Origin of the sequence: Variovorax brevis, assembly GCF_030317105.1 — a bacterium.
In the GTDB taxonomy this organism is placed as follows: Bacteria; Pseudomonadota; Gammaproteobacteria; order Burkholderiales; family Burkholderiaceae_C; genus Variovorax; species Variovorax brevis.
Genome location: NZ_JASZYG010000008.1, coordinates 112509 through 225418, shown reverse-complemented (window position 1 = coordinate 225418; position 112910 = coordinate 112509). Strand labels below are relative to the sequence as shown.

Genomic DNA, 112910 nt, shown 5'->3' with positions numbered 1-112910 from the left:
GCATCGACCGCCTCCACGCGCGCCAGGCCCAGCGGAAAGGGCATGCCCATGAAGAACGCCATCGGCGCGATGAGGCCCGCCGAGATCAGGATGCGCACCGCATCGGGCAAACCCATCGCGTGCTGGAAAAGCCAGGGCAGCACCCACAGGCACAACGCCGCCGACACGGCGATGGCCCCCATCACCGCCGCCACCGGAAACCCCTTTCCCAGTCGACCCGATACATGGCTGCCCATGCCCGCGAACAGCAGGAACGCGAACAACACGACGGCGACCGCATACAGCGGGTGGCTCAGGAACAAGACGAACTTCTGGATGAACGCAATCTCGATGAACATGAAGCCAAAGCCGATCGCCAGGAAGTAACCCAGCACGCGCCCGCGCGACCCGGTGCCCGGCAGGTTCTCGCCACGCCTGGCGGCCGAGCGCGCCACCCATGCCAGCGGCAGGCCGATCAACACCAGGCTCGCAACCATTGCCTGCACCAGCGTGGCCACGAGCACCGGATAGCCCCATTCGAGCAGCGGCAGTCCACCTTGCCCTTTCAGCGACAACAGTTCCGGCAGCGAACGCCATTTGAAGAAGTGGAAGAAGTGCGGCTTGTCGTCGGTGGCCGGTTCGATGTGGAACTTGTAGCGCTGCATGAATTCCTGGCGCTGCGCGCCGAGCAGCGCTTGCGCACCATCGAACAGGTCCGGGCCTTGCACCACGTTGAAGCGATTCGCCTCAAGGCGTTGCATGCCGGGGTAGAAGTCCACGTCAAAGGAGCGGGCCACGCAGAAGGCCTTGATGGCAGCGATGTCCGCGCTGTCGAACGCGCCGTTCTTGATGAGGAGCGTGCTGGTCTTCCAGCTGCGTATCAAGGCGAGCCGCGAGCCGGCATCGGCGATGCCCGATTGCTCCAGCGCGACGACCGCAGCCGCAAAGAGTTTGAGCGCATCGCGCGGCGGCAGTGTGACCCAGCGCGTGATCGCCAGCAGGCCGCCGGGCTGCAGGTGGCGCAGGTTTTCCTGCAACGCCTCGACCGTGTAGAGGTAGTTCTCGGCGAGCGCGTACAGGCCCGCTGAAGACGCACTGAAGGAATCGAGCAGCGCCACCTGGATGAGGTCGTAGCGTTGCGTGCTGGCCGCCACGAAGCCGCGCGCCTCGGCCACGTGCACTTGCGCCATGGGCCCGTAGACGCCGCCCGCTGCATGCGCGAACCCGACCTGCACCAGGTCGACCACCTGCGGGTTCAACTCCACCGCGTCGATGCGGCTCGCGCCATGAAAGTGCGCCTGCAGCACGTCCGTGCCGGCACCGGCGCCCAGCACCAGCACGCGCGGCTGGCGCAACAGGTGGTAGGGCAGCGCGGAACTGATCTGGTCCAGATGCGCCAGGCTTTCGCGTCGCCCGTCGTAGTGGGTCAGTGCGTTGAGCCCTTCGCCATCGGTGAACACGCCCCATTGCGGCGGTGGCTCGGTCGATGCGGTGAGGCTCAGGCCCGGTGCGTGTCGCAACGGAATGCGCGGGCTCTCGACCACGCTCACCAGCCCCAGCGGGCTCGAACGCTGAGCCACCACCCGCGCACCCGGAATGCGCAGCGTCTGCGACAGTTCCTTGTAGGGCGACATGATCGGCGTCACCCACGATGCCGGCAACAGCAACAGCAGACTGCCCAGCACGATCATCGCCAGTGCCGGCCAGCGTGGCCGCCCGCCGCATTCGAACCACCCGATCGCCGCCGCAACGCACCCCAATGCACCGATCAGCTTCAGGGCATCGTCGGGCGGCAGCACGAACAGCAAGGCCACGACGCCCAGGCTTCCCGCGCCGGCCCCGAGGATGTCGACGCTGTAGATGCGCGACAACTGGCCACGAAAGCGCGACAGCGCCATGCACACGCAGGCGCCGGCACACAGGAAGGGCAGCAAGAGCAGCAGGTAGACGGCCAGCAGGTACGCCGGCTGGCGCGGGTCCCACAGAAGCTCCAGCGGATTGAAGGGCACGCGCTGGGCCAATGCAAAGCAGCCGATCGCCGTGACCCCGAAGGCCGCCGCGCCCGCGCAGAACAGCGGCGCGAAGTGCGCCTGCACCGTGCGGTGCGCCAGCGTCAGCAACGCGCCGCTGGCGCCCCAGCCGAGCAGCGCGAGGCTGATGATCATGTAGGCGAAGTGGTGCCACAGGATGATCGAGAACAGCCGCATCAGCAGGATCTCGTAGGCCAGGGCGGCGGCCGAGACCAGGGCCACGGCGATCAGCGGCGCGGAGGACATCGTCGCTCCGCGCTTCAACGCTTGCCGGTCAGCGGGACGAAGGTCACCGGCAGGATCTGCCGCGTCGACACCGTTCCATCGGTGTTCTTCTCGATGAGCATCAGTTGCTGGACCATGAAGGCCGCGCCCACCGGAATCACCATCCGGCCGCCGGGCTTGAGCTGGCGGATGAGCGGCGGCGGGATGTGGCTCGCCGCCGCGGTGACGAGGATGGCGTCATAGGGCGCATGTTCCTCCCAGCCGTGGTAGCCGTCGCCCAGGCGCACCTGCACGTTGCCGTAGCCCAGGTTGCGAAGGCGTTGCGTGGCCTGCAGCCCCAGCGGCTCGACGATCTCGATGGAGTAGACCGCGCGGGCCAGCCGCGCCATCACCGCCGCCTGGTAACCCGAGCCGGTGCCGACCTCCAGCACCTTGTGCTCCGGCTGCGCCTGGGCCAGGTCCGTCATGAGGGCCACGATGTAGGGCTGCGAGATGGTCTGTCCATGGCCGATCGGCAAGGGCCGGTTCGCGTAGGCCTGGGCGACCTGGTCGGCGGGCACGAACTCGTGCCGCGGCACCTCGTCCATGGTGGCCATGACGCGCGCGTCGAAGGCGGGCTTGCCGACGTCGGCGTGGGTCTGGCGGGCCATCGCGCCGATCTCCTGCGTCATCCGGCGGCGCTCGGATGCGAAGTCCTGGCTGCCCGCGGCAACGACTCCTGTGCATGCCAGGAAAAGCGCCGCCGCCATCGCACGGACCGTGGGCGTGATCATCGTTGGGCGATGATGGCCGAGCGCGATACGGCGGTCCAGTGCCGGCTGCAAGGCCATGGTCCGGGAGAGGATGAACAACGGGCATGGCGATCCATGCGCCGGTGAGCGCGGATCTGGGCCAGGTCTTCGCTTGCGCTATTTCGCGAGCGCCACGATGCGCGCCACAAGCGACATCACTGCGTTGTTCTGCGCCACCAACCCGGAAGGCGGCGGAATGCGCGCCGTGGTCGTCACGGCCAGCCTCAGCGTGGGCGCCACCAGCGCAAACTGCGCGCCGTAGCCCCACGCCCAAGCCACAGGATGGCCGCCCAGCGTGCCCGTGAACCACAGGTAGCCGTAGCCTGTCTTCGTCATCGGCGCGGCGCTCCACGTCGCCGGCACATGCGTGCGCAGGCTGTTGCTGACCCACTCCACCGGCACGACCTGCCTGTCGCCCCATCGGCCGTCGTTGGCCATCGTCCAGGCGATCCTGGCCATGTCGCGGGCACGCAGGCGCAGGCCCCTGTAGCTCATGACATGGCCCGCCTTGTCCCGCTCACCGGCATAGCGTTCGATGCCCAATGGGCCGAACAGGTCGCGCCTGGCTATCGCCTCGATGGACATGCCGTGCGCGTGAACGAGGATCGGGGAAATGAGCGACACCGCAGCGTCGTTGTAGACCCAGGTTTTCCTGGCCGCGTGGCTCGCATCCACGGGAAGGCCGAGCGCGTAGGCGACCGGATCAGGCGCGGCTTCCAGTTCGGCCATTTGCGTGCTGTAGTCATAGCGCAAGCCACTGGTGCCGGTGAGGATCTGTTCGAGCGTGATCGCATGCGCGGGCGAGCCCGGCGCCTTGTCCACCGCGGTCGGCAGGAGCTGGTCGACCGTCTGCGAGATGCTGCCGATCCTGCCTTGCGCCAGCGCCATGCCGACGAGCATCGAAGCCACGCTCTTGGTGGCGGAATGGACCGGTTGCAGATCGCCGGCCGAAGCACCGCCGTAGTACGCCTCGGCAACCAGCGCGCCATGCCGCACGACGAGAGGGCTTCTGATCACACCCAGGGATCTGGCGTCCTCAAGAATGGACTGAAGCGCGACGCCGTCGATGCCTTCGTCCGCCGGCGGGCGCGTGACCCACTCCCTGGCGTCGATTTCGCTGGCGAGGCTTGCAGCGGATGGAAGCAGCAGCCCCGCAGCAGCGGCCACGCTGCCGGCGATGAAGGTGCGACGCGGTGGTGTTCCTGTCAGCATCACTGCACAGAACCGATTACCGCGACATCGCGGGCCGCTGCGCCATGCCAAGCCGCCAGCGCTGCAGATGCGGGTGCTCTTCGCTTAGCTTGACCTTCACCACACGCGCAAAGTCGACGGCCACCACCGCGGTGATGTCGGCAATGCTCATCCTGTCCGCCGCGATGAAGTCACGCCCTGCCAGGCGCTCGTTCAGCGTCACGAAAAACTGCTGCACCCGCGCAAGGCCGCGCTGCGCCAACTCGGGGATCTGCGCATAGTCCACCGGCCCCGGCAGCGCCCGGTTGGCCATTGACGGCGCGCTGTTGCGCATCGCTTCGGCAATGGCGACGAGCCCTTCGAACTCGACGCGCCAGTTCCAGCTGGCGATCTCGGCTTTTTCTTGCGGCGTGCTGCCGAGCAAGGGCGGCTCGGGGTAGCGGGCCTCGAGGTACGCGGTGATCGCTGCGTTGTCGGTCAGCCGCAGGCCTTCTTCGGTGAGCAGCACGGGCACGGTGCATAGCGGGTTCACCTGGCGAAAGGCATCACCCAGTTGCTCGCCGTTGCGCAGGTCGACCTCGACCGTTTCATGAACGATGCCTTTTTCAGCGAGCAGGATGCGGGCGCGGCGCGGGCTGGGCGCGGTGGCGCAGTCGTAGAGGGTGATCATGGTCCGTCTGCCGGCTCGGCCAGCTTGTCTTGCGTCTGTGTGTCGAAGTCGGCGGCGTCATGCCGCTCGTGCAACTGGCTCGCGGGCTGGCCCCAAGTGCGGTTGACCATGCGCCCGCGCTGCACGGCGGGCCGCCTGGCAATCTCATCCGTCCAGCGCAGCACGTTCCTGTATTCCTGCACCTGCAGGAACTCGCCGGCTTCATAGATCTGGCCCTTGACGAGCGTGCCGTACCACGGCCACACGGCCATGTCGGCGACGCTGTATTCATCGCCTGCCAGGTAGGCGTTGTCGGCCAGGTGCCGATCGAGCACGTCGAGCTGGCGCTTGACCTCCATGGCGTAGCGGTCGATGGCGTATTCGATCTTGCCCGGCGCGTAGGCGTAGAAGTGACCGAAGCCGCCACCGAGAAAGGGCGCGCTGCCCATTTGCCAGAACAGCCACGACAGGCACTCGGCGCGCGCGGCACCGCCGGCCGGCATGAAAGCGCCGCCGAACTTTTCCGACAGGTGCAGCAAGATGGCGCCGGATTCGAACACGCGAACAGGCGTCGCACCGCTGCGGTCCAGCAGGGCCGGAATCTTGGAGTTCGGGTTGACCGCGACGAAGCCGCTGCCGAACTGCTCGCCTTCGTTGATGCGGATGAGCCAGGCGTCGTACTCCGCGCCGCGATGGCCCAGCGCCAGCAACTCTTCCAGCATCACCGTGACCTTGACACCGTTGGGCGTGGCCAGCGAATACAGCTGCAAGGGGTGACGGCCCACCGGCAGGTCCTTGTCGTGGGTCGGGCCGGCGATGGGCCGGTTGATGTTCGCGAAGCGGCCACCGTTGGCCTTGTTCCAGGTCCACACCGAAGGTGGCGTGTAGGGCGATTCGTCATTCATGCAATGGGTCTCCGTTCGGGGTGCGGGCGCGCACCGCTGCAGACTTTACGGGGTTGTTCGCCGGCGTGCATCGCAGGGCTGCGCTCGGGCGCCGGGCGCGTTCATGCGCATGCGCTTACAGGCCTGGATCCGCACAAACGATTTGGAACCACTGTCTGTACAAAAAGCCAGTGGCGATACGTCGCGGCACGTGCAACATCGCCCGCTGATGTCGGCGCCTTGGTGGGTGCCGCGTCATTCAGCCCGTCCTTGCGGGGACGAATTCGACAACCTTTGGAGCTTTACGTATGGCGAAGAGCAAGAAACCGAACATTCTGGTGATGTGGGGCGACGACATTGGCCAATCCAACCTGAGTTGTTATACGAAAGGGATGATGGGCTACCGCACGCCCAACATCGACCGGATCGCGAAGGAAGGGATGATCTTCACCGACGCCTATGCGGAGCAAAGCTGCACGGCCGGTCGGGCCTCGTTCATCACCGGCCAATGCGGTTTGCGTACCGGCCTGACCAAGGTCGGCCTGCCCGGCGCGGAGCTGGGCCTCAAGGCCGAGGACATCACCATCGCCGAGGCGCTCAAGCCGCTGGGCTACCGCACCGGCCAGTTCGGCAAGAACCATCTGGGCGACCGCGACGAGCACCTGCCGACCATGCACGGCTTCGACGAATTCTTCGGCAACCTGTACCACCTGAACGCCGAGGAAGAGCCCGAGGAAGTCGACTACCCCAACGCGAAGGACTTCCCCGATTTCAAGAAGAAGTACGGCCCGCGCGGCGTGCTGCACTGCTATGCCGACGGCAAGGGCGGCCAGAAGATCGAGAACACCGGTCCGCTGACGAAGAAGCGCATGGAGACCTGCGACGAGGAGTTCATGGCTGCGGCCAAGAAGTTCATCCAGGCCGCGCACGATGCGGGCGAGCCCTTCTTCGTTTGGTTCAACACCTCGCACATGCACGCGTGGACGCACGCGAAGCCGGAGAGCCTGGGGCAATCCGGCCGCTGGCAGTCCGAGTACCACGACGTGATGATCGACCACGACAAGCACATCGGCGAGATGCTCGACTTCCTGGACGAACTCGGCATTGCCGACAACACCTTCGTGAAGTACAGCACCGACAACGGCCCGCACATGAACACCTGGCCGGACGCGGGCACGACGCCCTTCCGCAACGAGAAAAACTCGAGCTGGGAAGGCGCCTACCGCATTCCCCTGGTGCTGCGCTTTCCCGGCAAGATCGAAGCCGGATCGGAGTCGAATGAAATCGTGAGCCACCTGGACTGGTTCCCGACCATCCTCGCGATCGCCGGCGAACCCGACATCAAGGAAAAGCTCAAGAAGGGCCACAAGATCGGCAAGACGACCTACAAGGTCCACCTCGACGGCTACAACCTCGTGCCCTACCTGACGGGCAAGGAAAAGAAGAGTCCGCGCCCCGGCTTCATCTATTTCACCGACGACGGCGACGTCGCGGCGCTGCGTTACGACAACTGGAAGATGCTGTTCATGGAGCAGCGCGTGACCGGCACGCTGAAGATCTGGCAGGAGCCCTTCGTGGTGCTGCGGACGCCCTACATCTTCAACATGCGGATGGACCCGTACGAGCGCGCGCAGATCACGTCGAACACGTTCTACGACTGGATGTTCAGGCACATCTACCTGCTGGTGCCGGCGCAGGCCGTCGTCGCGGAGTTCCTGGCGACTTTCAAGGAGTTTCCACCGCGGCAGAAGTCAGCGAGCTTCAGCCTGGACCATGTCATGGAGAAGATGTCCGAGGCCTCGAGCGGCGGCGGTCACTGAGGCGATGCACGGCCGACACTGCGACGGCTCACACCGTCGCAGTGGTGGGTTTCACCTGCGCGCGGTTCCGGGGTCGTTGGGTCGCAGCGCGGCGTCCACTACGCCCGGCCTGCGCCAGGCAATCAATGCCAGCAACGGCCCCGTCGCGGCCGTCGTGACCAGTGCCATCACCAGCAGCATGGTGAACAGTTCGGGACCGATCAGGCCGACGTCCAGTCCCACCTTGATGACGATGAGTTCCATCAGCCCGCGCGAGTTCATCAGCGACCCGGTCGCCAGGCTCTCGGGCCATCCGTAGCCGCACAGGCGCGCACCCGTCGCACCGCCCGCGATTTTTCCGACGCTCGCCACCAGCAGGATCAACAGGAGCATGCCCAGGCCCGCATGGCCGAAGGCGGCTGCGCTCGTGCCCAACCCGGCCAGCGCAAAGAAGATGGGCATGAGCACGACCACCGACAGCGGTTCGATGCGATCCGTCAGCGCGTGGAGCAGGCGGTCGTCACGTGGCAGTGCGATGCCGAACAGGAACGCGCCGAACACGGCGTGCAGATGCAGCCGTTCGGTGAGCATGGCGCTCACGAACACGCCGATCAACAGCACGGCCAGCACCATCGGCGAAGGCACCCCATCGGGCGCATGAACGCGCAGAAACTTTGCGAGCAAGGGCCTCACCACCAGCAGGATCGCGCCGACCATCGCGAGCAGGCCCAGCACGATGCGCCCGAAGCCACTCCATCCACCGGCGCCGGTGCTGGCCAGCGCCACGACCAGCGCCAGCAGGAGCCACGCCAGCGCGTCCACCACGCCGGCGGCGGCGAGCGACAGTTGCCCGATGCGCGTGCGCGTGAGCTTGCGGTCCTTGAGGATGCGCGCCAGCACCGGAAAAGCGGTGATCGACAGCGCGACGCCCACGAACAATGCAAAGGGCCAGAAGGCCACGCCAGGCGGCGCCAGTTCAGCATGCAGCACCGGCGCGATGACAACGCCGAGCACCATGGGCAGCACCATGCTCGAGACGGCCACCCAGCCCGCCGCCTTCAGCGGAGAACCCATGCCGCCGGGCGCACGAAGCTCCGCACCGACGATGAACATGAAGAGCACCACGCCGACGTTCGCCAGCGCTGACAGGCCGGCGAGCGAAGCCGGCGGAAACATCTGCTGGTGCCACTGCGGGAAGAGCGCGCCGAACACGATCGGCCCGAGCAGGATCCCGGCCGCCATCTCCCCGATCACCATCGGCTGGCCCAAGGCGCGAAGGGCCAGGCCGCACACGCGGGCGGTGACCAGGATGACGGTGAGCTGCAGGAAAAGGAGGGTGAGGGACATCGATGGGCCGGGCGATCGGATCGGCCGGTAGTATCCCTCCATCGCGTCGCTGGTGGTCGCACGCCGGCGAGCACCTCGCGCTTGAACGCACGTTCACCTTGAAGGCCGCCGGGCCATGCGGCCCGGCGCCCAATCGTCACTGCGCAGGCTTGAAGAACGAGCTCATCGCCGTCTTGCTGGAGCGCCCGCTTTCGATGCGGTTGACTTCGGCCATGTATTCCGGCCCGTTGCGCATGCGGGTGTAGTTCGCCATGCGCTGTGCGTAACCCGGATTGCCCGACATGCCGTCGTAGTCGTTCGTCAGGCCGAGACCGGCGCGCATCCACAGGTTGCGGTCGGCCGCCACCTCGACGCGGCTCACGGCGCCGGGTCCCGCATCGGCCGGGCCGACACGCAACTCCTGCGGCGCCGTGGCCGGGCCCGCCGCCACGTAGGCGGCCGTCACCGCGGCGCGGCTCTGGGTGCTGGTGAACGTGATGGGCGGGCCCACCCATTGTTCAGCCGGAACGGTCTGCGCCGAAGCGACGGCAGCGGACAGCGAGAGAGCGACGATGCCCAGGACTTGCTTGCGATTCATGATGAAATCTCCTATGCCTTGTGTGTGATGTGGATTGGCAGCGTGAATTCGCGCCACCACGGAACGTACTGTCCGCTTCGGCACTCAATCTGGCAGTGCGTTTTCGCACACCTTTGTGATGGTGGCGTGAGTGTGTTGTCGCCACATCGAACGGAGTCGGTGCCATGTCGTCGGTTACACGGTCCAGTCTGGCTTTGCAGTCGGTGCGCCTGTTCGAGGGGCTGGCTGCCGCACGGCTCGATGCCCTGGCGCAGGCCTGCCGATGGCGCAGCCTGCCGCCCGGGCACACGCTGGTGCAGCGGGCCGAGCCCGAGACCGACGTGCACTTCGTGATCTCGGGCGAACTTCGCGTGACCATCTTTTCGCTGGGCGGACGACAGCTCACGTTTCGGGAAGTGGGCGCCGGCGGGCACTTCGGCGAGATCGCGGCTATCGACGGCGCGCCCCGCTCGGCCGACGTGCTCACGCTGCGACCGAGCGTGGTCGCGTCGCTGGATGCCGCCACTTTCATGACGCTGGTGCGCGAGGAGACCATCGTGGCCGACCGCGTGATGCGCGGCCTGTGCCGGCTGGTGCGCGAAGTGTCCGAACGCGTGATCGACCTGAGCACGCTGGGCGTGCAGAACCGGGTGCATGCCGAGCTGCTGCGCCTGGCACGCAAGGCCGGCTGCGAAGGCAACCGCGCGCGCCTGGACCCCGCCCCCACGCATGCCGAGATGGCCAGCCGCGTCAGCACCAACCGCGAGCAGGTGACGCGCGAACTCAACGCGCTGGTCGCGCGGGGCGTGCTGGGCAAGGAAGGGCGTGCGCTGCTCCTGCACGACGTGCAATTGCTGGAGCGCATGGTGGCGGATGTGCGCGGGGAGCAGTGAGGGGCGCCAATGTGCGAGGATGGCCATCGGAGCATTGATGATGAGGTCAGCGTGATGCCCAACCCATGGAAGCGTCGTTTCCTGCTGTTCATCCGGCGCTTCTGGCAGCCGACCAGCGCCTGCATGACTTGCATGCCGGGAAGCCTCGGCAACCTCTTGAGCACCGCCCATTGGACGATCGCGTTGCAGACCGGGCTGTTGACCGGCATTCTCGCGCTGCTGCTGAGCTTCACGCCGGCCATGAAGCTCTACGCGAATCGCTATGGCAACGCCTTGCTCGTGGGCTTGCTGACGATGATCGGCGACTGGTTCTCGCATCCAGGCCACTACTTCATGCCGGGACTGGAGGGTGTGGTGACGGGTGTCGTTTCCGGCCTGTTCGCGCTGGCAGGTTCGTATTTGTTTGAAGACCGCGCCCGCAGGCTGCGCGCGCTGTGGGCGCGGCTGCGCGGCGTCCAAGCGAAGCGGCCGTGACCGACGCGAAGCGGGGTCTGTCTCCCCAAACAGGGCGAGCCGGAAAACGACGTCGCGTTGTAGATTGACTCATACCTTGAAGACTCACGGAGGACGGTATGGTGACTCTCACGATGATGCAGACCATGTGGCCGCAGAACAATGACACCCCCCGCAGGCCTGACGCGCAATTGCTCCAGGGCATCGCCGTCGACGCGCCCACCATCTTCGCCAGGCACGGCTTGAACAACGACAGGCTGGTCGCCCATGCCATGTCCCAGTTCAGCCACGAATGCGGCAACGGCCGCACGATGACGGAAAACATCAACTACAGCCCGGCGCGCGCGGCGGCGGTGTGGCCTACGCGTTTTTCGAGCGCGGCGGATTGCGAGGCCAAGGTCGGATGCAGCGGCGCAGACCCGGCGTTTCCGACGAGATTGATGGACCTGGTGTATGGCAAGCGCAATGGCAACAGGCCCGGAACGAGCGACGGCTCCAAATACATCGGCCGCGGCCTGGCGCAGGTCACCGGACGTGCGAACTACGAGACGCTGGGCAATCAACTGGGCCTCGACCTGGTCGGCCAGCCGGAGCTGGTCACCCACCCCCAGCATGCCCTGGAATGCGGCGTTGCGATGTTCGTCCTGCGCGGCTGCGTGGCGCCCGCCCAGGACGACGACGTGCGAGCGGTGACGAAGTGCATCAACGGCGGCCAGATCGGCCTGCAGGACCGCAAGCTCAAGCTGGAGCAGTGGAAGAACGCGCTGCTGCAACAAGCGTTGAACCGGCTCGGCGCCAACCCCGTTCTCTTGACGGACGGGGCATTCGGCAAGAAGTCGATCGACGCCCTGATGGCTTTTCAGCACAGCCACGGCCTGCCATCCAACGGTCGCCAGAACGATTCCGCCACGCTGGCGGCGATCGAAAGCGACATCGCCGCCCTGCCTTGAAGCCCGCGCTTGCCGCGGCGATTCAGGGGCTGGAGCGCTCGATGATCTCCTGCCCCATCAAGGCACATGTGCCGGGCACCCTGGCATAGATGAGCCGCATGCGGTAGTTGGCGCGGTAAACATAGCCGGCGACCTCGAGCACATCGAAGAGTTGCCGCTGATTGACGGGATTGCGCAAGGGCGCGAGAACCTTGACCGTGTCGTCCACGCCCACATCGGCCTCGTTCGTGCCGGCGCCTGCGTGAAAGAGCAGCAGCAGCTTCGCCTGCTTCAGCGCATCTGCGGCGCAGCGGTGCGTCGACTGGGCCTGGGCGAGCGTGCAGGAAAGCAGGAGCACGAGCAGGAGTGGAAGGTTCTTCATGGGGAGACCCTGTCTCGGGCACGCCAATCGATCGATTGCCGGACTCTACGCGACAGCCTGGTCGGTGCGACGTTCCACAAGGAAAAAGAGCCGTCAGCGCGAAGCTGCAGGCTCTTTTTACAACGTGGAAAAGCCGGTTTCAGAACGGGATGTCGTCGTCCATGTCGTCGAAGCCCGACGACGACTTGGCGGGTGCCTGGCGCGCAGCGGGTGCGGGAGCGCGCGGCGCCGCAGCCGGGGGGCGCGAGTAGCCGCTGCCGCCGCCACCACCGCCGCCATAACCATCGTCATCCCCACCACCCGACGGGGCGCCCTGTCCTTGGCGGCTGCCCAGCATCTGCATTTGGTCGACGCGGATGTCGGTCGCGTACTTTTCGACGCCGTCCTTGTCGGTGTACTTGCGGGTGCGGATCGAGCCTTCGACGTAGATCTGCGAGCCCTTGCGCAAATATTGCGCGGCGATTTCAGCCAGGCGGCCGTTGAAGACGAGGCGGTGCCACTCGGTGGCTTCGCGCATTTCGCCGCTTTGCTTGTCCTTCCACTTGTCGGTGGTGGCAATGGTCACATTGCACAGCTGGTCGCCACTTGGAAAGGTGCGGGTTTCGGGATCGCGGCCGAGATTGCCGACGAGGATGACTTTGTTGACCGATGCCATGATGTGCACTGCCCCTGATAAATGGGTGAAGGAGTAGGAAACCGAGCATTGTGCCCGATGCCGGCCACCCTTTTCGGCCGGACCCGCGCGCCCCTGCCCCGATGTCAGAATGCGCCAGAACGATGAACCGCGAGCCCGACTTCCTCGAAAACCTGCGCGCCGAGTTCTCGGGCTGGCGACTCTGGATCGACCGGGCGATCGTCCTGGGCTACGCGGTGGCGGCGGGGCTCTTTGTGGTCGGCTTCACCATCGCGAGCGACTGGGCCTTCGCGCTGTTCCAGCGCATCTCCGCCGGTCCCTATCCGTGGGCGGTGCTCATCTGGACGCCTGCGCTGACTGCCACCATCGTCTGGGTCACGCGGCGCTGGTTTCCGGGCACGGCGGGGTCGGGCATCCCGCAGATCAAGGCGGCATTGCACCCGGCCTTGCCGCCCGAGCGGCGCCCGGCGTTCGTGTCGCTGCGACTGACGGTCGCCAAGATCGTGCTGGGTGTCGCCGGCTTTGCGGCCGGGCTTTCCGTGGGGCGCGAAGGGCCGTCCGTGCAGGTGGCCGCCGGGGTGATGCAGCACGCGCGGCGCTGGCTGTCGCCCGGCAGCACCATCGATGCGCGGGCCTTGCTGGTGGCTGGCGGCGCAGCGGGCATCGCCGCCGCCTTCAACGCGCCGCTGGCCGGCGTGGTGTTCGCCATCGAGGAGTTGTCGGGCCGGCTCGAAGCGCGTTCCAGCGGCCTGATCATCACCGCCATCCTGCTGGCCGGCCTGGTGGCGGTGTCGGCCTTTGGCAACCAGTCGTATTTCGGGGTCATCAAGGTGCAGCGGCTCGGGTGGGACCTGCTGCTGCCCGGCCTGCTCGTGGCGCTCGGCAGCGGCGTCGCGGGCGGCTTTTTCTCGCGGCTGCTGTCGCTGTCGCTCACCGGCGCGCCGGAGCGGCTGAATCGCTGGCGCGCACGCTGGCCCGTGCGATTCGCGGCGGCGGGGGGCGTGGCCATTGCCATCATCGGGCTGGCGTCGGGCGGCGCGACCTTTGGCGCGGGCTCCGAGGCGGTCAAGCAGATGCTGGCGGGCGAAAGCGACTTCACGCCCTTCTACTCGTTGCTCAAGTTCATGGCCACCTGGCTCACGGCATGGTGTGGCGCGCCGGGCGGCATCTTTGCGCCTTCGCTGTCCATCGGGGCGGGGCTGGGCCACGCCGTGTCGCATGTCGCCCAAGCCGATCTGGCGCCCGCGCTGATTGCCATGGGCATGGCAGCCTTTCTGGCGGCCGTGACACAGGCGCCGCTCACCGCCTTCATCATCGTGATGGAAATGGTCGACGGCCATTCGATGGTGCTGAGCCTGATGGCCTCGGCCATGCTGGCCAGCCTGGTGTCGCGCATGATCAGCCGCCCGCTTTACGAGACGCTGGCGCAGCACATGGTGGCCTCGGCCGTCAGCACGCCGGCGCCGGTCGGGCCCGTCGCCGCACCCGCCCCGCCGGATTCCCCCGAAGTCCCGCCAAAGCAGTGAAAGCGTCGGGCGTCTATCATGTCCGGTTGCCCTCAAGAAGCTCCCGCCCGTGAACGCCCCCATTGACGACGCCTACCTTGGCGCAGTGCTCGCGCAGCAGCGCATCAGCATCCGCGGCGCCCGCACGCACAACCTGAAAAACGTCGACCTCGACATTCCGCGCAACAAGCTGGTGGTGATCACCGGCCTGTCGGGCTCGGGCAAGTCGAGCCTGGCCTTCGACACGCTGTATGCGGAAGGCCAGCGGCGCTATGTGGAAAGCCTCTCGGCCTATGCCCGCCAGTTCCTGCAACTGATGGACAAGCCCGACGTGGACATGATCGAAGGCCTCTCGCCCGCGATCAGCATCGAGCAGAAAGCCACCAGCCACAACCCGCGCTCCACCGTGGGCACGGTGACCGAGATCCACGACTACCTGCGCCTGCTGTTCGCCCGCGCCGGCACGCCGTATTGCCCCGACCATCATTTGCCGCTGCAGGCGCAGACGGTGAGCCAGATGGTGGACCATGTCTTGGCGCTGCCAGACGAGCCGCGCCTGATGATTCTTGCGCCGGTCGCGCGCGAGAAAAAGGGCGAGTTCGTCGAACTGTTCGCCGAGATGCAGGCCGCCGGCTACGTGCGATTCCGGGTCGACGGGCAGACTTATGAAGTCACGGACCTGCCCAAGCTCAAGAAGACCGAGAAGCACGACATCGACGTCGTCATCGACCGCCTGCGTGCGCGGCCTGACATGCAGCAGCGCCTGGCGGAAAGCTTCGAGGCCGCGCTGCGCCTGGCGGAAGGCCGGGCCATTGCCCTCGAACTGGGTGCGGAAGGCGTGGCCGACAAGGAACACCTCTTCAACGCCAAGTTCGCCTGCCCCATCTGCCACTACTCGCTGGCCGAACTGGAGCCGCGCCTGTTCTCCTTCAATTCGCCGGTGGGCGCCTGCCCGGCCTGCGACGGCCTGGGGCACCGCGAGTTCTTCGACCCGTCGCGCGTCGTCGCCTTTCCGTCGCTCAGCATGGGCAGCGGCGCCATCAAGGGCTGGGACCGCCGCAACGGCTACTACTTCAGCATGGTCGAGTGCATCGCGAAGCACTACAAGTTCGACGTGGATACGCCCTTCGAGCAGTTGCCCGCGAGCGTCCAGCAGGTGCTGCTGCATGGCTCGGCCGAGGAAGACATCAAGTTCAGCTACACGATGGAGTCGGGCGCGTCGGCCGGCAAGAAGCTGACGAAGAAGCACCCCTTCGAAGGGATCATCCCGAACATGGTGCGGCGCTACCGCGAAACCGACTCGACGATGGTGCGCGAAGAGTTGGCCCGCTACCGCAACGTGCAGCCTTGCCCCGACTGCGGCGGCGCGCGCTTGCGGCGCGAGGCGCGCAACGTGTTCCTGGTCAACGAGCCGACGCAGGAAGGCCTGGAGCCCACGCGCAAGGCGATCTACGAGATCAGCCACCTCACGCTGCGCGAAAGCCTGGCCTACTTCCAGACGCTGCGCCTGCGCGGTGCCAAGGCCGATATCGCGGACAAGGTCGTGCGCGAAGTCGGCTTGCGGCTCAAGTTTTTGAACGACGTGGGCCTGAACTACCTGAGCCTGGACCGCAGCGCCGAAACGCTGTCGGGCGGCGAGGCGCAGCGCATCCGTCTCGCCTCGCAGATCGGCTCGGGCCTGACGGGCGTGATGTACGTGCTCGACGAACCCAGCATCGGCTTGCACCAGCGCGACAACGACCGGCTGATCGGCACGCTCAAGCACCTGCGCGACATCGGCAACAGCGTGATCGTCGTCGAGCATGACGAAGACATGATCCACGCCGCCGACCACGTGATCGACATGGGGCCCGGCGCCGGCGTGCATGGCGGGCAGGTGATGGCGCAGGGCACCTATCAGGAAGTGGCCGCGACCCCGGAGTCGCTCACCGGCCAGTACCTGTCGGGCACGCGCAAGATCGCCGTGCCGGCGCGCCGCACGCCGTGGCTGCCGGTGGTGCGCAAGGCGGGCGAGGAAGAAAAGAGGAAGCCCTCGCGCTTTCCCCCCAGCCCGGCGGCCGAACGCCGTGCGGCACGCGAAGCAGCACATCTGGCCAGCCAGGGCGACCTGCAGGAAATCCGCGTGGTCGGCGCCACGGGCAACAACCTGAAGGACGTGAACGTTGCGTTCCCTGTGGGCGTGCTCACGTGCGTGACGGGCGTGTCCGGCTCGGGCAAGTCCACGCTGGTGAACGACACGCTGTATGCCGCCGTCGCGCGCACGCTGTACCGCGCGCACGAAGAGCCCGCGGAGCACGAAGCGGTGGAAGGCATCGAGTACTTCGACAAGGTCATCAACGTCGACCAGTCGCCCATCGGCCGCACGCCGCGCAGCAACCCGGCGACGTACACGGGCCTGTTCACGCCCATCCGCGAACTGATGGCCGAGACCAACACCGCACGCGAACGTGGCTACGGCCCCGGGCGCTTCAGCTTCAACGTGGCGGGTGGCCGCTGCGAAGCCTGCCAGGGCGATGGCGTGGTCAAGGTCGAGATGCACTTCCTGCCCGACGTCTACGTGCCCTGCGAGGTATGCCATGGCCAGCGCTACAACCGCGAGACGCTGGAGGTGCAGTACAAGGGCAGGAACATCGCGCAGATCCTGGACATGACGGTCGAGACCGCGCATGAATTCCTCAAAGCGGTGCCGACCATCGAGCGCAAGCTGCACACGCTGCTGGATGTGGGGCTGAGCTACATCAAGCTCGGTCAGGCGGCGACGACCTTGTCAGGCGGCGAGGCGCAGCGCGTCAAGCTCGCGCTGGAGCTGAGCAAGCGCGACACCGGTCGCACGCTCTACATCCTGGACGAACCGACCACCGGCCTGCACTTCGCCGACATCGAGTTGCTGCTGAAGGTCTTGCATCAGTTGCGCGATGCAGGCAACACCATCGTCGTGATCGAGCACAACCTGGACGTGATCAAGACGGCGGACTGGGTCATCGACATGGGTCCGGAAGGCGGCGCGGGCGGCGGCACCGTGGTGGGCGAGGGCACGCCCGAGGCGATTGCCGCCAACGGGGCGAGCCATACAGGGCACTACCTGAAGCGGCTGCTGCCCGGCGCGTAGGCGCGCCGCCCGGGGCAAGCGCATCCGGGCGTCCTCTACGGATGGCTGCCCATGGCCTGCTGCACCAGTTGCGCGAAGTCGTCGATGGCGAAGGGCTTGGCAATCATCCGCATGCCCGGCCCCAGGAACTCCGCCCGTGTGCGCACATGCTCGGCATAGCCGGTCATGAACACGACGGGAAGCGCCGGTCGGCTCCTGCGCGCAATCTCGGCGACCTTGCGTCCGTTGATCCCGGGCAGGCCAACGTCGCTGACCAGCAGGTCGATGCGCGCAGTCGATTCCAGGATCGGTATCGCCGACGTTCCGTCATGAACGTGCATGGTCCGGTAGCGCAGGCTGTCCAGCACGTCGAGCACCAGCAGGCGCACGGAGGGATCGTCTTCGACCACCAAGACGACCTCGCCCTTGCCCAGCGGCAGTGCAGGCGCGCTGGAAGTCCGCGCCATCGCCGGGCTGTCGTCGACCCTGGCACGCGGCACATGGAGCGTGACGGTCGTTCCTGCGCCCAACTCGCTCTGGATGAGCACCTGGCCGTGCGACTGCTGCGCAAAGCCGTACACCATCGACAGGCCCAGGCCCGTGCCGCGGCCCGTCGGCTTGGTCGTGAAGAAGGGCTCGAAGACCTTGGCGAGCACCTCGGGCGACATGCCGCTGCCGGTGTCGGTCACGGAGATGGCGCAGTAGTGGCCGGGCGCCAACTCGTGCTGAGACGCGAGCGCCTCATCGAAATACATCGCCGAGGTGCGGATCCGCAATTCGCCGCCATGGGGCATGGCATCGCGCGCATTGATGGCCAGGTTGAGGATCGCGCTTTCGAGCTGGGCCCCGTCGCCGAATGCCGCGCCGACACCCGCATCCAGCGACAGTGCCAGCCGCACGTGCTCGCCCAGCGTGCGATGCAGCAACTCGCCCATGGAGCCGATCAGCTCGTTCACGTCCGTTGGCCGCGGGTCCAGCGTCTGCTGCCGCGAGAAGGCCAGCAGGCGTTGAATCAGTGACGTGGCGCGCTGCGCCGATTGCCATGCCACGCCCATGTAGCGATCCAGCCCGTCGTACCGGCCCTGCGCGATGCCCCTGCGGATGAGTTCGATGGGCCCGGTAATGCCCAGCAGCAGGTTGTTGAAGTCGTGCGCGATACCGCCGGTGAGTTGGCCGATGGCTTCCATCCGCTGGCTCTGGCGCAGGCGCGCTTCCGACTCGCGCAGCGCCGTCACGTCGCGGCCGACCGCGTGCATCAGCCGTTCGTCGGGCACGGCCGTCCATGACAGCGTGCGGTAGCCGCCGTCCTGGTGGCGCACGCGGTTCTCGATGCCCGACTGCAACTGCCCGCCCCGCAACCGGCGGAACTCGGCCACGGTGGGCCCGACGTCATCGGGATGCAGCAAGCTGACAAATCGGCTGCCCAGCAGCTGCGCTTCGCTCCAGCCGAGCAGCGCCTGCCAAGCCGGGTTGACCGCCACGATCCGCCCGCTCATGTCGACCATGAGCATGACGTCGGACGACAGCTGCCACAGGCGATCGCGGTCGCGTGTTCGTTCGACCACGCTTTGCGCCAGCCGGTCGTGAGCGGTCTTCTGGTCATCGATGTCGGTGTTGATGCCGACCCAGCGCAGTGCCGAACCCGTGTCGTCGCCGCCCTGCAGCGGCTGCGCGCGTGCCAGGTGCCAGCGCCAAGCCCCGTCATGGCGGCGCAAGCGCACTTCGTTGACGTAGGCATTTCCTGTGGCCAACGCGTGCGCCCAGAGTTGGCCGACGCGCGCCATTTCTTCGGGGTGCATGATTCGTGTCCAGCCCTCGCCCATCAGTTCGGCCATGTCGAGGCCGGTGTAAGCGCACAAGCTCTCGCTGGCCCAGTCCATCAGGCCGTCCACATCCGCCGTCCAGACCTGGCCGGGCATCTCCCGTGCCAGCGCGCGGAACCGGGCTTCGCTCTGGCGCAGCGTGGCCTCGGCGTGCTTGTCCGCCGTGATGTCCTGCACCACGCCGCGGATGAGCACGGTCTTGCCCGATTCGTTGCGCACCATCTCGGCGCGGCGCGCGATCCAGCGCACGGCGCCATCGTCGGCACGCCGGATCTGGTATTCCACCTCCAGCGGCGCCGTTCCATTGACGCGACTGTCGCGCGTGGACATGCGATCGTTGCGGGTCGTGCGCAACTGCTCGAGCTCGGCATAGGGATACACCTCGCGTACCGGCACGCCGAAGATGCGGCAGAACTCGCCCGAGACGCTCATGGCGTCGGATTCGACATCGAGCGTGAAAACACCGATGCCTCCGGCCGCCTGGGCCATCTGCAGTTGCTCCCTGCTGTCGCGCTCCTTTCTCTCGCTGGCGGCCAATGCGCGCATCGCGTGAACGCGTTCGGAGGTCTCTGTCACGGTGCAGAACATGCCGCCAATGCTGCCGTCGTCGTCCAGCAGCGGAGACCACGAAAAGTCGAAATACAGTTCCTGCAGCGCACCGTCGCGAAACAGGGTGAACGCGCTGTCGCGTGCGCTGATGGTCTCGCCCTGCACGCGAACCCGTTCGAACATCGGCAGCAGGTCGCTCCACACTTCGGGCGAGAGCCTGGCGGCCTGGCGACCCAGCGTCGCAGGATGCTTTTCGCCCATGGTCTGCGCATAGGCGTCGTTGTACAGGCAGAGGTAGTCCGGGCCCCAGAACACGGACATCTGGGCCGCCGATCGCAGGATGAGATCGACCGCGTTGCGCAGCGCCCGCGGCCATCGATCCGGCGGGCCGAGGGGCGTTGAATCCGGGCCGAAGTTGCGTATCAACCCGGCAATTTCGCCGCCGCACGCCGGCCAGCAGGCGACCGGGTCGTCATTGCTCATGGCGCGACGGCGTTTCGCATGGCCCGCTCCACCAGGTGCGCGAGTGCATCGATGGCGAAGGGTTTGGCAATGATCTGCATGCCTGGCGCGAGAAACTCGGCGCGCGCGCGAACCTGCTCGGCGTAGCCGGTCATGAACACCACAGGAAGGGCGGGACGCCCCTGGCGCGCGATGTCGGCGACCTGCCGTCCGCTGAGGCCGGGCAGGCCGACGTCGCTCACGAGCAGGTCGATGCGCTCGACCGATTGCAGCAAGGCCACCGCAGTGTTGCCGTCGCGCGCATGCAGGGTGCGCAAGCCGAGTTCGGCCAGCACGTCGAGCACCAGCAACAGCACGGCCGGGTCGTCTTCGACCACCAGCGCCACTTCGCCGCTCCCCGGAGGCAGCGGTGCGTCGGGGAAGGCATCCGCCACGAGCACACCCTCGGCCGACAAGCGGGTGCGCGGCAGGTACAGCGTGACGGTGGTCCCCACGCCCACCTGGCTCTGGATGCGCACCAGGCCCCGCGACTGCTGGGCAAAGGCGTAGACCATCGACAGGCCCAAGCCGGTTCCCTCGCCGATGGGCTTGGTGGTGAAGAACGGGTCGAAGGCCTTGGCCATCACCTCGGCGGTCATGCCAGTGCCGGTGTCGGTCACCGTGATGGCGCAGTAGCGGCCGGGCGCGAGGTCGTGGTGGCGCGTGTCCTCCTCGCCGAGCAGGACGGTGGCGGTGCTGATGCACAACTCGCCGCCGTGGGGCATGGCGTCGCGCGCATTGATCGCCAGGTGAAGGATCGCACTCTCGAGTTGCGCCATGTCGCCCATGGCAGCGCCGGCATCCGCGCCCGCCGCCACCGTCAGGCGCACCCTTTCGCCGAGCGTGCGATGCAGCAATTCCCCCATGGCGCCGATGATGGCGTTCACGTTCAATGGCCTGCGGTCGAGCGCCTCGCGCCGCGAGAAGGCCAGCAATCGCCCGACCAGCGTTGCAGCCCGCTGGGCCGACTGGTTGGCGGCGTCCACGTAGCGCTCCAGGCCGTCGAAGCGGCGACGTCCCAGGCGCCGGCGCATGAGCTCGATGGGCCCGGTGATGCCCAGCAGCAGGTTGTTGAACTCGTGCGCGATGCCGGCGGTGAGTTGGCCGATGGCTTCCATCTTCTGGCTCTGGCGCAATTGCGCTTCGGATTCACGCAGCGCCGTGACGTCGCGCCCCACCGCTTGCAGGAAGCGCGTGCCGAGCACGCCGGTCCATGCCACGGTGCGGTAGCCGCCATCTGCATGGCGCATGCGGTTTTCGATGCGCAGCTGCCTTTGCCCGCGCGGGAGGCGGTGCAGCTCGGCGTTGGTGGGCGCGACATCGCCGGGATGCATCAGCGCGGTGAACGAGCTGCCGATCAGTTGGGCCTTGGTCCAGCCCAGCAGCGCCTCCCACGCCGGATTGACCGCCACGATGCATCCGGAAAGGTCGGCCATGAGCATGATGTCGGCCGACAGCTGCCACAGCTGGTCGCGCTCGCGCGTGCGCTCGACCACGCTTTGCGCCAGCCGATCCTGCGCCATCTTCTGGTCGTGGATGTCGGTGTTGATGCCGACCCAGCGAGTGGTCGGATTCAGGTCGTCGCCGCCTTCCAGCGGCTGGGCGTGCGAGAGATGCCAGCGCCAGGCGCCGTCGTGCCGGCGCAGCCGGCCTTCGTTGATGTAGGCCGCGCCGGTGTCCAGGGCCTGGGCCCAGAGCCTGCCGGCGCGCGGCAGGTCGTCGGGGTGCACGACGCGGGCCCAGCCGTCGCCCAGCAGGTCGTCATGGCCGAGCCCCGCATAGGCGCTCATGCTCTCGCTGACCCAGTCGATCAGGCCATCCGCCGTGGCCGTCCACACCTGGTTGGGCATCTGGCGCGCCAGCAAGCGAAAACGCGCCTCGCTGCGTTGCAGCGTGGCTTCGGCCAGCTTCCGGGCGGTGATGTCCTGCACGACGCCGCGCAGCAGCACCGGTTTGCCGGCGTTGTTGAAGACCAGCTCGGCACGGTGCGATATCCAGCGCGTGGCGCCATCGTCGGCGCGGCGGATCGGGTAGTCCGTCTCCAGCGGGGAGATGCCATCGCCGCGGCTCTCGCGGCTGGGCAGGTTGTCGTCCTGGCTGATGCGCAGGCGCTCGATCTCGGAGAACGGAAAGGACTCGCGCACCGGCACGCCGAAGATGTTGCAGAACTCGCTCGACGCGCTCAGCGTGTCGGTCTCGATGTCGTGCGAGAACACCCCGATGCCGCCGACCGTTTGGGCCATTTGCAGCTGCTCGCTGCGCTCACGCACCTTTTTTTCGCTTTCCGCCAGCGCTCTCGCAGCCCGCACGCGCTCGGTGGTTTCCGTGGTGACGCAAAGAATTCCTCCGACGCGGCCATCGTCGTCGAACACCGGCGACCATGAGAAGTCGAAGAACAGTTCCTCGGGCTGGCCTGTGCGATTGAGAACGAAGGGCCAGTCGCGACCGCTCACGGTTTCGCCGCGATGGAAAACACTGTCGAACTTCGGCTTGAGTTCGTCCCAGATCTCCACCGAGAACTCCCTGGACGGACGCCCCAGGTTGGCGGGGTGCTTGTTGCCGATGGTCCGGGCGTGCGCGTCGTTGTAGATGGCGATGTAGTCCGGCCCCCAGTAGACGGACATCTCGGCCGACGAACGCAGCATCAGGTCGACGATGTTGCGCAGCGCCCGCGGCCATTGATCGGTTGGGCCGAGCGGTGTTGATTCCGCGCCGAGCTTGCGTATCAGTTCGGCGCATTCGCCGCCATGCGCCGGCCAGCGGCCGGTGCGATCGGTATTGCTCATGGAGCGAGGCCTCCCCTTTTTTATGGCCTTGATTTGCGGCCATCGTCGTGCCGCGTCGAAGCAATGTATCAAGTGCAGGGCACTCTTCCGCTCCGTGCTTGCCCCATGAGACCTTTCGCGCCAACGCCGCGGTGTCACCACGGCGTGCGCTGCGACGGCGTTCTTTGCTGGCTCAGGCGGCGCGCAGTTCGGGTGGCCTGCCGGTGGTGCGCCGCAGCGCCGCGCCACCGGCCTTGCGCATTGCGCCTTCGCTGCGCAAGGCCTCGTACAGCGCCGAATCGCCCGCGCGCCGCGCCGCTTCCATGGCAGTGAGCTGGATCAGGCTGCGCTGCGCCTGGCTGCCGCCGTAGCCGAGATTGGCGTGCAGCAAAGGCAGCAAGCGGCGTGCGCAATCGCTGTAGCGGCCGTCGCCAAAGGCCATCACCGCGTCGCACAGCGTCGGCGCATGCAGCCACCACGGCGCGGGCGACGCGGCCGGCGCGGCGTGGATGGCATCGCTGGCGGCCTGCATGTGCGCGCGGTCGCCCGAGCCGACCTGGGCCAGCAGCGCATGCGTGTCGTTGAACACCGACCAACCCCACGTCGCCTGGTCGCGCCAGCGGGCGGCGAGTGCGTGCCAGCGTCCCTCGACATCGACGCCGCGCAAGCCCAGCCGCCACAGCAGCGCACTGGCATCGACCAGGTCCAGCGCCATCGACGCCGGGCCGGGTGCGATGGCGCGGTCGTACAGCGCGAGTGCGGAGGGCTCGTCGTCGTTGTTCAGGTGCTGCAAGGCGAGGTGCCAGAAGTTGTGCACGGCCAGCGCGTTGTCGCACTGCCAGAGCGTGTTGCCGTGGGTGAGCCAGCGGATGCCCTCCTCGACGCGGCCTTGCATCTCGTAGACATGCGCCACGGCATGCACCGCCCAGGTGTCGTGCGGGTTGCGGTCCAGCGCTTCCAGGCCAAGGGCTTCGGCGCGGGCGTATTCGTTGCACTCCTCCAGGCCAAAGGCGTGCATGCCCAGCACGTAGCTGTAGCCCGCGTCACCCTCGCCCCACTGGCCCAGCGCGCGGCCGATGCGGTCGCGCAACAGGGTGGGCTGGCCCAGCACCAGGTCGGCCATGTGGGTGAGTTGCAGCGCGAAGAGGTCGCGTGGATGGTCGATCAGGTGGCGGTCGAGCAGCCGATTGGCGCCACCCATGTCGCCCCCGGTCCAGGGCGCGAGCGCGCGCAGCAACGAGGCTTCGCGCGCAGTCGGTCGGCGTCTTTCGCACGCCGCCGTCGCGGCAGCCAGGCTCTGGCGCGCCAGCGGCAGCACCTGGCCGTCGATGGCGCTCAGCATGAAGCCGGCCATCATCAGGTGCCCGGCGATGAAGTCGGGGTCTTCGTCCAGCGCCGGTTGCAGCACGGCAACCGGCTCGGTGCGCAGGCTGTTGAAGAGGTCCAGCGCGTGTTCACAAGCGGCCACGGCGGCCGGGCTGTCGGTGGAAAGCGCCTCACCGCGCGCGTCATGCAGTGTCATGGTCACTCCTTGAATGAAAGGCAGCGCCAGCGTAAGTTCGGGCGGCGTTTTGCACCGCAGCCATTCCCGCAAGCAACCTGACGTTTCCGCCAGCGAGGGCACCATGTCCAGCGAAACCGCTATCCCCGGCGTCGCGATTCCCGTCGTCGCCATCCTCGTCACCCCGGAAAGCGCCGCCTCGGTGGTGTACGGCATGTACGACCTGTTCAAGTGCGCGGGGCGCGACTGGCCGATGGTGGCCGGCGGCCCACCCGGCGCGCCGCTGCTCGATCCGGTGATTGTGAGCCGCGCGGCAGGCATCGTGCGCGCGGCCAACGGCGTGCCGATCGAGGCGCACCGCAGCCTGCACGAGATGCCGGCGCCGACGGTGGTCTGCGTGCCCGAACTCCTGATCTCGCCAAACGGGTCGCTCGACGGCCTGTTCGACGCGGAAGCCGCCTGGGTGCGTCAGAGCCACGCCACGGGCGCGCTGCTCGCCACCGCCTGCTCGGGCGCGATGCTGCTGGGCGAAGCCGGCCTTCTGGATGGCGAGGACGCCACCACGCACTGGGCCTTTTGCGACGCGATGCAGCGCCGCTACCCGCTCGCGCGCGTGCGCCCGCAGCGCGCGCTGGTCGCGGCCGGCGACGGGCAGCGACTGGTGATGGCGGGCGGCGGCAGTTCGTGGATGGACCTGGCGCTGTACCTCATCGCGCGCCTTGCCGGCATCGAGGCGGCGATGCAGGTCGCCAAGCTCAACCTGATCGACTGGCACCACGTGGGCCAGCAACCCTTTGCGCGCGTGGCCTGCGCGCGCCAGGTCGACGACGCGGTGATCGGCCGCTGCCAGGCGTGGATTGCCGACCACTACACGCACCCCGCGCCCGTCGCGGCGATGACGGAGCACAGCGGCCTGGCCGAGCGTTCTTTCCAGCGCCGCTTCAAGCTCGCGACCGGCATGACGCCGATGGAATACATCCAGACCTTGCGCATCGAGGAAGCCAAGCACCTGCTGGAGACCACGGCCGATCCGGTCGAGGCGGTGGCCGGGGAAGTGGGCTATGACGACGCGGCCTTCTTCAGCCGCCTGTTCCGGCGCAGCGTGAACCTGTCGCCGGCGCAATACCGGCGGCGATTCAGTGGATTGCGGGCGGTGCTGGCGGAACCGGGGACAGCGCTGAACAGGTCCGCGTGATGGCGCGCGCGATGGCTTTGCTCCGTGGCGTCAGGGCATGACCTGCGAGGTCATCGACGCCGTCCAGCGCGTGCACGACATTGGATGCAAGCGGGCACCGGGCGGTGTCCGCAACCACCGGGCCGACATACAAAGGCCAAGGACTTGCACCATGAACGGCATCAACATCCTCCCCCTCGCAGTGGCACTGCTCATCGGCATCGCCGCCCTCGGTTCCTGCCTGGGCATCGGCAACCTGGGCGGCAAGCTGCTGGAAGGCACGGCCCGCCAGCCCGAGCTGAAGGACCAGTTGCAGACCACCTTCTTCCTGGCGGCGGGTGTGACGGACGGCGCCTTCATCATCGCGACCGGCATCGCGCTGTGGTTCGCGACGGCGAACCCTTTTGCCTGATGTGCTCGCCGCGGCTCAGCGCATGCCGATCTGCACGTCGCCGAACAACGACTTCTGGTCGCGCGGCTGCGAGCGCCAGTACTGCGGCGGCGCCTCGACCTGCGCGCCCAGTTCGGCGGCGGCGCGCCACGGCCAGTGCGGCTCGAACAGCATCGCACGCGCCAGTGCCACCAGATCGGCCTGGCCCTTGGCGATGACTTCCTCGGCCTGCGACGGCTCCGTGATCAGGCCGACTGCGACCACGGGGATGTCGAGCTCAGCTTTCAGGCGTTCGGCCAGCGGCACCTGGTAGCCCGGGCCGAGCGGAATCTTCTGCTGCGGCGAGACGCCGCCGGAGGACGCATGGATGAAGCTGCAACCGCGCTCTTGCAGCGCCTTGGCAAACACGATGGCCTGCTCGATGTCCCAGCCGCCATCGACCCAGTCCGTGGCCGACAGGCGCAGGCCGACCGGCATGCGTTGCGCCGGCACGGCGGCGCGCACCGCGTCGAAGACTTCGAGCGGAAAGCGCATGCGCTTGTCGAGCGATCCCCCGTAGGCGTCGTCACGGCGGTTGCTGATGGGCGACAGGAACTGGTGCAGCAGGTAGCCATGCGCGCCGTGCAGCTCGATGCCGTCGAGTCCGAGTGCGTCGGCGCGTTGCGCGGCACGGACGAAGGCGGCCTTCACGCGCGCCAGGCCGTCGGCATCGAGCGCCACCGGCGGCGGCTCGCCCGGTGCGTGGGGCAGCGCGGAAGGGGCAACAGTTTCCCACGCGCCTTCCTCAGGGCGCAGGCTTTGCCCGCCGTCCCACGGCACGTGGCTCGACGCCTTGCGCCCCGCGTGCGCCAGTTGAACGGCCACCTTGATGCCCGAATGGCGGCGGATGGCGGCGATCACGCGGGCCAGCGCAGCTTCGTTGTCGTCGGAGTACAAGCCCAGGCAGCCAGGCGTGATGCGCCCCGGCTTCTCCACCGCCGTCGCCTCGATGATCAGCAAACCGGCGCCGGACAGCGCCAGTTGGCCGAGGTGGATCATGTGCCAGTCGACCGCGTTGCCGTCGTCGGCGGTGTACTGGCACATCGGCGCGATCACGATGCGGTTGGGCAGCGCGAGCGGGCCGAGGGCGAAGGGGGAGAAAAGGGCGCTCACAAGTCAGTTCCTCTGAAAAAGCACTGGCGACCCGGCGAGCGCTGCAAAAGCATCAGCGCCTGACGCGGATCATGCCCTCCTGGGCGGTGGATGCGACGAGCCGGCCGTCGCGCGTGAAGATGCTGCCGCGGCACAGTCCGCGCGCGCCGCCGGCGCTGGGCGAATCGACGGCGTAGAGCAGCCAGTCGTCCATGCGGAAGTCGCGGTGGAACCACATGGCGTGGTCCAGGCTCGCGGGCCGCACCTTGCCGCTCATGAAAGTCAGGCCGTGCGGGTTCATCGCGGCGCGCAGCAGGCTGTGGTCGGACGCGTAGGCGAGGATCGCACGGTGCACGACGGGGTCGTCGGGCAGCGGCGCAATGCAGCGCATCCACATGAGCGAGTGGGCCGGACGCGGCTTGGGTGCGAGCAGGTCGGGCGGGTTCACCGTTCGCATTTCGAGCGCGTGCGGCAGCAGGCCCTTGGCACGCCAGCGTTCGGGCAGCTTGTCGCCCAGCGCAAAGCGGCGTTCGAGGTCGGTGGGCTGCGATTCGGGCGGCGGCGCGTCGGGCATCGCGATCTGGTGCTCGACGCCGTCATCCTTCGTCTGGAAGGACGCGGTCATCTCGAAGATTTCGCGGCCTTCCTGGCGGGCGACGACGTGACGAGTGGTGAAACTGCGCCCGTCGCGCGCGCGATGCACTTCGTAGTCGATGGGCGCGTGCTCGCCGGGCAACAGGAAGTAGGCGTGCATGGAGTGCACGGCGCGGTCGGCTTCGACGGTGCGGCTGGCGGCGACAAGCGCCTGGCCCAGCACCTGCCCTCCGAACACGGCCGGCGAGCCGAGGTCTTCGCTTTGGGCGCGGAAGCGGTCTTCGCCAGTGGATTCGAGGTGCATGAGCGACACGAGCTCGGCGACAAGGCGGGCCGCAGAGGCGGAATCAAGGACGGGGGCGGCGGAATCGGTCATCGTGGCGCTGATTTCTTGGAGGATGCACCTTAGCAAAGATCTGCTCTGAATGTTGTCGCTTGGTGGTCAGCGGCGATGCCCGGTGGCGCGGCGGGCGGCGGGCGGCGGGCGGCGGGCTCGCAGGGGCAGAAAATTCCTGCGCATGGCTTCGAAACGTTCCCGGCACGCATCGGTCGCGCCTCGCATACGTTTGGTTGACAAACGATTCCAATTGAGATTCGTCAGTTCACACACGGACTGCCACCCTTTCAACGAACCAAGAATCCGATATGTCCTGCCTTACATGCAGCGCCTCAAGCTCCGCCAGCATCGACGTGTGTTCGGCGTGCGATTACCCTTCCGTCGCGCCGGACGCCGCTGTGGCCATCGTTCGCCAACCACGGCGTCAAGCGCTGCAGCCCGCGTCTTCGCTTGCGAAGCGGCACAGCATGGGCACGTGGGTGCTCGTCGGCCTGTTCGTGGCAGGCGCGCTTCAAGGCATGTGGCACCTGGCCGCTGGCATGTCGGCGCCGGCCAATGCACCGGCGGTGGTTCAGGACCTCCTTCGCCATCCGACGACTTTCGACCTCGCCGTCAGGCTGTTCGGCGTCGGATGCAGCATCACGCTGGCCTGGCTGCTTTTCAACCTGAGCGTGTGGACCGTCAACGTGCTCTGGGTCCATGCAGGCACGAGCTTGTTTGCGTCGATCCTGCAGTTGATGTTCATGGAAAAAACGGCCTCGACGTGGGCCATGCTCGGATGGTGGATGCCGTTCCTGGTGAACGTCGCGTACTGGGCCGTGGTGATCTGGTACGTGCATCAGCTGAAAGCACAAGGGCGACTGCGCTGAGCGTACGCACCCACGCAGCCCGGCAGAAAAGCTCAACCCACCCAAACCCCATCAGCCGCCAGCTTGGCCTGAAGTGCCCCAACATCCGCACCAGCGAAAGTCGCACTCCCCAGCGAACCAGCGGCCGTCCCCGCCGCCTGCCCCATCACAAAACAGCCACCGCTCGCACGTGCAGCCGACTGCCCCTCGTGCGTCATCGAAGCGCAGCGCCCGGCCACCAGCAGGTTGTCGATGCCATGGGGTACCAGCATGCGCCACGGCAGCTGGTTGAAGCTGTTGGCTTCATCGCGCGGAAAGCGCCATTCGATGCGCCCGTCGGCGTGCAGTTCCATGGGCCATGCGTTCACGCCGATGGCATCGTCAAAGCGCGCTGATGACAGGATGTCCTCGCCGCTCAACGCATACACGCCCTGAATGCGCCGCGTCTCGCGGATGCCCACTTGCGGCGCGATGTCGACGATGGCGGACTTCTCGAAGCCTGGCACCTCGGCCTTGAGGAAGCGGAAGTACTCGGCAATCTGGCGGCGCCCTTCCACTTCGCCGTCACTCAGTTCGCGCGCATCGACGCCGTTCATCGCCTGCCCTTGCGCATTGCGGATCTGCGTCACGTTGGCGCGCCACTCGCGCGGATCGATCTGTGGCCGCAGGATGGCGCCTTCGCGCGGAAAGTCGTAGGCCTCGGGGTCGCGTGCCCGCGCCCTGTCCATGAAGTCGTTGATGGCCTTGAACTCGCCCACCGCCGCGAGTGCGCGCCCGGCGTCCACATGGCCCACGCGAAACATCGTGGTCGGAAACAGGCTGCTGCCGTGGCCATCGCCGACTTCAAAAGGCACGCCGGCAAAGGCTGCGACATCGGCGTCGCCCGAGCAGTCGATGAAAGCGGTGGCACGGATGGCTTGCCGCCCTGACTTGGTCTCGACCACCAGTGCCTCGATGCGCGCACCGTCCTTGACGACCGCCGCGGCCCACGCATGAAAGAGCAGTTGCACGCCCGAAGCGAGCAACAGTTGGTCGGCCGCGCACTTGTACGCCGACACGTCGTAGGAGCGCACGCGAATGCGCCCGCCCATGCCGTCCTGCGGCTTGTTCAGGCCGCCAAGGGCGTCGATGCGCGCCAGCAGGTCGTCGGCCACGCCGTGCACCAGCTGGGTCATCTCGCCGTTCCTGCGGCCGTAGAGTCCGGCGAAGTTGGTCACGCCGCCAGCCGTGCCCATGCCGCCCAGGAAACCGTAGCGCTCGACCAGCAGGGTGCGCGCACCGTGGCGCGCCGCGCTCACGCTGGCGGCGATGCCCGCGGGCCCGCCGCCGATGACGACGACGTCGAACTCGCCGAAGACGGGCAGCGTGCGCTGCGGCTCGATGATGGGCGGCCGGGTCGTCGTCATTCGATCTTGATGCCCTTCGTCGAGATGATGCGCGCCATGATCGCCGCTTCTTCCTTCACGCGCGTGCGCATGCCATCGGGCGAGGTGCCCACCGCCTGCCAGCCCTGATCCAACAGGCGCTGGCGCACTTCGGGCGTCTTCATGATCACCGCCAGTTCGCGGCTGATGCGCTCCTGCGCGGCCTTCGACAGGCTGGCCGGGCCGAGCAGCGCGGTCCACACCTCGAGGTTGAAGTCGCGCACGCCGATGTCCGACAGCGGCGGCACTTCAGGCACCAGCGCGCTGCGGCCACTGGTCAGGCCGATGGCCTTGAGCTTGCCGGCCTTGACCTGCGGCATCGCGACGCCGGGCGGAATCAGCGCCATTTGCACCTGGCCGCCCAGCATGGCCGTCACGACCTGCGGGTTGCCGGCGTAGGGCACGTGCATCGCCGTCATGCCGGGCACGCGGCTCTCGAGCAATTCCATGCCGAGGTGGCCGACCGAACCGGCGCCGACGGAGCCGTAGTTCCAGGTGTTGCCGCCCTTGCGCGCCGCATCCAGGAAAGCGGTGCCCGATGGCAGGTTTGCCGGCGCCACCAGGATCAAAGGTGCCGTGGTCAGCAGCGAGAGGTAGGTGAAGTCCTTGGCCGGGTCGTACGGGAGCTTGGGAAAGAGCAACTTCGAAGAGGTGAGGTTGCCGTTGATGACCACGCCCAGCGTGTGATCGTCCGTGGCCTTGGCGACATAGTCGGCGGCGATGTTGCCGGAAGCGCCTGGCTTGTTCTCGATGACGACAGGCTGGCCCAGTGCCTTGCCCAGCGGCTCGGCGATGGTGCGCGCGGCGATGTCCGGTGTCGAGCCGCCAGGAAAGCCGACGACGATGCGCACCGGCTTCGTGGGCCACGCTGCCGCGCCTTGCGCAAGAGCGCCGGCGGCGGGCAGCAGCGCGCCGAAAGAGGCGGCGCAAAGGGTGAAGAGAAAAGCTCGTTTGTTGTTCAGCAAAGGCATCGTGGTCCCATGGGAGTTGGCGTCAGTCGAGGCTGATGTTGCCCCGCTTCACCAACTCGCCATAGACCTTCGACTTGGCTTCGGCGTTGCGCGCGATCTCTTCCGGCGACCAGGCGAGCGGCTCGAACGCAAAGGTGTCGAAGCGCGCGCGAATGTCGGGGTCGGCGATCACTTTGGCTACATCGGCGTTGATTTTCGCCTTGATTGCCGCCGGCACGCCCTTGGGCGTCAACAAGGTGACAAAGGAGTTGACCTCCAGCCCGGCCGGACCACCGGCCTCGGCGATGGTGGGCACGTCGGGCATCTGCGGCACGCGCTTCGTCGTGGCCACGGCGATGTAGCGCAGCTTGCCCGCCTTGTAGATGCCCTGGCTCGAAGGCAGGCTTGCAAAGCTCCACTGCACTTCGCCGGAACCCACGTTGGCGTAGAGCTGCGACACCTCCTTGTACGGCACGTGCTGCATGTGCGTGCCAGTGAGCGCTTCCAGCTGTTGCGCGCCCAGGTGGCCGGGGCTGCCGACGCCCCACGAGCCGTAGACCAGTTCGCCGTTCTTCGCCTTCGCGGCGGCAATGAGGTCGGTCATCGACTTCCAGCTGGAATCGGTGGGCACCGCCACGAAGAAGGGCGTGCGAAAGAGGGACGCGACCGGGTCGAAATGCTGCAGCGGCACGAATCCCTTTTGCTTGTAGAGGTGCGGCAAGGCGGCGATGTGTTCGCTGTCGAGTTGCAGCAGGGTGTAGCCGTCGGGCGCTGCGCGCTTGGCCTGGTCGATGGCGATGAAGCCGCCGCCGCCCGGCTTGTTGTCCACCAGCACGCGCTGGTTCCACAGGCGGCCGAGCTTGTCGGAAACGAGGCGCAGCACGGCGTCCGGTCCGCTGCCGGCGGCGAAGGGCGTGATGATGGTGACGGGCTTGGCTGGGTAGTCGCCCGCCGCGGGTTGCGAGAACGCGGAGGCGGTCAACAGTGCAGCGGCAAGGCCGGCGAGCGAGAGGCGGAGTTTCTTCGTCATTGCGCGATTCCTGCGAGGTCTCTGGTGGTGGTCGTTGTGTTGGAAGCGGAAACAGGCGGGGTGCCGGACACCGGGCTGGCGTCATCCAGGCAGCGCTCAGGTGTCCACGCGTAGAGCCATTCGACGGCGTCGTAAAAGCGTTCCGGGGTGCGGCCCACCCAAAGGCTGTTGCGCACCAGGCGCTCCACGCCCTGGGCGTGATAGAGCCGGCCCATCTCGCGCACCGACAGCACGACACGTGCCGTGCGCGCAACCCGCGCTTCTTCGTAGAGGCGGAAGGCGCGGGGCAGGTCGTCGACGCCATCTTCATCGCGGCAACGCTGCACGGCGGCCCCGAGCGTCACGGCGTCTTCCAGCGCCATGCAGGCGCCTTGCGCGAGGTACTGCATCATCGGATGCGCAGCGTCGCCGAGCAGCGTGGCGGGTCCGCGGCCCCATTGCGCGACCGGGTCGCGGTCGGCGGTGCTCCAGCGGCGCCACGACGTGGGGCGGTCCAGCAACTGGCGCGGACGCGCGTGGATGCCTTCGAAGTACGACAGCACCTCTTCCTTGCTGCCTTCGCTCACGCCCCATTCTTCCTTGTCGCGGCTGTGGAAGGTGACGACCAGGTTGTATTGCTCGCCGTCGCGCAGCGGGTAGTGCACCAGGTGGCAATTGGGGCCGGCCCACACCACCGGGGCGTTCATGCGCAGGTCGGCTGGCATGTCGGCGGCGGGTACGACGGCGCGGTACACGACGTGGCCCGAAACGCGCGGCGCATCGCCCAGCAGGTTGGCCCGCACGACCGACTTCACGCCGTCGCAGCCAACGACCGCCGCGGCGGTAAACCGGCGCCCGTCGCGCGTGATGGCTTCCACGCGCTGATCGCCGATCTCCAGGTGCTCGACGCTCGCCGAGGTATGAAAGCGGATCAGCGGATGCTGCTTCACCGCTTCGTAGATCGCGCCGTGCAGGTCGGCGCGATGGCTGACCGCATAGGGGTTGCCGAAGCGCTTGCGAAAGGCCTCGCCCACCGGCACCGAAGCGACTTCGCTGCAATCGACGGCATCCATCATCACCAGCCGCTCGGTGAACACGGCCTTGCGCCGCACCTGCGCGCCGACACCCAGCGCGTCGAGTGCCGCGAAGGCGTTGGGGCCGAGCTGCAGGCCCGCGCCGATCTCGCCGATGCTCGCGCTTTGCTCCAGCAGTTCGACCGCGATGCCCAGCCGCGCGAGGGCCAGCGCCGCTGCGAGACCGCCGATGCCGCCGCCGATCAGCAGGACGGATGTTGGGGAGGCTTTGTTCATGGTGGTGCTTCCTTGCTTGCGTTCAGACGATGGCCACGCGCAGCGGGGTGAGCCCCGCGATGCGCACGTCGATGGTTTCGCCGCGCTGGACGGCGCCCACGCCGTCCGGCGTGCCGGTGAAGATGACATCGCCCGGCTGCAGTTCGAAGAGCGTCGAAAGATTGGCGATCACTTCGTCGACCGACCAGATGAGATGGCTCACGTCGCTGGACTGGCGCGTCTTGCCATCGACCTCGAGCGTGATCGCGCCCTGGAGTAATTCGCCGATGTCCGATCGCTTGTGGATCGGGCCGATGGGCGCGGAATGGTCAAAGGCTTTGCCGATTTCCCACGGCCGGCCTTGCTCGCGCATCTTGATCTGCAGGTCGCGGCGCGTCATGTCCAGGCCGACGGCGTAGCCGTAGATGTGCTGAGCCGCATCGCCCGCGGCGATGTCGCGGCCGCCCTTGCCGATGACCACGACCAGTTCGGCTTCGAAGTGGTAGTTGGTGGTGAGCGCCGGGTACGGAATGCGCGCGGTTTCACCGGCCGGCACCGGCACGATGGACGAATCGTCATTCGGCTTGCAGAAAAAGAAGGGCGGCTCGCGGTCGGGGTCGAAACCCATCTCGCGGGCATGCGCCGCATAGTTGCGGCCGACGCAGTAGACGCGGCGCACCGGGAACAAGTCGGCAGAACCGGCGATGAGCAGGCCCACGACGGCGGGCGGTGAAACGACATAGGACATGAAGGCTCCAGCCGCAAGCTGCGGCGCAGGTTGAAAGGAAGACCGGACACGCCGGCGAAATCGCGGATCAGGGAAAGGCTTCGCGCAGCACACCCATGGCCTGCTGCACCGGACGATCGGAAAAGCTGAAGAGCACCGCGTCTTCGCCCGCTTCCAGGCGCAGGGGCGCCCACGAGGGCACGACGAAGGTGTCACGCGGGCCGAAGTCGAAGCGCTCGTTGCCGATGTGCGCGGTGCCGCGCCCTTCGACCACGCTGTAGATGCTGCCGTCCGTCACGCGATGCGCCTTGCCTTCGAAGCCGGCTGGCAATAGTTGCAAAAAGGTGGCGATGGTCGGCATGGGGGAGCCGCCCGTCAGCGGATTGATGTAGCGCAGCTTGTGGCCCATCCATGCATCCGGCGCTTCGCTGCACTGCAATTGCGCCAGCGCTTCACGGCTGCGTGCGTAGGGGTAACTGAAGATGGGCGATGTCGGCGATGCGTGGTCGTGACGCACCGGCACCATGTTGTGGCCGAAGCGCGCAAAGCTGTGGCCCTCGGGGCGCGCGACGTGCTGCACTTTGGACGAATCGTTCTCCGCAAAGCCGGCATCGAAAAAGCGCACCATCGGGATGTCGAGCCCGTCGAGCCAGACCACCGGTTCGCTCACGCCTTCGATGCCTTCGTTGCCGTGGTCATGCCAGGCCCACGACGGCGTGATGATGAAGTCGCCGGGGTACATGGTGGTGCGCTCACCGCCGACGGTGGTGTAGGCACCCTTGCCGTCGACGATGAAGCGCAGCGCCGACTGCACGTGGCGGTGCGAAGGCGCCACTTCGCCGGGCATGATGAGCTGCAGGCCGGCGTAAAGCGATTGCGTGATCGACGAACGGCCGGGCAACGCCGGGTTCTCCAGCACGAGCACGCGGCGAACGGCCTCTTCGGCGGTGATGAGTTCTGCCGATTCCATCAGCAGCGGGCGGATTTCGTCATAGCGCCACAGGGCCGGCACGCAGGGCGTTTGCGGTTCGCGCGGCACCAGGGCGTGGAGCTCTTCCCACAGCGGCGTGAGGCTCAAGGGGCGGATGCGGGCGTAGTAGTCACGGCGTTCGGCGGCGCGATCGGATGCTGCTGCTGCGGCCCGTGGGGCGGTGTTCATCGATTTGTCTCCTGCGTTGGAGGGCATTGTTCGCCGCCCCCACTATTTGCTCAAGCGATGGCGACAATACGCAGAATCTTCTATTTCAATAGTGGTGGCACGCATGGCAGGACTGGACCTGGAATGGATCGCGGTATTCGACGAGGTCTACAAGAGCGGGAGCGTGTCGAAGGCGGCCGACCGGCTGGATCTCTCGCAGTCGGCGGCGAGCACCGCGCTCAACAAGCTGCGCGCGCACTTTGATGACCGGCTGTTCGTGCGCACCGCTCAAGGCATGCTGCCGACGCCACGGGCGCAGGAAATCCATCCTTCCCTGCGCGAAGTGCTTGCGCAACTCGACAGGGCGCGCGGCAGCGGCGTTAGCTTTGATCCAGCCACGGCGAACCGGCGGTTTCGCATCTGCCTGACGGACATCAGCGAGGTGGTTCTGTTGCCTGCGCTGCTGGACCATCTGCGCCGTGCGGCGCCGGGCATCCGCATCGAGACGGAGATCGTGTCGAACGGCAGCGCGCGGCGGCTGGAAGATGGCGAGGTCGACCTGGCGGTGGGCTTCATGCCGCAGCTCGACGCGGGCTTCTACCAGCAGACGCTCTTCAAGCAGAACTTCGTGTGCCTGGTCGCCAGGGACCATCCGCGCATTGGCGCTACCTTGTCGATCAAGCGCTTTTCAGCCGAGGCGCATGCGGTGGTGTCGTCCTCGGGCACTGGCCACGCCATCGTCGACAAGACGATCGCGCGCAAGCGCATCGAGCGCAACGTGGTGGCGCACCTGTCGAGCTTCCTGGGCGTGGCGCGCATCGTGGCGCGCACCGAGCTGATTGTGATCGTGCCGCGCGTGCTGGGCGAGGTGCTTTCGACGCAAGAAGCCGTCAAGCTGATCGAGCCGCCTTTTGAGCTGCCGGCCTATGCGGTGAAGCAGCATTGGCACGAGCGCTTTCATGCCGATGCGGGGAATGTGTGGCTGCGGCGCACGATGGCGCAGTTGTTCTCCGGCCACGCGTCAGCGGCGCCGGCATCGCCGCCCGCGCCCCTGGAATCCGCAAGGAAGCGAGCGCGCACGGGCCGGTCAAACGCATAATTGTTTCCAATTCCACGGCTCGCGAACGACCATCATGTCCTCGATCACCCTGCGCTTCCTGGCTGAACCCAGCACCGTCAATTTTGGCGGCAAGGTCCATGGCGGCACCGTCATGAAATGGATCGACGAGGCCGGCTACGCCTGCGCCACGAGCTGGTCCAAGCGCTATTGCGTGACGGTGTTCATCGGCAGCATCCGCTTTCACCGGCCGATCATGATCGGCGACCTGGTGGAGGTGGAGGCGCGCCTGGTGTTCACCGGCTCCACGAGCATGAACATCTCGGTGGAAGTGCGCAGCGGCGACATGAAAGGCGGCGCGATGAACAAGACGACCGAGTGCCTGATCGTGTTCGTGTCGGTCGATTCGCATGGGCGGCCGTTGCCGGTGGATTCGTTCACGCCGGCTACGCCGGGGGAGATGGCGCTCGCTGAGCGGGCGAAGAATCACCTGGAGGCGAGCCGGGCGGCCGGGGGCGGATAGCGCGTTTGACAGCGCAGTGTTCGGGGCTCTTCGGGGAGCGCCCGGAATGCAGTGGCTGCTGTCTTGCTCCCTCCCCCTCCGGGGGAGGGCCGGGGTGGGGGCACCGCCCCTTTCAACCGTTCCCGACCACAGTCCCACTCACCTCACCCAATCCAATCCGCACAGCCCCATCCCGCTCGCAGTAGCCCCGCAGAATCAGCGTGTCCCCGTCCTCCAGAAACCCACGGCGTTCCCCATTGGGAAGCGTGATCGGATTCTTCCCGCCGGTCGTCAGCTCAAGCAGCGATCCAGCCTGATCCGCCTTCGGCCCCGACAACGTCCCGGACCCCAGCAAATCACCAGGCTGCAGGTTGCACCCATTCACCGTGTGGTGCGTGATGAGTTGCGCCACCGTCCAATAAGCCGCCTCCACCGCATTGCCGCGCGTCAGGCGCGTGGCCCCTTCACCGGCCTCGCGCATCTTTGCAGTCTGCAGCCAGACTTCCAATGTGATGTCGAGCGCACCACTCTCGCGATTGGCGGGTGAGTCAAGGTACGGCAAGGGTTGCGTGTCTCCCTCGGCGCGTTCGAACTTCGCACGGAAAGGCGCCAGCGCTTCGGTGGTCACGATCCACGGCGACACCGTGCTCGCGAAATTCTTCGACAGGAAGGGCCCGAGCGGCTGGTATTCCCACGGCTGGATGTCGCGTGCCGACCAGTCGTTGAACAGCGTCACGCCAAACAGGTGTTCTTCCGCGCGCTCCATCGGAATCGGCTCGCCCAGTTCGTTGCCGCCCGCGATGAAGAAGCCCAGTTCAAGTTCATAGTCCAGCTTCTGCGTCGGGCCCAATGCCGGCACATCGGTGGCGCCCTTGATCTGCCCCTTGGGTCGCTTGAATTGCTGCCCGCTCACGCCGATGGACGATCCGCGTCCGTGATAGCCGATGGGTACCCACTTGTAGTTGGGCAGCAGCGGGTTGTCAGGGCGGAACTGCTTGCCGACCGTCGTCGCGTGATGCACGCTCGTGTAGAAGTCGGTGTAGTCGCCGATGCGGCAAGGCACGTGCAGGGTGACGGCCGATGCGTCGACCAGCGCGTCTTCCCATTCAGCCCGCTTGGCACTGCCTTCACTCAGGCCTTGCGAGATCGCGGCGCGCAGTGCGCTGCGCGCTTGCGGCGAGGCGGCCATCAACACATTCAAGTCGTCGGTGTCGACCAGCTTGGCGCGGCGCAGGTCGAGGATCTTGTCGCCGATGGCCACGCCGATTCGGCGTTCGCCGTCCGCGCCCTGGCTGAAGGTGCCGAAGGGCAGGTTCTGGATCGGGAAGTCACAGCCTGCGACGTTGGCCGATGCGACCCAGCTGCGCAGCTTCGGATCGTGGGTGGCGTTGAGTTGTGCGTTGTTCATGATGCTTTGAATTGGTCTTTCAGGCCTGCCCAGCAGTCGGCGTAGGCGGTGTCCAGGGCCGGGCTGTTCAGCGCGAACCCGGTGGGAATGAAGCGCATGCGGCTCTCGAACATGAAGGCGAGTGTGTTGTCGAGCTTCTGCGGCTTGAGATCGGAGTGGCTGGCCTTGTCGAAGGCTTCTTCGTCCGGCCCGTGCGGCACCATGCAGTTGTGCAGGCTCGCGCCACCGGGCTTGAAGCCGCCGGGCTTCGCGTCGTATTCGCCGTAGACCAGTCCCATGAATTCGCTCATGAGGTTGCGGTGGTACCAGGGCGGACGGAAGGTGTCTTCCATCACCAGCCAGCGCGGCGGAAAGATCACGAAGTCGCAGTTCGCGGTGCCGGGCGTGTCGCTCGGCGCGGTGAGCACGGTGAAGATGGATGGATCGGGATGGTCGAAGCTGATCGAGCCGATGGTCATGAAGTTGGCGGTGTCGTACTTCACCGGCGCGAGGTTGCCGTGCCACGCCACCACGTTGAAGGGCGAGTGGCTGGTCGGCGCGGACCAGAAGCGGCCGCTGAATTTCTTGACGAGTTCGTACTCGCCGCCGTCGTGTTCGTACGCAGCCACCGGCGCCTGGAAATCACGCGAGTTGGCCAGGCCGTTGGAGCCGATGGGCCCGAGTTCGGGCAGTCGGAACTGCGCGCCGTAGTTCTCGCAAAGGTAGCCGCGCGACGGGCCGTCGGGCAGCGCCACCTTGAACACGACGCCGCGCGGCACCAGCGCGATCTCGCCCGGCTTGACTTCGAGCACGCCCATCTCCGAGGTGATGACCAGGCGGCCCTGCTGCGGCACGAAAAGAATCTCGCCATCCGCATTGACGAAGGCGCGGCGCTCCATCGAGCGCGTGGCCAAGTAGATGTGCGCCGCAACGCCCGATTGCGCTTCCGCATCGCCATTGGCGGCCAGCGTGTGCACACCATCGATGAAGTCGACGTCCGCCTTGTCGTCGAGCGGAATGGGCGCCCAGCGCAGCGGCTCCGGAGGCATCGGAATGGCGCGATCGCCGCCCGTCGTCCAGTTCGGCTGTGCGTAGGGTTGATAGCGACCGGCCACCACCGAAGGCTGTCGGCGGTACATCCACGTGCGGCGGTTCTCGTGGCGCGGCGCGGTGAAGGCGGTGCCCGAGATCAGCTCGGGATAAAGGTCGAACGGCGCGCGCTGCGGGCTGTTGCGCCCTTGCGGCAAGGCACCCGGCACGGCCTCGCTCGCGTACTCATTGCCGAAGCCGCTCTGGTAGCTGCGCTCCGTGGTGTGGGATGAACTCATGGCATGGACTCCAGACAAGGAAATGGATCAGCTCTCGCGCGCCGCCTGCAGCGCTTCGCGCAGGACGGACATCGAGCCGATGTGGTTGGCCAGCAGCAGCACGAGGCGCGCGTTGAGCGCGTTGCTCTCGTCGTTGCTCAGGCCTTGGTGCGTTTCGATCAGCGCTTCGTAGAAATCGTCGGGCGCTTCGAAGTTGGGTTGGGTGTTGAGTGCTTGCATCGCGATGTTTCTTTCAGGCCGTTGCCATCACGTTCGCGGCGGCGCGGGCGCAGGCGCGATCCATCGCCGTGCGGACGGCGTCCACGTCGGCGCGTCGCCAGCGTGCGCACACGTGCTGGTCCGGGCGCAGCAGGTAGACGGTGCCGGGCTGCGCGTCGTAGCGCGCGGCGGCAAGGGCATGGGCGTCGTCGAGCGGCACCTGCACGACGTGCGCGAGCGGCGCCAAGGCATCGACCACCGCGTCCCTGGCATCGCCGAACACCAGCAGGTTGAACCGGTGTGGCGACAGCGTGCGCAGCAGCCATTCGGGCTTGCCGTCGGCTCGCAGCAAGGGCGCATCGATGGCAGCCGCGCCGGGCACCATGGCACCGCGAAATGCATCCGCGTCGGGCGTGCTCAGCGGTGAATCGCGCAGGGTCGTCGCAGTCGACAGGCGTCCGCTGTTGACCAGCGTGCGTGCAAAGGCGTACTGCTTGCACAGCGCCAGAACCGCATCGCGGAACAAGCGGCTGATGTCGCTCTTGGGTGTGATGAAGTCGGTGGCGCGCGTGGAGTGACGAATGTTCTCGTCGGCCGCGAATTCGCGCTCGCTTGCATAGCTGTCGAGCAATGCGTCGGGCGCGTCGCCCCGCAACACCGCGGCGAGCTTCCATGCGAGGTTTTCCGCGTCCTGCACGCCGGAGTTCGCACCGCGCGCTCCGAATGGCGACACGCCGTGCGCCGAGTCGCCGGCGAACAGCACACGGCCGTGCCGAAAGCTTTGCATGCGCTGGCAGGCGAAGGTGTAGACGCTGGCCCAACCGATGGTGAACTGCGTGCCCTCGTGGCCGATGCTGTCGAGCAGCGCGCGCATGCGCGGGGCGATGCGCTCGGGCTTGCGCTCTTCCACCGGGTCGGCGTCCCAGCCGAGCTGGAAGTCCACGCGCCACATGCCGTCGGCCTGCTTGTGCAACAGCACGCTTTGCCCGGGATGGAAGGGCGGCGCGAACCAGAAGCGGCGCTCCACGTCCAGGTGCGCGTCCATCGTGATGTCGGCGATCAGGAAGCGGTCGCGGAAGATGCGGCCCTTGCTTTCCTGGCCGAGCAGCGCACGCAGGTTCGAGCGCGATCCGTCGCAGGCGATCACATGGCTGGCCGCCAGTTCATAGGGGCCGTCGGGGGTTTCAATGGTGAGCACCGCATGCTGGGCGTGCTGCGCAATGCCGACCACCTTGTTCTTCCAGCGCAGGTCGACGTTCGGCAAGCCGGCAGCGCGCTCGGCGAGGAAGCCTTCGACGTAATACTGTTGAAGGTTGATGAACGCCGGGCGTTCGTGCCCTGTTTCGGGCAGCATGTCGAAGCGATAGACCTCGTCGGCGCCGAAGAAAACACGGCCCACTTTCCACGACACGCCCTTGTCGACCATGCGCGTTGCGCAGCCCAGGCGATCGAAGACTTCGAGCGTGCGCTTGGCAAAGCAGATCGCGCGGGACCCGCTCGAAAGCTGGTTGCCGGCCTCCAGGAGCACGACCGGCACTTGCTGCAGCGCCAGGTCGATGGCCAACGTGAGGCCGACAGGCCCGGCGCCGACCACGACCACGGGATGCTTCACGGGCGTCAACGCGTCCTGGTCCGCGTGGCGCACGTAGTCGAAGCTGAGCGCCTGGTAGTCGAGCGGCGATGCGGCAGCCGCCGCCAGTTCCTTGATGTGCATGCTGGACTCGCTTCTTGCGTCAGCCGCCGGTCAGGATTCGAGGGTCTTCCACATTTCCACGTCCCGCTCGGCCGTCCAGATGCGCGGGTCGGCGTGCCGCGTCACTTCGTCAAAGGCGCGTGACACGTCGAACGGCATGCAGTGGTCGAAGATGACCCAGTGGCCATACTTGGGCTTGAGCGCGGCATAGACGTCCTTGTAGACGGCATTGAGGTCCTTGCCGTTCTTCACGCCGGCCTGCACCGCCGCATGCATGTCGGCGATGAAGCTGCGCGTGCCGGCCAACCCGGCGGCCACTTGCCCGGGCGTCGTCAGCGCGTCGCCGCGGCCGGGCACGAGCGCCACGGGATTCATCGCGGCGATGTTGTCCAGGGTTTGCGGCCAGTCCTTGAAGTAGGCGTCGCCGGCGTATGGCGTGGCGTCGAACTCGACCAAGTCGCCGGAGAACAGGATCTTTTGCTGCGGCAGCCACGCCACCGTGTCGCCCTTGGTGTGTCCGCGGCCGAGCTGGATGAGCTGCACTTCGAGCTTGCCCAGCCAGATCGACATCGTTCCCGAGAAGGTGATGGTCGGCCAGGTGAGCCCCGGCGGCACCGATTCCACGGCCTGGAACAAGCGCGGAAAGCGGCCGATTTCGCTCGCCTTGTCCTGCTCGCCGCGCTCGACGATCAGGTCGTAGGTGTCGCGGCTGGCGATGATGTGCTGCGGCTTGTAGCCCGAGGCGCCCAGCACGCGCACCGCGTGGTAGTGGCTGAGCACGACGTATTGGATGGGCTTGTCCGTCACCTCGCGGATGCGGCGGATCACGTCCTGCGCCATCACCGGGGTGGCCTGCGTGTCGATGACCATCACCGCGTCGTCGCCAATGATGACGCCGGTGTTCGGGTCGCCCTCGGCCGTGTACGCGTACGCGTTGTCCGAAAGCTTGGTGAAGCTGACCTTTTTCTCTTCGAGGTCGGCTTGGCTGGCGAAGGCTTTGGCGGGCTGGCTCATCGTGCGTGTCTCCTGCGTTGGGGTTTTGGCGTTCGTCTAAACAAAATGAATTTGCACTGAACGAATGGACGGAGTGTAGGCCGAAGATCAGATAATGTCTAATGCTTTTTCCATACGCGAATAAACGAGGTGCTTGATGGCCAATGACAACGACCGTGCGCAACGCGGCATCCAGAGCATCGAGGTGGGCGGCCAGTTGCTGCGCGCGCTGGTGCATCACGGCCGCCCGATGGCGCTCAAGGACCTCGCAAGGGACGCGGACATGTCGGCCGCCAAGGCGCATCCCTACATGGTCAGTTTCGGCCGATTGGGCTTGATCGAGCAAGACCGTTCGAATGGCCACTATCAGCTTGGGCCCTTGGCGCTGCAACTGGGGCTCATCAGCTTGCAGCAGGCCAACCCGGTGCACGTGGCGACGCCGCTCATCGCGGAGCTGGCGCAGGAAATCGGGCAGACGGTGGCGATCGCTGTGTGGGGTGCGCGCGGCGCGACCATCGTGCGGATTGCAGAGTCGCCCGCGCCGGTGCACGTCAACATGCGGCATGGCACGGTGTTCTCGCTCACCAACACGGCGTCGGGGCGGGTGTTCGGGGCTTACCTGGATGCTTCAGAGGTTCGGAGGTTGCTCGAAGGGGAGCGCCAGCGCGAAGACGCCCATCATGAAAAAAGCGAGCCGGGCATGCCGCCACGGGCCGCCCTGCCGGAATGGAAGGCTTTCGAAGCCCAGTTGCAGGAAGTGCGCAAGCATGGCCTGAGCCGGTCGGAAAGCGAGGTGATTCCGGGCATCAACGCGATGTCGGCGCCCGTGTTCGACCACACCGGCGCCATCGTGCTGGCCCTCACCGGCATCGGGCCGGCGGGCATTTTCGACACGGCGTGGGATGGCAAGCTGGCGCGTGCCCTCAAGCGTTGCGCTGACGAGGTGTCACAGCGCCTGGGCGCACTGCAGCCGCGCAATAGTTGAGCGCGCGAGGTCCGAACAGCCTCAGGCCATGAACCCGACGTCCTTCGGGTAGTCGATGCCGTTGGCGGTGACGCCGAAGTTCTTGAGGTTCGGCAGGATGCCCGGCAGGTTCGCTTCCGAAATGCCGAACCACTTGGCGAGCGTCGCTGCGTACTGGTCGACGGACGTGGACGGAATCAGGCGCCCGCCGCCCACGTGGCCTTCGTAGCCCGGCAGCGCGGGGTTGCTGTTGATGCTCACCACCGGCGGCGTGCCGTAGATCTTGTCCTTGCCCTTCACCGCGCCGCCGACGACGAAGTGGTGGCTGCCCCAGCCGTGATCGGATCCGTCGCCGTTGGAAGCGAGCGTGCGGCCGAAGTCCGAGGCGGTGAACTGCGTCACCTGGTTCGACAGGCCCAGCGCAACCATTTCCCTGTGGAACTGCGTCATGGCGGTGCTCAGGTTGCCCAGCAGTCGTGGTTGCTTGGCGATGAGGTTGTCGTGCAGGTCGAAGCCGCCCATGGACACGAAGAACACCTGCCGCCTGGCGCCCAGCGTGGAGCGGCCCCGGATGAGGCGGGCCACGATTTCGAGCTGGGATGCCAGGTCGTTGTCCGCGCTGAAAGCGTTGGCGGGGTATGGCTGGCCCATGGCGTCCGTGACGATGCCTTCCGTGGCGATCGATCTCCGCGTGACCGCGTTGTACTCGTTCTCAAGCAGGTGGGTGCGCTGCTGCTGGACGATCTGCGCCAACGCCGCACTCACGGATCGTGAGGAAAAGATGGCCCCGTCCTTGATGCCATGGATCGCCACGGCCCCTGCGGAACTGAGCTGGTACTGCATGGCGGTGTCGCCGGACAGGAACACGGCGTTGCCGGTCACGGAAATGCAGGTGAACAGCGCGTTGGTGTTCTGGCCCAGCACCAGGTCGCCGATGTTGCCGCCCCAACCGATGGTCGATCCCTCCGGCGAGGAGGACTGCCAGATCGACTGCTGGTCGTTGTGCGAGAAGAGCTTGGGCGGAACGTCCCGCGAGCCGTCGCGGACTTGCCTGCGCGTGATCGGCTCGACCAGCGAGCCGACGTTCAACAGCACCGCAACCTTGCCTTCGTTGTTGTAGAGATGGGCCATGTCAGCCATCGACGGATGCAGCGCGAATTGCCGTCCATCGGGCAAAGGATTCGTGGGCTTGAGGAGCGTTGGCGTGAGCGCGGATCGGGGGATGGCGATGCCGCCTTGACCCGGGGCACCGCCGCGAATCTGGCTGTACGCGTTGTAGCTGGGTTCGTCGTAGGTGACGACGGTGTTGGCTTGGTCGTTGCCGCCCAGCAAGAAGACGCAGACGAGGGCTTTGTAGTCGGTGGCCGTCTGCGCGGCCGCCTCTGCCATCGCAGCCAGATTGAGGGCGAAGGGCAGCGCCGCGCCCGTCATCGCGAACTGGCCCGTGCGGCGAAGGAAGGCTCGACGTGATTGGTCTTGAGGATCGATCAACTGCATGGCATGCGCCTCATTTCTGGATCAGGTATTCGGCCGAAGCCATGACCAGCAGCACCGCCGAGCAGATGCGGTGGAGCTTGAGCGTGTCGGAGCTCGCCGCGTTCAGCGCGGGCGTCGCCAACGCATTGACGATGAGCCCGCGCGTGGCTGCGGAGAGCTGGTTGGCGCACAACAGCAGGTTGAGCCGGTCCACGAGCGCCCCGGCATTGAGCACGAGCGCCTTTTCGGCGGTATAGCGGGCGATCACATCTCCGGTGTAGGGGCCACCCAGCACCACGCGCTGCATGTAGTTGATGTAGCCGGCGACGGTCGTTTCGTTGACCAACTGGAACTCTGGCGCCACCAACCTGGCACGCGCAATGGCGGTGGATGGCGGGACGTAGCCAGGTCGGAAAAAATTGAACACGGATGGTGCGCGCAGCGGGCTTTGACCGAGCTGGGACGCTGCGTTGGACGCGTTGCCGATGTTCCAGTTGCCAGACAAGGACGTCGCACCAAAGGTGCGCGCCCACTGGACCATCCGCAACATGGGCTCGCGAAGTCGCCCGAATTTCGGGTCAGTCGGGCCTTTTGGATCGCGCGCTTCGTTGTCCAGCAACACGGCGGCGAACACGCTCTTCATGTCGCCGCGCACGCCGGCACCGTTGTCGGCAAATACCGCCGCCACGCGGCCGACGTAGTCAGCGCTCGGGTTGCTCGTGACGAGGCGTTGTATGAGTTGTTTGCCGATGAACGGACCGACGTTGGGATGCTTGAACAGCGTGTCCAGGGCCATCTTGAGCGCTGTCTTGCCATCCGTGTTGGCGGGCACCGTGGCACCCAGGAACCTGGCTTCCAGCGTCGAATGCCGGGAGGCGTCGAAAGACATCGGCCGGCGCGTCCATGCGTTCGTCTCGATACGGATGGATTGGCCGGGGACCGCGAAGGCATTCTTTTCGCCGCTGGCAATGTTGAGGTCGTACCCCGTGAAGACCCGCGCCAGATTGCTGACATCGTCTTGCGTGTAGCTCGGCAGCCTGGTCACGCCATCGGCGGCTGTCTTGGCGTTGCCCTTGGCGTCGAGCTGGTAAAGGCCAATCGTCATGAGCTGCATGACTTCACGCGCGAAGTTTTCGTCAGGCTCGCGCCCCTGCGCGTTTTCCTTCTGGTTGCCCCGCGTATTGAGGAAGGCGCCCATGGCCGGATTGAGCGTGACGGCTTCCAGCAGGGAACGAAAATTACCTGTCACGCCCGCCACCAGGATGTCCCAGTAGTGCGCCACCGCGTGGCGGATCCAGTTGACGGCAATGCTCCCGATCGAGATCACGAAGATCTCGCTGAGCGCGAGTGCCATGCGCTTGCGCATCCCGTCGCTGGACGCGATGAGCTGCGCCCACAGCATGTTGTCGCCGACGTCCGCGTTGTAGGGCTTGCTCGCGATCCAGTCCCAGCCGCCTTGTGTTTTCGGGATGGAGAACTGCTCGCTCAGCCAAGCCGCGTAGCCCTTGGCACGCACCGCAGCAATCTCAGCCGGCAAGGCGGACATCTGCGCCTGCAGCAGGAAGCGGGCGGCTTCGGCGTCGGATGCGGGCGTCCGGTAGGCGTAGGTTCGGCCAGTTGGCGTGGAGACCAATGGAGCCAACACGGTCGCACTGCCAGAGGCCTTGGGGCCGCTGACTCCGGAGCCGTTCAGCGCATCGGCGCGGGCGTCGGATTCATCGCTGGCGCCGCCGCTGTCGCCACTGCCTCCGCCACCACCACCGCACGCCGCCATGGCCACTGACGTGGCCGCCACCGTGGCCGGCGCAAGCCACCCGCCGGTCGATGCAGGCACCGGTTGATCAGCCGATAGTGGTTGCGCGCGCGCAATGTCCTCGACCGCGTTGAGGCGGTCGCTCTTTTTCTTTTGAAACACCAAATCTCCCCTGTGCGCAGCACTCGCCTTGAATAGGCAAGCGCCGTGCCGAGGCGAGTTCGTTCATTTCCTGGCCGGCTTTTGCCAGCGAGATGCGGGATTTGCGACCATTCAGGTCACAAACGCCGACACTAAAGGCGTGACTGACGAGAAATGTCGGCACCCGCATGGAGCGCCGCAATTCATTGGCTACGCCATGAAGCCCAGATCCCGTGGATAGGCAAGACCGTTGGCCGTACCGCCATAGGTCCTCAGGTTCGGGACCACATCCGCCAGATTCGCGGCCGACACACCAAACCACCTTGCCAGCGTCGCAGCGTATTGATCGACCGACGTCGTCGGAATCAGGCGGCCCTGGCCGATGTGCCCCTCGTAGCCTTCATGGTTCGGCAGGTTGCTGATGTTCACCACCGGCGCATGACCGTAGATCCTTTGCTTGCCCTTGACCGTACCGCCGACGATGAAGTGATGGCCACCCCAACCGTGATCGGAGCCATCGCCGTTGGAGGTCAACGTGCGGCCGAAGTCCGAAGCCGTGAACTGCGTGACCTGATCCGCCAGCCCCTGGGCCACCATCTCCTCATGGAATGCCGACATCGCGTCGCTCAGGCTGCCAAGCAGGCCAGCCTGTCGGGCGACGAGATTGTCGTGCAAGTCAAAGCCGCCCATTCCCACCATGAAAACCTGGCGCTTGACACCCAACACCGATCGACCACGAATGAGGCGCGCAACCATCGCCAGCTGTGACGCGAGACTGTTGCCGGCTGGAAAGGCACCCGAAGCATGGGGCGCCCCGATGGCCGAAGTGGCCGTGCCTTCCGCAGCGACCGAGCGCCGGGTCACCCGGCTGTATTCGTTCTCCAGCGCATGGCCGCTCGCCTGTTGCACCAATTGCGCCATGGCCGCTTTCACGGACGACGAACCGAAGGGAACATATTTCATCGCGCTGATTGCGATGGCTCCATTGGTGCCGATCTGGTAGTGCGCCGCGGTATCCCCCGAAAGAAAAACGGTGTTGCCGGTGACGGAAATGCAGGTAAAGAGCGCGCCCGTGTTTTGAGCAAGGGCGAGTTCGCCCATATTGCCGCCCCATCCCACTTTCGATCCTTGCGGCGACGAAGCCTGCCACACGGCCTGCTGGTCGATGTGCGACAGCAGCTTTGGCGGAACTCTTCTTGACCCGGCCACAAACTGGGCGCGCGTGATGGGCTCGACGAGTGGCCCCGCGTTGAGCAGCACGCCGACCTGGCCCTTGTTGAAGAGCCTTGCGAGCGAGGTCATCGAAGGGTGGAGTGCGTATTGCCGCCCCTCCGGCAGCGGCGTCGTCGGATCCAGCCGCGTGGCCTCCAGGGCGGCCTTGCCGATTGCGATGCCGCCGGCGCCTTGGCCAGCGCCGCCGCCACGAATCATGCTGTAGGCGTTGTAGCTGGGGTCGTCGTACGTGATGACGGTGTTGGCGTAGTCACTGCCGCCATAGAGGTACACGCAGACCAGCGCCTTGTAGTCGCTGTCGGCGGTCTGCGCCGCCGCGTCAGCGACAGAGGCAAGATTGAGCGCGAAGGGCAGCGCTGTGCCTGCCATGGCGAGCTGGCCCGAACGGCGCAGGAAGGCGCGGCGAGTGTGGCCTTGGGGGTCGATCAAATGCATGGTGCGCTCCTCATTTCTGGACCAGGTATTCGGGCGAGGCCATCACCAGCAGCACCGCGGCGTAGACGCGGTTGAGCTTGGTGGCATCGGTGCTCGCTGCATTCACCGCAGGCGTGGCCAGCGCATTGACGATGAGCGCCTGCGTGGCGGCTGAAAGCTGGTTGGCGCACAGGACAAGGTTCAGCCGCGCCACAAGGGCCGACGGGTCCAGCACCAACGCCTTTTCGGCTGCATAGCTCGCCGTGATGTCCTTCGCATCGATGCCGTTGAGCAGCACGCTCTGCATGTAGTTGAGGTAGCCACTCACGCTGACCTCGTTCACCAGTTCGAATTCCGGCGCCGCGAGGCCTGTGCTTGCGAATGCGGCCGATGCTGGTGTGTAGCCGGGCCGGAAGAAGTTGAAGACCGAGGGCGAGCGCAGCGGACTCTGCCCGAGCCTGGCGCTGGCATCGGAGGTGTTGCCCACGTGCCAGTGGCCCTTGGCCGAGGTGGCCCCGAAGGTGCGCGCCCATTGCACCAGCCGCAGCATCGGCTCGCGCAGTCGCCCGTAGTGGGGATCGGTGAGACCTGCAGGCCCGCGCGCCTCGTTGTCCATCAGGACGGCGGCAAAGACGCTTTTCATGTCGCCGCGCACACCCTTGCCGTTGTCCGCGAAAACAGCCGCCACGCGGCCCACGTACTCCGCACCGGGATTGCTCGTCACCAACCGCTGGATGAGTTGCCTGCCGATGAAGGGGCCGACGTTGGGATGGTGGAAGAGCGCATCGAGTGCGATCTTCAACGCCACCTTGCCCTCGGTGTTGGCGGGCACGGTGACCCCGAGAAAATTCGCCGCCAGCATCGAATGCTTCGCCGCATTGAGCGCCATCGGCCGGGTGGTCCAGCCATTGGAATCGATCTTCGTCGTCTGGCCGGGCAGCGTGAAGGCGCTGCGCTCGGCCGCGGCAATGTCGACGTCGTAGCCGGTGAAGACGCGCGCCAGGTTCATCACGTCGTCCTGGGTACAGGTGTCGATCGGTGCGCCGTCGCTGCCGAGCCGCACGTTTCCTTTGGCGTCGAGTTGATGCAGCCCGATGCTCATCAGTTGCATGAGTTCGCGCGCGAAGTTCTCGTCCGGTTGGCGGCCTTGCGCGTTTTCCTTCTGGTTGCCCCTGGTGTTGAGGTAGTGGCCCATCGCGGGGTTGAGCGTGATGTCCTCGAGCAGCGTCCGGAAGTTTCCAGTCACGCCCGCCACCAGGGTGTCCCAATACTGCGCCATGAGGTATTCCGGCCAGCTCGTGACCATTTCGGCGCCCGAGACCACGAAGATCTCGCTGAGCGCCAACGCCAGCCGCTTGCGCAGGCCATCGGGCGACGCCATGAGCTGCGACCACACCATGTTGTCAAAGGTGACGGTCTTGTAGCCCTTGCTGGCGACCCAGTCCCAGCCGGTCTGGGTCTTGGGCGCATCCAGTTGCATCGCCAGCCAAGGGAGGTAGCCCTGGCTGCGCACCGCTGCGATGTCCGCATCAGTGGCCCAGGCCTGCGCCTGCAGCAGGAATCGCGCCGCCTCCTCATCGTTGCGGGGCGTGAGATAGGCGTAGGTTGATGCCGTGTGCGTATCGTGCAGCGGCGCCAGCGATCCGGCATTGGCGCTGCTTTCGGCCAGCGCATGCGAAAGGGTCGGCTGCCCGGTTTTGCCGGCAGTGTTTGCGTGAGCGCCATCCGCCGCACCGCTGCCGGTGCCGCCACCACCACCACCGCCACCACCGCCGCACGCAGTCAGCACCGCGGCGGACGCCCCGAGCATGGCGCTCAGCGACATGCGACTGCCCGTTTCACCTGCACCTTGCGATTCGAAGGCGCGCACTTGCGCTTCGATCGTGCAGGCACGATCGGTCTCGGAAAACTCCACCATGGACTCCCTTTGGTACCGGGTGCGAAGGCACCCCCGACGCTTGAGGCCGGTGCCACGTGGGTGGCTGACCGACCTCGGCGGCGACTCTAAGTGGGAGAAATTCGGGGTCTGTAAGGCCCAGTGACTTTTACAGTCCCTGACACACAGTACAGGCCCGCGCGGGCCCGAACGCCAGGATCAGGCGCGCGCCGCTTCGAGTTCGTCGCGCGTGCGCGTTGCCTGGCGGCGGGCGGCCTCGGCGAAGTCGTCGCCCGACGACGAATAAATCACTGCGCGTGATGAATTGACGATGATCGGCGCATCCGGCCGCCAGCCGGCCTTGACAGTGGCGACCGCATCGCCTCCTTGCGCGCCCACGCCGGGGATCAGCAGCGGCAACGTGGGCGCCAGCGCACGCACGCGCTCGATCTCCGCAGGGTAGGTCGCGCCCACGACGAGGCCCAGTTGGCCGTTCAGATTCCACGGCCCCTGCGCCAATTGGGCAACATGTTCATACAACAAGGGCTCGCCCGGCACGCTGGCCAGGCGCTGCGCCTGCAGGTCGTCGCCGCCCGGGTTACTGGTGCGGCACAGCAGGAAGGCGCCCTTGCCTTCATATTTGAGATAGGGCGACACCGAATCGAATCCCATGAAGGGCGAAAGCGTGACCGCATCCGCCCCGTAGCGCTCGAAGGCCTCGATGGCGTACTGCTCGGCGGTGGACCCGATGTCGCCGCGCTTGGCGTCCAGAATGACCGGCACATGCGGTGCGTTGCGGCGCATGTGTTCCATGAGCTTTTCCAGTTGGTCTTCCGCCCGGTGCGCCGCAAAGTAGGCAATCTGGGGCTTGAAGGCGATCACCAGGTCGGCGGTGGCATCGACGATGCGGGCGCAGAAGTCATAGATTCGGGTCGCGTCGCCCTTGAGGGCACCCGGAAATCGCGTGGGTTCCGGATCGAGGCCGACGCACAGCATCGAGCGGTTTTGCTGGGCGGCACCGCGCAGCTGTTCAAGGAAAGTCATGCCGGGATTTTAGGCGGCACCCCTTTTTCGAGCGGCGCCGTCGGACGCTCTGTTGACGCTCTAACTCGCGCCGCGCTCAAACACTGCCGCCGCAAGGCACAGGTCGGCCCACGCCTTGGACTTGTCCGCACCGGCGCGCAGCAGGTACGCCGGGTGGTAAGTCGCAACCACGTGGGCGCCCGGCAGCAACGCCAGCGGCACGACTTCGCCGCGCAGCTTGCCGATCGGCCCGGCGCGCTGCAGCAGGCTCTGCGCAGCCAGCGGACCCAGGGCCAGTACCACGCGCGGCGAGAGCGGTTCCATTTGCGGCGCGAATGCCTCTTCGAAGGGCCGTGGCAATCCGTCGCCCGCCGAGGTGGTGCCACGGTGTGTCCGCACCAGATGCACAGGCGCGGCGCCACTGTGGAGTTGCAGGGCGCGCAGCATGTTGTCCAGCAAGCGGCCTTCGTCGCCGTCGAAGGGTGCGGCATAACGGCCGAGCGTGTCCGGCGCCATGTCGGCGACGATCAGCCAGCCACCGCGGACTGCTTCGTCCTGGCCGCCGTAGAGACGCCGCGGCGCATCGACCAGCACGCCGGAGGCGCCTTGCGACGCGGCTGTGACGGGTTGGCGGGTTGGTGCAGCGGAAGGTGCGGGCGGCGCCTTGGGCTCCTCCACCGGTTCGGGCCTCGACGGCGCAGGCGGATCGCGCACGGGCACGGGGCGCGGTTCAGGCTCCTTGACGGGCGGCTCTGTCGCAGCAAAGGCGGTCGGCGTCTCCGGCCACCAGACCTTGATGCCCATCGCCTCCAGCATCTCGCGTTGACGCTTGTCGAGGTTCAGCGTATTCGGGGCCGTCACGAGGTCTGTCATTTCAGTGCGCCCCAGGCGGTTCCGGTCTCGTCCAGCCGCAGGCTCATGACGACAGCGTCTTCCCGGCGGTTTTCCAGCGCGGGGTAGTAGCCCTTGCGAACGCCCACGCGGCGGAATCCGTTGCGCGTGTAGATGTCGATGGCGCGCTGGTTGCTGGCGCGCACCTCCAGCCACAGCCACAGGGCAGCTTGCGAACGCGCCCAGCCGGCAAGTGCTTCGAGCATCAGGGGCGCCCAGCCTTGACGCTGGTGCGCCGGCGCGACGGTGATGTTGAGCAGGTGCACCTCGTCCACGCCCTTCATCGCCACGAAATAGCCCAGCAGGGTGTCGCCGGCGATCAGCATCTGGCAGTGGTAGCCCACGCTCAGCGAATCGGTGAAGTTGGCGCGCGTCCACGGGTGGGTGTAGGCGCTGTTTTCAATCGCGCAGACGGCGTCGAGCCAATCCATGGTGATGGGCTCGAGGCGGGCTTCGAAGGACTGGAGGATGGCGCTCATGCTGCTGGATGCTTGGCCGCGGCCCGTTCTGCCGTGGTTTGCGCCACTTTATCGCGAACGTAGAGAGGCCATGCATCCGACGGCGCCACCGTGCAGCCGGCGGCCAGCAGGGCGGGGGCCAGCCGCAGCATCGCCGCCGCGCCCGGCAGGGCCGGATGGCGCGCGGCCGCAGCCGGCAGACGCTCGCCGTAGGCATCGAAGGCGTTGCCGGCCAGCACCCAGCCTGCCGGCACCTGGACCTCTTCCGGCGCCAGCAGTCGGGGCTCGGCGTCGCAAGCGCCATCTCCGCTGAAGTCATACGGCGCCGCGTAGACCTGATCCATGCGCGCATCGAGCACCGCCACCACGCGGTCCACGCCGAAACGATGGCGCGCATCTTCGGCCACGGCATGCAGCGTGTCGATGGGCAGCAGCGGCACGCCCGCGCCAAAGCCCAGCCCCTGCGCCACCGAGCAGGCCGTGCGCAATCCGGTGAAGGAGCCCGGTCCCCGCCCGAAGGCGATGGCGTCGAGGTCGCGCAGTCGCAGGCCCGCCTCGGCCAGCAGCGACTGGATTGCGGGAATCAGCGTGCTGGACGCCTGCGCGCCGCCGGCGCTGTTGCGTTCGACGACGTCGTCGCCATGGCGCAAGGCCACGGACAGGGTTTCCGTGCTGGTGTCGAAGGCCAGAAGCCGTACGGCCGTCATGCGTCGGCCTGCCCCGCCACGCGCGGCACGCTGGCGGCCGCCGCAACCTTGCCGGCGGCAGCTTTCTGCACCCCGAACAGGATGCCCGCCGTGACCAGCAGCAAGCCGGCGATCAGGTTCCAGTAAAGCGGCTCATCCAGGAAAATCACCGCGCCCAGCGCCGAAAGGCCCGGAACGACGGCCGTGATCATGGTCGAGCGCACCGGCCCGAAGTGCTGGATCATCCGCGTGAACGTGATGCCAGAAATCACCACCGAGCCAACGCCCTGGAAGAACATCTGAAAGGCGAACTCACCCCAGGGCGCGGTGCCGATGTGGGAGTTGACCCATCCCGCCGCGATGATCAGCAGGTACACCGGCACATAGGTCATGAAAGCAAAAACGGTCAGCGCGATGGTGGCGCGCACCGCGTCGAGCCCGTGGCGCCGCGCCAGCACGCTGTAGCAGGCCCAGCAAAAGGCAGCGCTCATGAAAAGCAGGTCGCCCTTCCATACCTCGCCGCCCTCAAAGGCGTTCAGCAGGCTGCGCCCACCCACGAGCAGATCCCCCGCCACGATGAGGGCCAGGCCCAGCGCCCGTGCAGGCGTGATGCGGTCGCGCAGGAACCATGCGGCCAGCAAGGCGGTCCACAACGGCAGGCTCCCGGGCATGAGCACCGAAGCGTGCGCCGCCGGCGCGTAGAAAAAACCGGCGTACGCCAACACGGCATAGGCCACGCCGCCCAGCGCACCCGCAATGGCGGTGATGCGAAGCGGCAGCGGCGACAGGCCGAAGAGCGAGCCCGCCGCAGGATCGGTCCGGCGCGCCTTCGTCACCAGCCAGAAGCCTGCTGGCAGCAGGAACAGGCTGGCGCCGCAGACGCGCGCAAAGGTGATGTCGAAGGGCGTCAGCGATCGGGCGGCCGATGCGCGGGCGATGACGATGAAGGCGGTCCACACCACGACGGTGATGACTGCCGCACCGATGCCGATAGCGCGGGGCGAAAGGCGGGTCGACGAAGGGGTGGCGGGCATCCTGCCGATTATCGAGGCCGGGATAATCCGGCGCATGCCCACGGCCTATTCCCTGTTTGCCCCGTCTGACCCGATTGCCCGGTTTGCCCGGTTTGCGCAATTCACGCGGCGCGCCGTCGCGGCGCTGGCGCTCGGCTTTTTCAGCCATGCAAGCCTCTCGCAGGCGCAAGTCTTGCCGCGCGAGGTCGATGCCGCCCTGGCCCGCGCCAAGGTGCCTCGCGAGGCCGTCACGATGCTGGTGGCCGACGTCGATGAGCAACGCCCGCCCCGCCTGGCTTGGCGCTCGCAGGAAAAGGTCAACCCGGCCTCCGTGATGAAGCTGGTGACCACCTATGCGGCGCTGGACCTGCTCGGCTCGGCCTTCACCTGGTCGACGCCGGTGTACGTCGAGGGGCCCATCCAGGGCAACACGCTCGAAGGCAACCTCTACATCAAGGGCAGCGGCGATCCCACGCTGGTGCTCGAGCGCCTCTGGCTCTTGCTGCGCCGCGTGCAGGGCCTGGGCATCAAGACGATCAACGGCGACATCGTGCTCGACCGCAGTGCCTTCGACACCGGCGAGCCCGATCCGGGTGCCTTCGACGGCCGGCCGCTCAAGTCGTACAACGCGGGCGCCGACGCGCTGCTGATCAACTTCAAGTCGGTCGTGATGACTTTCATGCCCGATCCGAACGGGCAACTGGCGCACGTGACCTACGATCCGCCGCTGGCCGGCGTCACGACGCAGGCCACGGTGCCGATCGCGCCGTCTGCCAGCGGCGGCTGCGGCGACTGGCGAACGCAGTTGCGTGCCGATTTCAAGGCGACGCGCATGCAGTTCGGCGGCAGCTTTCCCTCTGGCTGCGGTGAATTGACCTGGGCGCTGGCGTACCCCGAGCCGCGCAGCTTTGCCGCCCGTGCCATCGGCGGCATGTGGGGCGAGATGGGCGGCCAGATCAAGGGGCAGGTGCGCGAAGGCCGCGTCCCTGCCGGGTTGACGGCCGTCTTCGAAGCAAGCTCACCACCGCTGGCCGAAGTGATCCGCGACATCAACAAATACAGCAACAACGTGATGGCCGACCAGCTCTTCCTCACGCTGGGGCTGCAAAGCAAGCGCAAGGGCAACTTCGACAGTGCGCGCGCCACCGTGCGCCAGTGGTGGAACGACCGCATCGGCACCGGCCAGGGCCAGCCGGTGATCGACAACGGCTCGGGCCTGTCGCTCGAGGGGCGCGTCACTGCCGAGGGATTGGGACGGATGCTGCAGGTTGCCTGGCGCTCGCCGGCGATGCCGGAGTTGATGTCTTCGCTGCCCATCGTCGGCGTCGACGGCACGCTGCGAAAGCGCGCGCTGCGCTCGGGCGCGGCGGCGCATCTCAAGTCGGGGACGATGCCCGAAGCGGGCGTGGCCGGGGTCGCCGGCTATGTGGATGGTGCCAGTGGGAGGCGCTACGTGCTCGTCGCCATCGCCAACCACGCCAATGCAGCCGCAGCGCGCAATGCCTTCGATGCGCTGGTGGACTGGACGGCGCAAGACAACTGATCGGCCACTTCCTTGGCCACGCCGCTATGCCTCGCGGCGGCGCGCGCAATTTGCGAAACAGCAGGATCGGCGCGCTCGAAGGCCTCGAAGTTGCGTCATTCGATCGCAGTGACGGGGCGCACGAGTCGCTTTTCTTCAGGACGCAGCAGCGCGTTGCAGCCGGTCGCGCACGCCTTCCCAGTCGTGCGTGTCGGGCGGCGTCTCGACCCAGATGAGCTTGACGCCCTGCGCGTCAAAGTCGCGCAGCACCGCAAAAAGAAGCTGCGCAGTCGCGGCCGCATCGTCCGGCATGCGCCGCAGCACCACGCGTGACGAGCGGCTCTTGAGCGGTGCGCGCGACCACACGGCGATGTGCGCGGCATTGGCACCCAGCACCTCCAGCCCAGTCTGCATCGCCTTGGCGTCCATCAGGCGCACCTTGGCGCTTGGCGCGTAGTGCGCGTCGAGCGTGCCGGAAGCGCGTGGATCGGGCGCGGAAAGGTCGTTCTTGTCGCGCAGCTTCTCGCCGCACGCCGCCTCGATCTGCTCGCGGGTGATCACGCCGGGGCGCAGCAGCACCGGCACGCCGCGGCTGCAGTCGACGATGGTCGATTCGATGCCCACTTCGCAGGCACCACCGTCGACGATTAGCAATTCGTCGCCGAACTCGTCGTGCACGTGCGCCGCCGTGGTCGGGCTCACGCGCCCGAAGCGATTGGCGCTCGGACCCGCCACACCCGCCACGCCATGCTCGGCGCACGCCACCAGGAGCGCCTGCGCCACCGGATGCGAAGGACAGCGCAGGCCAATGGTGTCCTGTCCGCCGGCAGCCGCCGCGCCCACGCCGGACTGGCGCGCCGCGATCAAGGTGAGCGGACCGGGCCAGAAGGCATGCACCAGGTCCATTGCAAAGGGCGGCAAGGGCAGCGCAAAGCGCGACAGCGCCTCGTCGCCCTTCTCGCCCGCGCACACATGCACGATCAGCGGATGATCGCTCGGCCGGCCCTTGGCCTTGAAGATGCCGGCGACGGCCGCGTCGTTGGTCGCATCGGCGCCCAGCCCGTAGACGGTTTCCGTCGGAAAGGCGACCAACCCGCCCGCACGCAGCACGCGTGCTGCTTCTTCGATGGCACCGGGCGACTGCCCGTCAAGAATCATGACGCTCAGGCCACGAAAGGCGACGGCAGGCCGAGCAAGTCGGCGGCGCGCTCGGCCGTGGCGCGCACGGCGTCGATGGTGGGCGCTGTGATGTTGAGGTGCCCCATCTTCCGGCCGCGGCGCGCATCTTCCTTGCCATAGAGATGCAAATGAGCGCCGGGCAGCGCCAGCACCTCTGCCCACGGCGGCACCACCGCGTTGGGGCCCTTGGCAAACCACAGGTCGCCCATGAGGTTCAGCATGATCGCAGGGCTGTGCTGGCGCGGCGCCATCAGCGGCAGCCCGGCCAGCGTGCGCACCTGCAGGTCGAACTGCGACAGGTCGCAGGCGTCGATGGTGTAGTGCCCGCTGTTGTGCGGTCGCGGCGCCATTTCGTTGACGACCAGCGAGCCGTCCTGCAACACGAAGAATTCGACGCACAGCACGCCGACATAGTCGAGGCCCTTGGCCAGTGCCATGGCCGAATCGACCGCGCGCTGGGCCACGTCCGGCGGCATGTTTTCTTCATGCGCCTGCGTCACGGCAAGAACGCCATCGCGATGCAGGTTGCGCTGCGGCCGGAAGTGGACGGCGGAGCCGTCGCGGCCACGCGCCACGATCACCGAGCATTCATAGGACAAGGCAAGGCGCTTTTCCAGCACGCAGGGCACTTCGCCGGCTGATTTCCATGCGGCGGACAACTCGGGACGCGTTGCCACGCGCTGCTGGCCCTTGCCGTCATAGCCCATGCGCGCAGTCTTGAGGATGCCGGGCAACAGCTGGTCTTCCACCGCCGACAGCTGGCTCGCCGTTTCGATGACGGCATAGGGCGCGCAGGGCACGCCGCAGCTCTGGAAATGCGCCTTTTCGCGAACGCGGTCCTGCGCGATGGACACCGCTTCGGCCGACGGCGACACCGGCAGGTCACCCGACAGCGATGCGAGCGCCCGGGCCGGCACGTTTTCAAACTCGGTGGTCACGGCATCGGACAAGCGCGACAGCCGCGCCAGACCGTCGCCGTCCAGGTAGTCGGCATGGATGTGGTGGTGGCTCACGCGGCCCGCGGGGCTGTCCGCGTCCGGATCGAGCACCACGGTGAAGTAGCCGGTCTGCTGCGCGGCATGCACGAACATGCGCCCCAGCTGGCCGCCACCCAGAACGCCCAGCGTCGAGCCGGGCAGCAGCGGCTGTTTGGATATCACAAGGCACCTCCGCCTTGCGGCGTGAATGGCGAGACATTGTCTTCACCGGGGGGCGGCAAGGTCATCGCGCTTGCCGCCGCGGTCTGCGTGGCGCGGAATGCGTCGAGTTGCTTGCGCAGCGCCGGGTTGCCAACCGCCAGCATGGCCACTGCAAACAGCGCCGCATTCGCCGCGCCCGCGGTGCCGATGGCAAAGGTCGCAACCGGAACGCCCTTGGGCATCTGGACGATGCTGTAGAGTGAATCGACGCCCTGCAGGTGGCGGCTTGCGACCGGCACGCCGAGCACGGGCACCGTCGTCTTGGAGGCCAGCATGCCGGGCAGGTGGGCCGCGCCGCCGGCACCGGCGATGATCGCCGAGAGGCCGCGGGTGGCCGCATGGGAGGCGTAGGCGAACAATTCGTCGGGCATCCGGTGGGCCGACACAACGCGTGCTTCGTGGGCAATGCCGAATTGCTGGAGAATCTCGACCGCGTGGCGCATCGTCTCCCAATCGGAGTTCGAGCCCATCACGACGCCGACCTGAATTGTTTGGTTCATGGTCCCAATTTTACGTTTCACCCTCCGCTGCGTCCGATGATTGACATCACTCTCGACAACTTTCAGGCCGATCTCATCGACGGCTCCGCGACGACGCCGGTCCTGCTGGACATCTGGGCCGAATGGTGCGGACCGTGCAAGCAGCTCGGTCCCGTGCTCGAAAAGCTGGAAGTCGAATACGCCGGCCGCTTCACGCTGGCCAAGCTCGACGCCGACAAGGTGCCGCAGATTTCGCAGCAGCTTTCGCAGATGTTCGGCGTGCGCAGCATTCCGTTTTGCGTCATGTTCGTGGGCGGCCAGCCCGTGGACGGTTTCGTGGGCGCCATTCCGGCCGACCAGATTCGCCAGTTCCTGGACAAGCATGTGCCCGCCGCGAATGAAGCCGAAGCCGCCCAGGTGGAAGACGAAGCCACCGCTGCGCTGGCCGAAGGCGACACCGAAGGCGCCCTCGAAAGGCTGCAGCAAGCCGTGGCCACCGATCCGGCCAACGATGACACCCGCTTCGACTACGTCAAGCTGCTGCTGCAGGAACGCCGCGACGATGACGCCAAGGTCGCGTTCGCGCCGGTGATCAGCAAGACGTCGCTGGTGCGCAGGTTCGACGCGCTGCAGCGCTGGATGGACGCGATCGACTTCGCGCATCCGGTGACCGGCGCCGCGCCTGTGCTGGCCGACCTCGACGCGAAGATCGCCGCCGCCAAGCGCGACTTCCAGGCACGCTTCGACCGCGCCCGCCTGCTGATGGCATCGCAGCAATGGACCGACGCCATGGACGAACTGCTCGAGATCCTGATGCGCGACAAGAGCTGGAGCGAGGAACTCGCGCGAAAGACCTGCGTGGCCATCCTCGAAATCATCGAGCCGCCCAAGGTCAAGGTTGCCGATGGCCAGATCCCGCCGGCCGACCCAGTCGTGTCGACCTACAGGCGCCGGCTGAGCAGCGTGGTCCTGAGCTGATCCGGTAGTCCTGAACGAGCCCGGTCCAGGGCAATGGACGACGCCTTTGCCCATGCCCGCGGCCGTCTGACGCTACGATGGCGCCCAAACAGCCATTGTTGGACAAGGACATGCCATGCACTTCCTCGCACGCTTCGCCTTCTGCCGCGCGGCACTGCCCCTTGTCCTGGCCTTCGCCGTTTCCGGGTGCAGCAGCGTGAGCCTGGATGAGCCGATCGAAGCGCGCACCTGGCGGCTGGCCAGCATCGATGAGCAGCCTGTCATTCCGAGCCAGGACCCACAGCAAAGCGCGCAGATCTCCTTCGATGGCGCCAACAAGCGCGTGACCGGCTCGGGTGGCTGCAACCGGATCACCGGCAGCTACCTTCGCACCGGCGCCCAGCTCAAGATCGGACCGCTGGCGTCCACGCGCATGGCCTGCATCGATGCCGGGCGCGGCCAGCTGGAGGCCCGCTTTCTTGCCGCGCTGCAAGCCACGACCAGCTACAGCATCTCCGGCAACGAGTTGATCCTGCTCGACGCGCGCGGGCAGACGCTGGCCAAGCTGGACGGCAGCGCCCGCTGAACCTGACAGGCGCTGGACAGCCCGCCAACGGTCACCAGCGGGCCGGCAGATCCTTGAGCAACACGATCTGGCGCTGGACGACGTCCAGGTAGCCGCCGGCCTCCAAGTCCTTGAGCAGGCGGCTCACCATCTCTCGCGAACAGCCGATCTCGCTGGCAATGGCCTGATGGGTCAGGCGCTCGGCAATGACTCGCGCGCCGTCTTCACGCAATTGGGCGCGTTGCTCCAGCATGGCGCGCAGGCGGCTGTAGACGTCGAGCAGGGCGATGCTGCGGGCGCTTTCGGTGGCGAGCCGGGCGCGCCGGATCAACCGCTGCACCAGCGCCAAGGCGAAGTCGGGGTCGTTGGCAATGTGGTGCAGCACGGTTTCGCGCGTGACCACGGCACACAGGGTGGGCTCGACCGCCTGCACGCTCGCCGAGCGCTTGCCGCCATCCAGGGACATCTCGCCGACGTATTCGCCCGGCCCGTGCAGGCCCAGCGTGATCTCGCGCCCGCGGGAATCCGACACGAAGGCACGCAGCCGGCCCGAGAGCACGACGTAGATGGCGTCGCCCGTCTCACCCTCTTCGATGATCACGGTGTTGGTGCGAAAGCGCCGCTGAACCCCAAGGGCCGCCAGCCGATCGACGGGTGGCGAAAGTGCAGGAGGCGGCGCGGGCGAGGCCGCGGCGGCGAGACGCAAGGCAAGCGACGGCATGCGCGGACTATATAGCCCGCTTGCGCGCCGTGGCCTCCGCAAACACCCCGTTGGGGCTGACCCGAACGCGGCCAAGGCCGCAGGGCACCCTGAAGTGCCCGGCCTCGCCGCGACCTGTTCGGCCCCGCTGTCAGTCGCGCACGTTGATCCTGAGCGCCGAAACCACCTGCGGCATGCGCGCCAGGCGATGGACGATCTCGCGCACGCTGTTGGCGCCCGTCTTCTCGCGCACGCTCTTGATGTGCGTGCGAACGGTGGAAACGCAGATGCCCTGCAGGCCCGCGATTTCCTCGGCACGGTGGCCGTCGCACAGCTGGCGCAGCACGTCCTGCTCGGCGCGCGTGAGGCGATTGGCGCGGGCGAACATCTGCATGGTCAGCGTCGCGCAGTTTTGACGCTTGCTGCACATCACCAGCACGCTGTCGATCGGGCCGCCATGGAACGAAGCCATCGGAATGAAGGCGAGCGACAGCGGGCTGCTGTCGTGCTCCAGCTCCACGATGCTGCGGCAATCGCGCGCCGCGTCCTTGAGCGCCTGGCGGATCTGGCATTGCCGGCCGGTGTCGCTGCCCGCGAGGAGGCCGTCGACGTTGCACAGCGCATGCGCGGAAGCCAGTTCGCAGCGGGCCGGATGGTTGGCGTGAAGGATTCGCCCCGTGAGATCGACCAGCAGCAGGCCGTGGTCAATCTCGTCGAGCACGCGGGCGAAGATGCCAGCCATCAGGCCGTCGGGCGGCAGGGTCGTGACCTGCGGCGCCGCGGCGACAGGGGTGGAGGGAACCCGGATTTCGCTTGTTATTTCCATCACGCTCTCCTCATCAAGAAAGATGATGAAAGTATGGAAAAGTGTTGCCTAAATGGGCGGTGAGTATTGCCGCGCGCTTTGTGATCTATTTACATTTCCGGCGCCAGCGGCCGGACGCGCAGTTAATCGGTGAGGCGTTGCAGCGCTTCGCGGTACTTGGCGGCGGTCTTTTCGACGACATCCGCCGGCAGGCGTGGCGCGGGGGGCGTCTTGTCCCAGGGCTTGCCATTGAGGCGCACGGCCTCCAGCCAGTCGCGCACGAACTGCTTGTCGTAGCTGGGCGGATTGGCGCCGGCTGCGAGCGCCGCTTCGTAGCCTTCGACGGGCCAATAGCGCGAACTGTCGGGTGTCAGCACCTCATCCATCAGCACCAGCGTGCCGTTTTCGTCCAGGCCGAACTCGAACTTGGTGTCGGCAATGATCATGCCCTTGGCCAGCGCGATCTCGGCTGCTGTTTCGTAGATGGCGATGCTCGTCTCGCGGATCTCGTTGGCCAGCTTGGGGCCGACGACCTCGACCACGCGGTCATACGAGATGTTCTCGTCATGTTCGCCGGCCTGCGCCTTGGCCGCCGGCGTGAAGATGGGGCGCGGCAGCTTGCTGGCGTTGGTCAGGCCTTCGGGCAGGGGCACGCCGCACACAGAGCGGCTTTCCTGGTATTCCTTCCAGCCGCTGCCCGCGAGATAGCCGCGCACCACCGCCTCGATGGGCAGGGGCTTCAGGCGCTTGACCAGCATCGAGCGGTCCTTGACCTGCGGCACTTCCTCGGGCGTGACGGCGCTTTCGGGCGCGTCGCCGGTCAGGTGATTGGGGCACAGGTGCCCCAAGCGCTCGAACCACCACAGCGCCATCTGCGTGAGGATCACGCCCTTGCCCGGAATCGGCTCGCCCATGATCACGTCGAAGGCCGACAGGCGATCGCTCGCCACCATCAGGATGCGGTCGTTGCCAACTGCATAGTTGTCTCGCACCTTGCCGCGCGCAAGCAGAGGCAGGCTGTTGATGGAGGACGTGTGTACGGTGGTCATGGCAGTGTCAGACGGGGTTCGATGGCCGCAAGGGCTGGGTAGGCACAGATTGTGGCAATAAAAAAGCCGCCCGGGCGGGCGGCCTTTTTGCAAGATGGTCGCGAAATCAGACCACCGCTTGCGCGAGCTCGCCCTTGGCGTACTTGGCCGCCACGACTTGCAGCGTCTCGCCCTTGATCTTCAGGCCCTGGCCTTCGCAACCGAATTCCAGGTAGCGCTGCTTGCAGATCTGCTTGGCCGCTTCACGTGCAGGCTTGAGCCATTCGCGGGCGTCGAACTTCTCGGGGTTCTCGGCCAGGAACTTGCGCACCGCGCCGGTCATGGCCAAGCGGATGTCGGTGTCGATGTTGATCTTGCGCACGCCGTGCTTGATGGCCTCCTGGATTTCCTCGACCGGCACGCCGTAGGTTTCCTTCATGTTGCCGCCGTACTGGCGAATGATGGCCAGCAGCTCCTGCGGCACGCTCGACGAACCGTGCATCACCAGGTGGGTGTTGGGAATGCGGCGGTGGATTTCCTTGATGCGGTCGATCGCCAGGATGTCGCCGGTGGGCTTGCGGGTGAATTTGTAGGCGCCGTGGCTGGTGCCAATGGCGATGGCCAGCGCGTCGATCTGCGTGCGCTTGACGAAGTCTGCCGCTTGCTCAGGGTCGGTCAACAGTTGCTCGCGCGTCATGGTCGCGTCGGTGCCGTGGCCGTCTTCCTTGTCGCCCTTCATGGTTTCCAGCGAGCCCAGGCAACCCAGTTCGCCTTCGACGGTGACGCCCACGCGGTGGGCCATGTCCGAGACCTTCTTGGTGGTCTCGACGTTGTATTCGTAGCTGGCGATGGTCTTGCCGTCGGCTTCGAGCGAGCCGTCCATCATGACCGAGCTGAAGCCCAGGTCGATGGCGCCCTTGCACACGTCGGGGCTCTGCCCGTGGTCCTGGTGCATGACCAGCGGCACGGTGGGATAGGCCTCGATGGCCGCCATGATCAGGTGCTTGATGAAGGCTTCGCCGGCGTATTTGCGGGCACCTGCGCTGGCTTGAAGGATGACGGGAGCGCCGACTTCCTTGGCAGCCTCCATCACGGCCTGAACCTGTTCCAGGTTGTTGACATTGAAGGCCGGGATGCCGTAGCCGTTGGCTGCAGCATGGTCGAGCAGTTCGCGCATCGAGACGAGTGCCATGGATATACCTCGTGGAGATCTTGGATACAAATGGGGGACAACTGAGGCGATTCTACCGAGCCCCCTTGTCGGAAAGGGATGATTCGAGACCGATGAAGTCCAGGATCGGCGGAAGCACAGGTCCCCCGATCCATTCAAGGGGCGCGGCGACTTCGCCGATGAGCGTCATATGGTTGAGGTCGTCGAACTCGCGCAACTGCACTTCGACGCCCGCGGCGCGCAGCTTTGCGGCCATCTGGCCGGTGTTCCGGTCGGGGTCGACCACCTTGTCCGGCCGGGCGGCCATGAGGAGTGCGCGCGGGGACGCGGCGGACGCATGCGCCAGAGGTTGCGATTCGCGGGGAAGCTGGGGCCAGTTGAAGGCCACCCTCACCTTGGGGTTATCGCTGGGCAGGAAGTCATAGGGCCCCGCCAGCGCAATCCAGCCTGCCAGTTGACTGGGGCTTGCCCCGAGGGCGGAGAGCCAGCGCGCGTCGAGCGCGACCATGGCCGCGTTGTACCCGCCGGAGCTGTGGCCCATGACGTAGACCTTTTTCGGGTCTGCGCCGAGCCGGGCGGCGTTGTCGATGCCCCACTTCACGGCGAGCGCGCTGTCCTGGACGAAGACGGGGTACGTCGCCTGGGGCGACAGCCGGTAGTCCGCGATCACGGTCACCGCGCCGCGCAACGCCAGCGCCTCGCCCACGAAGCGGTATTCCGCCCGCTCACCACTGGACCAAGTGCCACCGTAGAAGAAAACGACCAGCGGGCGCGTGCCTTCCGCCGGCATTCGCCCCCCCAAGGGGCGGTAGACGTCGAGTTGCTGGCGCGGCGCCGAGCCATAGGCCACGCCCTGCTCCAGCCTGTAGGTGTCGCTGGGCACCAGCGCGTCGAGGATTTTGAGCGGCGAGCAGGCAGCGAGAAGTGCCGAGCCTGCAAGCAGGGCGGCGGAAACAAGCCGCGGAAAGGTCTGGCGTGCGTTCATGCGAGCGATACGCACGCGCAGCCCCTTCAGACCACAGGGCAAGCCCCCGGAATCAGCCGACCGTGCAGATCTTCAGCATGTTGGTGCCCCCGGGCGCACCCATCGGCTCGCCGCAGGTGATGGCGTAGACATCGCCCGCCTGCACGATGCCGCGGCGCTTCAGGTGCGCCTCGGCCTGTTCCAGCGCGGTGTCGCGGTCGGTCTGCGAGTCCATCAGGAGCGGGCGGACGTTGCGGTAGAGCGCCATCTTGCGCTGCGTGGACAGCCGCGAGGTCAGGGCATACATCGGGATGTGCGCCCGATGGCGGCTCATCCACAGCGGCGTGGAGCCCGACTCGGTCAAGGCGACGATGGCCTTCGCGCCCAGTCGTTGCGCGGTAAAGAGCGCGCCCATGGCAATGGTCTGGTCGATGCGGTTGAAGGACTGGCCGCTGAAGTCAGCGTCGAGCTTGAGGTCTTCCGCCGCCTCGGCCGCTTCGCAGATGCGGCTCATTTCCTGCACCGTTTCCAGCGGGAAGCGGCCGGAGGCCGTCTCGGCGCTCAGCATCACGGCATCGGTGCCGTCGAGCACGGCGTTGGCCACGTCGCTCACCTCGGCGCGCGTCGGCACGGGGTTGGTGATCATCGACTCCATCATCTGCGTGGCGGTGATGACGACCTTGTCCATCTCGCGGGCCATGCGGATCATTTTTTTCTGCAGCGCAGGCACGGCCGCATTGCCGACTTCCACCGCCAAGTCGCCGCGGGCCACCATGATGCCGTCGCTGGCGCTCAGGATTTCTTCCAGCTTGGGAATGGCCTCGGCGCGCTCGATCTTGGCGATCAGGCCCGGCTTGTGGCCAAACTCGGCCGCCGCGACGTTGCACAGCTGGCGTGCCATTTCCATGTCGGTCGCGTTCTTGGGAAAGCTGACGGCCACGTAGTCCGCCTGGAAGCTCATCGCGGTCTTGATGTCTTCCATGTCCTTGGCGGTCAGGGCCGGCGCCGTGAGGCCGCCGCCCTGCTTGTTGATGCCCTTGTTGTTGGAGAGGTCGCCGCCCAGGCGCACCGTGGTGTGCACCGCGTCGCCCTTGACGGCGTCGACGGTGAGCACGATGAGGCCGTCGTTGAGCAGCAGGCTGTCGCCCGGTTTCACGTCGCGCGGCAGGTCCTTGTAGTCCAGGCCCACGGCGTTCACGTCGCCCAGTTCGGTGCGCGACGCGTCGAGCACGAATTTGGCGCCGGGCTCCAGATGCACCTTGCCTTCGGCGAACTTGCCGACGCGGATCTTCGGGCCCTGCAGGTCCGCCATGATCGCGATCTCGCGTCCGGCGCGGCGTGCCGCCTCCCGCACCATGGCCGCGCGGTCGATGTGGTCCTGCGCGGTGCCGTGGCTGAAGTTGAGCCGCATCACGCTCACCTTGTGATGAATCATCTGCTCGATCAGCTCTACCGTGTTGGTGGCAGGGCCGAGGGTGGCGACGATCTTGGTGGCGTGACGGGGAAGGCGGGCGGTGGCCATGGACGTTGTCTCCTGTGTGACTTTGGCTTTCTACTCGATTCTCACATGGAAATATGACGTTGCATCATGTGGGATAACTGTCATTCCTTGCGAGAATACCCCCCGCCGGGTTCAGCCGGCCGCGCGTTTCGTGAGAATTTCGAAGGCGGGAAGCGTTTTGCCTTCCAGGATTTCCAGGAAGGCGCCGCCGCCGGTCGAGATGTAGCCCACGCGGTCTTCGATGCCGTATTTGGCAATGGCCGCCAGCGTGTCGCCGCCACCGGCGATCGAGAAGGCCTTGCTTTCGGCGATGGCGCGGGCGATGGTTTCGGTGCCCTTGGCAAAGGCGTCGAACTCGAAAACGCCCACCGGGCCGTTCCAGACGATGGTGCCGGCCTCGCGCAGCTGGGCGGCGAGCATGTCGGCCGTCTTGGGGCCGATGTCGAGGATGAGGTCGTCCGCTTTCACGTCGGTGGCGGCCTTGACCGTGGCCGGCGCATCCGCCGCAAAGGTCTTGGCGCAGACCACGTCGACCGGAATCGGCACCGCGGCGCCACGTGCGCGCATCTTCTCGATGACGGACTTGGCCTGGTCGACCAGATCGGCTTCGGCCAGCGATTTGCCGATGCCCAATCCGGCGGCCAGCATGAAGGTGTTGGCGATGCCGCCGCCGACGATCAGCTGGTCCACCTTCTCGGCCAGGCTGTTGAGAATCGTGAGCTTGGTGCTCACCTTGGAGCCGGCCACGATGGCGACCAGCGGTCGCGTCGGGGCGCTCAGCGCGCGGCTGATGGCGTCGATCTCGGCGGCCAGCAGCGGGCCGGCGCTGGCGATCTTCGCGTATTCGGCGATGCCGTAGGTCGTGCCTTCGGCGCGATGGGCGGTGCCGAAGGCGTCGTTCACGTAGATGTCGCACAGCGCGGCCATCTTCTTCGCGAGTTCGGGGTTGTTCTTCTTCTCGCCCTTGTTGACGCGGCAGTTCTCCAGCAGCACCACATCGCCGGGCTTGACGTCGACGCCGTCGACCCAGTTGGCCACCAGCGGCACGTCGCGGCCCAGCAGCTCGCCCAGGCGCTTGGCAACGGGTGCCAGCGAATCCTCGGGCTTGAACTCGCCTTCGGTCGGACGGCCCAGGTGCGACGTGACCATCACGGCCGCGCCGGCGTCCAGCGCGGCCTTGATGCAGGGCACGGAGGCGCGGATGCGCGTGTCTTCGGTGATGCGGCCGGTGTCGTCTTGCGGCACGTTCAGGTCGGCACGGATGAAAACGCGCTGGCCGGCAGCTTTGCCTTGGGCGCACAAGTCGGTGAAACGGATGACGTTCATGGGGGTGTCGGGCAGCGAGCCAGTATGAGACGGAATCAAGCATTCTAGGATTCAGCCCGTGCCGCTGTTCAGGAGAAATCCGGGTTGTCGATCGTGGTCGTCCTCGATTGCCCGATGCATGGCGCCGCGGCGAGAATCCACCACCATGACCGCCCCCACCACTTCTTCCGCTCCCGCGCCGGTTCCGGTGCGCGGCCTGCATCATTTCGCTTGGCGTTGCCGCGACGCCGAAGAAACCCGCCACTTCTATGAAGACCTGCTGGGCCTGCCACTGGTGCACGTCATCAAGGCGGACAACGTGCCCAGCACGGGCGAATACTGCCCCTATGTGCACATCTTCTTCCAGATGACGGACGGCTCGTACATCGCTTTCTTCGACCTGGGCGACGACGTGAGCGCGCTGCCTTCGCCCAACACGCCGGCGTGGGTCAACCACATCGCCTTGCAGGTTGATTCGGTCGACGCCTTGCTGGCGGCCAAGGCGCGTCTCGAAGCGGCGGGCGTGGAAGTGATCGGCGTGACCGACCACCACATCATTCAATCGATCTACTTCTTCGACCCGAACGGCATTCGCCTCGAGTTCACAACGCCGACCGTGCCGGCGGCCACGATGGACGAGCACGCCCGCCACGCCCACGCCGACCTGCAAGCATGGACCGAACTGAAGACGCAATTGCGCCAGGACGCGGAGGCTGCTTCGCATGTCTGACCTGCAACTGGCCGTCATCGACGTCAAGCCCGGCGCGGCGCTGGAGAGCCAATCGGGCCTGCAGATGCTGCGCCCGCGCATCTACGGCGCTTACATGCAGCCCCAAGGCCCCAGGAAGACCGCCGCGATCGTGATGCATCCGACGAGCAACTTCATGGGCCACTACCTCATCGAACCGCTCGCGGCACGCGGCATCTGCTGCATGGGGTTGAACTCGCGCTACGCCGGCAACGACACTGTGCTGCTGATGGAACGCGCCATCCAGGACCTGGGGGCAGGCGTCAAATACCTTCGCGCGGCCGGCTACGAAAAGGTGCTGCTGATCGGCAACTCCGGCGGCGCCGCGCTGGCGAGCTTCTACCAAGCGCAGGCCGAAAAGCTCACGGCGCATCGCTTTGCCGATGGCGATCCGACGCACCTGCATCCGGACGACCTTCCGCCGGTGGATGGCATTGCGCTGTGCGCTGCGCACCTGGGACGTTCGCGGCTGCTGCGTGACTGGATCGACCCCTCGGTGACGGACGAGCACGACCCGATGTCGGTCGACACCGCGCTGGACATGTACGACGCCCGCCATCCGGTGCCTTACGACGCGGACTTTCTCGCGCGCTTCAGCGCCGCGCAGAAGGCGCGCCTGGACCGGCTGGAGAACTGGGCCTTGGCGCGCCTCGAGCAACTGCGCAGCACGCCCGGCGCCCCGCGCGACCAGACCTTCATCGTGTACCGCACGCATGCCGATCCGCGCTGCGTCGACCTTTCGCTCGACCCCAACGATCGCGCGCCCGGCAGCGTGTGGGGCGAAGCACGCGCCGTCAACTATTCGGCCAATGCGATGGGCCGCACGACCTCGTTGACGGCTTTTCTTTCGCAGTGGTCCTCGCGCTCGCAAGCGGATGGCCCGACGAACCTGGCGCGCACCTCGGTGCCCTTGCTGCTGCTGACCTACACGGCCGACCAGTCGACCTTTCCGAGCACGCGCGATGCGTGGCTTGCAGCCGGTGGCGAGCGGATCCGCAACGTCAACATCGTTGGCGGGAACCACTACCTGGCAGGCCAGGCGCACCTCGTGCCGCAGGCGGCGGACGCCATCGCGGAATGGGCGAACGCGCTGTGATCCTGCCCTGATGCCGCGGGAAGGCGCTGTCGTCGATGGAGACCTTCAGCTTCGCGCCGCCTTATGAATTGCCGCGCTGGCCTTTCAGGCGCCCGCCAGAACTGGGCAGCGGCCATGTCTCACACCACCCGATCGTGATCGTCGGCGCCGGCCCCGCCGGCCTGACGCTCGCGTGCGATCTCGCGCAACGCGGCGTGCCCGCGCTCTTGCTCGACGAAGACGACACCGTCGGCGTGCGCGGCGCTTCGTCGCGCGGCATCTGCTACGCGCAAAAGACGCTGGAGATCTTCGACCGACTGGGCATCTTCGAGCGCATCGCGGATAAGGGCATCACCTGGTCCATCGGCAAGACCTTCTCGGGTGAGCGCGAGGTTTACAACTTCAACCTGCAGGCCGACAACCTGTCGAAGCAACCGCCCTTCATCAACCTGCAGCAGTTCTACGTCGAGTGGTTCCTGGTGGACCGCATCCATGAACTCGGCGTGGTCGACCTGCGCTGGAAAAGCCGTGTGACGCATGTCGAGCCGCGCGGTGATGGCGTGCGCTTGCACGTCGAGACGCCCGAGGGCAGCTACGAACTGGAAGCCGGTCGCCTCATCGACGCCACCGGCGCCAACAGCCCCATCCGCACGCAACTCGGGCTCGATGCGCATGCGTCGCGCAGCACCGACCGCTGGTGCATCAGCGACGTGCGCTTCAAGAAACCGCTGCCCGTCGAGCGCTGGACCTGGATCGATGCGCCCTTCAACGAAGGACGTGCCGTGTGGCAACACCTGATGGCCGACGGTGTGTGGCGCATGGACTACCAGATGGCGCATGACTGCGACATCGAATACATCAGCCGGCCCGAAGTCGCCGGCGCACGCCTGCGCGAGCAACTCGGACCGGGCGTGGATTTCGAGTTCGTCTGGATCGGCCCCTACGGCTACCGCGACCACCTGCTCGACACGTTCCGTCACGGCCGCGTGTTCTTCATCGGCGACGCCGCGCATGTCGTCAGCCCCTTTGGCGCGCGGGGTGGCAACAGCGGCATCCAGGACGCGGCCAACCTGGGCTGGAAGCTGGCGCTCGTTGCCGCCGGCGAAGCGGACGAAGCCTTGCTCGACACCTATTGCAGCGAACGCCAGCACGCCGCGGCCGAGAACCTGAAGGTGACGCGTCGCACCGCCCGCTTCCTGGCGCCACAAAGCGAGGCGGAACACCTGCTTCGCAAGGCGGTGATCGCGCTGACTTCGCGCCATGCCTTCGGCCGCACGCTGATCAACACCGGGCGCATGTCGGTGGCCAATGCCTACCCGCCCTCTGAAAGCCTGCCTCAAGGCGCGCAGACGGTGCAGAACCTGCCGTTGCAATGGCGCGGCGGTGAGGCGACCACCCTGATGGAATTGCTGGCGATGGACTCGCGATTCGTGGGTTTCTGGTTCGACCCTTCGGCCTCACAAGCGCTGGACGCCACACATGCGCTCGCCGACCTGCCGCTGCGCCTGATCGCGGTCGGTGGCCATAGCGCGCTGCCGACGCTGGAAGCAAACGATGGATTGGCCCGCCGATTTGGCGACGCGCCGGCCGGCAGCTTCGTCCTCGTGCGGCCGGACGCCTATGCCGCCATGCGCCTTGAAGGGGCGACGGCCGACGCCATCGCAGAAGCGGTCAGGACCGCCGTGTGCCGCGCGCCTTGACCGGCGGGTTCGACTACCAGCCCATGCCCAGGTGCATCGGCAAGTACACGGCCATGCCCACCACCATGGTGCCAAGCACGCCGCGCCGCCAAAAATAGTAGGCCCCGCCCACCAGCGCCGCGTAAATGCGCGCGTCGTGCAGGCTGGAGACGAGATGGCCGCTGGTCATCACGATTTCGGGAATCACCACGGCCGCCAGCGCCGCGATGGGCGCGTAGTGCAGCGCCCGATGCGCCCAGTCGGGCAGGCCCCAGGGCCGGTCGAGAATGAAGAAGAAACAGCGCGTGATCACGCTCACCGCCGCCAAGCCGACGATGACGCCCAGCGACCACCAGTCCGTGACGCCCGCAACCGGGTTCATTCGCACTCCCGCAGCGCTTCGCTCATGTGTCATCCTCCGCCGCCGGATTCGGCACAAATCCCTTTTCGATCCAGAAGCACAGCAACACCGCCACCCCGATGGCGACCACGATGTTGAGCTTGAGCGGCAAGGCGTAGGCGGCCACGGCGGTGGCGCCCGCAATCATCCCCGCAAGCACCCGCAGGCGCGACGTCGCCATGGAGCACAGGATGCCCACCAGGCTCAGCACGCCCGCGAATCCCAGCCCCCACGACTGCGGAATGAGATTGCCAAGCGCAACACCCAGCAGGCTCAAGCCCATCCACGCACACCATGTGACGTAGTAGCCGCCGGTGAGGTAGGCCTCCTGCCCGGTGCGCTGCGCGTCGGTGGTGGGCGGTTCGGGGTAATGGGCGGTGAACATGGCGTAGCTCATGTCGGCCGTGAGGTAGCCGTGCGTCATGCGGCGCCAGCGCGGCAGATGCATCAGATAAGGCCGCAAGTGCAGGCTGAACACCACGAAACGCAGGTTCACGCAAAAGCCGGTGGCGAGCACGACCCACGCCGGCGCACCGGCCACCAGCAGCGGAATCGCCGCCAGTTGCGAGCTGCCCGCGTACACCAGCAGCGTCATCGCCACCGCTTCGAAGACGCTCATGCCCGACTTGACCATCGCCACGCCGGTCATCAGGCCCCAGGCGCCGATGCCGACCGCGACGGGCATCATGTCGCGCACGCCCTCGCGAAAGGCCGGCTGACGCCGGATGGAAGGAAGGAAAAACATGGAACCTCAGGCGTCGAAGACCTGTCCGGCCTTGACGTCGAATCCGCGCAGGAACTCCGCTGCTGGCAGCCGCTTGCCGCCGGGGCGCTGAAGCTCGGTCACCACGACCGCGCCCTCGCCCGTGGCCACGGCGATGCCGCTTTGCGCCACGTCCAGCACCGTGCCCGGTGAGGCGGGCGCCGCGTCGTGCCGCGGCGCCGCGGCCCAAAGCTTGATGACTTCGCCGTTGAGCGTGCCGACCGCGCCGGGGAAGGAATCAAAAGCCCGGATGCGCTGGACGATGGCGGCGGCCGCCTGTGTCCAGTCGACCCTGGCTTCGTGTTTCTCGATCTTGTGGGCGTAGGTGACGCCTTCGGACGGTTGCGGCACCGGCTTCAGGCGGCCGGCCTGCGCATCGCGCAGTGCCTGCACGATCAGTTGCCCGCCCATCGCAGCCAGCCGGTCGTGCAGCCTGGCTGTCGTGTCGTCGCCGATGGCGAGGCGCTCTTCCAGCAGCATGTCCCCGGTGTCCAGGCCGGCGTCCATCTGCATGATGGTCACGCCTGTTTCAGCGTCGCCGGCCTCGATGGCGCGGTGAATCGGCGCGGCGCCGCGCCAGCGCGGGAGCAGCGAGGCATGAATGTTCAGGCAGCCAAGACGGGGCGTGTCCAGCACCCATTGGGGCAGGATGAGTCCATAGGCTGCGACGACCATGACGTCGGCCTGCGAGGCCAACAGGGCTTCCCGCGCGGCGGCGGCGTCTTCCGGGTACTTGCCATCCAGACGCAAGCTGCGCGGTTGAGCCACCGGCCAGCTGTGCTGCACCGCAAAGGCCTTGACGGGAGACGCTTGCAGCTTGAGCCCACGTCCTGCCGGGCGATCCGGCTGAGTGAGCACCAACACAATCTCGAAACCCGCGCTGTGGATGGCCTCCAGCGCCGAGCGGGCGAACTCGGGCGTGCCGGCGAAAACGACTTTCACCAGCGCTTGACGCGATCAGACGCGTAGTCGTCGCCCACGTTGTAGCGCCGCACGATGCCTTGCGGGTCCACGTAGATGTACAGGAAGCGCCGGTTGTTCATCTGCAGGTAGCGCCAGGTCCACACGTCGCCGTTGAAGGACGTGACCTTGGTGATTTCATAGGGCCGGCCATAGGTGCGCATCACGTCGTCCCGGTTCCATTTGTCGACCTGGATGGTGCTGCCGAAATACTTCTCGTCCAGTTCCTGCCCCACGGAAATAACCTTGCCGGACGCGTCCAGGTCGATGTTCGTCACCTGGAAGCCCATGGGCGCGCGCGAATACTGAAGGCGTTCGCCCGAACCCCAAGGGTAGATGGCGGTGGGCGGCCCCAGGCGCCCCAGCGTGTCGGCGCGCGTGGCGCCGAGGTCGATGTTGGTGGGGTCGCTGGCACAGGCCGTCAGTGCCGCCGCCGCGGCTGCGACCGTCAGGAGGCGGATCGACATGGTCAACTCCTTCCGCTGCGTTGTTCGTCGCGCTGGTCCTCGCGCTGCTGTTTGAGCAGCTTGCTCTTGATCCGGTTCCGCTTGAGCGGCGACAGGTATTCCACGAACACCTTGCCCAGCAGGTGATCGAGTTCATGCTGCACGCAGACCGCCAGCAGGCCCTCGGCCTCCACCGTGCGCAGTTCGCCTTCGGCGTCCAGCGCCTGCACGCGCACCGAGGTCGAGCGTTCTACCCCGTCATAAATACCGGGAACGGAGAGGCAGCCCTCTTCGTTCAGCACCTTTTCGTCACTCGCCCAGACAATTTCAGGGTTGATCAGCACCAGCGGCTCGTTACGATCCTCGGAAACGTCGATCACCACGACGCGCTCGTGCACGTTGATCTGGGTGGCTGCCAAGCCGATTCCGTTGGCGGCGTACATGGTTTCAAGCATGTCGGCGACCAGTGTCTTGATGCGGGCATCGATGCCTTGCACCGGTTTGGCCACCGTATGCAGGCGCGCATCGGGGTAACTAAGAATGTTTCGTTTCGCCATGAGACAGTTGCGCAGTTGTGGCTATTTTCGCCATTTCCGCGACTAGCCGCGCTTGCAAAGCCTGATAAACGTTGCCCCCTCAAGGGCTTCAGCGCAGAATTCGTTGCAAATTGTGAGGATTTGTTCGCCGGGCGCGGCCAGTCAGCGCGTGCTCACCATCAAACCATGAAGACACTCCGAACCATTCAACGCCCCCGTCCGAATCTGCTCGCCATGGTGGCGACCGTCGCGGTGCTCGGCGCCGGTGCGGCAGCCCATGCGCAGAACTATCCGGTCACGCCCCAGCAGCGCGCGACGGCGCAGCAGGTTGCCCAAGCCGGCATTCCGGTGAGCGAGTTGGCACCCACTGCGCCAGACGAATACACCGTCAAGTCCGGCGACACGCTGTGGGCGATCTCGCGCATGTACCTGCGCAGCCCCTGGCGCTGGCCCGAGCTGTGGGGCATGAATCTTGACGACATCAAGAACCCGCACCGGATCTATCCGGGTCAAGTGCTGTACCTGGACAAGTCCAACGGCCGGGCGCGCCTGACCACGCGCGCCGGCGGCAGCGGAACGGGCGGCACCATCAAGCTGTCGCCACGCACGCGCTACGAGTCGCTTGCCGGCATGGCGCTGCCGACGCTGCGCCCCGCGCTGATCGAGCCCTTCCTGAGCGAACCCATCGTGGTCGACCAGAACACGCTCGCTGCCGCGCCGCGCATCGTCGCCGGCAACGACGATCGCGTGATCATGGCGCGCGGCGACCGGGCCTACGTCCGTGGCAATCCGGACGCGCCGCTGATCGAAATGAGCGGCCCGATCCAGCAGTTCCGCGTGTTCCGCGATGCAACGCCGCTGGCCGATCCGAACACCGGCGAAATCCTCGGCTATGAGGCCCAGTACCTTGGCCGCGCCCAACTGGCGCGTGGTGAAACGACGGTGAGCGAAGTGGTGGGCGGCAAGGAAGTGCGCGCCAATGTGCCGGCCACCATCGACTTCGTGGCCGCCCGCGAAGAGATTCGCGCCGGCGACCGCCTGCTGCCCGAGCCGACACGCCAGCTCCTGAGCTACGCGCCGCACGCGCCGGTGGGCGAAGTGGTGGGCGGGCGCATCATCTCGGTCTACGGCAATGCGGTGCAATTCGCCGCGCAAAACCAGGTGGTCTCGATCAACAAGGGCCTGCGCGACGGCATCGAGAACGGCACCGTGCTGGCCATTTTGAAGAACGGCCAGACCATCGTGGATCGCACCAACGGGGTCAAGGAATCGCTCAAGCTGCCGAACGAACGCATCGGGCTTTTGATGGTTTTCAGGCCCTTCGACAAGGTGTCGTACGCTCTGGTCCTCGAGATCAGCGATGTGCCCAAAGCCGGAGACTTGCTGGTCAATCCATAGGCCACAAATCTTCACTTTTCTTTGGGTCCCGAACGTACTGAACTTGCCGACTGGCTCCGCCTTTCGCTGACACCCGGCGTCGGTGACACCGCCGCACGCAAACTCCTCGCCGCCTTCGGATTGCCGGGGGCGGTCTTCGCACAATCGCGCGCTGCCTTGCAGCAGGTGGTGTCGGACGCGCAAGCCGACGCCCTGCTGCTGCGCTCGCGCGAGCAAGAGGCCTTCATCGACGACAGCTTGCGATGGCTCGACGCCGGCGATGCCGGCGCGGGCGTGCGCCGCATCGTCACGCTGGGCGATCCCGGCTATCCGGCCTCGCTGCTGGAAATGGTCGATCCGCCGCTGCTGCTCTACGTGATGGGCTCGCCGCAATTCGACCTGACGCAACTGGGCAGCAGCCTGGCCATCGTCGGCAGCCGCAACCCCACGCCGCAGGGCGAGATGAACGCGCGCAGCTTTGCGCGCGCATTGGGTGAAGCGGGCGTCACCGTCGTCTCGGGCATGGCCTTGGGCGTGGATGGCGCAGCGCACGAAGGCGCGCTGGAAGCGGCGCAGGCCGACGCCTCGCGACTGGCCACGGTGGCAGTGGTGGGCACGGGGCTGGACCGCGTCTATCCGGCGCGGCATCGCGACCTGGCCCATCGCATTGCAAACCAGGGCTTGATCGTGAGCGAACTTCCACTGGGCACGCCGCCGCTGACGCAGAACTTCCCCAAGCGCAACCGCATCATCGCCGGGCTCGCGCGCGGCACGCTGGTGGTGGAGGCGGCGTTGAAATCCGGCTCGCTGATCACCGCGCGGCTGGCGGTCGAGCAGGGCAAGGAAGTGTTCGCGATTCCGGGGTCGATCCATTCGCCGCAGGCACGCGGGTGCCATGCGCTCATTCGCCAGGGCGCCAAATTGGTGGAGACGGTGCAGGACATCTTCGAGGACCTCGATCTGCGGGCTGCGGCCAGTGGGTCCACAGCACCCGGGCGTGATGCGCCCTCGGCCTCTTCGCATGGCGATCCGCTGCTTACGGCGCTGGGCCATGACCCCGTGAGCCTGGACGCCCTCGTGGCCCGAACCGGCTGGCCAGCCGCCGAACTTCAGGCCCGATTGCTGGAGCTTGAACTCGACAATCATGTGGCGCGATTGCCCGGTGGGTTGTTTCAACGCATCGCGCAAGGCTGATACCGATTGCTACAAAGGGCGCGTCGGCTATATTGGGACGCATGTTTGAAGTGCTCGTGTTCGTTTATGAAACGTATTGGCGTGGCGATGCATGCCCCGAACCCGAGCAACTGGGCCGCAAGCTCAGCGCGCACGGGTTCGACGCCGATGAAATCCGCGACGCCTTGCAGTGGCTCGACGGGCTCAGCCTGGCGACCCAGGGCATTCAATTGACGCGCCATGCCGACGACGATGGCATCGTGACCATCGCCCAGCGCGGCATCGGCGATACGGCGCTCGCGCAGTCACCCGGCGCCATGCGCGTCTATTCGACGGCCGAGCAGGACCACCTGGGCGCCGAATGCCTCGGCTTTCTCAGCTTCCTGGAATCCGCCAACGGACTGCCGCCCGGCATGCGCGAAATCGTCGTCGACCGTGCGATGGCCGCCACGGGTGGGCCGGTGTCGCTCGACGAGTTGAAGATCATCGTGTTGATGGTGCACTGGAGCACCGGCATCGAGCCCGATGCGCTGATGCTCGATGAGCTCTGCGACGACACCGCGCAGCGCGTCGCGCATTGATTGCTGCTTGCCCCCAAGCTTGCAGCGCCTGCTACACAACGAATGGAATGAAGCGCCGCGTGCCGCGCATATAGGCGCGATACGCCTCGCCGAAGTGATGCAGGCATTCCTGTTCGTCGCGCAACGCGGTGATGATCAAAAGCACCGTGGCCGCCAGCACCAGTGCAAGGCCGATCCATGTGAACTGCTTGAGGAATGCGCCCCACGCCAGGCAGATGAGCGCCGTGTACATGGGGTGACGGATGTAACGGAAGGCTCCGTTGGTCACCAGCACACTGGTCTTCTCGAAGCCGAACAGGGCCGCGTCTTCGCGCGCCGCCGTGGGCTTGCCCAGCCGCTTGAGCAAGGTCACGGCATGCAGCGGCAGCCATGCCGATACGATCAGCAGCGCCCAGGACACCAGTTGATGCGGCGCCGTCGGCTCGTCGTCCCACACGGGCAGATTGAGCAGGATCAGCCCCAGGATGCACTCCCACGCAAAGAAGCGATAGAAGCCGTGCGAGCCGGGGCGCCGCAGCGCATTGCGCGACGCATACAGCAGCGCAGCAGATCCGCCGACGAAGACAGCGGCATGGGTGAAGGCCTGGAACATGAAACCGAATCTACACGGCCTTACGCCGCGCAATGCGCGGTCGAATCTTGCAAGAAGGCCATCCCCTACACTTGCGCGCCTGATTGCCCATTGATCCTGTGACTCCACTTCCCAAGAGTGAGAACGTGCAGCCCAAGCGCGTGCTCTCGATTCGTTTTTCCCAGACGGGGCAACTTGACGCCGTGGCGGACCAGATCCTGGCACCGCTGCTGGCAGACCCCGGCATCCATGTGCACATCGAGACCCTGCGGCCGCAGCACGCGCTGCCATTCCCATGGCCCTTTCTCGATTTCTTCGACGCATTCCCCGAGACGGCCCACATGCGGCCACCTCCGCTTGAACCTCTGACGCTGGCGGGCGACGAAGACTTCGACCTCATCATCCTGCCCTACCAGGTGTGGTTCCTGGCGCCATCGCAACCCATCACGGCCTTCCTGCAGCACCCGCTGGCGGCTCGGCTGCTGAAGGGCAAGCCGGTGGTCACGGTGATCGGCTGCCGCAACATGTGGATGATGGCGCACGAAAAGCTCAAGGCGATGCTGAGCGCCTTCGGCGCAAGGCTGATCGACAACGTGGTCCTCACAGACCCGGGACCGACGCTCGCCACCTTCATCACGACACCGGCGTGGTTGTTGTTCGGCCGCAAGCGCGGGTTCTGGGGCATGCCGGATGCGGGACTGACGACTGCGCAAATTGCCAGTGCGCGACGCTTCGGGCTGGCCCTGCGCGACGGCTTGCACGACGACGCAGAGCGCGGCACGCAACCATTGCTTGCCGGCCTGGGCGCGGTGGTGGCTGAGCCACGCCTCATCGTGGGCGAGAAAGCCGGCACGCGCAGCTTCTATCTCTGGGGCAAGCTGATCATGGCCGCAGGGCGACCGGGCAGTGCACGGCGTCAGCCGCTGGTGGTGGTGTACGTGCTTTTCCTGTTCATGCTCATCGTCACCGTCATGCCGGTCAGCCTGGCCCTGCAAGCCTTGCTGCGGCCGTTGTTCAAGAAGCGGCTCACTGGAATCAAGAACTACTTCGAGCTGCCTTCCGGGTCAGCCACTGACCGATGCCACCGTTATGACAGCTGAAGTTTTCCTGACGCGCACAGCAGCCCACCTGCCGTTTGCGGCCGTCTCCAACGACGAAATCGAAGATGTGCTTGGCATGGTGGGCGCCAAGCCGTCGCGTGCGCGCCGGGTCATCCTGCGCAACAACGGCATCGTGTCGCGGCACTACGCCATCGACCGCGCCACCGGCAAGGCGGCCATGACCAATGCGCAACTCACGGCGCATGCGGTTCGCGCATTGGGGGACGACCTTGGCGCGGTGGATTGCCTGGCGACGGGCACGTCCTTGCCCGATCAACTCGTCCCGGGCCATGCGGTCATGGTGCATGGCGAGCTTGGCTGGCCGCGCCTGGAGGCCGTGTCGTGCGCCGGCGTGTGCCTTTCCGGCACCGCAGCCTTGAAGCACGCATGGCTGTCGGTGCGCGCAGGCGAGGCACGGCGCGCGGTGGCAACCGGCTCGGAGCTGGTCTCGCCCTTGCTCATGGCCGCGAACTTCGAGGCCGAAGTCGCACACAAGGTGCAGGCACTCGAAGAACGGCCCGAGATCGCCTTTGAAAAAGACTTCCTGCGCTGGATGTTGTCCGACGGCGCCGGCGCCGTGTTGCTCGAGCGCGCGCCGCGCGGGCCGCTGTCGCTGCGCATCGACTGGATCGACCTGTCTTCTGCCGCGCAGGAGCTGCCGGCCTGCATGTATGCGGGCACGGAGCGTGACGCAGACGGCGCACTGCAGGGCTGGATGCAAACGCCGCCCGGGCAGTGGCAGGCGCAGTCCATCTTCGCCATCAAGCAGGACGTGCGCCTGCTCAACGAGAACATCGTTCGCGCCACGCTCGGAGATCCCTTGCGCGAACTCATCGCGCGGCGCGGCTTGAAGGCGAGCGGGATCGACTGGTTCCTGCCGCACCTGTCGTCGCATTACTTCGAACAACCGGCGTACGAGTGCCTGGAAGCCGTCGGCTTGCCCATTCCGCGCGAGCGCTGGTTCAGCAACCTGGCGCACAAGGGCAACACCGGCGCGGCCTCGCCTTTCATCATGCTCGACGAGTTGTTCCGGTCGGGCCGTGTGCGCAAGGGGCACAAGCTGTTGATGTTCGTGCCCGAGAGCGGTCGCTTTTCCTGCGGCTTCGTGCACATGGAGGCGGTATGAACGTCGACGCCGTTCCGCAAGAGGGCAACGCGACGCTCGACGGGCATCGCAAGCTCATGTATGCGCGCGACGCCGCGGGCCACTGCGTCACGGTCGGCTCGCGCGGCTGGGAGGCCGAGGAAATCGTCACCACGCATGCGGTCGATGCGCTCGTTGCGCAGGCGGAGGATGCGCGCGCACGCGTGCTGGCGGGCACCGCATCAACGCTCGAATACTGGATGTACGAACGCCGCATGGACGTGGCGCTGCTGTCGCAGACCAGTGGCTTCTGGCAGTGGCGCGTGCGGCGTCACTTGCAGCCGCGCGCTTTCGCCCAGCTTTCCGCCGCTCAACTGTCGCGCTATGCGAATGCGCTGGGCCTGTCGGTCCAGGCGCTCCAACGACTGCCATGAAGTTCGAACACCAGCACGCCGCGCACTGCGAAAGCGGCGTCATCTCCAACATGCTTCGCCATCACGGCGTTCCGATGACGGAGAGCCTTGCCTTCGGTCTGTCGTCGGCGCTGACCTTCGCGTACTTTCCCTTCATCAAGCTGTCGGGGCTGCCGCTCATTTCGTTCCGCATGCCGCCCAAGGCCATCATCAAGGGCATGCTGGCGCCACTGGCCGCGCGCTTTCGCTTCGAGACCTTCAGCAGCCCGCAGGCGGGGCAGGCGCGGCTCGATGCCTTGCTGGCCGAAGGGCAACTGGTCGGCTTGCAGACCTCGGTGTACTGGCTGCCGTACTTTCCGCCGCAGATGCGCTTTCACTTCAACGCGCACAATCTGCTGATCTACGGCAAGGAGGGCGACGACTACCTGGTCAGCGACCCGGTGTTCGAAACGCCGATGCGCTGCGCCAGCGCGGACCTTTCGCGCGCACGCTTCGCCAAGGGCGTGCTGGCACCCAAGGGGCTGCTGTACTACCCGCAAGCCATCGAGCGCAAGACCATCGATGCGCAGGCCGTGCGCAAGGCCATTCGCAAGACCGTGCGCACCATGCAGGCGCCGGTGCCCCTCATCGGCGTGCGGGGCATGCGCACGCTGTCCAACAAGCTGACGCGCCTGCCGACGGGCGACGCGCACACGGTCGCCTGGATCGGCCACATGGTGCGCATGCAGGAAGAGATCGGCACCGGCGGCGCGGGCTTTCGTTTCATCTACGCGGCCTTCCTGGAGGAAGCCGCGCAACTCGCGGCCATGCCGGAGCTGGGCGCGTTTTCGGCGCGGCTGACCGACATCGGCGACGGCTGGCGCGGCTACGCCCTCAAGGCGGCGCGCATGGTCAAGGGGCGCGAGGCCGTCGACCCGCCGGCGCTGGCCGACATGCTGCGCGGCCAGGCCGACCAGGAAGATGCTTTCTTTCGCGACCTGAAGCGCGCCGTCGTGTAGGCCACGCATGCTGGCGCTGGAACATCTGAGCTACCGCTACCCCGGTGCCGCGCAAGCTGCGCTGGACGACGTGTCGCTGACGGCGCAACGCGGCAGCGTGCTCGGACTGCTGGGCCCGAACGGTGCCGGCAAGACCACGCTGATTTCGCACGTGTCGGGCGCGCTGGCTGTGCAGTCCGGCCGCGTGGCGGTGGACGGCGAGCCCTTGCTGGCCATGCGTGCGCGCATGCCCACGCGAATTGCCGTGGCGCCACAGGAATACGCGTTCTATCCCATGCTCACGGTGGCTGAAAACCTCGCGTGCTTTGCATCGGCCGGCCGACTGACTGGTGCGCGCAAGCAAACGCGCATCGCTGCATGCATGCGCTTTGCGCAGATCGAAGCCTTTGCGTCGATCCGGGCGGAGCGCCTGTCGGGCGGATTGAAGCGGCGGCTCAACCTTGCGATTGCCCTGCTGCCGGAGCCCGAACTGCTCCTGTTCGACGAGCCCACCGTGGGGGTCGATCCTCAATCGCGCGCCTTCGTGCTCGACGCCATCAAGACGCTGGCGGCCGAAGGCGCGGCGGTGATCTATGCAACGCATTACATGGAAGAGGTCGAGGCCATCGCGGACCGTGTCGCGATCCTGGACAACGGCCGGGTGCTGCGCAACGGCACGCTGGAGGCGTTGTTGTCCGAAGGCGCAATGGTCCTGACGGTGCGCGGCGACGGCGTGGACGCGGCACTTCTCGCGCGCTTCGGCGCCGTGGAAAAGGGGCCGGACCATTGGCGCGTGCGACTGGCCGACGATGCACGCCCGGCCGAGGTGCTGGCCGCGCTCGACGCTTCCGGCGCGTCGGTGCGGCAGGCCGAGTTCGGCCGCTACAACCTGGAGCAGCTCTTCATGGCGCTGACCCGTCGCTCGCTGCGCGATACCTGAAGTCGAACGACGATGCTCATCGCGCTCATCAAGAAGGAACTCATTGCCCTCGGGCGCGACCTGCACGGACTGGCCGCCTTGTTCCTCATGCCGGTGATCTTCATCGTGGTGATGTCGCTGGCGCTCAAGGACTACTACAACCCGCCGATGGCGGCGTTGCACTACGCGGTGGACCCGCAGGACCACGGCGCCCCTGCGCAACTGGTGCTCGCTGCGTGGAAGAACGCCCACGGCGCGCCCCGGCCGCTGCCGACCGACTGGCGAGCGCAACTGCTCAACGGCCAACTCAAGTACGTGATCGTGCTGCAGCCCGGCTTGTCCGATGCATTGGACGCAAACGCCCTGCCCACGCAAGCGCGCATGCAATTGCTGGCCGAGCCCGGCATCGACGGCAACCTGTTCAACGCGCTGCGTGCCGAGTTGGTGGGTGCGGCCGGCGAGGTCAAGGGACGCCTCGAATTCACCGTGGCAGGCGGCCCGCCGCCGCCACCTGGTGCGTCGATGACCGCGTTGGTTCAGGCCGAGCGCTTTGCCCCCAGCGGCCCCCGGCCGACCGCCGTGCAGCAGAGCGTGCCGGCCTGGCTGGTGTTCGGCATGTTCTTCGTGGTCGCGTCGATGTCCAGCCTCTTCATCCAGGAGCGCGCCAGCGGCACGCTGGGGCGCCTCCACAGCTTGGGCGTGTCGACCGGGATGCTGCTGGTTTCCAAGGCCCTGCCATACCTGGGCGTCAACGCCTTGCAAGCCGCGTTGATGCTGGCCGTGGGCGTGTGGCTGATGCCGCTGCTCGGTGGCGACGCCTTGTCGCTTGCAGGCATCCATTGGGGGGCACTGTGCGCGGCGCTGGCCGCGATCAGCATGGCGGCGGTCAGCCTGTCATTGGCACTGGCCTGCGCGGTCCGCACGCACGCACAGGCGGCGACGGTCGGCCCGATCGTCAACGTGCTGATGGCGGCGGTCGGCGGCATCATGGTGCCAAAGTTCGTGATGCCCGTGTTCATGCAACGCGTGGCCGAGTGGTCCCCGATGAGTTGGGGGCTTGAGGCGCTGCTCACCGCAGTGTTGCGCGGCGGCGGCCTGGCGGCCATGCTGCCGGACATCATTCGGCTTGTCGTTTTTTCCGCAGTCATGCTCGCGCTGGCCGCCTTGTTGTTTCAAAGACGTGCTGCAGCATGAACGAGCCCCTCTCACTACCTCACCTGATCGCCGAGCTGAAGGCGCTGGTGCTGGACGCCGTGGAAAAACCCGCACCCGAAGGAGGCCTCGGCGACGACGAGCCCCTGTTCGGCCCCGAGGCACGACTCGACCTCGACTCTCTCGACGCGCTCCAGGTGTCGATGGCGATCCAGAAGCGCTACGGCGTGCGCATGCCCGACAGCAAGGAGACGCGGCGCGCGCTGGTGTCCATTGCGCATCTGGCGGAGCATTTGAGCGCTGGACGGGCATGAGCATGAGCGCCGCGCTGGGCCGCCCCAAGCAAGCTCGCACCCCCTCGGGGGGCAGCGAGGACACGAAGTGCCGAGCGTGGGGGCCATGAACTTTCCGGTGTATGTGGCGGGCACTGGCCTGGCTTGCGCACTCGGCCGCGACTTGCCGGCGTCGCTGGCGGCTTTGCGTCACGGCGGTGTTTCGCCAACACGCATCACGGTGGCTGAAGGCTTCACCTGGCCGGTGTTCGAACTGCCGCACGACGAAGGCGACTGGTTGCAGCGATTGCGTCGCACGGTGCGCGATGTGGTTGCGCAATGCGCCTTGCCCGACGACGCGGCAACTTCGGGCATGCCACTGTTCGTCGCGTCCTCCTCGCTCGACGTGGGCTACGAAGAAGAGGTCCATTGCTTCGCCGGCGATGTGCAAACCTTTGGCGATGTGGTGGCCGAAGCGATTGGCTGGCGCGGCCCGGTGTTCACCGTGTCGACGGCGTGCACGTCGGCCGTCAATGCGATGCTGGCCGCGGCGGACTTGATCCGCTGTGGCGCTGCGGCGCAGGCGCTGGTGCTGGGCGTCGAGTTCCGCAACCGTCTCACGCTGGCCGGTTTCGGCGGCATGCAGTTGCTGTCGCCGGAACGCGCACTGCCTTTCGGCGCGGAACGAAACGGACTGGTTCTTGGCGAGGCCGTGGCCGGCGTGGTGCTGAGCGCCACAAAAGCGCGTTGGCGCCTGGCCGGCGGTGCCAATGTGGTGGGCGGTGCCACGCCGACCGGCGCCGACATGGATGCTGTCGTCGCCGTGTGCCAAGCCGCGCTGCTCCAGGGGGGCCTGCGCGTGCAAGACATCGACCTCATCAAGCCGCAAGCCGCAGGAAGCCCCGGCAACGACGCCATCGAAGCCGCCGCGTTACGCCAGTTGTGGTCCGAGATGCCGCCAATGGTCGCGCTCAAGCAGTGGATCGGTCACACGCTCGGCGCTGCGGGCGCGGCGGAACTCGTGCTGCTCACGGCGTGCATCGAAACAGGCACATGGCCGGCCGCGGATCACGCGCTGGATTCAGCATTGGACGTAGCGCTATGCAATCGGGCGCCGGCGCGACTGCGGCACATCCTCTTCAATGCCATCGGCTTTGGCGGCGGGCATGCGGCGCTGGTGCTGGAAGACTGCGGCGGATGACAAACGGCGAGGCCGAATCCATTCTTGACGGCTGGCGGCTTGTCGCGCATGTCGTGGCCGACCCGCCGCCTCCCGGTTGGCGCGAAGCCTTGGCCGCGCGGCTCGGTGCGCGACCCCGCCGCATCGGTGTGTGGGCCGAGTTGGCGCTGCACGGCGCGTGGCAGTGCCTGGACGCGGCGGGCGAGGCTGCGCTGCCTCCGGGTGCCCGTCTGCGGGTGGCAAGCCTGAGTGGCCCGCAAAGTGCCACGCGTTCCAGCCTGGTGCAACTGCGCAGCGGCCTGCCGATGCCTTTCGAATTCATGCAAAGCCAGCCGGGCCTGATGCTCGCCGCGTTGGCCAAGGGGCTGGCGTGGCAGGGCGACGCGAGCTTCATGGTGTGCCGCGACAGGCCATTGCTGATGCGCGCGGCCTTGCACGGTGCGGGCCCGGACGGTCTGCTGCTGGGCTGGATCGAACAAGAAGGCGATGCCCTTCGCAGCGAGTGGTGGCGCTGCGTACCTTAACGCCTCCCGAGGCTGCGCGCACTTCGTGTTGCTCCGCCACCCCCACCGGGGGCAACACCGGCGGCCCGGAGCTTGTTGCTCGCCCCCAGGCTCCGTGCACTTCGTGTCACTTCGTCAACTCCCTGCCGGGGCCAGTAGCAGCGGCCCGGCAAAGCCGGCTCCGCGATGCTCCCGGTGAAGACCGCCCTCCACGGAGATTGGGTCAGTTCAGGAGGCGCTCGGGATTCGCGTCCAGCTTGGCGAGCGCTTCACGCGTCGCGCGGACGGTCAGGGTTTCTTCTTCGGCAGGAACGAGCAGGCCGGCCTGCAGGTAGGACGCGAGGCGGCCGGCCTGGATCAGGAAGCTGCGGCCGTCGGCGGAAGCAAAGAGGTGCAATTGCTTGCGGTCGCTGCGCCAGACGAACTGCACCTGCGTCACCCGGCTGTTGTGGTCGAGCATGAACCAGTTGCCCACTTGCAGGTCGTGCGCCCAGGCCAGCATTTCCTCGCTGACCTTGTTGCCCGTGTCGGGCACCACCTCGATCGACGAGGCGTCGACGCCCAGCAGCAGTTCGATGCTCGCCGCGTCCAGCGGCAGGTCGCTGGCGCCGCCTTCATCGGTCACGAAGTCTTCGAGGTTGGCCAGTCGCTTGGCCATGGCCTCGATCTGCGCCGCCGGAATGGCGTCGGTCTTGGACATGAAAGCGTCGGCCAGCGTTTCGCCGATGATCTTGATGTGCGTTTCCTGCGGCTCGCCGTTGATGCCCAGCAGCGTCATGCCCTGGCGCAAGCGTTGCAGCAGATTGGGCAGGTCCTGGATCACGCGCGTGCGGTCGTTGCGATTGGGTTTGGCGCTTGCGGCCCACACCAGATCGGCAGCAGCGCGCTTGAGCGTGACGGTTTGCTGGTCCTGCGCGCCGTAGCGCAGCGCGGCCAGCGCCAGCACTTCGGCCCACACCTTGAACAGGAACTCGCGGATTTCCTCGCGCACCGGAATGTCGTTGAGCATCTTGCGAAGCTCGATGGTGTACTGGATCGCCATCGTCTCCTTCTGCTCGACCTGCTGCGCCACGCTCATGAGGCGCTGCGTCGCGTCGCTCTGCGTGAGGTACTTGGACAGGAAGGCGACGAACTCGTCGAACACCAGCTTGAATACGCGCTGACCGGTTTCCGGATATTGCTCGATGACCTGCACCACGCGGCGAATTTCCGCCTCGAGCGCGCTGCCGGATATGGCGGCCGCATCGAAGCCCATCACGCACGAACCCATGCGATCGATGAGCATGCGGGCGGGATGCTGCAAGGTGCCGAAGAACTCCGGTTCAGCGATTGCCACGCGCAGCACCGGCATCTGCAGGCGCGCAAACCACACGCGCGCCGAGAATGGAATGCGCTCCTCGGCCAGGATGGCCTGGAACATCAGCGCCACGATCTCGACCGTGGCCTTGTCGGCCGTGGTCGGCGCCTTTTTCTTGAGGTCGGCCGTGCGACGGCGCAGGTCGACAGCCGATTGCTGGATGGCGGTCGCCTCGTCGCCGACGATGTATTGCGACGCCGCCACCTGATAAGCCACTTCCGCATCCATGATGGCCTGCACGAAGGCGGGCGAACCGCCACCGCGCATGCTGCCGGCCACGCCACCCGCGCCACCGCCGCCATGTCCGCCGCCCGCGACACCGAAGCCACCACTGCCGGCAGCGTCGACGCCAATGCGCGCGGTCACGAAGCGCTTGAGATTCGTCAGGACACCCTGCGCGCGTTGGCGCGCGACCACGAAGGGCGAGCTTCCAAGGGCGAAGAACTCGCTGCCCGGGATGCCGCGAGTGCCCGCACCACCGTTGCCGCCGGAACCGCCTCCGCCGTATCCACCGCCACCCCCGGCACCACCGCCGACGACTCCTGCGCCACCACCGCCATCGCCACCGCGCCCACCGGCAGATGTCAAGCCGATGGCCGCCGGTGCAAAACCACCGGGAATCGAACCGTCGGCGGCCACGCCGCGCACGCCCACCCCGCCTGCTGCACCACCCCCGGTGCCGAACTGCATGGGCGCGGAAGAAGGCGCGCCGTGTGCGCGCTTGACGAAGCCCTTGAGGTCAATCTCGGGCATCACGCCCTTGCTGATCAGGAAGGCGTTGGCGTCCTTGTAGGCCGCGAGAATGGCATCGAGGATGCGGTTCTGGACGACTTCCTGGACCTTGGTCCACATGGGTCGGGTCAGGCCGGCCGCCAGCCACTGGTCGACCAGCAGGCGCGACAGCACTTCGGGGCGCAGCACGTCCTTGCTGCTCAACTCGCTCACGCCCTCCAGGTGCTGCATGCGCAGGCGCAGGTCGTTGAGTTCGAAGCTCGCCTTGTCCTGGATCACCAGCGCCAGGCGCGACGACAGGATGTTGTTCTCGACCACCTCGTCGCCGATGAGCTCGAGGTTGGAGATGGAGTTGTGAGAGGTGTTGTGGGCGGATTGCGCGACCGTCAGCGCCTTGCGCCAGCCCGATTGCGCCAGCGTGACCCAACGCGACTCCTGCTCGCGAAATGCCACGAAGTCGTCACGGTTCTGGTACATCTCCCGCGCGTTGCCGGTCTGCGCGGCGAGCGAGCTCAGGCGCTCGCGGATGGCGAGCGCGGTCGGTGCAATCACGCCTTCGGTCGCCGCAACGAAGCGCTCACGCGTTTCGCGTGCCAGCTGAAGGGACGATGCGTGAGAACGCTCTGGGCTCATTTGGGGTCAGGAACGCAAAAACTGTGCGCAGTGGCGAGCTTGCCTTGTGAAATGTATCCGCACAAGTGTTGCGGCATGCTCGGCAACCCCAACGTCGCGCGGGCCCGTCAAACAACGGCGCCGGAGTTCGGATCGTCCGGGTCGCCGTCTCGCTTTACGGGACCCTTGATCAGGTCTTCACGCTTGACGCCCAGCCACATGGCGATGGCCGCGGCCACGAAAGCCGACGAGTAGATGCCGAAGCAGATGCCGATGGTCAGGGCCAGCGCAAAGTAGTGCAGCGTCGGGCCGCCGAAGAAGAACATCGACAGCACCACCAGCTGCGTACAGCCGTGGGTGATGATGGTCCGGCTGATGGTCGAGGTGATCGCGTTGTCGATGATCTCGTGCGTGTTCAGCTTGCGGTAGCGCCGGAAGTTCTCGCGCACGCGGTCGAAGATCACGACCGACTCGTTCACCGAATAGCCCAGCACCGCCAGCACCGCCGCCAGCACCGCCAGCGAGAACTCCCACTGGAAGAAGGCGAAGAAGCCCAGGATGATGACCACGTCGTGCATGTTGGCCAGCACGGTGGCCAGGGCGAACTTCCATTCGAAGCGGAAGGCCAGGTAGATCATGATGCCGACCACCACCATGCCCAGGGCCTTGAGCCCGTTGGTGGTGAGTTCGTCGCCCACCTGCGGGCCGACGAATTCGTTGCGCCGCAGCGTGACGCTCGGGTCGACCGTCTTGAGCGCCTCGATGACCTGGTCGCTTTGCTGCGACGAGCTCACGCCCTTCTTGGCGGGCAGGCGGATCATCACGTCGCGCGAGGTGCCGAAGTTCTGCACCTGCACGTCCTGGAAGCCCGCCTTGCCGATGGCCTCGCGCACCTTGCCGAGATCGGCCGACTGCTGGTAGCTCACCTCCATGACGGTGCCGCCCGTGAACTCGACCGACAGGTGCAAACCGCGCGAGAACAGGAAGAAGACCGCCAGGGCGAAGGTGATGAACGAAATGGCGTTCAGCACCAGCGCGTGGCGCATGAACGGAATGGTGCGATGAATACGAAAGAATTCCATGGCGTGTTCTTTTCCTTACTTACCGCCGGCGACAGCGCCGTCCGTTGCCGGACGCCACACCGTGCCGATCGACACGCTCTTGAGCTTCTTCTTGCGTCCGTACCAGAAGTTCACCAGCCCGCGCGAGAAGAACACGGCCGAGAACATCGAGGTCACGATGCCGATGCAATGCACCACGGCAAAACCGCGGATCGGGCCCGAGCCGAAGGCCAGCAGGGCAATGCCGGCAATCAGCGTGGTCACGTTCGAGTCGAGAATCGTGGCCCACGCGCGCTCGTAGCCCGCGTTGATGGCCGCCTGCGGCGCCGCGCCATTTCGCAACTCTTCGCGCACGCGCTCGTTGATGAGCACGTTGGAATCGATGGCAACGCCGATGGCCAGCGCCATGGCGGCGATACCCGGCAAGGTCAGCGTGGCCTGCAGCATCGACAGCACGGCGATGAGCAGCAGCAGGTTCACCGCCAGCGCGATGGCCGAGAACACGCCGAAGAGCGCGTAGTAGAGGCACATGAAGACCACGATGGCCGCGAAGCCCCAGGCCACGCTGTGGAAGCCCTTGGTGATGTTGTCGGCCCCCAGGCTCGGGCCGATGGTGCTTTCCTCGATGATTTCCATTGGCGCGGCGAGCGAGCCCGAACGCAGCAGCAAGGCCAGGTCGTTGGCCTCGATGACGGTCATGGAACCGGAAATCTGGAAGCGGTTGCCCAGTTCGCCGTTGATCGACGGGGCCGTGAGCACTTCGCCCTTGCCCTTTTCGAAGATCAACATCGCCATGCGCTTGCGGAAGTTCTCGCGGCTGACGTCGCGCATGATGCGCCCGCCCTTGGCGTCCATGGTCAGGTCGACCTTGGGCTGCTGGGTCTGCGAATCGAAGCCGGGTTGCGCGTCGGTCAGGTTCTCGCCGGTGACCAGCACCTGCTTCTTGACGATGACAGGACGGCCTTGGCGGTCCAGGAATTTCTCGGAGCCGAAAGGCACCGGGCCCGTGCCCATTTCGGCGGCGCGGCCTTCGGCCGTTTCGTCGACCATGCGCATTTCGAGCGTGGCGGTGCGGCCCAGGATGTCCTTGGCCTTGGCCGTGTCCTGCACGCCGGGCAGCTCGACCACGATGCGGTCGATGCCCTGCTGCTGGATCACCGGCTCGGCCACGCCGAGTTCGTTGATCCGGTTGTGCAGGGTGGTGATGTTCTGCTTGAGGGCAGCGTCCTGCAGGCGGCGCGCGGCCTCGGGCTTGATGGTGGCAACGATCTTGCCGTCAGCCCCGTTCTGCGTGGCGACGGCGGCCAGATCCGGGAACTGGTCCCGGATGATGTTGGTCGCGCCCTGGAGGCTCTCCGGATCGCGGAAGCTCACTTCGATGGCCTGGCCGTTGCGGCTCACGACGCCGCGGATGGTCTTGTCGCGCAGGGCTGCGCGCACGTCGCCGGCAAAGGTCTCGGCCTTCTTGTCGATGGCGCCCTTCATGTCGACCTGCAGCATGAAGTGCACACCGCCGCGCAAATCGAGACCGAGGTACATCGGAAACGCGTGCAGCGACGACAGCCATGCCGGTGAACGCGACACCAGGTTCAGCGCCACCACATAAGGCGGATCGCTGGGATCGGGCACCAGCGCGTGCTGCACCACGTCGCGCGCCTTGAGCTGGTCGTCGGTGGTGGTGAAGCGCACGCGCAGCGACGTGGCGTCGCGCGTGACCATGTCGGGCGAGAGATTCGCCGCCTTGAGCGCGGCCTCGACGCGATCCTGCGTGGTGGCGTCGAGCTTGGCGGTCGATTTGGCGGTCGACACCTGCACTGCAGGCGCTTCGCCGAAGAAATTGGGCAGGGCGTAGATGAGCCCCACGAGCAGCACGATCACGATGATCGCGTACTTCCAGACCGGGTAACGGTTCATGATCGCGCTTATGTTGCGGCCAAGGCCGCCAGACAGAGAGGAACTAAGGGATTACTTGACGGTGCCCTTGGGCAGCACCTGAACCACGGCGCTGCGCTGCATGCGCACGTTGACGCCGTTGGCAATTTCAAGAGTCAGGTACTGGTCACCGAGTTCCGAGATCTTGCCCAGCACGCCACCCGCCGTGGCCACTTCGTCGCCCTTGGCCAGTGCCGCGAGCATGTTTCGGGCTTCCTTCTGGCGCTTCATCTGTGGGCGGATCATCACGAAATACAGCACCACGAACATCAGCACCAGCGGCAGCATGCTGCCGAGGGAAGACATCATGTCACCGCCAGCAGCGGCCGGAGCGGTTTGAGCGTAAGCAGAGGAAATGAACAAGGGAGTTCTCCAACAGGGGGAAGACAGGTCGCAGGCTTGGCCCGCACACTGGCGGCCACGGGACGTGGCCACGCGGCGCGGACTTGGGCCGCGCACAACACCGCGCATTGTATTGCGCGGGGTCTGCCCTGCCGGGGGCTAACCCGCCGAGGTGGGCGGGGTTTTCACGGGGCATACGCCAGAGCACCCGGATGCGGATCATTCGATGGGGTTTGGACGCAATGCAGGCGCCCGGAGTGAAGAGTCCATGCCTTGTCCGCCCAGCCTTTCGGGCTGAGCGTTCCACTCACCGACAATCTTGATTCACAAGACGCCTGAAACCAAAGCAGCCCAACGGTCGACCAGCTGGCCGACGCAAGCGTGCTCCTGGAGCGCATTCGCACCGAGCCGTGGCAGGCGGGGCCCGCGACGGGCGAGGCCACAAGGCAATGAAGTTCAAGGAAACGCAATGACAAAGGGCAGGACGACAACGAATTCAAGGCCGGACGGTCTGCCCGCGACCGGCACAGCCGTGCCCGCAACCTTGCTCGCCGACCTGCGCACGCTGATCAGCGACGCCCGGCACCGGGTTACCGCAGCCGTCAACGCCGGCTTGACCGCACTCTATTGGCATGTGGGCAAACGCATCCGGGACGAAGTCCTGGGGCAGGCCCGTGCAGACTATGGGGAGGCCATTGTCGCCACGCTGTCGCGACAATTGGTGCTGGAGTTCGGGCGCGGCTTCGAGGCCAAAAACGTACACCGCATGGTGCAGTTTGCCGAGGCGTTCCCGGACGAACAGATTGTCGCCACGCTGTGGCGACAATTGACCTGGTCGCACTTTCGCGCGTTGCTGCCACTCAAGAAGCCGCTGCAACGCGAGTTCTACGCCGAGATGTGCCGTATCGAGGGCTGGAGCGTTCGCGCCCTGAATGAGCGCATCGACTCCATGCTCTATGAGCGCACCGCACTCTCCCGCAAGCCAGAGGCGCGGGCTGAAGAAGAATTGGTTGACCTGCGCGCCAAGGGGACGCTGAGCCCGGCCCTGGTTCTCAAGGACCCTTACTTGCTCGATTTCCTCGGCTTGAGATCGCTACCTCGAGAAGGGACTGGAAGACGCCATCCTGCGGGAGCTTGAATACTTCTTGCTGGAACTGGGTGCTGGCTTTTCGTTCATCGCCCGGCAAAAGCGCATCCAGCTTGACGGGGACGACTTCTACATCGACTTGCTTTTCTTCAATCGCCTGCTCAAGCGGCTGGTGGTCGTCGAGCTCAAGCTGGGACGCTTCAAGCACGCCTACAAGAGCCAAATGGAGTTGTACCTGCGCTGGCTCGACAAATACGAGCGCGCGCCCGGCGAGTTGCCGCCACTTGGCATCATCCTTTGCGCCGAAAAGAATGACGAGCAGATCGAGCTGCTGGAACTGGGTGCCTCGGGCATTCACGTGGCCGAATACCTGACAGTGCTGCCATCACGCGAAGCCTTGCACGAGCGCTTGCAAGCCGCAATCGAAAACGCTCGGGCGCGTCTGCCGCGTGCGGATCCGGATGAAGCCGCCTGACGTCCTTCAGCGGGACATCATCGATCACCGGGAGGCCGCGCGGGCCTCGTTCAGGGATCTGGCGACGGGACTTGCGCGCTGAATCCAGACTCAGGCGACGGCCCGCTCCGCCCCCGGATTGCGCCACTTCGCCATCAAATCATTCCAGCGAATACGCGCAGCCGCCACATTGCGCTCCTTGACGTGCCCGTAGCCGCGGATCTGCTCCGGCAGGCTTGCGATTTCCAGTGCGGTGGTGTGGTTGGCGGCGTTCAGTCCGCGCAGCACTTCCTCGATGCTGGCGCGGTATTCGCCGATCAAGGCACGTTCCATCTTGCGTTCTTCCGTCCGGCCGAAGATGTCCAGCGCCGTGCCGCGCAGGCCCTTGAGCTTGGCCAGGAAGCGGAAGCCGGTCAGCATCGCCGGGCCGAATTTCTGCTTTTGCAACTCGCCCTTGGCATTGCGCTTGGCGATGATGGGCGGGGCGAGGTGGTAGTTGAGCTTGAAGTCCTTGCCCATCTCGCCCTCGAACATGCCTTCCACGCGCGAGAGGAAAGCGGTGTCGGTGTGCAGGCGGGCGACTTCGTATTCGTCCTTGTACGCCATCAGCTTGAACAGGTAGCGTGCAACCGCCTCCGTCAGGCTCGACTTGCCGGTGGCCTCGGCTTCCGCCTTTTGCACCGTGCCGACGAAGGCGCGGTATTGATCGGCGTAGGCGGCGTTCTGGTAGCCGGTCAGGAACTCGACCCGGCGCGTGACCAGGCTTTCGACCGTCTCACGCTTCTTGAACTCGATCACCTGGCCGGGGGTCACCAGCTTTTGCACCGCGGCCAAGTTGGCGGCGGCGCGGCGGCCCCATTCGAAGGCGGTCTTGTTGTTCTCGATCGCGACGGCGTTCAGCTCGATGGCACGCATCAGCGACTCGTGCTCCAGCGGTACCCAGCCCTTTTGCCAAGCGTAGCCCAGGATCATCGGGTTGACGTAGATGGTGTCGCCCATCAATGCGGCGGCAAAGGCGTCCGCGTCGAAGGTGCCCAGGGCGTCGACGCCGACCGCTTGTGCGATCTCGGAGGCGCACGAATCCTGCGGGTTCTGCCAGTTGGCGTTGCGCACGAAGGCTGCCGTGGGGGCGCCGTGCGTGTTCAGCGCCACATGCGTGCGGCCTTCGCGCATGCGCGTCAGCGTTTCGTAGTTGACGGCCACGAGCGGATCGCAGGCCAGGATCAGGTCGGCGGCCGCCGTGCCCACGCGGGTGGTGCGGATGTCGTTCTGCGTGTCGCCGATGAGCACGTGGCTCCAGGTCGCGCCACCCTTTTGCGCCAGCCCCGCCGCGTCCTGCGTGACGATGCCCTTGCCCTCGATGTGCGCAGCCATGCCCAGCAACTGGCCGATGGTGATGACGCCGGTGCCGCCAACGCCCGCAACGACGATGCCCCAGACCTGTCCCGCCGCCAGCACGGGCAGGGTAGGCTCGGCCACCGCGCCGAATTCGACCGGCGTCGCGGCTTTGGCCTTGGCCTTCTTCTTGAGCGTGCTGCCTTCGACGGTGACGAAGCTCGGGCAGAAGCCCTTCAGGCAGCTCGTGTCCTTGTTGCAGGTGCTCTGGTTGATGGTGCGCTTGCGTCCAAATTCGGTTTCCAGCGGCTCGACGGACAAGCAGTTGCTCTTCACGCTGCAGTCGCCGCAACCTTCGCACACGAGATCATTGATGACCACGCGCACCGCCGGATCGACGGCCGTGCCCCGCTTGCGGCGGCGGCGCTTCTCGGTCGCGCAGGTCTGGTCGTAGATGATGGCCGTGGTGCCCTGGATCTCGCGGAACTCGCGCTGGATCGTGTCGAGCTCGTCGCGGTGGCGCACAGCGACGTTGTCTCCCGGGATCTTCACGCCCTCGTACTTCTCCGGCTCGTCCGTGACGACGATGACTTTCTTCGCGCCTTCGGCATGGAGGCTCTCGGCGATCTGGATCACCGAATGGCCTTCAGGCCGCTCACCGACCTGCTGGCCGCCCGTCATCGCGACGGCGTCGTTGTAGAGGATCTTGTAGGTGATGTTCACGCCCGCGGCGATGCTCTGGCGGATCGCCAGAAGGCCGCTGTGGAAATAGGTGCCGTCGCCCAGGTTGGCGAAGATGTGCTGGTCGGTCGTGAAGGGTTGCTGGCCGACCCACGGCACGCCCTCGCCGCCCATCTGCGTGAAGCCGATGGTGGAACGGTCCATCCAGGTGGCCATGAAGTGGCAACCGATGCCGCCCATGGCGCGCGAGCCTTCCGGCACCACGGTGCTGGTGTTGTGCGGGCAGCCCGAGCAGAACCACGGCTGGCGAGCGTCGGTCACGCCGCCGGCCTGCAGCACTTCCATCGAGCGCTCCTTGGCTTCGAGGATGGCCATTTGCGCTTCGACGCGCGCAGTCATGTCGGCGCCTGCCGCGGCGAGGATGCCGGTCTTCTTCAGGCGCTGCACGATGGCCTTGGCGATCAGCGCGGGGTTCAGATCGGCGTTGGCGCGCAGCAGCGTGTTGGCCGTGGGATTGGGCATGGCCCATTCGCCGCCGCTGAAATCGCCTTCCGGCTCGGAGTACTTGCCCAGAACGTTCGGGCGCACGTCGGCGCGCCAGTTGTAGAGCTCTTCCTTGAGCTGGTATTCGATGACCTGGCGCTTTTCCTCGACCACGAGGATTTCCTGCAGGCCGGTCGCGAATTCGCGCGTGAGCTGCGCTTCGAGCGGCCACACCACGGCCACCTTGTGCACGCGAATGCCGAGTTGGCGGCAGGCGTCGTCGTCCAGACCCAGGTCGATGAGGGCCTGGCGCGTGTCGTTGTAGGCCTTGCCGCTGGCCATGATGCCGAAACGGTCGTTCGGGCCTTCGATGACGTTGTGGTTGAGCTTGTTGGCGCGGATGTACGCCAAGGCTGCATACCACTTGTAGTGCATCAGGCGCGCTTCCTGCTCCAGCGCGTGGTCGGGCCAGCGGATGTGCAGGCCGCCGGGCGGCATCTGGAAGTCGGTGGGGATGATGATCTCGACGCGCTCGGGGTCGATCATGGCCGTGGCGCTGGATTCGACGATTTCCTGGATCGTCTTCAACCCCGACCACACGCCCGAAAACCGGCTCATCGCGAAGGCGTGGATGCCCAGGTCCAGGATCTCCTGCACGTTGGTCGGGAAGAACACCGGCGAGCCGCAGGCCTTGAAGATGTGGTCGCTCTGGTGCGCGGCCGTCGAGCTCTTGGAGATGTGGTCGTCGCCCGCCACCGCGATCACGCCGCCGTACTCGGTGGTGCCCGCCATGTTGGCGTGCTTGAACACGTCCGAGCAGCGGTCCACGCCGGGGCCCTTGCCATACCAGATGCCGAAAACGCCGTCGAACTTGTTGGTGCCCTTGGGCGAGAAGCCCAGTTGCTGCGTGCCCCACAGCGCCGTGGCCGCGAGTTCTTCGTTCACGCCCGGCTGGAAGACGATGTTCTGCGCCTTCAGGAACTTGCTGGCCTTCCACAGCGCCTGGTCGTAGCCGCCCAGCGGGGAGCCGCGATAGCCGCTGATGAAACCGGCGGTATTCTTGCCCGCCGCCTGATCGCGCAGGCGCTGCAGCATGGGCAGCTTGACCAGCGCCTGGACGCCGCTCATGAAGGCCCGCCCATAGTCGAGCGAATATTTATCGTCGAGCGTGACGGTCTCAAGGGCCTTGCGAATGTGTTCTGGCAGTGGGGCGTTCATTTTTCCGGTCTCCGATTTGGCTGAGCCTCGTGGGCTGTGGCAGGGATCGTGTCTTGATCAGACACATTTCGCCATGAATTCACGCAAAGTGTATGCCTGCTCGGTTGATAGGTGTTTGCGTTCTTTGTTCCAAAATGGCACCATGACGAAAGAATCATGCTCAAGATAGGCTCTGATGGAAAGCATTGATAAGTTCGACTTGGCGATCCTGAAAGAACTGCAGGCCGACGCCCGCCTGACCAACGCAGAATTGGCGCAGCGGGTGGGCCTGTCCGCGGCCCCATGCTGGCGGCGAGTCCGCGCGCTGGAGGCCGGCGGCTACATCAAGGGATACCACGCCGAGATCGACCGGCACAAGATCGGACTGGGCGTGCTGGCCTTCGTGCGCGTCGACGCCGAGCGCGTTGCCGGCGAGCCGACCCGCAAGCTGGAGGATGCAATCCGCAAGCTGCCCGACGTGATCTCCTGCCACTACATCAGCGGCACCGGCACCTTCGAGTTGCAGGTGGTGGCGCAGGACCTGGACAGCTTCTCGAGCTTTGCGCGCCAGCACCTGATGAACCTGCCGAACGTCAAGGACCTGCACACCAGCTTCTCCCTGGGCGAGGTCAAGGCGAGCAGCGCGCTGCCGCTGACGCACATGTCGCCCAAGGGCTCGCGGACATAGGGACATAGAATTTCCCCGGCACCATGGCCATCACGACATCTGGGCTTCTCCCATTCATTGCGGTCTGCTGCGACGCGCTGGGTGTCACTGACGAGGCGAATGTCTCCGCACCGCGGAGACAAATGACTTCGGCAGGCCGGGTGCAAGGAATCTGATGCCCCCCATCTCCACTGAAGAAACCCCCGTCACGCCCACCCAGGCGCCGCGGCGCGTTGGCGCCCTCGAGCCGCTGGGCGTTCCCGTGTTCCGCATGCTCTGGACGACCTGGCTCATCGCCAACATCTGCATGTGGATGAACGATGTGGCGGCGGCGTGGATGATGACCTCGCTGACCTCCTCGCCCATCTGGGTGGCGCTGGTGCAGTCGGCTTCGACGCTGCCGGTGTTCCTGCTGGGCCTGCCCAGCGGCGCGCTGGCGGACATTCTTGACCGGCGGCGCTGGCTGGTCGCCACGCAGTTCTGGCTGGCGGGCACGGCCATCGTGCTGTGCACCGCCATTGCGCTGGACATCATCACGGCGCCCCTGCTGCTGGCGCTGACCTTTGCCAACGGCATCGGGCTGGCGCTGCGCTGGCCGGTGTTCTCGGCCATCGTGCCGGAACTGGTGGAGCGCACGCACCTGCCGGCCGCGCTCGGGCTCAACGGCATCGCCATGAACGCCTCGCGCATCATCGGGCCGCTGGTGGCCGGCGCCTTGATTGCGAGCGCGGGCAGCGTGTGGGTCTTTGGGCTCAACGCGGTGCTGTCGGTGGCGTCGGGCTTCGTGGTGCTGCGCTGGCGGCGCGAGCACACGCCGAATCCGCTGGGCCGCGAAAAGCTCATCAGCGCGATGCGGGTGGGCGTGCAGTTCGTGCGCCAGTCGCAGCGCATGCGCGCCGTGCTGTTGCGCGTCGCGATCTTTTTCCTGCATTCGACGGCGTTGCTGGCCCTGTTGCCGCTGCTCGCCCGTGGATTGCGCGACGGGGGCGCCGGCACCTTCACGCTGCTGCTGGCAGCCATGGGCTCGGGCGCGATCGTGGTGGTGCTGTTCCTTCCGCGGCTGCGCCAGGCGCTGGCACGCGATCAACTCGTGCTGGCGGGGGCGCTGGTGCAGGGCGCCGCCACGGCCGTGATGGCGGTGGCGCCCAACGCCTGGGTCGCCGTGCCGGCGATGTTCGCGGGCGGCATGGCGTGGATCACGACGGCCAACTCCCTTTCGGTGTCCGCGCAAATGGCCTTGCCCGACTGGGTGCGTGCGCGCGGCATGTCGATGTACCAGATGGGCATCATGGGATCGAGCGCCTTCGGCGCCGCGCTGTGGGGCCAGGTGGCCACGGTGACGTCGCTGCAAATCAGCCTCGGCCTGGCGGCAGCCAGCGGCGTGGTGCTGATGCTGCTGGCCCTGCGCTTCGTCAACGACGGGCCCGAGGAAGACGACGTGAGCCCCGCGCACGAAGGCTGGGCCGCCGGGCCGCCCGCGGTCGCGCCCGATGAAGAAGGGCGCGTGGTCATCACCATCGAATACATCATCGACCCGGCCAGAACGGCGTCCTTTTTCATCGTCATGGACCAGACGCGGCGGGTGCGCCTGAGCCAGGGCGCCATCGAATGGGCGCTGCTGCACGACATCACCGACCCCGGCCGCTACGTGGAGCAGATCGTCGACGAGTCGTGGACGGAGCACCTGCGCCGCTTCAGACGCGCCACCGCCGCCGACATCGCGCTGCGCGAACGGCGCCTGGCCTTTCACTTGGGCGAGGGGCTGCCAGTGGTGACGCGGTACATCGTTCGCCGCTGATTCTTTTACCAACCATCTGAATTTGACCGTCGCGCAAGCCTGGTGCGCGGCGGGTCAACGCGCGCTCCGCGCTGCTGCAAATAACGAAATCTTGCAATTTGAGCCAAGGATCACGGGTAATCACTAGGCACTCTTTTTTGACCATATGGATAATTTAGGCATCCCACCCCACAGGAATGAGGATTGCCAAGATGAATTCGGTCCGCCTGCGCAGCCGCTTCTGGTCTGACCTGACCAGCGAAGAGTTCTCCCGCCTTGACCGCTCCCGCCTGATCGCCGTCCTGCCGGTCGGCGCCACCGAGCAGCATGGTCCCCACCTGCCGATGTCGACCGACACCGCCACCATCGACGGCATGGTGCAGGCCTCCCTGCCGCACCTGCCGGACGACTTGCCGGTGCTCTTCCTGCCCACCGTCGCCTACGGCAAGAGCAACGAGCACTCGCGCTACCCCGGCACGCTCACCGTCTCTGCGACCACGCTCATTTCGCTGTGGAAGGACATCGGCGAGAGCGTCGCGCGCGCCGGCGTGAAAAAGCTCGTGCTCTATAACAGCCACGGCGGCCAGATGTCGGTGATGGACATCGTGGCGCGCGACCTGCGCGAAGCGCACGGCATGATGGTCGTGGCGGCCAACTGGTACACGCTGGGCCTGCCCGAAGGCCTGTTCACCGCGCACGAAGGCAAGCACGGCGTGCACGCCGGCGACCTCGAAAGCTCGGTGATGCTGCACCTGACGCCGGACTACGTGCGCAAGGAGAACTTCCGCAACTTCCACTCGATGACGGAAGACCTCGCGGCAGAAAACAAATTCCTGTCGATCACGCCCAGCGGCAAGCTGGGCTGGCAGATGCACGACATCAATCCGCAAGGCGCGGCCGGCGACGCCACGCGCGCCACGGCCGACAAGGGCGCCGCCGTGCTCGACCACGTCGGCCGCCGATTTGTCGACCTGCTGCAGGAAGTCGACCGCTTTTCGCTCGAACGCCTGGCCAACGAGCCGGCCTGGCACTGAACTCCGCCCCACCGGGAGCCATCATGGAAAGCAACACGCCATCCACCGCCCCGCTGGTCCGCCTGCGCAACGTCAGCAAGCGCTTTTCCAACGGAACGCTCGCACTGCAGGGCATGTCGCTCGACTGCGGCGAGCATGACTTCATCAGCTTCCTCGGGCCTTCGGGCTGCGGCAAGAGCACCGCGCTGCGGCTGATCGCGGGCCTCACCCGGATCAGTTCCGGCGAGATGGCCTGGTGCGGCGCGAACAGCGGCCAAGGCAAGAGCGACCGCGACCTCGGCTTCGTGTTCCAGGAGCCGACCTTGATGCCGTGGGCCAAGGTCTTCGACAACGTGTGGCTTCCCCTCAAGCTCACCGGCGTGAGCCGCGACGCCGCCGCGCCCGTGGTGCAACAGGTGCTCGAAATGGTGGGCCTGTCCCGCTTCGCCGACGTCTACCCGCGCGAGCTGTCCGGCGGCATGAAGATGCGCGTGTCGATTGCGCGCGCACTGGTCACGCGGCCACGCCTGCTGCTCATGGACGAGCCCTTTGCCGCACTGGACGAGATGACGCGCATCAAGCTCAACAACGACTTGCTCGCCATCTGGAAGGAGCATCGCTTCTCGGTCATCTTCGTGACGCACAGCGTCTACGAGTCGGTGTACCTGTCCAACCGCATCGTGGTGATGGCGGCACGTCCCGGCCGCGTCATCGACGAGATCCGGATCGACGAACCCTACCCCCGCGGCGAAGCCTTCCGCACCTCGAGCCGCTACAACGCGCATTGCACGGCGGTGTCGCAATCCCTGCACGGAGCCCTCCATGGCGTCGACATCGATCACTGACCCCACCACGCTCGCGGCCGTGCAGGACAACAACGCCCCCTCTGCCGCCGAACTGCAGGCGCGCGATGGCCGGCTGCGCCGCCGCGAATCGCTGATGCGCATCGCCGTGCCAGCCGCCGTGGTGGCCGGGCTGCTGCTGGTGTGGGAACTGCTGGTGCGCGTGAACAACGTGCCGCACTACATCATTCCCGCGCCTTCGCTGATCCTCTCGACGCTGTTCGAGAACTGGGAAACGCTCGCGCCGGCCCTGTGGTTCACCGTCAAGCTCACGCTGCTGGCGCTCGCGGCCGCCATCGTCGGCGGGGTGCTGCTGGCCGTGGCTTTTGCGCTGTTCAAGTGGGTGGAGATCGGCCTGTTTCCCATCGCCGTGATCCTGCAGGTGACGCCCATCGTGGCGATTGCGCCGCTGATCCTCATCTACGTTTCGAGCACCACGGCAGCACTGTTGTTGTGTGCATGGATCGTGGCGTTTTTTCCGATCCTCTCGAACACGGTCATCGGGCTCAAGAGCGCGGACAGCAACCTTCGCGACCTGTTCACGCTGTACAAGGCCTCGCCCTGGCAGACCTTCCGCTACCTGCTGGTGCCGAGCGCGCTGCCCTACTTCATGGCGGGCCTGAAGATCGCCGGTGGCCTGAGCCTGATCGGCGCCGTGGTGGCGGAGTTCACGGCCGGCACCGCAGGCCGGGAAACGGGCCTGGCCTCGCGCATTCTCGAATCGAGCTTCCGCACCGAGATTCCGATGATGTTCGCGGCCCTGCTGCTGGTCTCGCTGCTGGGCATCGCGATCTTCATCGTGTTCGCCGCCCTTTCGCGCATGGTCCTGGGCCACTGGCACGAAAGCGAAATGAAGAGGGAACGATGAACGCAGTCTTGATGGAACGCGAAGCGCCCGCGAAGGCGGTCGACTGGGACGCCGTGCGGCGCGACCTGCACGGTCTCAACCTCATCACGGCAGCGGGTTCGCGCAAGCAGTTGTCCAGGGACTTCTACTGGTACAGCCCCATCCTCACCGAACAACTCGCCGGTTGCGTCGCCGGCCTGGTGGTGAAGGTGTCGACCGAGGATGACGTTCGCCAGGTGGCCTCGGTGGCCGCCCGGTGGAAGCTGCCGCTCACCGTGCGCGCAGGCGGCACCGGCAACTACGGCCAGTGCGTGCCGCTCGAAGGCGGCATCGTGCTCGACGTGACGCCGATGAGCCGCGTGCTGGACATCGCCGACGGCCGCGTGCGCGTGCAAGCCGGCGCGCGCATGCACGACATCGAGATGGCCGTCGCCGAGACGGGCCAGGCCTTGCGCATGTGGCCCTCGACCTGGCACGTGGCATCCATCGGCGGCTTCATCGCAGGCGGTTTCGGCGGCATCGGATCGATTCGCCACGGCATCCTGCGCGACACCGGCAACCTGCTGCGCGCCCGCGTGATGACGGTGGAGCGCGAGCCGCGCATCATCGAACTGGAGGGCGACGAGATCCAGCAGGTGCACCATGCCTATGGCACCAACGGCGTGATCCTCGACGTCGAGCTTGCGCTGAGCCCCGCGGTCGAGTGGGTGCACTGCATCGCCCTTTTCGACACCTATCGGCGGGTGATGGATTTCGGCGTGGCGGCCTGCACGCCGTCCATCGACCTCTTCCTGCTCTCGGCGGTGGATGCGCGCTTCTCGCCCTACTACGCGAATCTTGGCGAGCACTTTCCGGCCGACCGCCACGCGATGTTCGCCATGGTGGCGCCCGGGTCGATGGCCGCGTTCCGCGCACTGGTCGCGGCGCATGGCGGGTCGATGTCGCTCGAAGGCACCGAGCCCGAGCTGCTGTCGCGCGGCCTGCCGCCCGCCTATGAATGCGCCTACAACCACACCACTCTGCAGGCGCTCAAGATCGATCGCACCTGGACCTACCTGCAGGTGGCCTACGCGCAGCCCTTCGACCCTGCCGTGGTCGACCGCCACATCGCCATCTTCGGTGACGACGTGCTGCAGCACCACGAGTTCGCGCGCGCGGGCGGCGAGTACGGCACCTTCTCGATCCTGCTGGTTCGCTGGAAGGGCGAGGCACATCAATACGAAGTGATGCGCGAGATCGAATCGCAAGGCGGCTGCCAGATCTTCAACCCGCACGTCGTGACCATCGAAGACGGCGGCATGAAGACCATCGACACGCAGCAGATCGATTTCAAGAAGCGCAGCGATCCCAACGGATTGATGAACCCCGGCAAGACCCGGGGCTGGACCGCCGACATGGCGCGCGACGCCTGACCCGAACCACACCACCAGACCCCGCACCCAAGGAACCCCGATGAGACTTCAAGCCCCCTTCATTGCCCGCGGCCTGATCGCCGCGCTGCTCGCCGGCACCGCCATCTCCGCACTGGCGCAGGACAAGGTCGTCATGGCCACCAACTGGCGCGCACAGCCCGGCCACGGCGGCTTCTACCAGGCGCTGGCCGACGGCACCTACAAGAAGTTCGGGCTGGACGTCGACATCCAGCAAGGCGGCCCGCAGGTCAACAACCGTCCGATGCTGCCGGCCGGCAAGGTCGATTTCCTGATGACCGGCAACATGCTGATGGCCTTCGACAACATCAAGCAGAAGGTGCCGACCGTCGTCGTGGCGGCTTATTTCCAGAAAGACCCGCAGGCCATCATTGCGCATCCCGGCCAGGGCTTCGATACCTTGGCCGACCTCGCCAAGGCCAAGACGGTGCTGCTGGCCAAGGACGGCCAGATCAGCTACTGGCAGTGGATGAAGAAGGCCTACAACATGCGCGACGAGCAGGTGCGTCCCTACAACTACAGCCTTTCGCAGTTCCTGGCCGACAAGCAAGCCGTTCAGCAGGCCTATGCCACCTCGGAGCCGCTGGCGGTCGAGAAGCAGGCGGGCTTCAAGCCGGTGGTGCTGTCGCTCGCCGACGCCGGCTGGTCGACCTACGGCATGGTGATCGAGACGCGTCAGGACCTGGTCAAGACCAAGCCCGACGTGGTCCGCCGTTTCGTCGAGGCCACCAACATCGGCTACTACAACTACCTGTACGGCGACCGCAAGGCGGCCGACGACCTCATCAAGAAGATCAACCCGGACATCAGCGACGATTACATCGGGAAGTCGATCCCGATCCTGCGCGCGCACATCGACATCGGCGACGCGGCGACGAAGGGCATTGGCGCCATGACCGACGCGCGCATGAAGGACTTCCACGACAAGGCGGTGTCGGCCGGCCTGTACAAGCCCACGGACTTCAACTACCAGGACGCGTACACGCTTCAGTTCGTCAACAAGGGCACCGGCCTGGACCTGCGCAAGACGCTCGCCAAGAACTGAGGCCGACGACGATGCTGGAGCGTACCCTCACCGTGCGCGTGGCGCGCATCGTGCGCGAGACGCCGGAGATCCTGTCTTTCGAGCTCGCCCATCCGTGGGGGCGCACGCTGCCCGGCTACGAGGCTGGCGCGCACATCGACGTGCAGATGCCCGGCGGCTTCTCGCGCCAGTATTCGCTGGCACGGGCACCTTCGGCCGACGCAAGTTCGTCGTACGTGATCGGCGTCAAGCGCGAACAGGCGAGCCGCGGCGGTTCGGCGTCGATGCACGAGCGAGTGGGAGAAGGCGACCTCCTCGCCATCAGCGCCCCGCGCAACACCTTTCCGGTTCGCGCCGAAGCCAGGCGGCACCTGCTGCTGGCGGGCGGCATCGGCATGACGCCGCTGCTGGCCATGGCGCAATCATTGGCTGCCCAGGGCGCGGACTTCACGCTGTGCCTGTTCGTGCGCAGCCGGGAGCACGTGGCCTTCGCGCAGGCTTTGGACGATCCGGCACTGGCGCCGCACGTCAGGCTGCATCTGGACCAGGGCGACGCGTCGCAGCGTATCGACCTGCGCACGCTGCTCGCCACGCACGAAGCCGGCACGCACCTTTACATGTGCGGTCCCGGCGGTTTCATGAAAGCGGTGCGCGATGCTGCGGCGCATTGGCCCGAGGAGGCCGTTCACGCCGAGTACTTCGCGGCGCCCACCGATTCGGCCCTGCCAGCCGGCCGCCCGTTCACGCTTCGGCTGGCACAGCGCGGCATCACGGTGCCGGTCGCGGCCGACCAGAGCGCCGTCGACGCCCTGCACGAATTCGGCATCGACATTCCCGTGTCTTGTGAGCAAGGCCTGTGCGGCACCTGCGTGGTCGGCGCACAGGGCGGTGGCGCGGAGCACCGCGACTTCTGCCTCACCGGCAGCGAGCGGCTGCACAAGGTCGCGCTGTGCTGTTCGCGCGCGAAGGACCGCGAGCTGGTCGTGCAACTCTGAGCGCGCACCTGCAAGAGCGCACCTGCATGAGCGAACTTCTCTGGCACCATTGACTTCGATGACCACCCCCGAGACCGACATCGCCAGCACGGCCACCACGGCCAGCGACGAAGCCGAAGCGCCGCCCACGCGCGGCCGCTCGCGCAAGTACACGCAGGTGCTGGCCGTGATCTACCAGGCGGCGATCGAGGTGTTTGCCAGCGAAGGGCCCAACGGCGCCACGACGCAGGCCATCGCCGACAAGGCGGGGCTGTCGAAGGCGCAGCTGCACTACTACATCGACAGCAAGGAAGCGCTGTACCGCCAGGTGCTGCAGGACATCATCGACGACTGGATCGGGGTGTTCGGTTTCAGCGACGAGGCCTTCGGCGCCAGGCGCGTGCTCTCGGACCTGATCCGGCGCAAGATGATGTTCTCCTTCGAGCAGCCGCTGCGCTCGCGCATCTTCGCCGCGGAGATGATGCGCGGCGCACCGGAGTTGCGGCCGATGATGGAGCAGGCGAGCAAGCGCCGCACCGAGCAGGCGACCGCCGTGATCCGCAACTGGATGAACCAGGGTCAGATGGGGCCGGTCGATCCGCTGCTGTTCCTGTTTCACCTGTGGGCGGTGACGCAGTTCTATGCCGACCATGCGGCGCAGGTGACTTACTTTCGGGAAGGCTCGCTCGAAGAGCCCAGGGAGCGCGAATACCTGATCGAGCAGGTGACGGACTTCCTGCTGCGCGGCGCCGGGGTCAAGTGAAGACCAGGCCCAGCAGCCCTTTGGCATCGACGAACCGGCTCGGGTCGTAGCTTTCTTCCAGTACGCCCACCAGGCGCCGCCGCACGCGCTCGCTCCGGCTGGCGCGCCAGACCAGCAGGTCGGCCATCCACGGGCGTTCGTTGATGCGATTGGCTTGCGCGTAGGTGGCAAAGCGCGGCTTGAGCGCCGTCAATGCGCTTTCATACCGGGCGCGCACCGCGCCGTCGTCTTGCAGTGCCGCCTCGCAGAGCGCCTGCGCCGCGAGCATGCCGGTTTCCAGCGCTTTGCCGATGCCTTCGCCCGTCAGCAGGTAAGTGCTGCCCGCCGCTTCACCCGCGACCAGCAATCCGGGACGCGACCAACGCGAGCCGTCGAGCGAGCAACGCAAGGGCGCGCCCTTGAGTTCGCCCTGCAACACACCGCCTTGCATCAACTCGCGCGCCGGGGCATACACCTGCACGAAGTCGGCGAAGAGTTCGCGCAAGCCCGGCTCGCGTGCCGCTGCCGGCCCCTGCGCATGTGCTCGGCCGTGCGTGAGGCCCACGCCGACATTGAACACGCCACGCCCGCACGGAAAGATCCATCCATAGCCGCGGCGCAGGCCGCGGTGCCAGACGATTTCGAGGCTGTTGATGCGCGCGGCCATCGCGTCGTTCCGGACGTAGGCTCGAAGCGCGACGCCGCTCGGCGCGCGTCGCTCGCACATGCCCGCCGCGATCAGCGCCGGCGAATCCGCGCCGGTGGCGAGCACGGTCCAGTGCGCCCGCAGTTCATGGTGCTGGCCATTCGACAGGTGCAGGCGTGCACCGATCACGCGGTCGTCGGCATCGAGCAGCGCCGCCTCGAAGCGCGCAGGCGCAAGCCACGCAGCGCCGGCCGCCATCGCCGCGCGGCGAAGGATGTCATCGAGTTCGCGTCGCGGCAGCACCGCCAAGCGGCCGGGCACCTCGACCCTTCCGCCACGCGGTGCGATGCACGCGATGTGCGCTGAAGGCGCAGCGCGCGCCAGCACGTCGTCGAGCACGCCGAGCCGAGCCAGCGCGTGGTGCGCATCGGGGATGAGCGCATCGCCGCAGACCTTGTCGCGCGGAAAGTCCTGCCGGTCGCACAGCACCACGCTCAGGCCCGCGCGCGCCAGCCGCTGCGCGCAGGCGCTGCCGGCCGGACCCGCACCGACCACGAGCACATCGCACGAGACGGGAACAGAATGCGTTGTCGTCGTCACATCGCAAAAAGCATTGCCGCGCTGGCGCCTATTCTGGCAGCGCCGCCGCCCGCGCGCACGGAGGTCGATCATGCAAAACCGCCCGCCGACCCGCACCTGGAAACGATGGCTCGGAGTCGTCGTCGTCCTGGCTCTTCTGGGGGTGGTGCTGTTCCTGCCGATCAAGGCCGGCGTCACGCGGATCGTCACCGAGGCAGACATCGCGCGCCCGCCGGCCGACGTGTTCGCCTACGTCACGACGCCGGGCAACTGGCCGAAGTGGCACCCTTCGTCGCTCGCCGTCAGCGGCGCGGTGGACCATCCGCTGCAAATGGGCGAGGCCGTCGTCGAGGACTATCTGGTGGCCGGCAGGAAAGGCACGGTGACGTGGACCGTCACCGCGCGCGAGCCCGGCCGCCTGTGGCGCATCGCCGGGCAGATCAACGGCCACGATGCCGGCGTCGTCAGCTATTCACTGACCGCCACGCCGACGGGCACGCACTACGTGCGCGAGTTCAGCTACGGCGCGCCCAACCTGATGTTCGCCTTCCTGAACGCGGTCAGCGTGCGGCAGCAGGTCGAAAACGAATCGGCGCAGGCGGTGCGCCAGCTGAAGGCGATTCTCGAAGCAGGGCGCTGAATGCTCAGTCGACGGGCAAGTACATCGTCGCCTCGACCTCGACCAGCACCTCATCGCCGGGCAGGAATCGCGACACCTCCACCACCGTGCTCACCGGCGGTTCGCCCGGATAGAACAGCCCGCGCACGCGGTTGTAGGGCGCGTAGTGGTGCAGGTGGCGGAAGTACTGCACCAGCTTGACCACGTCTTCCATGGTGCCGCCGTGCTCGGCGGCCAGCGTGCGGATGCGCTCCAGCACGAACCAGCTCTGCGCGACGATGGGCGCCTCGAACACGTCGACGGACATTTGCCCCGTCGCGTAGCCCACGCCCTGCAGCGCCGTGCGCGCGATGTCGGGGATGTCGTCGTAGCTGGACACCGCCCGCTTCGTCGCCGGATCGACGGCCACGACACCGCTCATGAAGACAAAGTCGCCGACACGCTTGGCGGCGGCGTAGTTGGCCATTGGTTTGCCCATGCTCATGGCGTGTGGTTCTCCAGGACTTTTCCATTGCGGATCACGGTGCGGCGACGGCCGCGCGCGTCCAGCAGTTCATGTTCGTCGGTGGCTGCGAGCAGCATCAGGTCGGCCGGACAACCCGGCGCGATGCGGCCATCCCACGCGAGGCCCAGCGCGGCGGCGGGGTTCACGGTGATGGTGCCGAGCCAATCGGTCGCCGGCGCCAGGTGCGCCATCTGCACGCCGAGGGCGAAGGTCTCCAGCAGGTCGTAGCTGCCGTAGGGATAGAAGGCGTCCTGCACGTTGTCGGTGGAGAGGCTCGGGTGCAAGCCGTGCTCCTGCGCTTCGCGGATGCGCGTGATGCCGCGCGCCACGGGCGTGCGGTTCCATTCGCCCTGCAGGTAGAGGTTGGTGGTGGGCAGCGAGATCAGGTCGATGCCGGCCTGTGCGCACAGGTCCAGCGTGTCCAGGGCCTGGGCGTCCTCCTGCACCGAGAGCGAACACGCATGGCCGCAGGCGATGCGCCCGTGGATGCCGCGTGCGAGCGCCAGCTGCGCGATGGTGCGCAGCCCCGTGGCATCCACATCCAGCCCTTCGTCGACATGGAAGTCGAGCGCCAGGCCGTACTGCTGCGCCAGGTCGAACACCCGCCCGAGCCGGGACACGATGCCGTCGTTGCGATAGACGAAGGCGCCCAGCACCCCGCCGGCGCGCTGCACCGCTTGCGCAATGCGCTCGCCTGCCTGAGCATCCGCGAACACGTCCAGCGGCGTGAGCGAGACGAACTGCAGTTCCACCCTGCCGTGCCAGGCTTCGCGCAAGCGCTCGAAGGCGGCCAGCGACAGCGGTGCCTGCGGCTCGCGCCAGTCCAGATGGGTGCGCAGAGCGCGCGTGCCGCAGCGCCAGGCATCGCTCGCGGCGCGGTCCATGCGTGCGGCGAAATCCTCACCCGTCCAGTGCGCGGCATGCATTCGCTGGATGGCCGCAAACAGGTCGCCCTGCGCCGCGCCGACTTCGCGCACGGTGTAGTTCTTGTCGATGTGGGTGTGCGCGTCGACCGTGCAACTGATGAGTGTGCCGCGCGCCACCGCATCAGCGGCCGGCTCGATGACGCCCACGTGGTGGTTGACGATCTGGACGTCGAACACATCCGCATCGCCGAGATCCGTGGCGCGCAGGCAGCGCGGAATGCGTACCGATTCGAGTTTCACGCAGCGCCCTGCACCTTTCGCAGCCAGCCGAGGCCGTCCGACGTGCCGCGCGGCGCCGGGCCGCGGGCAGGCCGGTATTCGCAGCCGACCCAGCCTTGCCAACCGCAGGCGGCGGACACTTCGTCGATCACCGCGAAAAGGTAGTCGTGGTTCAGCTCGCCCAGGTCGGGCTCGTGGCGCTGCGGCACGCCCGCGATCTGGAAGTGGCCGACATTGCCGCTGGGCAGGTACTTGCGGATCTTCATCGCCACGTCGCCTTCGACGATCTGGCAGTGGTAGAGGTCCATCTGCACCTTGATGTTCGGTGCGCCGACGGCCCTCACGATCTCGTGCGCGTGGTCCTGGCGGTTCAGGAAGAAGCGCGGAATGTCGCGCGTGTTGATGGGTTCGATGAGCACGTCCTTGCCGGCCTTGGCGGCCTCGGCGGCGGCCCAGCGCAGGTTGTCGATGTAGGTGGGCTGGACGACTTCGCGCTCCACGCCTTCGGGCACGAGGCCGGCCATGAAGTGCACGCGCGGGCAGTCGAGCGCCACGGCGTAGTCGAGCGCCTTGAGCACGCCGTCGCGGAACTCGGCCTCGCGGCCGGGCAGGCAGGCCAAGCCGCGGTCGTTGCCGTCCCAATCGCCGGGCGGGCCGTTGAAGAGCACCTGCTGCAGGCCGTTGTCGGCCAGCCGCGCCTTCAGGTCGCGCTGCGCATAGGCGTAGGGAAAGAGGTATTCGACCGCACGAAAGCCGTCACGCGCGGCGGCCTCGAAGCGGTCCAGGAAATCGAGCTCCGGGTAGAGCATCGAGAGGTTGGCGGCGAATTGGGGCATAGGTCGAATATCTCTCTTACCAGCGGGCGCCGAAGTGGCGGCGCAGTTCTTCGATGTGGTTCGGGGCCAGCGGCGACGCGTCGGGCTTCATCTGCCAGAGTCTCGCGGTTTCCTCGAGTTCCTCCAGCACTGCCATCGCAGCGCCTGGCGTGTCGTGCCAGACGTTGGGGCCCAGGCGCTCGAGCATCACGGCGCGGATGGGCGTGCCCTGTGCGCCGTAGCGCTCGATGGCGCTGGCCACCGCTTCGGCCGCTTCCGGGGCGCCGGGGCGTTCGTACCCGATCACCGGCACGTGGCCGACTTTCATGACGAAATAGGGCGTGAGCGCGGGCAGCAGTTCGGCGCCAGGCGCATCGAGCGTGAGTGCGACGCAATGCGTGGAATGGGTGTGGATCACGCAGCGCGTGTCGGCGTCGAAGCGCGTGGCAGCGGCGTAGATGCGGGCGTGCAATGCGATGGTCTTGCTCGCGCGGTCGCCGCCGACGGGCTGCAACTTGGCATCCAGGCGTGCAAGCCGCGCTGGGTCCAGGAAGCCCAGGCACGCGTCGGTGGGCGTGATGAGGAAGCCGTCGTCCAGCCGCACGCTGATGTTGCCGGCCGTCGCGTGGACATAGCCGCGCTCGAACAGGCTGCGCCCGACCCGGCAGATTTCTTCCCGCGCTTGGCTTTCGTTCATGCAGGAAATGTAAAGGCCTTGGAGAAGAAATCGTCCGTGCCGAAGTTGCCGGATTTCAGGGCGATGCGCACGCCCGCGCCGCCGGCGGCGTTGGCGAACGCATGGCACCAGGGCACGCCGGGATCGATCTGCGGGCCGATCTGCAATTGCGCGATGCCCAAGGCCTGCACGCAGGCACCCGACGTCTCGCCGCCGGCCACCACGAGCTGGCGCACGCCCTGCGCCACGAGGCCGAGCGCGATGGCGGCGATGGTGCGTTCGACCATGGCGCCCGCCGCTTCGACGCCCAGGCGGCCCTGCACCGATTTCACTGCGCTGGATTCGGCGGTGGAATACACCAGCACCGGCCCGGACGCCAGAAGCGGCGCGGCCCAAGCCAGCGCCTCGGCCGCCACGTCGACGCCTTCTGCGATGCGCAGCGGATCGATCGCGAGCGCCGGCCGCCCCGAGCCGATGAAATCCGCCACCTGCCGGTTGGTGGCCAGCGAGCAGCTGCCGGACACCACGGCCTGCCGCCCCGGCGCCGCCGGCAACGCACTGGCCTGCGACGACGGCGCCAGGCCGAAATTGGCCGGCAACCCGATCGCCACGCCCGAGCCCGCCGTCACCAGCGGCATGTCGGCCAGCGCGGGGCCGAGCCGCAGCAGGTCGTCATTCGACACCGCATCGACGATGGCAACGCCCACGCCTTCGGCCTTCAGTTGGGCGACTCGCTCGCGCACCGCCTCGGCGCCGCGCGCCACCACGACGTGGTCGATGAGCCCGACCTTGCGCCGCGTCTGCGCCTGCATCACGCGCACGAGGTTGGCGTCGGTCATCGGCGTCAGCGGGTGGTTCTGCATGCCGCTTTCATTGAGCAGCACGTCGCCCGCGAACAGGTAGCCCTTGAAGACCGTGCGCTTGTTGTCCGGAAAGGCGGGCGTGGCGATGGTGAAGTCGGTTCCCAGCGCGTCCATCAGCGCCTCGGTGACGGGGCCGATGTTGCCTTCAGGCGTGCTGTCGAAGGTGGAGCAATATTTGAAGTAGATCTGTCGCGCGCCCTGTGCCTGAAGCCAGCGCAAGGCATCGAGCGATTGCGCCACGGCTTCGGCCGGTGCAACGGTGCGCGACTTGAGCGCGACCACCACGGCGTCGACCTCGGCGGCGAGCGGCGCAGCCGGCACGCCGATGGTCTGCACCACGCGCATGCCGGCGCGCACGAGGTTGTTGGCCAGGTCGGTGGCGCCGGTGAAGTCGTCGGCGATGCAGCCCAAAACCATGCTCATGACGACGACGCCGGCTTGGTGGGCAACTCGATGCCCGGAAAGATCTTGATCACCGCGCTGTCGTCTTCCTTCGCAAAGCCTGCGGTGGACGCCTGCATGAACATCTGGTGCGCGGTGGATGCGAGCGGCAGCGGAAACTTGCTGGCGCGCGCCGTGTCGAGCACCAGCCCCAGGTCTTTCACGAAGATGTCGAC

General features: G+C 66.6%; 104 protein-coding genes (2 of these 104 cut by a window edge). 42 read left to right on the top strand and 62 right to left on the bottom strand.

Annotated elements, in window-relative coordinates; genetic code table 11:
• The 5 genes from QTI66_RS24915 to yghU all read right to left on the bottom strand — a co-directional run.
• A protein-coding gene (locus QTI66_RS24915; RefSeq protein ID WP_286562738.1) for a spermine/spermidine synthase domain-containing protein crosses the window boundary here: on the bottom strand, positions 1-2255 show its 5' portion. Its footprint begins 151 nt before the window's first position; the window shows 2255 of its 2406 coding nt (coding positions 1-2255); the start codon lies at positions 2253-2255; its stop codon lies beyond the left edge, outside the window.
• A 14-nt stretch (positions 2256-2269) separates the two neighbouring features.
• On the bottom strand, positions 2270-2983 hold the full coding sequence (locus QTI66_RS24910) for a protein-L-isoaspartate(D-aspartate) O-methyltransferase (RefSeq protein WP_353506221.1): 714 nt from the start codon (positions 2981-2983) through the stop codon (positions 2270-2272).
• 159 nt (positions 2984-3142) lie between these two features.
• Positions 3143-4237, bottom strand: coding sequence for a serine hydrolase domain-containing protein (locus QTI66_RS24905; RefSeq protein WP_286562735.1), 1095 nt, complete (start codon positions 4235-4237; stop codon positions 3143-3145).
• 16 nt (positions 4238-4253) lie between these two features.
• On the bottom strand, positions 4254-4886 hold the full coding sequence (locus tag QTI66_RS24900; protein ID WP_286562734.1) for a glutathione S-transferase family protein: 633 nt from the start codon (positions 4884-4886) through the stop codon (positions 4254-4256).
• Positions 4883-5770, bottom strand: a complete 888-nt coding sequence (gene yghU, locus QTI66_RS24895; RefSeq protein ID WP_286562733.1) for a glutathione-dependent disulfide-bond oxidoreductase — start codon at positions 5768-5770, stop codon at positions 4883-4885. The genes QTI66_RS24900 and yghU overlap by 4 nt, the downstream gene beginning before the upstream one ends.
• Positions 5771-6057: 287 nt before the next feature.
• On the opposite strand from yghU, the gene QTI66_RS24890 reads away from it, so the two are divergent.
• Positions 6058-7569 carry an arylsulfatase gene (locus tag QTI66_RS24890; protein ID WP_286562732.1) on the top strand — a complete coding sequence of 504 codons (1512 nt, stop codon included), beginning with the start codon at positions 6058-6060 and terminating at the stop codon, positions 7567-7569.
• A 51-nt stretch (positions 7570-7620) separates the two neighbouring features.
• Here the strand turns inward: QTI66_RS24890 and QTI66_RS24885 are convergent, their stop codons facing one another.
• Both QTI66_RS24885 and QTI66_RS24880 read right to left on the bottom strand, forming a co-directional pair.
• Entirely contained in the window at positions 7621-8895 is a 1275-nt protein-coding gene (locus tag QTI66_RS24885) for a cation:proton antiporter (protein WP_286562731.1), read from the bottom strand.
• Positions 8896-9031: 136 nt separating this feature from the next.
• A complete protein-coding gene (locus QTI66_RS24880) occupies positions 9032-9472 on the bottom strand; it encodes a hypothetical protein (RefSeq protein WP_286562730.1) in 441 nt (146 codons plus the stop codon).
• Between the two features lie 164 nt (positions 9473-9636).
• Between QTI66_RS24880 and QTI66_RS24875 the strand changes: the two genes are divergently transcribed.
• The 3 genes from QTI66_RS24875 to QTI66_RS24865 all read left to right on the top strand — a co-directional run bounded on the left by QTI66_RS24875 (position 9637) and on the right by QTI66_RS24865 (position 11747).
• Positions 9637-10344, top strand: a complete 708-nt coding sequence (locus QTI66_RS24875; RefSeq protein WP_286562729.1) for a Crp/Fnr family transcriptional regulator — start codon at positions 9637-9639, stop codon at positions 10342-10344.
• 54 nt (positions 10345-10398) lie between these two features.
• Positions 10399-10818 carry a hypothetical protein gene (locus tag QTI66_RS24870; RefSeq protein ID WP_286562728.1) on the top strand — a complete coding sequence of 140 codons (420 nt, stop codon included), beginning with the start codon at positions 10399-10401 and terminating at the stop codon, positions 10816-10818.
• 98 nt (positions 10819-10916) lie between these two features.
• Complete coding sequence (locus QTI66_RS24865) at positions 10917-11747, top strand: peptidoglycan-binding protein (protein ID WP_286562727.1); 831 nt, start codon at positions 10917-10919, stop codon at positions 11745-11747.
• Positions 11748-11769: 22 nt separating this feature from the next.
• Here QTI66_RS24865 and QTI66_RS24860 read toward each other — a convergent pair whose 3' ends face one another.
• A complete protein-coding gene (locus QTI66_RS24860) occupies positions 11770-12108 on the bottom strand; it encodes a hypothetical protein (RefSeq protein WP_286562726.1) in 339 nt (112 codons plus the stop codon).
• A 139-nt stretch (positions 12109-12247) separates the two neighbouring features.
• Complete coding sequence (gene ssb, locus QTI66_RS24855) at positions 12248-12763, bottom strand: single-stranded DNA-binding protein (RefSeq protein ID WP_286562725.1); 516 nt, start codon at positions 12761-12763, stop codon at positions 12248-12250.
• Positions 12764-12885: 122 nt separating this feature from the next.
• On the opposite strand from ssb, the gene QTI66_RS24850 reads away from it, so the two are divergent.
• Positions 12886-14268, top strand: coding sequence for a chloride channel protein (locus QTI66_RS24850; RefSeq protein ID WP_286562724.1), 1383 nt, complete (start codon positions 12886-12888; stop codon positions 14266-14268).
• Between the two features lie 49 nt (positions 14269-14317).
• Positions 14318-17356, top strand: coding sequence for an excinuclease ABC subunit UvrA (gene uvrA / locus QTI66_RS24845; protein ID WP_286562723.1), 3039 nt, complete (start codon positions 14318-14320; stop codon positions 17354-17356).
• Between the two features lie 35 nt (positions 17357-17391).
• Here uvrA and QTI66_RS24840 read toward each other — a convergent pair whose 3' ends face one another.
• The 3 genes from QTI66_RS24840 to QTI66_RS24830 form a co-directional block, all read right to left on the bottom strand.
• Positions 17392-20190 carry a hybrid sensor histidine kinase/response regulator gene (locus tag QTI66_RS24840; protein WP_286562722.1) on the bottom strand — a complete coding sequence of 933 codons (2799 nt, stop codon included), beginning with the start codon at positions 20188-20190 and terminating at the stop codon, positions 17392-17394.
• Complete coding sequence (locus QTI66_RS24835; protein ID WP_286562721.1) at positions 20187-22994, bottom strand: hybrid sensor histidine kinase/response regulator; 2808 nt, start codon at positions 22992-22994, stop codon at positions 20187-20189. Before QTI66_RS24835 ends, QTI66_RS24840 begins: the two co-directional genes overlap by 4 nt.
• Before the next feature lie 172 nt (positions 22995-23166).
• Entirely contained in the window at positions 23167-24495 is a 1329-nt protein-coding gene (locus QTI66_RS24830; protein WP_286562719.1) for a tetratricopeptide repeat protein, read from the bottom strand.
• Between the two features lie 103 nt (positions 24496-24598).
• On the opposite strand from QTI66_RS24830, the gene QTI66_RS24825 reads away from it, so the two are divergent.
• Positions 24599-25669, top strand: a complete 1071-nt coding sequence (locus QTI66_RS24825) for a GlxA family transcriptional regulator (protein ID WP_286562718.1) — start codon at positions 24599-24601, stop codon at positions 25667-25669.
• Positions 25670-25820: 151 nt separating this feature from the next.
• Positions 25821-26060 (top strand): F0F1 ATP synthase subunit C, encoded by a 240-nt coding sequence (atpE, locus tag QTI66_RS24820; RefSeq protein ID WP_286562716.1) that lies wholly within the window; start codon positions 25821-25823, stop codon positions 26058-26060.
• Positions 26061-26075: 15 nt separating this feature from the next.
• Here atpE and QTI66_RS24815 read toward each other — a convergent pair whose 3' ends face one another.
• Entirely contained in the window at positions 26076-27191 is a 1116-nt protein-coding gene (locus tag QTI66_RS24815) for an NADH:flavin oxidoreductase/NADH oxidase (RefSeq protein WP_286562715.1), read from the bottom strand.
• A 52-nt stretch (positions 27192-27243) separates the two neighbouring features.
• On the bottom strand, positions 27244-28140 hold the full coding sequence (locus tag QTI66_RS24810) for an acyl-CoA thioesterase (RefSeq protein WP_286562714.1): 897 nt from the start codon (positions 28138-28140) through the stop codon (positions 27244-27246).
• Positions 28141-28568: 428 nt separating this feature from the next.
• Between QTI66_RS24810 and QTI66_RS24805 the strand changes: the two genes are divergently transcribed.
• Complete coding sequence (locus QTI66_RS24805; RefSeq protein WP_286562713.1) at positions 28569-28970, top strand: hypothetical protein; 402 nt, start codon at positions 28569-28571, stop codon at positions 28968-28970.
• 32 nt (positions 28971-29002) lie between these two features.
• Here QTI66_RS24805 and QTI66_RS24800 read toward each other — a convergent pair whose 3' ends face one another.
• The 6 genes from QTI66_RS24800 to gtdA form a co-directional block, all read right to left on the bottom strand.
• Positions 29003-30355, bottom strand: a complete 1353-nt coding sequence (locus QTI66_RS24800; protein WP_286562712.1) for an FAD-dependent oxidoreductase — start codon at positions 30353-30355, stop codon at positions 29003-29005.
• Positions 30352-31344 (bottom strand): Bug family tripartite tricarboxylate transporter substrate binding protein, encoded by a 993-nt coding sequence (locus QTI66_RS24795; RefSeq protein WP_286562711.1) that lies wholly within the window; start codon positions 31342-31344, stop codon positions 30352-30354. Before QTI66_RS24795 ends, QTI66_RS24800 begins: the two co-directional genes overlap by 4 nt.
• A gap of 22 nt (positions 31345-31366) precedes the next feature.
• Positions 31367-32353, bottom strand: coding sequence for a Bug family tripartite tricarboxylate transporter substrate binding protein (locus QTI66_RS24790; protein ID WP_286562710.1), 987 nt, complete (start codon positions 32351-32353; stop codon positions 31367-31369).
• Positions 32350-33642 (bottom strand): 3-hydroxybenzoate 6-monooxygenase, encoded by a 1293-nt coding sequence (locus QTI66_RS24785; protein WP_286562709.1) that lies wholly within the window; start codon positions 33640-33642, stop codon positions 32350-32352. The genes QTI66_RS24790 and QTI66_RS24785 overlap by 4 nt, the downstream gene beginning before the upstream one ends.
• A 22-nt stretch (positions 33643-33664) precedes the next feature.
• Positions 33665-34369 (bottom strand): fumarylacetoacetate hydrolase family protein, encoded by a 705-nt coding sequence (locus tag QTI66_RS24780; protein WP_286562708.1) that lies wholly within the window; start codon positions 34367-34369, stop codon positions 33665-33667.
• A gap of 67 nt (positions 34370-34436) precedes the next feature.
• Positions 34437-35507: a gentisate 1,2-dioxygenase gene (gene gtdA, locus QTI66_RS24775; RefSeq protein ID WP_286562707.1), complete on the bottom strand. Its 1071-nt coding sequence runs from the start codon at positions 35505-35507 to the stop codon at positions 34437-34439.
• 103 nt (positions 35508-35610) lie between these two features.
• On the opposite strand from gtdA, the gene QTI66_RS24770 reads away from it, so the two are divergent.
• Positions 35611-36585, top strand: coding sequence for a LysR family transcriptional regulator (locus QTI66_RS24770; RefSeq protein ID WP_286562706.1), 975 nt, complete (start codon positions 35611-35613; stop codon positions 36583-36585).
• A 34-nt stretch (positions 36586-36619) separates the two neighbouring features.
• Positions 36620-37066, top strand: coding sequence for an acyl-CoA thioesterase (locus QTI66_RS24765; protein WP_286562705.1), 447 nt, complete (start codon positions 36620-36622; stop codon positions 37064-37066).
• 112 nt (positions 37067-37178) lie between these two features.
• Here the strand turns inward: QTI66_RS24765 and fahA are convergent, their stop codons facing one another.
• From fahA to QTI66_RS24740, 5 genes are read right to left on the bottom strand one after another with little or no spacing between them, the layout of a single operon-like run.
• Complete coding sequence (fahA, locus tag QTI66_RS24760; RefSeq protein WP_286562704.1) at positions 37179-38453, bottom strand: fumarylacetoacetase; 1275 nt, start codon at positions 38451-38453, stop codon at positions 37179-37181.
• Positions 38450-39760, bottom strand: coding sequence for a homogentisate 1,2-dioxygenase (hmgA, locus tag QTI66_RS24755; protein ID WP_286562701.1), 1311 nt, complete (start codon positions 39758-39760; stop codon positions 38450-38452). Before hmgA ends, fahA begins: the two co-directional genes overlap by 4 nt.
• A gap of 27 nt (positions 39761-39787) precedes the next feature.
• On the bottom strand, positions 39788-39979 hold the full coding sequence (locus tag QTI66_RS24750; protein ID WP_286562700.1) for a DUF2783 domain-containing protein: 192 nt from the start codon (positions 39977-39979) through the stop codon (positions 39788-39790).
• A 13-nt stretch (positions 39980-39992) separates the two neighbouring features.
• Entirely contained in the window at positions 39993-41672 is a 1680-nt protein-coding gene (locus tag QTI66_RS24745) for an FAD-dependent oxidoreductase (protein ID WP_286562699.1), read from the bottom strand.
• A 30-nt stretch (positions 41673-41702) separates the two neighbouring features.
• Positions 41703-42665 (bottom strand): MBL fold metallo-hydrolase, encoded by a 963-nt coding sequence (locus QTI66_RS24740; RefSeq protein ID WP_286562698.1) that lies wholly within the window; start codon positions 42663-42665, stop codon positions 41703-41705.
• A gap of 133 nt (positions 42666-42798) precedes the next feature.
• Here QTI66_RS24740 and QTI66_RS24735 point away from each other — a divergent pair, with 133 nt between their 5' ends.
• On the top strand, positions 42799-43629 hold the full coding sequence (locus QTI66_RS24735; protein WP_286562697.1) for an IclR family transcriptional regulator: 831 nt from the start codon (positions 42799-42801) through the stop codon (positions 43627-43629).
• A 21-nt stretch (positions 43630-43650) separates the two neighbouring features.
• Here QTI66_RS24735 and QTI66_RS24730 read toward each other — a convergent pair whose 3' ends face one another.
• The 9 genes from QTI66_RS24730 to QTI66_RS24690 form a co-directional block, all read right to left on the bottom strand.
• Positions 43651-45105, bottom strand: coding sequence for a DUF1501 domain-containing protein (locus QTI66_RS24730; RefSeq protein WP_286562696.1), 1455 nt, complete (start codon positions 45103-45105; stop codon positions 43651-43653).
• Positions 45106-45115: 10 nt separating this feature from the next.
• A complete protein-coding gene (locus QTI66_RS24725) occupies positions 45116-46999 on the bottom strand; it encodes a DUF1800 domain-containing protein (protein WP_286562695.1) in 1884 nt (627 codons plus the stop codon).
• Between the two features lie 189 nt (positions 47000-47188).
• Positions 47189-48646: a DUF1501 domain-containing protein gene (locus QTI66_RS24720; protein ID WP_286562694.1), complete on the bottom strand. Its 1458-nt coding sequence runs from the start codon at positions 48644-48646 to the stop codon at positions 47189-47191.
• A gap of 10 nt (positions 48647-48656) precedes the next feature.
• Positions 48657-50543, bottom strand: a complete 1887-nt coding sequence (locus QTI66_RS24715; RefSeq protein ID WP_286562692.1) for a DUF1800 domain-containing protein — start codon at positions 50541-50543, stop codon at positions 48657-48659.
• A gap of 177 nt (positions 50544-50720) precedes the next feature.
• Entirely contained in the window at positions 50721-51545 is an 825-nt protein-coding gene (pyrF, locus tag QTI66_RS24710; protein ID WP_286562691.1) for an orotidine-5'-phosphate decarboxylase, read from the bottom strand.
• Positions 51546-51605: 60 nt separating this feature from the next.
• Entirely contained in the window at positions 51606-52385 is a 780-nt protein-coding gene (locus tag QTI66_RS24705; RefSeq protein WP_286562690.1) for a uracil-DNA glycosylase family protein, read from the bottom strand.
• Between the two features lie 8 nt (positions 52386-52393).
• The gene (rimI, locus tag QTI66_RS24700) at positions 52394-52894 is read right to left on the bottom strand and encodes a ribosomal protein S18-alanine N-acetyltransferase (protein WP_286562689.1); all 501 of its coding nucleotides are present in this window, start codon (positions 52892-52894) and stop codon (positions 52394-52396) included.
• Entirely contained in the window at positions 52891-53580 is a 690-nt protein-coding gene (tsaB, locus tag QTI66_RS24695; RefSeq protein WP_286562688.1) for a tRNA (adenosine(37)-N6)-threonylcarbamoyltransferase complex dimerization subunit type 1 TsaB, read from the bottom strand. Before tsaB ends, rimI begins: the two co-directional genes overlap by 4 nt.
• Positions 53577-54593: a DMT family transporter gene (locus tag QTI66_RS24690; protein ID WP_286562687.1), complete on the bottom strand. Its 1017-nt coding sequence runs from the start codon at positions 54591-54593 to the stop codon at positions 53577-53579. The genes tsaB and QTI66_RS24690 overlap by 4 nt, the downstream gene beginning before the upstream one ends.
• Before the next feature lie 34 nt (positions 54594-54627).
• Here QTI66_RS24690 and dacB point away from each other — a divergent pair, with 34 nt between their 5' ends.
• Positions 54628-56115, top strand: coding sequence for a D-alanyl-D-alanine carboxypeptidase/D-alanyl-D-alanine endopeptidase (dacB, locus tag QTI66_RS24685; protein WP_286562686.1), 1488 nt, complete (start codon positions 54628-54630; stop codon positions 56113-56115).
• Positions 56116-56250: 135 nt separating this feature from the next.
• Here the strand turns inward: dacB and QTI66_RS24680 are convergent, their stop codons facing one another.
• From QTI66_RS24680 to purE, 3 genes are read right to left on the bottom strand one after another with little or no spacing between them, the layout of a single operon-like run.
• Positions 56251-57252, bottom strand: a complete 1002-nt coding sequence (locus QTI66_RS24680) for an L-threonylcarbamoyladenylate synthase (protein ID WP_286562684.1) — start codon at positions 57250-57252, stop codon at positions 56251-56253.
• A 5-nt stretch (positions 57253-57257) separates the two neighbouring features.
• On the bottom strand, positions 57258-58433 hold the full coding sequence (locus QTI66_RS24675) for a 5-(carboxyamino)imidazole ribonucleotide synthase (protein ID WP_286562682.1): 1176 nt from the start codon (positions 58431-58433) through the stop codon (positions 57258-57260).
• On the bottom strand, positions 58430-58972 hold the full coding sequence (gene purE, locus QTI66_RS24670; protein ID WP_286562680.1) for a 5-(carboxyamino)imidazole ribonucleotide mutase: 543 nt from the start codon (positions 58970-58972) through the stop codon (positions 58430-58432). Before purE ends, QTI66_RS24675 begins: the two co-directional genes overlap by 4 nt.
• Positions 58973-59008: 36 nt before the next feature.
• On the opposite strand from purE, the gene QTI66_RS24665 reads away from it, so the two are divergent.
• Both QTI66_RS24665 and QTI66_RS24660 read left to right on the top strand, forming a co-directional pair.
• Positions 59009-59929 carry a tetratricopeptide repeat protein gene (locus QTI66_RS24665; protein WP_286562679.1) on the top strand — a complete coding sequence of 307 codons (921 nt, stop codon included), beginning with the start codon at positions 59009-59011 and terminating at the stop codon, positions 59927-59929.
• 115 nt (positions 59930-60044) lie between these two features.
• Entirely contained in the window at positions 60045-60494 is a 450-nt protein-coding gene (locus QTI66_RS24660) for an META domain-containing protein (RefSeq protein ID WP_286562678.1), read from the top strand.
• Between the two features lie 31 nt (positions 60495-60525).
• Here the strand turns inward: QTI66_RS24660 and QTI66_RS24655 are convergent, their stop codons facing one another.
• From QTI66_RS24655 to QTI66_RS24625, 7 genes are all read right to left on the bottom strand, one after another.
• A complete protein-coding gene (locus QTI66_RS24655) occupies positions 60526-61194 on the bottom strand; it encodes a Crp/Fnr family transcriptional regulator (protein ID WP_286562676.1) in 669 nt (222 codons plus the stop codon).
• Between the two features lie 130 nt (positions 61195-61324).
• A complete protein-coding gene (locus tag QTI66_RS24650) occupies positions 61325-61999 on the bottom strand; it encodes a helix-turn-helix transcriptional regulator (RefSeq protein ID WP_286562675.1) in 675 nt (224 codons plus the stop codon).
• Positions 62000-62121: 122 nt separating this feature from the next.
• Positions 62122-63027, bottom strand: coding sequence for a phosphoribosylaminoimidazolesuccinocarboxamide synthase (locus QTI66_RS24645; protein ID WP_286562674.1), 906 nt, complete (start codon positions 63025-63027; stop codon positions 62122-62124).
• A gap of 106 nt (positions 63028-63133) precedes the next feature.
• Positions 63134-64198: a class II fructose-bisphosphate aldolase gene (fba, locus tag QTI66_RS24640; protein WP_286562672.1), complete on the bottom strand. Its 1065-nt coding sequence runs from the start codon at positions 64196-64198 to the stop codon at positions 63134-63136.
• 52 nt (positions 64199-64250) lie between these two features.
• Positions 64251-65177 (bottom strand): alpha/beta hydrolase, encoded by a 927-nt coding sequence (locus QTI66_RS24635; RefSeq protein WP_286562670.1) that lies wholly within the window; start codon positions 65175-65177, stop codon positions 64251-64253.
• A gap of 37 nt (positions 65178-65214) precedes the next feature.
• The gene (gene pyk, locus QTI66_RS24630) at positions 65215-66663 is read right to left on the bottom strand and encodes a pyruvate kinase (protein WP_286562668.1); all 1449 of its coding nucleotides are present in this window, start codon (positions 66661-66663) and stop codon (positions 65215-65217) included.
• A gap of 111 nt (positions 66664-66774) precedes the next feature.
• On the bottom strand, positions 66775-67968 hold the full coding sequence (locus tag QTI66_RS24625; protein WP_286562667.1) for a phosphoglycerate kinase: 1194 nt from the start codon (positions 67966-67968) through the stop codon (positions 66775-66777).
• A gap of 145 nt (positions 67969-68113) precedes the next feature.
• On the opposite strand from QTI66_RS24625, the gene QTI66_RS24620 reads away from it, so the two are divergent.
• Genes QTI66_RS24620 through QTI66_RS24610 form a run of 3 tightly spaced genes read left to right on the top strand, consistent with a single transcriptional unit; the run spans position 68114 to position 71470 of the window.
• Positions 68114-68677, top strand: a complete 564-nt coding sequence (locus QTI66_RS24620; RefSeq protein ID WP_286562666.1) for a VOC family protein — start codon at positions 68114-68116, stop codon at positions 68675-68677.
• On the top strand, positions 68670-69791 hold the full coding sequence (locus tag QTI66_RS24615) for an alpha/beta fold hydrolase (protein WP_286562665.1): 1122 nt from the start codon (positions 68670-68672) through the stop codon (positions 69789-69791). The genes QTI66_RS24620 and QTI66_RS24615 overlap by 8 nt, the downstream gene beginning before the upstream one ends.
• A 35-nt stretch (positions 69792-69826) precedes the next feature.
• Complete coding sequence (locus QTI66_RS24610; RefSeq protein WP_286562664.1) at positions 69827-71470, top strand: FAD-dependent monooxygenase; 1644 nt, start codon at positions 69827-69829, stop codon at positions 71468-71470.
• 13 nt (positions 71471-71483) lie between these two features.
• Here QTI66_RS24610 and QTI66_RS24605 read toward each other — a convergent pair whose 3' ends face one another.
• From QTI66_RS24605 to def, 5 genes are read right to left on the bottom strand one after another with little or no spacing between them, the layout of a single operon-like run.
• Positions 71484-71831 (bottom strand): AzlD domain-containing protein, encoded by a 348-nt coding sequence (locus tag QTI66_RS24605; protein WP_286562662.1) that lies wholly within the window; start codon positions 71829-71831, stop codon positions 71484-71486.
• A 22-nt stretch (positions 71832-71853) separates the two neighbouring features.
• The gene (locus QTI66_RS24600; protein ID WP_286562661.1) at positions 71854-72594 is read right to left on the bottom strand and encodes an AzlC family ABC transporter permease; all 741 of its coding nucleotides are present in this window, start codon (positions 72592-72594) and stop codon (positions 71854-71856) included.
• Between the two features lie 6 nt (positions 72595-72600).
• Entirely contained in the window at positions 72601-73554 is a 954-nt protein-coding gene (fmt, locus tag QTI66_RS24595; protein ID WP_286562660.1) for a methionyl-tRNA formyltransferase, read from the bottom strand.
• Positions 73551-74039, bottom strand: a complete 489-nt coding sequence (locus QTI66_RS24590) for a hypothetical protein (protein ID WP_286562659.1) — start codon at positions 74037-74039, stop codon at positions 73551-73553. Before QTI66_RS24590 ends, fmt begins: the two co-directional genes overlap by 4 nt.
• 2 nt (positions 74040-74041) lie before the next feature.
• Positions 74042-74575, bottom strand: coding sequence for a peptide deformylase (gene def, locus QTI66_RS24585; protein ID WP_286562658.1), 534 nt, complete (start codon positions 74573-74575; stop codon positions 74042-74044).
• A gap of 165 nt (positions 74576-74740) precedes the next feature.
• Here def and QTI66_RS24580 point away from each other — a divergent pair, with 165 nt between their 5' ends.
• Genes QTI66_RS24580 through QTI66_RS24570 form a run of 3 tightly spaced genes read left to right on the top strand, consistent with a single transcriptional unit; the run spans position 74741 to position 77685 of the window.
• Positions 74741-75952 (top strand): LysM peptidoglycan-binding domain-containing protein, encoded by a 1212-nt coding sequence (locus tag QTI66_RS24580; protein ID WP_286562656.1) that lies wholly within the window; start codon positions 74741-74743, stop codon positions 75950-75952.
• Positions 75953-75973: 21 nt separating this feature from the next.
• Entirely contained in the window at positions 75974-77125 is a 1152-nt protein-coding gene (gene dprA / locus QTI66_RS24575; protein ID WP_286562654.1) for a DNA-processing protein DprA, read from the top strand.
• A gap of 41 nt (positions 77126-77166) precedes the next feature.
• Positions 77167-77685, top strand: coding sequence for a Smg family protein (locus tag QTI66_RS24570; RefSeq protein WP_286562653.1), 519 nt, complete (start codon positions 77167-77169; stop codon positions 77683-77685).
• A 31-nt stretch (positions 77686-77716) separates the two neighbouring features.
• Here QTI66_RS24570 and QTI66_RS24565 read toward each other — a convergent pair whose 3' ends face one another.
• Positions 77717-78277, bottom strand: a complete 561-nt coding sequence (locus QTI66_RS24565) for a methyltransferase family protein (RefSeq protein WP_286562652.1) — start codon at positions 78275-78277, stop codon at positions 77717-77719.
• A 125-nt stretch (positions 78278-78402) separates the two neighbouring features.
• Between QTI66_RS24565 and QTI66_RS24560 the strand changes: the two genes are divergently transcribed.
• The 9 genes from QTI66_RS24560 (at position 78403) to QTI66_RS24520 (ending at position 85877) form a co-directional block, all read left to right on the top strand.
• Positions 78403-79356 carry a dialkylrecorsinol condensing enzyme gene (locus QTI66_RS24560; protein WP_286562651.1) on the top strand — a complete coding sequence of 318 codons (954 nt, stop codon included), beginning with the start codon at positions 78403-78405 and terminating at the stop codon, positions 79354-79356.
• Complete coding sequence (locus QTI66_RS24555) at positions 79346-80482, top strand: beta-ketoacyl-ACP synthase III (protein ID WP_286562650.1); 1137 nt, start codon at positions 79346-79348, stop codon at positions 80480-80482. The genes QTI66_RS24560 and QTI66_RS24555 overlap by 11 nt, the downstream gene beginning before the upstream one ends.
• Positions 80479-80874, top strand: a complete 396-nt coding sequence (locus tag QTI66_RS24550; RefSeq protein ID WP_286562649.1) for a DarG family dialkylresorcinol biosynthesis protein — start codon at positions 80479-80481, stop codon at positions 80872-80874. Before QTI66_RS24555 ends, QTI66_RS24550 begins: the two co-directional genes overlap by 4 nt.
• Complete coding sequence (gene darH / locus QTI66_RS24545) at positions 80871-81851, top strand: BtrH-related acyltransferase DarH (protein WP_286562648.1); 981 nt, start codon at positions 80871-80873, stop codon at positions 81849-81851. The genes QTI66_RS24550 and darH overlap by 4 nt, the downstream gene beginning before the upstream one ends.
• Positions 81852-81858: 7 nt before the next feature.
• Complete coding sequence (locus QTI66_RS24540) at positions 81859-82770, top strand: ABC transporter ATP-binding protein (protein ID WP_286562647.1); 912 nt, start codon at positions 81859-81861, stop codon at positions 82768-82770.
• 12 nt (positions 82771-82782) lie between these two features.
• A complete protein-coding gene (locus QTI66_RS24535; protein ID WP_286562646.1) occupies positions 82783-83943 on the top strand; it encodes an ABC transporter permease in 1161 nt (386 codons plus the stop codon).
• On the top strand, positions 83940-84215 hold the full coding sequence (locus QTI66_RS24530; RefSeq protein WP_286562644.1) for an acyl carrier protein: 276 nt from the start codon (positions 83940-83942) through the stop codon (positions 84213-84215). The genes QTI66_RS24535 and QTI66_RS24530 overlap by 4 nt, the downstream gene beginning before the upstream one ends.
• An 85-nt stretch (positions 84216-84300) precedes the next feature.
• A complete protein-coding gene (locus QTI66_RS24525; RefSeq protein ID WP_286562643.1) occupies positions 84301-85374 on the top strand; it encodes a beta-ketoacyl synthase N-terminal-like domain-containing protein in 1074 nt (357 codons plus the stop codon).
• The gene (locus tag QTI66_RS24520) at positions 85371-85877 is read left to right on the top strand and encodes a hypothetical protein (protein ID WP_286562642.1); all 507 of its coding nucleotides are present in this window, start codon (positions 85371-85373) and stop codon (positions 85875-85877) included. Before QTI66_RS24525 ends, QTI66_RS24520 begins: the two co-directional genes overlap by 4 nt.
• A gap of 202 nt (positions 85878-86079) precedes the next feature.
• On the opposite strand, the gene QTI66_RS24515 is transcribed toward QTI66_RS24520, so the two are convergent.
• The 4 genes from QTI66_RS24515 to yajC form a co-directional block, all read right to left on the bottom strand.
• Positions 86080-88578 carry a DUF1631 family protein gene (locus QTI66_RS24515; protein ID WP_286562641.1) on the bottom strand — a complete coding sequence of 833 codons (2499 nt, stop codon included), beginning with the start codon at positions 88576-88578 and terminating at the stop codon, positions 86080-86082.
• Between the two features lie 107 nt (positions 88579-88685).
• Positions 88686-89639, bottom strand: a complete 954-nt coding sequence (gene secF / locus QTI66_RS24510; protein ID WP_286562640.1) for a protein translocase subunit SecF — start codon at positions 89637-89639, stop codon at positions 88686-88688.
• Between the two features lie 15 nt (positions 89640-89654).
• Entirely contained in the window at positions 89655-91532 is a 1878-nt protein-coding gene (gene secD, locus QTI66_RS24505) for a protein translocase subunit SecD (RefSeq protein WP_286562639.1), read from the bottom strand.
• Positions 91533-91583: 51 nt separating this feature from the next.
• Positions 91584-91913, bottom strand: coding sequence for a preprotein translocase subunit YajC (gene yajC / locus QTI66_RS24500; protein ID WP_286562638.1), 330 nt, complete (start codon positions 91911-91913; stop codon positions 91584-91586).
• A gap of 448 nt (positions 91914-92361) precedes the next feature.
• Between yajC and QTI66_RS39930 the strand changes: the two genes are divergently transcribed.
• Together QTI66_RS39930 and QTI66_RS39925 are read left to right on the top strand one after the other, a co-directional pair.
• Positions 92362-93030: a DUF1016 N-terminal domain-containing protein gene (locus QTI66_RS39930; protein ID WP_444815043.1), complete on the top strand. Its 669-nt coding sequence runs from the start codon at positions 92362-92364 to the stop codon at positions 93028-93030.
• A gap of 7 nt (positions 93031-93037) precedes the next feature.
• Positions 93038-93454, top strand: coding sequence for a PDDEXK nuclease domain-containing protein (locus QTI66_RS39925; protein WP_444815042.1), 417 nt, complete (start codon positions 93038-93040; stop codon positions 93452-93454).
• Positions 93455-93544: 90 nt separating this feature from the next.
• Here the strand turns inward: QTI66_RS39925 and QTI66_RS24490 are convergent, their stop codons facing one another.
• Entirely contained in the window at positions 93545-97150 is a 3606-nt protein-coding gene (locus tag QTI66_RS24490) for an indolepyruvate ferredoxin oxidoreductase family protein (RefSeq protein ID WP_286562637.1), read from the bottom strand.
• Between the two features lie 175 nt (positions 97151-97325).
• Between QTI66_RS24490 and QTI66_RS24485 the strand changes: the two genes are divergently transcribed.
• From QTI66_RS24485 to QTI66_RS24445, 9 genes are all read left to right on the top strand, one after another.
• Entirely contained in the window at positions 97326-97817 is a 492-nt protein-coding gene (locus QTI66_RS24485; protein ID WP_286562636.1) for an Lrp/AsnC family transcriptional regulator, read from the top strand.
• Between the two features lie 154 nt (positions 97818-97971).
• Complete coding sequence (locus tag QTI66_RS24480) at positions 97972-99594, top strand: MFS transporter (protein ID WP_286562634.1); 1623 nt, start codon at positions 97972-97974, stop codon at positions 99592-99594.
• A 191-nt stretch (positions 99595-99785) separates the two neighbouring features.
• Entirely contained in the window at positions 99786-100607 is an 822-nt protein-coding gene (locus tag QTI66_RS24475; protein WP_286562633.1) for a creatininase family protein, read from the top strand.
• Positions 100608-100630: 23 nt separating this feature from the next.
• A complete protein-coding gene (locus tag QTI66_RS24470) occupies positions 100631-101431 on the top strand; it encodes an ABC transporter ATP-binding protein (RefSeq protein ID WP_286562632.1) in 801 nt (266 codons plus the stop codon).
• Positions 101409-102296: an ABC transporter permease gene (locus tag QTI66_RS24465; RefSeq protein WP_286562631.1), complete on the top strand. Its 888-nt coding sequence runs from the start codon at positions 101409-101411 to the stop codon at positions 102294-102296. The genes QTI66_RS24470 and QTI66_RS24465 overlap by 23 nt, the downstream gene beginning before the upstream one ends.
• Entirely contained in the window at positions 102293-103687 is a 1395-nt protein-coding gene (locus tag QTI66_RS24460; RefSeq protein WP_286562630.1) for an FAD-binding oxidoreductase, read from the top strand. Before QTI66_RS24465 ends, QTI66_RS24460 begins: the two co-directional genes overlap by 4 nt.
• A gap of 40 nt (positions 103688-103727) precedes the next feature.
• Positions 103728-104750, top strand: a complete 1023-nt coding sequence (locus QTI66_RS24455; protein ID WP_286562629.1) for an ABC transporter substrate-binding protein — start codon at positions 103728-103730, stop codon at positions 104748-104750.
• A gap of 11 nt (positions 104751-104761) precedes the next feature.
• On the top strand, positions 104762-105724 hold the full coding sequence (locus QTI66_RS24450) for a PDR/VanB family oxidoreductase (protein ID WP_286562628.1): 963 nt from the start codon (positions 104762-104764) through the stop codon (positions 105722-105724).
• 58 nt (positions 105725-105782) lie between these two features.
• Entirely contained in the window at positions 105783-106466 is a 684-nt protein-coding gene (locus QTI66_RS24445; protein WP_286562626.1) for a TetR family transcriptional regulator C-terminal domain-containing protein, read from the top strand.
• On the opposite strand, the gene QTI66_RS24440 is transcribed toward QTI66_RS24445, so the two are convergent.
• The gene (locus QTI66_RS24440) at positions 106459-107691 is read right to left on the bottom strand and encodes a geranylgeranyl reductase family protein (RefSeq protein ID WP_286562624.1); all 1233 of its coding nucleotides are present in this window, start codon (positions 107689-107691) and stop codon (positions 106459-106461) included. The two genes, QTI66_RS24445 and QTI66_RS24440, sit on opposite strands and share 8 nt — an antisense overlap.
• A 70-nt stretch (positions 107692-107761) precedes the next feature.
• Here QTI66_RS24440 and QTI66_RS24435 point away from each other — a divergent pair, with 70 nt between their 5' ends.
• Positions 107762-108310 (top strand): SRPBCC family protein, encoded by a 549-nt coding sequence (locus QTI66_RS24435; RefSeq protein ID WP_286562622.1) that lies wholly within the window; start codon positions 107762-107764, stop codon positions 108308-108310.
• A 4-nt stretch (positions 108311-108314) separates the two neighbouring features.
• Here QTI66_RS24435 and QTI66_RS24430 read toward each other — a convergent pair whose 3' ends face one another.
• The 6 genes in view from QTI66_RS24430 to ltnD are tightly spaced (at most 16 nt apart) and all read right to left on the bottom strand, a layout consistent with a single transcriptional unit that may run on beyond the window.
• Positions 108315-108773: a RidA family protein gene (locus QTI66_RS24430; RefSeq protein WP_286562621.1), complete on the bottom strand. Its 459-nt coding sequence runs from the start codon at positions 108771-108773 to the stop codon at positions 108315-108317.
• Positions 108770-109960 (bottom strand): amidohydrolase family protein, encoded by a 1191-nt coding sequence (locus QTI66_RS24425; protein WP_286562619.1) that lies wholly within the window; start codon positions 109958-109960, stop codon positions 108770-108772. The genes QTI66_RS24430 and QTI66_RS24425 overlap by 4 nt, the downstream gene beginning before the upstream one ends.
• On the bottom strand, positions 109957-110775 hold the full coding sequence (gene otnI / locus QTI66_RS24420) for a 2-oxo-tetronate isomerase (RefSeq protein ID WP_286562618.1): 819 nt from the start codon (positions 110773-110775) through the stop codon (positions 109957-109959). Before otnI ends, QTI66_RS24425 begins: the two co-directional genes overlap by 4 nt.
• A gap of 16 nt (positions 110776-110791) precedes the next feature.
• Positions 110792-111451, bottom strand: a complete 660-nt coding sequence (locus tag QTI66_RS24415) for a class II aldolase/adducin family protein (RefSeq protein ID WP_286562617.1) — start codon at positions 111449-111451, stop codon at positions 110792-110794.
• Positions 111448-112716: a 3-oxo-tetronate kinase gene (gene otnK / locus QTI66_RS24410; RefSeq protein WP_286562616.1), complete on the bottom strand. Its 1269-nt coding sequence runs from the start codon at positions 112714-112716 to the stop codon at positions 111448-111450. Before otnK ends, QTI66_RS24415 begins: the two co-directional genes overlap by 4 nt.
• Positions 112713-112910, bottom strand: the end of a protein-coding gene (gene ltnD / locus QTI66_RS24405; protein WP_286562945.1) for an L-threonate dehydrogenase. It continues 756 nt past the right edge of the window; the window shows 198 of its 954 coding nt (coding positions 757-954); the start codon falls outside the window, past its right edge; its stop codon occupies positions 112713-112715. The genes otnK and ltnD overlap by 4 nt, the downstream gene beginning before the upstream one ends.

Bases quoted from the DNA above. Each gene is read 5' to 3' on its own strand.
- QTI66_RS24910 (WP_353506221.1), bottom strand. From the start codon at position 2,983: ATGGCGGCGGCGCTTTTCCTGGCATGCACAGGAGTCGTTGCCGCGGGC.
- QTI66_RS24905 (WP_286562735.1), bottom strand. From the start codon at position 4,237: ATGCTGACAGGAACACCACCGCGTCGCACCTTCATCGCCGGCAGCGTG.
- QTI66_RS24900 (WP_286562734.1), bottom strand. From the start codon at position 4,886: ATGATCACCCTCTACGACTGCGCCACCGCGCCCAGCCCGCGCCGCGCC.
- yghU (WP_286562733.1), bottom strand. From the start codon at position 5,770: ATGAATGACGAATCGCCCTACACGCCACCTTCGGTGTGGACCTGGAAC.
- QTI66_RS24890 (WP_286562732.1), top strand. From the start codon at position 6,058: ATGGCGAAGAGCAAGAAACCGAACATTCTGGTGATGTGGGGCGACGAC.
- QTI66_RS24885 (WP_286562731.1), bottom strand. From the start codon at position 8,895: ATGTCCCTCACCCTCCTTTTCCTGCAGCTCACCGTCATCCTGGTCACC.
- QTI66_RS24880 (WP_286562730.1), bottom strand. From the start codon at position 9,472: ATGAATCGCAAGCAAGTCCTGGGCATCGTCGCTCTCTCGCTGTCCGCT.
- QTI66_RS24875 (WP_286562729.1), top strand. From the start codon at position 9,637: ATGTCGTCGGTTACACGGTCCAGTCTGGCTTTGCAGTCGGTGCGCCTG.
- QTI66_RS24870 (WP_286562728.1), top strand. From the start codon at position 10,399: ATGCCCAACCCATGGAAGCGTCGTTTCCTGCTGTTCATCCGGCGCTTC.
- QTI66_RS24865 (WP_286562727.1), top strand. From the start codon at position 10,917: ATGGTGACTCTCACGATGATGCAGACCATGTGGCCGCAGAACAATGAC.
- QTI66_RS24860 (WP_286562726.1), bottom strand. From the start codon at position 12,108: ATGAAGAACCTTCCACTCCTGCTCGTGCTCCTGCTTTCCTGCACGCTC.
- ssb (WP_286562725.1), bottom strand. From the start codon at position 12,763: ATGGCATCGGTCAACAAAGTCATCCTCGTCGGCAATCTCGGCCGCGAT.
- QTI66_RS24850 (WP_286562724.1), top strand. From the start codon at position 12,886: ATGAACCGCGAGCCCGACTTCCTCGAAAACCTGCGCGCCGAGTTCTCG.
- QTI66_RS24840 (WP_286562722.1), bottom strand. From the start codon at position 20,190: ATGAGCAATGACGACCCGGTCGCCTGCTGGCCGGCGTGCGGCGGCGAA.
- QTI66_RS24835 (WP_286562721.1), bottom strand. From the start codon at position 22,994: ATGAGCAATACCGATCGCACCGGCCGCTGGCCGGCGCATGGCGGCGAA.
- QTI66_RS24830 (WP_286562719.1), bottom strand. From the start codon at position 24,495: ATGACACTGCATGACGCGCGCGGTGAGGCGCTTTCCACCGACAGCCCG.
- QTI66_RS24825 (WP_286562718.1), top strand. From the start codon at position 24,599: ATGTCCAGCGAAACCGCTATCCCCGGCGTCGCGATTCCCGTCGTCGCC.
- atpE (WP_286562716.1), top strand. From the start codon at position 25,821: ATGAACGGCATCAACATCCTCCCCCTCGCAGTGGCACTGCTCATCGGC.
- QTI66_RS24810 (WP_286562714.1), bottom strand. From the start codon at position 28,140: ATGACCGATTCCGCCGCCCCCGTCCTTGATTCCGCCTCTGCGGCCCGC.
- QTI66_RS24805 (WP_286562713.1), top strand. From the start codon at position 28,569: ATGGGCACGTGGGTGCTCGTCGGCCTGTTCGTGGCAGGCGCGCTTCAA.
- QTI66_RS24800 (WP_286562712.1), bottom strand. From the start codon at position 30,355: ATGACGACGACCCGGCCGCCCATCATCGAGCCGCAGCGCACGCTGCCC.
- QTI66_RS24795 (WP_286562711.1), bottom strand. From the start codon at position 31,344: ATGCCTTTGCTGAACAACAAACGAGCTTTTCTCTTCACCCTTTGCGCC.
- QTI66_RS24790 (WP_286562710.1), bottom strand. From the start codon at position 32,353: ATGACGAAGAAACTCCGCCTCTCGCTCGCCGGCCTTGCCGCTGCACTG.
- QTI66_RS24785 (WP_286562709.1), bottom strand. From the start codon at position 33,642: ATGAACAAAGCCTCCCCAACATCCGTCCTGCTGATCGGCGGCGGCATC.
- QTI66_RS24780 (WP_286562708.1), bottom strand. From the start codon at position 34,369: ATGTCCTATGTCGTTTCACCGCCCGCCGTCGTGGGCCTGCTCATCGCC.
- gtdA (WP_286562707.1), bottom strand. From the start codon at position 35,507: ATGAACACCGCCCCACGGGCCGCAGCAGCAGCATCCGATCGCGCCGCC.
- QTI66_RS24770 (WP_286562706.1), top strand. From the start codon at position 35,611: ATGGCAGGACTGGACCTGGAATGGATCGCGGTATTCGACGAGGTCTAC.
- QTI66_RS24765 (WP_286562705.1), top strand. From the start codon at position 36,620: ATGTCCTCGATCACCCTGCGCTTCCTGGCTGAACCCAGCACCGTCAAT.
- fahA (WP_286562704.1), bottom strand. From the start codon at position 38,453: ATGAACAACGCACAACTCAACGCCACCCACGATCCGAAGCTGCGCAGC.
- hmgA (WP_286562701.1), bottom strand. From the start codon at position 39,760: ATGAGTTCATCCCACACCACGGAGCGCAGCTACCAGAGCGGCTTCGGC.
- QTI66_RS24750 (WP_286562700.1), bottom strand. From the start codon at position 39,979: ATGCAAGCACTCAACACCCAACCCAACTTCGAAGCGCCCGACGATTTC.
- QTI66_RS24745 (WP_286562699.1), bottom strand. From the start codon at position 41,672: ATGCACATCAAGGAACTGGCGGCGGCTGCCGCATCGCCGCTCGACTAC.
- QTI66_RS24740 (WP_286562698.1), bottom strand. From the start codon at position 42,665: ATGAGCCAGCCCGCCAAAGCCTTCGCCAGCCAAGCCGACCTCGAAGAG.
- QTI66_RS24730 (WP_286562696.1), bottom strand. From the start codon at position 45,105: ATGCAGTTGATCGATCCTCAAGACCAATCACGTCGAGCCTTCCTTCGC.
- QTI66_RS24720 (WP_286562694.1), bottom strand. From the start codon at position 48,646: ATGCATTTGATCGACCCCCAAGGCCACACTCGCCGCGCCTTCCTGCGC.
- QTI66_RS24715 (WP_286562692.1), bottom strand. From the start codon at position 50,543: ATGGTGGAGTTTTCCGAGACCGATCGTGCCTGCACGATCGAAGCGCAA.
- pyrF (WP_286562691.1), bottom strand. From the start codon at position 51,545: ATGACTTTCCTTGAACAGCTGCGCGGTGCCGCCCAGCAAAACCGCTCG.
- rimI (WP_286562689.1), bottom strand. From the start codon at position 52,894: ATGAGCGCCATCCTCCAGTCCTTCGAAGCCCGCCTCGAGCCCATCACC.
- tsaB (WP_286562688.1), bottom strand. From the start codon at position 53,580: ATGACGGCCGTACGGCTTCTGGCCTTCGACACCAGCACGGAAACCCTG.
- QTI66_RS24690 (WP_286562687.1), bottom strand. From the start codon at position 54,593: ATGCCCGCCACCCCTTCGTCGACCCGCCTTTCGCCCCGCGCTATCGGC.
- dacB (WP_286562686.1), top strand. From the start codon at position 54,628: ATGCCCACGGCCTATTCCCTGTTTGCCCCGTCTGACCCGATTGCCCGG.
- QTI66_RS24680 (WP_286562684.1), bottom strand. From the start codon at position 57,252: ATGATTCTTGACGGGCAGTCGCCCGGTGCCATCGAAGAAGCAGCACGC.
- purE (WP_286562680.1), bottom strand. From the start codon at position 58,972: ATGAACCAAACAATTCAGGTCGGCGTCGTGATGGGCTCGAACTCCGAT.
- QTI66_RS24665 (WP_286562679.1), top strand. From the start codon at position 59,009: ATGATTGACATCACTCTCGACAACTTTCAGGCCGATCTCATCGACGGC.
- QTI66_RS24660 (WP_286562678.1), top strand. From the start codon at position 60,045: ATGCACTTCCTCGCACGCTTCGCCTTCTGCCGCGCGGCACTGCCCCTT.
- QTI66_RS24655 (WP_286562676.1), bottom strand. From the start codon at position 61,194: ATGCCGTCGCTTGCCTTGCGTCTCGCCGCCGCGGCCTCGCCCGCGCCG.
- QTI66_RS24650 (WP_286562675.1), bottom strand. From the start codon at position 61,999: ATGGAAATAACAAGCGAAATCCGGGTTCCCTCCACCCCTGTCGCCGCG.
- QTI66_RS24645 (WP_286562674.1), bottom strand. From the start codon at position 63,027: ATGACCACCGTACACACGTCCTCCATCAACAGCCTGCCTCTGCTTGCG.
- fba (WP_286562672.1), bottom strand. From the start codon at position 64,198: ATGGCACTCGTCTCGATGCGCGAACTGCTCGACCATGCTGCAGCCAAC.
- pyk (WP_286562668.1), bottom strand. From the start codon at position 66,663: ATGGCCACCGCCCGCCTTCCCCGTCACGCCACCAAGATCGTCGCCACC.
- QTI66_RS24625 (WP_286562667.1), bottom strand. From the start codon at position 67,968: ATGAACGTCATCCGTTTCACCGACTTGTGCGCCCAAGGCAAAGCTGCC.
- QTI66_RS24620 (WP_286562666.1), top strand. From the start codon at position 68,114: ATGACCGCCCCCACCACTTCTTCCGCTCCCGCGCCGGTTCCGGTGCGC.
- QTI66_RS24615 (WP_286562665.1), top strand. From the start codon at position 68,670: ATGTCTGACCTGCAACTGGCCGTCATCGACGTCAAGCCCGGCGCGGCG.
- QTI66_RS24610 (WP_286562664.1), top strand. From the start codon at position 69,827: ATGGAGACCTTCAGCTTCGCGCCGCCTTATGAATTGCCGCGCTGGCCT.
- QTI66_RS24605 (WP_286562662.1), bottom strand. From the start codon at position 71,831: ATGAACCCGGTTGCGGGCGTCACGGACTGGTGGTCGCTGGGCGTCATC.
- QTI66_RS24600 (WP_286562661.1), bottom strand. From the start codon at position 72,594: ATGTTTTTCCTTCCTTCCATCCGGCGTCAGCCGGCCTTTCGCGAGGGC.
- QTI66_RS24590 (WP_286562659.1), bottom strand. From the start codon at position 74,039: ATGTCGATCCGCCTCCTGACGGTCGCAGCCGCGGCGGCGGCACTGACG.
- def (WP_286562658.1), bottom strand. From the start codon at position 74,575: ATGGCGAAACGAAACATTCTTAGTTACCCCGATGCGCGCCTGCATACG.
- QTI66_RS24580 (WP_286562656.1), top strand. From the start codon at position 74,741: ATGAAGACACTCCGAACCATTCAACGCCCCCGTCCGAATCTGCTCGCC.
- QTI66_RS24570 (WP_286562653.1), top strand. From the start codon at position 77,167: ATGTTTGAAGTGCTCGTGTTCGTTTATGAAACGTATTGGCGTGGCGAT.
- QTI66_RS24565 (WP_286562652.1), bottom strand. From the start codon at position 78,277: ATGTTCCAGGCCTTCACCCATGCCGCTGTCTTCGTCGGCGGATCTGCT.
- QTI66_RS24555 (WP_286562650.1), top strand. From the start codon at position 79,346: ATGACAGCTGAAGTTTTCCTGACGCGCACAGCAGCCCACCTGCCGTTT.
- QTI66_RS24550 (WP_286562649.1), top strand. From the start codon at position 80,479: ATGAACGTCGACGCCGTTCCGCAAGAGGGCAACGCGACGCTCGACGGG.
- darH (WP_286562648.1), top strand. From the start codon at position 80,871: ATGAAGTTCGAACACCAGCACGCCGCGCACTGCGAAAGCGGCGTCATC.
- QTI66_RS24540 (WP_286562647.1), top strand. From the start codon at position 81,859: ATGCTGGCGCTGGAACATCTGAGCTACCGCTACCCCGGTGCCGCGCAA.
- QTI66_RS24535 (WP_286562646.1), top strand. From the start codon at position 82,783: ATGCTCATCGCGCTCATCAAGAAGGAACTCATTGCCCTCGGGCGCGAC.
- QTI66_RS24530 (WP_286562644.1), top strand. From the start codon at position 83,940: ATGAACGAGCCCCTCTCACTACCTCACCTGATCGCCGAGCTGAAGGCG.
- QTI66_RS24525 (WP_286562643.1), top strand. From the start codon at position 84,301: ATGAACTTTCCGGTGTATGTGGCGGGCACTGGCCTGGCTTGCGCACTC.
- QTI66_RS24520 (WP_286562642.1), top strand. From the start codon at position 85,371: ATGACAAACGGCGAGGCCGAATCCATTCTTGACGGCTGGCGGCTTGTC.
- QTI66_RS24515 (WP_286562641.1), bottom strand. From the start codon at position 88,578: ATGAGCCCAGAGCGTTCTCACGCATCGTCCCTTCAGCTGGCACGCGAA.
- secF (WP_286562640.1), bottom strand. From the start codon at position 89,639: ATGGAATTCTTTCGTATTCATCGCACCATTCCGTTCATGCGCCACGCG.
- secD (WP_286562639.1), bottom strand. From the start codon at position 91,532: ATGAACCGTTACCCGGTCTGGAAGTACGCGATCATCGTGATCGTGCTG.
- QTI66_RS39930 (WP_444815043.1), top strand. From the start codon at position 92,362: ATGACAAAGGGCAGGACGACAACGAATTCAAGGCCGGACGGTCTGCCC.
- QTI66_RS24490 (WP_286562637.1), bottom strand. From the start codon at position 97,150: ATGAACGCCCCACTGCCAGAACACATTCGCAAGGCCCTTGAGACCGTC.
- QTI66_RS24485 (WP_286562636.1), top strand. From the start codon at position 97,326: ATGGAAAGCATTGATAAGTTCGACTTGGCGATCCTGAAAGAACTGCAG.
- QTI66_RS24480 (WP_286562634.1), top strand. From the start codon at position 97,972: ATGCCCCCCATCTCCACTGAAGAAACCCCCGTCACGCCCACCCAGGCG.
- QTI66_RS24475 (WP_286562633.1), top strand. From the start codon at position 99,786: ATGAATTCGGTCCGCCTGCGCAGCCGCTTCTGGTCTGACCTGACCAGC.
- QTI66_RS24470 (WP_286562632.1), top strand. From the start codon at position 100,631: ATGGAAAGCAACACGCCATCCACCGCCCCGCTGGTCCGCCTGCGCAAC.
- QTI66_RS24465 (WP_286562631.1), top strand. From the start codon at position 101,409: ATGGCGTCGACATCGATCACTGACCCCACCACGCTCGCGGCCGTGCAG.
- QTI66_RS24460 (WP_286562630.1), top strand. From the start codon at position 102,293: ATGAACGCAGTCTTGATGGAACGCGAAGCGCCCGCGAAGGCGGTCGAC.
- QTI66_RS24455 (WP_286562629.1), top strand. From the start codon at position 103,728: ATGAGACTTCAAGCCCCCTTCATTGCCCGCGGCCTGATCGCCGCGCTG.
- QTI66_RS24450 (WP_286562628.1), top strand. From the start codon at position 104,762: ATGCTGGAGCGTACCCTCACCGTGCGCGTGGCGCGCATCGTGCGCGAG.
- QTI66_RS24445 (WP_286562626.1), top strand. From the start codon at position 105,783: ATGACCACCCCCGAGACCGACATCGCCAGCACGGCCACCACGGCCAGC.
- QTI66_RS24435 (WP_286562622.1), top strand. From the start codon at position 107,762: ATGCAAAACCGCCCGCCGACCCGCACCTGGAAACGATGGCTCGGAGTC.
- QTI66_RS24430 (WP_286562621.1), bottom strand. From the start codon at position 108,773: ATGAGCATGGGCAAACCAATGGCCAACTACGCCGCCGCCAAGCGTGTC.
- otnI (WP_286562618.1), bottom strand. From the start codon at position 110,775: ATGCCCCAATTCGCCGCCAACCTCTCGATGCTCTACCCGGAGCTCGAT.
- QTI66_RS24415 (WP_286562617.1), bottom strand. From the start codon at position 111,451: ATGAACGAAAGCCAAGCGCGGGAAGAAATCTGCCGGGTCGGGCGCAGC.
- otnK (WP_286562616.1), bottom strand. From the start codon at position 112,716: ATGAGCATGGTTTTGGGCTGCATCGCCGACGACTTCACCGGCGCCACC.